This window comes from Pseudomonas sp. NLJ1 (assembly GCF_049486705.1).
GTDB lineage: Bacteria > Pseudomonadota > Gammaproteobacteria > Pseudomonadales > Pseudomonadaceae > Aquipseudomonas > Aquipseudomonas inefficax.
On sequence record NZ_CP137735.1, the window covers coordinates 4678522 to 4791510 of the forward strand.

The 112989-nt window shown below is 63.0% G+C and carries 97 protein-coding genes, 7 tRNA genes, 3 rRNA genes and 1 pseudogene (2 of these 108 cut by a window edge); 65 read left to right on the forward strand and 43 right to left on the reverse strand.

Annotated features, from left to right (window positions below):
• Positions 1 to 283: the 5' portion of a monovalent cation/H+ antiporter subunit A gene (locus R9B85_RS21150; RefSeq protein ID WP_207878155.1), read on the reverse strand. Its footprint begins 2633 nt before the window's first position; the window shows 283 of its 2916 coding nt (coding positions 1-283); the start codon lies at positions 281 to 283; its stop codon lies beyond the left edge, outside the window.
• A gap of 150 nt (positions 284 to 433) precedes the next feature.
• Positions 434 to 1384, reverse strand: a complete 951-nt coding sequence (locus R9B85_RS21155) for a DMT family transporter (RefSeq protein WP_112253269.1) — start codon at positions 1382 to 1384, stop codon at positions 434 to 436.
• A gap of 83 nt (positions 1385 to 1467) precedes the next feature.
• Between R9B85_RS21155 and R9B85_RS21160 the strand changes: the two genes are divergently transcribed.
• Positions 1468 to 2031, forward strand: a complete 564-nt coding sequence (locus R9B85_RS21160; RefSeq protein WP_112253268.1) for a helix-turn-helix domain-containing protein — start codon at positions 1468 to 1470, stop codon at positions 2029 to 2031.
• A 131-nt stretch (positions 2032 to 2162) separates the two neighbouring features.
• Here R9B85_RS21160 and R9B85_RS21165 read toward each other — a convergent pair whose 3' ends face one another.
• The gene (locus R9B85_RS21165; RefSeq protein ID WP_423770538.1) at positions 2163 to 2711 is read right to left on the reverse strand and encodes a cysteine hydrolase family protein; all 549 of its coding nucleotides are present in this window, start codon (positions 2709 to 2711) and stop codon (positions 2163 to 2165) included.
• A gap of 82 nt (positions 2712 to 2793) precedes the next feature.
• On the opposite strand from R9B85_RS21165, the gene R9B85_RS21170 reads away from it, so the two are divergent.
• Both R9B85_RS21170 and R9B85_RS21175 read left to right on the forward strand, forming a co-directional pair.
• Positions 2794 to 3777, forward strand: a complete 984-nt coding sequence (locus R9B85_RS21170) for a GlxA family transcriptional regulator (protein WP_112253266.1) — start codon at positions 2794 to 2796, stop codon at positions 3775 to 3777.
• Between the two features lie 107 nt (positions 3778 to 3884).
• Positions 3885 to 4265, forward strand: a complete 381-nt coding sequence (locus R9B85_RS21175) for an antibiotic biosynthesis monooxygenase (RefSeq protein WP_112253265.1) — start codon at positions 3885 to 3887, stop codon at positions 4263 to 4265.
• Here R9B85_RS21175 and R9B85_RS21180 read toward each other — a convergent pair.
• Together R9B85_RS21180 and R9B85_RS21185 are read right to left on the reverse strand one after the other, a co-directional pair.
• Positions 4244 to 5014, reverse strand: coding sequence for an alpha/beta hydrolase family protein (locus R9B85_RS21180; protein WP_423770539.1), 771 nt, complete (start codon positions 5012 to 5014; stop codon positions 4244 to 4246). The genes R9B85_RS21175 and R9B85_RS21180 overlap by 22 nt on opposite strands.
• Positions 4998 to 6116, reverse strand: coding sequence for a DUF3182 family protein (locus R9B85_RS21185; RefSeq protein WP_112253263.1), 1119 nt, complete (start codon positions 6114 to 6116; stop codon positions 4998 to 5000). Before R9B85_RS21185 ends, R9B85_RS21180 begins: the two co-directional genes overlap by 17 nt.
• Before the next feature lie 220 nt (positions 6117 to 6336).
• Between R9B85_RS21185 and R9B85_RS21190 the strand changes: the two genes are divergently transcribed.
• Positions 6337 to 8145 carry an aminopeptidase P family protein gene (locus tag R9B85_RS21190; RefSeq protein ID WP_207878151.1) on the forward strand — a complete coding sequence of 603 codons (1809 nt, stop codon included), beginning with the start codon at positions 6337 to 6339 and terminating at the stop codon, positions 8143 to 8145.
• Between the two features lie 38 nt (positions 8146 to 8183).
• Here the strand turns inward: R9B85_RS21190 and R9B85_RS21195 are convergent, their stop codons facing one another.
• Positions 8184 to 8465: a hypothetical protein gene (locus tag R9B85_RS21195; RefSeq protein ID WP_112253261.1), complete on the reverse strand. Its 282-nt coding sequence runs from the start codon at positions 8463 to 8465 to the stop codon at positions 8184 to 8186.
• 190 nt (positions 8466 to 8655) lie between these two features.
• Positions 8656 to 9543 carry a threonine/homoserine exporter RhtA gene (rhtA, locus tag R9B85_RS21200; protein ID WP_112253260.1) on the reverse strand — a complete coding sequence of 296 codons (888 nt, stop codon included), beginning with the start codon at positions 9541 to 9543 and terminating at the stop codon, positions 8656 to 8658.
• 572 nt (positions 9544 to 10115) lie between these two features.
• Here rhtA and R9B85_RS21205 point away from each other — a divergent pair.
• From R9B85_RS21205 to R9B85_RS21230, 6 genes are all read left to right on the forward strand, one after another.
• Positions 10116 to 11652, forward strand: a 16S ribosomal RNA gene (locus R9B85_RS21205).
• 85 nt (positions 11653 to 11737) lie between these two features.
• Positions 11738 to 11814, forward strand: a tRNA-Ile gene (locus R9B85_RS21210).
• Between the two features lie 24 nt (positions 11815 to 11838).
• Positions 11839 to 11914: transfer RNA gene (locus R9B85_RS21215), tRNA-Ala, on the forward strand.
• A gap of 233 nt (positions 11915 to 12147) precedes the next feature.
• Positions 12148 to 15040 (forward strand): 23S ribosomal RNA (locus tag R9B85_RS21220).
• Between the two features lie 142 nt (positions 15041 to 15182).
• Positions 15183 to 15298 (forward strand): 5S ribosomal RNA (rrf, locus tag R9B85_RS21225).
• The 16S, 23S and 5S rRNA genes sit together here with 2 tRNA genes alongside, the layout of an rRNA operon.
• A gap of 278 nt (positions 15299 to 15576) precedes the next feature.
• Complete coding sequence (locus R9B85_RS21230; protein ID WP_215521229.1) at positions 15577 to 17385, forward strand: ABC transporter ATP-binding protein/permease; 1809 nt, start codon at positions 15577 to 15579, stop codon at positions 17383 to 17385.
• Here R9B85_RS21230 and R9B85_RS21235 read toward each other — a convergent pair.
• Positions 17382 to 18611: an MFS transporter gene (locus R9B85_RS21235; RefSeq protein ID WP_215521228.1), complete on the reverse strand. Its 1230-nt coding sequence runs from the start codon at positions 18609 to 18611 to the stop codon at positions 17382 to 17384. The genes R9B85_RS21230 and R9B85_RS21235 overlap by 4 nt on opposite strands.
• A 301-nt stretch (positions 18612 to 18912) precedes the next feature.
• Here R9B85_RS21235 and R9B85_RS21240 point away from each other — a divergent pair, with 301 nt between their 5' ends.
• Entirely contained in the window at positions 18913 to 21147 is a 2235-nt protein-coding gene (locus R9B85_RS21240) for a TonB-dependent siderophore receptor (protein ID WP_215521227.1), read from the forward strand.
• A gap of 171 nt (positions 21148 to 21318) precedes the next feature.
• A complete protein-coding gene (locus R9B85_RS21245; RefSeq protein WP_207877564.1) occupies positions 21319 to 21858 on the forward strand; it encodes a histidine phosphatase family protein in 540 nt (179 codons plus the stop codon).
• Between the two features lie 3 nt (positions 21859 to 21861).
• On the opposite strand, the gene R9B85_RS21250 is transcribed toward R9B85_RS21245, so the two are convergent.
• Positions 21862 to 22647, reverse strand: coding sequence for a sulfite exporter TauE/SafE family protein (locus R9B85_RS21250; protein ID WP_112252290.1), 786 nt, complete (start codon positions 22645 to 22647; stop codon positions 21862 to 21864).
• Between the two features lie 262 nt (positions 22648 to 22909).
• Positions 22910 to 23503, reverse strand: a complete 594-nt coding sequence (locus R9B85_RS21255) for a helix-turn-helix domain-containing protein (RefSeq protein WP_112252292.1) — start codon at positions 23501 to 23503, stop codon at positions 22910 to 22912.
• A gap of 113 nt (positions 23504 to 23616) precedes the next feature.
• Here R9B85_RS21255 and R9B85_RS21260 point away from each other — a divergent pair, with 113 nt between their 5' ends.
• From R9B85_RS21260 to R9B85_RS21270, 3 genes are all read left to right on the forward strand, one after another.
• Complete coding sequence (locus R9B85_RS21260; protein ID WP_423770540.1) at positions 23617 to 24753, forward strand: NAD(P)/FAD-dependent oxidoreductase; 1137 nt, start codon at positions 23617 to 23619, stop codon at positions 24751 to 24753.
• A 12-nt stretch (positions 24754 to 24765) separates the two neighbouring features.
• Positions 24766 to 25143: a RidA family protein gene (locus R9B85_RS21265; protein WP_252379428.1), complete on the forward strand. Its 378-nt coding sequence runs from the start codon at positions 24766 to 24768 to the stop codon at positions 25141 to 25143.
• 242 nt (positions 25144 to 25385) lie between these two features.
• Complete coding sequence (locus R9B85_RS21270) at positions 25386 to 26450, forward strand: YkvI family membrane protein (protein WP_112252294.1); 1065 nt, start codon at positions 25386 to 25388, stop codon at positions 26448 to 26450.
• Positions 26451 to 26562: 112 nt separating this feature from the next.
• On the opposite strand, the gene R9B85_RS21275 is transcribed toward R9B85_RS21270, so the two are convergent.
• The 3 genes and pseudogenes from R9B85_RS21275 to R9B85_RS21285 form a co-directional block, all read right to left on the reverse strand.
• A complete protein-coding gene (locus R9B85_RS21275) occupies positions 26563 to 27303 on the reverse strand; it encodes a methyl-accepting chemotaxis protein (RefSeq protein WP_370290711.1) in 741 nt (246 codons plus the stop codon).
• Positions 27304 to 27417: 114 nt separating this feature from the next.
• Positions 27418 to 28494 (reverse strand): annotated as a pseudogene (gene mcpA / locus R9B85_RS21280) (methyl-accepting chemotaxis protein McpA); the annotation flags it as partial.
• Positions 28495 to 28591: 97 nt separating this feature from the next.
• A complete protein-coding gene (locus R9B85_RS21285) occupies positions 28592 to 29470 on the reverse strand; it encodes a LysR family transcriptional regulator (RefSeq protein WP_423770541.1) in 879 nt (292 codons plus the stop codon).
• A gap of 101 nt (positions 29471 to 29571) precedes the next feature.
• On the opposite strand from R9B85_RS21285, the gene R9B85_RS21290 reads away from it, so the two are divergent.
• Positions 29572 to 30000 (forward strand): PACE efflux transporter, encoded by a 429-nt coding sequence (locus R9B85_RS21290; protein WP_112252297.1) that lies wholly within the window; start codon positions 29572 to 29574, stop codon positions 29998 to 30000.
• Between the two features lie 124 nt (positions 30001 to 30124).
• Here the strand turns inward: R9B85_RS21290 and R9B85_RS21295 are convergent, their stop codons facing one another.
• The 7 genes from R9B85_RS21295 to R9B85_RS21325 form a co-directional block, all read right to left on the reverse strand.
• Positions 30125 to 31177 (reverse strand): hypothetical protein, encoded by a 1053-nt coding sequence (locus R9B85_RS21295; RefSeq protein WP_207877558.1) that lies wholly within the window; start codon positions 31175 to 31177, stop codon positions 30125 to 30127.
• Positions 31178 to 31330: 153 nt separating this feature from the next.
• A complete protein-coding gene (locus tag R9B85_RS21300; RefSeq protein ID WP_133970990.1) occupies positions 31331 to 31999 on the reverse strand; it encodes a GntR family transcriptional regulator in 669 nt (222 codons plus the stop codon).
• A gap of 16 nt (positions 32000 to 32015) precedes the next feature.
• Positions 32016 to 32720, reverse strand: a complete 705-nt coding sequence (locus tag R9B85_RS21305) for a FadR/GntR family transcriptional regulator (RefSeq protein ID WP_112252301.1) — start codon at positions 32718 to 32720, stop codon at positions 32016 to 32018.
• A 44-nt stretch (positions 32721 to 32764) separates the two neighbouring features.
• Positions 32765 to 34075 (reverse strand): C4-dicarboxylate transporter DctA, encoded by a 1311-nt coding sequence (locus R9B85_RS21310; RefSeq protein ID WP_003260726.1) that lies wholly within the window; start codon positions 34073 to 34075, stop codon positions 32765 to 32767.
• Between the two features lie 262 nt (positions 34076 to 34337).
• Positions 34338 to 34817, reverse strand: a complete 480-nt coding sequence (locus R9B85_RS21315) for an Lrp/AsnC family transcriptional regulator (protein WP_112252302.1) — start codon at positions 34815 to 34817, stop codon at positions 34338 to 34340.
• Between the two features lie 162 nt (positions 34818 to 34979).
• Positions 34980 to 36044, reverse strand: coding sequence for an ornithine cyclodeaminase (locus tag R9B85_RS21320; protein ID WP_215521224.1), 1065 nt, complete (start codon positions 36042 to 36044; stop codon positions 34980 to 34982).
• Between the two features lie 450 nt (positions 36045 to 36494).
• The gene (locus R9B85_RS21325) at positions 36495 to 38243 is read right to left on the reverse strand and encodes a sigma-54-dependent Fis family transcriptional regulator (protein ID WP_423770542.1); all 1749 of its coding nucleotides are present in this window, start codon (positions 38241 to 38243) and stop codon (positions 36495 to 36497) included.
• Positions 38244 to 38467: 224 nt separating this feature from the next.
• On the opposite strand from R9B85_RS21325, the gene R9B85_RS21330 reads away from it, so the two are divergent.
• The 6 genes from R9B85_RS21330 to R9B85_RS21355 are packed head-to-tail and all read left to right on the forward strand — an operon-like array spanning position 38468 to position 44399.
• On the forward strand, positions 38468 to 39562 hold the full coding sequence (locus tag R9B85_RS21330) for an ABC transporter ATP-binding protein (protein WP_112252305.1): 1095 nt from the start codon (positions 38468 to 38470) through the stop codon (positions 39560 to 39562).
• A complete protein-coding gene (locus R9B85_RS21335; RefSeq protein ID WP_112252306.1) occupies positions 39562 to 40671 on the forward strand; it encodes an ABC transporter ATP-binding protein in 1110 nt (369 codons plus the stop codon). Before R9B85_RS21330 ends, R9B85_RS21335 begins: the two co-directional genes overlap by 1 nt.
• Positions 40668 to 41531: a carbohydrate ABC transporter permease gene (locus R9B85_RS21340; RefSeq protein WP_112252307.1), complete on the forward strand. Its 864-nt coding sequence runs from the start codon at positions 40668 to 40670 to the stop codon at positions 41529 to 41531. The genes R9B85_RS21335 and R9B85_RS21340 overlap by 4 nt, the downstream gene beginning before the upstream one ends.
• Positions 41532 to 41534: 3 nt before the next feature.
• Positions 41535 to 42335 (forward strand): carbohydrate ABC transporter permease, encoded by an 801-nt coding sequence (locus tag R9B85_RS21345; RefSeq protein WP_112252308.1) that lies wholly within the window; start codon positions 41535 to 41537, stop codon positions 42333 to 42335.
• Positions 42336 to 42347: 12 nt separating this feature from the next.
• Positions 42348 to 42620, forward strand: a complete 273-nt coding sequence (locus R9B85_RS21350; RefSeq protein ID WP_013971877.1) for a DUF2160 domain-containing protein — start codon at positions 42348 to 42350, stop codon at positions 42618 to 42620.
• Between the two features lie 39 nt (positions 42621 to 42659).
• Positions 42660 to 44399 (forward strand): ABC transporter substrate-binding protein, encoded by a 1740-nt coding sequence (locus R9B85_RS21355; protein WP_133970998.1) that lies wholly within the window; start codon positions 42660 to 42662, stop codon positions 44397 to 44399.
• 186 nt (positions 44400 to 44585) lie between these two features.
• Here R9B85_RS21355 and folD read toward each other — a convergent pair whose 3' ends face one another.
• On the reverse strand, positions 44586 to 45440 hold the full coding sequence (gene folD, locus R9B85_RS21360) for a bifunctional methylenetetrahydrofolate dehydrogenase/methenyltetrahydrofolate cyclohydrolase FolD (protein WP_013971879.1): 855 nt from the start codon (positions 45438 to 45440) through the stop codon (positions 44586 to 44588).
• A gap of 271 nt (positions 45441 to 45711) precedes the next feature.
• On the opposite strand from folD, the gene R9B85_RS21365 reads away from it, so the two are divergent.
• From R9B85_RS21365 to R9B85_RS21415, 11 genes are all read left to right on the forward strand, one after another.
• A tRNA-Arg gene (locus R9B85_RS21365) sits at positions 45712 to 45788 on the forward strand.
• A 40-nt stretch (positions 45789 to 45828) separates the two neighbouring features.
• Positions 45829 to 45904, forward strand: a tRNA-His gene (locus R9B85_RS21370).
• Between the two features lie 52 nt (positions 45905 to 45956).
• A tRNA-Leu gene (locus R9B85_RS21375) sits at positions 45957 to 46041 on the forward strand.
• A gap of 37 nt (positions 46042 to 46078) precedes the next feature.
• A tRNA-His gene (locus R9B85_RS21380) sits at positions 46079 to 46154 on the forward strand.
• 494 nt (positions 46155 to 46648) lie between these two features.
• A complete protein-coding gene (locus tag R9B85_RS21385; RefSeq protein ID WP_207877548.1) occupies positions 46649 to 46948 on the forward strand; it encodes a DUF6388 family protein in 300 nt (99 codons plus the stop codon).
• A gap of 247 nt (positions 46949 to 47195) precedes the next feature.
• Positions 47196 to 48509: a trigger factor gene (gene tig, locus R9B85_RS21390; RefSeq protein ID WP_112252312.1), complete on the forward strand. Its 1314-nt coding sequence runs from the start codon at positions 47196 to 47198 to the stop codon at positions 48507 to 48509.
• Between the two features lie 91 nt (positions 48510 to 48600).
• Positions 48601 to 49242, forward strand: coding sequence for an ATP-dependent Clp endopeptidase proteolytic subunit ClpP (clpP, locus tag R9B85_RS21395; protein ID WP_003259400.1), 642 nt, complete (start codon positions 48601 to 48603; stop codon positions 49240 to 49242).
• Between the two features lie 108 nt (positions 49243 to 49350).
• The gene (clpX, locus tag R9B85_RS21400; protein ID WP_025338419.1) at positions 49351 to 50634 is read left to right on the forward strand and encodes an ATP-dependent Clp protease ATP-binding subunit ClpX; all 1284 of its coding nucleotides are present in this window, start codon (positions 49351 to 49353) and stop codon (positions 50632 to 50634) included.
• 163 nt (positions 50635 to 50797) lie between these two features.
• Positions 50798 to 53194 carry an endopeptidase La gene (lon, locus tag R9B85_RS21405; RefSeq protein ID WP_087501118.1) on the forward strand — a complete coding sequence of 799 codons (2397 nt, stop codon included), beginning with the start codon at positions 50798 to 50800 and terminating at the stop codon, positions 53192 to 53194.
• Positions 53195 to 53345: 151 nt separating this feature from the next.
• Positions 53346 to 53618: a nucleoid-associated protein HU-beta gene (gene hupB, locus R9B85_RS21410; protein ID WP_003250246.1), complete on the forward strand. Its 273-nt coding sequence runs from the start codon at positions 53346 to 53348 to the stop codon at positions 53616 to 53618.
• Between the two features lie 182 nt (positions 53619 to 53800).
• A complete protein-coding gene (locus R9B85_RS21415; RefSeq protein WP_423770543.1) occupies positions 53801 to 55672 on the forward strand; it encodes a SurA N-terminal domain-containing protein in 1872 nt (623 codons plus the stop codon).
• Between the two features lie 176 nt (positions 55673 to 55848).
• Here the strand turns inward: R9B85_RS21415 and R9B85_RS21420 are convergent, their stop codons facing one another.
• Positions 55849 to 56889, reverse strand: coding sequence for a patatin-like phospholipase family protein (locus tag R9B85_RS21420; RefSeq protein WP_112252434.1), 1041 nt, complete (start codon positions 56887 to 56889; stop codon positions 55849 to 55851).
• A 179-nt stretch (positions 56890 to 57068) separates the two neighbouring features.
• Here R9B85_RS21420 and R9B85_RS21425 point away from each other — a divergent pair, with 179 nt between their 5' ends.
• The 3 genes from R9B85_RS21425 to R9B85_RS21435 all read left to right on the forward strand — a co-directional run bounded on the left by R9B85_RS21425 (position 57069) and on the right by R9B85_RS21435 (position 59019).
• Positions 57069 to 57347, forward strand: coding sequence for a hypothetical protein (locus R9B85_RS21425; protein WP_003259403.1), 279 nt, complete (start codon positions 57069 to 57071; stop codon positions 57345 to 57347).
• A gap of 17 nt (positions 57348 to 57364) precedes the next feature.
• The gene (locus R9B85_RS21430; protein WP_423770544.1) at positions 57365 to 58144 is read left to right on the forward strand and encodes a CHAD domain-containing protein; all 780 of its coding nucleotides are present in this window, start codon (positions 57365 to 57367) and stop codon (positions 58142 to 58144) included.
• 77 nt (positions 58145 to 58221) lie between these two features.
• Complete coding sequence (locus R9B85_RS21435; protein WP_112252314.1) at positions 58222 to 59019, forward strand: acyl-CoA thioesterase; 798 nt, start codon at positions 58222 to 58224, stop codon at positions 59017 to 59019.
• Positions 59020 to 59154: 135 nt separating this feature from the next.
• Here the strand turns inward: R9B85_RS21435 and R9B85_RS21440 are convergent, their stop codons facing one another.
• The 3 genes from R9B85_RS21440 to R9B85_RS21450 all read right to left on the reverse strand — a co-directional run bounded on the left by R9B85_RS21440 (position 59155) and on the right by R9B85_RS21450 (position 62129).
• Entirely contained in the window at positions 59155 to 59523 is a 369-nt protein-coding gene (locus tag R9B85_RS21440) for an Mpo1-like protein (RefSeq protein WP_085600188.1), read from the reverse strand.
• Between the two features lie 75 nt (positions 59524 to 59598).
• On the reverse strand, positions 59599 to 61077 hold the full coding sequence (locus R9B85_RS21445; RefSeq protein ID WP_207877541.1) for a methyl-accepting chemotaxis protein: 1479 nt from the start codon (positions 61075 to 61077) through the stop codon (positions 59599 to 59601).
• A gap of 254 nt (positions 61078 to 61331) precedes the next feature.
• Complete coding sequence (locus tag R9B85_RS21450) at positions 61332 to 62129, reverse strand: TatD family hydrolase (RefSeq protein WP_423770545.1); 798 nt, start codon at positions 62127 to 62129, stop codon at positions 61332 to 61334.
• 157 nt (positions 62130 to 62286) lie between these two features.
• On the opposite strand from R9B85_RS21450, the gene R9B85_RS21455 reads away from it, so the two are divergent.
• From R9B85_RS21455 to greB, 4 genes are all read left to right on the forward strand, one after another.
• Positions 62287 to 63693, forward strand: coding sequence for a transglycosylase SLT domain-containing protein (locus tag R9B85_RS21455; protein ID WP_112252316.1), 1407 nt, complete (start codon positions 62287 to 62289; stop codon positions 63691 to 63693).
• 113 nt (positions 63694 to 63806) lie between these two features.
• The gene (locus tag R9B85_RS21460) at positions 63807 to 64244 is read left to right on the forward strand and encodes a DoxX family protein (protein ID WP_085663149.1); all 438 of its coding nucleotides are present in this window, start codon (positions 63807 to 63809) and stop codon (positions 64242 to 64244) included.
• Between the two features lie 221 nt (positions 64245 to 64465).
• Positions 64466 to 64774, forward strand: coding sequence for a hypothetical protein (locus tag R9B85_RS21465; RefSeq protein ID WP_025338428.1), 309 nt, complete (start codon positions 64466 to 64468; stop codon positions 64772 to 64774).
• Positions 64775 to 64785: 11 nt separating this feature from the next.
• A complete protein-coding gene (greB, locus tag R9B85_RS21470) occupies positions 64786 to 65259 on the forward strand; it encodes a transcription elongation factor GreB (protein WP_063914016.1) in 474 nt (157 codons plus the stop codon).
• A gap of 126 nt (positions 65260 to 65385) precedes the next feature.
• On the opposite strand, the gene R9B85_RS21475 is transcribed toward greB, so the two are convergent.
• Both R9B85_RS21475 and R9B85_RS21480 read right to left on the reverse strand, forming a co-directional pair.
• A complete protein-coding gene (locus tag R9B85_RS21475; protein ID WP_313853805.1) occupies positions 65386 to 67893 on the reverse strand; it encodes an FtsX-like permease family protein in 2508 nt (835 codons plus the stop codon).
• Positions 67893 to 68576: an ABC transporter ATP-binding protein gene (locus R9B85_RS21480; RefSeq protein WP_016714756.1), complete on the reverse strand. Its 684-nt coding sequence runs from the start codon at positions 68574 to 68576 to the stop codon at positions 67893 to 67895. Before R9B85_RS21480 ends, R9B85_RS21475 begins: the two co-directional genes overlap by 1 nt.
• 10 nt (positions 68577 to 68586) lie before the next feature.
• On the opposite strand from R9B85_RS21480, the gene R9B85_RS21485 reads away from it, so the two are divergent.
• The 3 genes from R9B85_RS21485 to R9B85_RS21495 all read left to right on the forward strand — a co-directional run bounded on the left by R9B85_RS21485 (position 68587) and on the right by R9B85_RS21495 (position 70630).
• Positions 68587 to 69192: an arylesterase gene (locus R9B85_RS21485; protein WP_112252318.1), complete on the forward strand. Its 606-nt coding sequence runs from the start codon at positions 68587 to 68589 to the stop codon at positions 69190 to 69192.
• 58 nt (positions 69193 to 69250) lie between these two features.
• Positions 69251 to 69541 carry a hypothetical protein gene (locus R9B85_RS21490; protein WP_013971899.1) on the forward strand — a complete coding sequence of 97 codons (291 nt, stop codon included), beginning with the start codon at positions 69251 to 69253 and terminating at the stop codon, positions 69539 to 69541.
• Positions 69542 to 69652: 111 nt separating this feature from the next.
• Positions 69653 to 70630: a L,D-transpeptidase family protein gene (locus R9B85_RS21495; protein ID WP_112252319.1), complete on the forward strand. Its 978-nt coding sequence runs from the start codon at positions 69653 to 69655 to the stop codon at positions 70628 to 70630.
• Between the two features lie 132 nt (positions 70631 to 70762).
• On the opposite strand, the gene oprI is transcribed toward R9B85_RS21495, so the two are convergent.
• On the reverse strand, positions 70763 to 71014 hold the full coding sequence (oprI, locus tag R9B85_RS21500; RefSeq protein WP_003259780.1) for an outer membrane lipoprotei OprI: 252 nt from the start codon (positions 71012 to 71014) through the stop codon (positions 70763 to 70765).
• 508 nt (positions 71015 to 71522) lie between these two features.
• Between oprI and R9B85_RS21505 the strand changes: the two genes are divergently transcribed.
• Positions 71523 to 71804, forward strand: a complete 282-nt coding sequence (locus R9B85_RS21505; RefSeq protein WP_025338432.1) for a GNAT family N-acetyltransferase — start codon at positions 71523 to 71525, stop codon at positions 71802 to 71804.
• Positions 71805 to 71931: 127 nt separating this feature from the next.
• Here the strand turns inward: R9B85_RS21505 and R9B85_RS21510 are convergent, their stop codons facing one another.
• On the reverse strand, positions 71932 to 73008 hold the full coding sequence (locus R9B85_RS21510; protein ID WP_013971901.1) for a 3-deoxy-7-phosphoheptulonate synthase: 1077 nt from the start codon (positions 73006 to 73008) through the stop codon (positions 71932 to 71934).
• Positions 73009 to 73239: 231 nt separating this feature from the next.
• On the opposite strand from R9B85_RS21510, the gene R9B85_RS21515 reads away from it, so the two are divergent.
• From R9B85_RS21515 to cysB, 3 genes are all read left to right on the forward strand, one after another.
• Positions 73240 to 74187: a putative 2-dehydropantoate 2-reductase gene (locus R9B85_RS21515; RefSeq protein ID WP_215521220.1), complete on the forward strand. Its 948-nt coding sequence runs from the start codon at positions 73240 to 73242 to the stop codon at positions 74185 to 74187.
• Positions 74188 to 74311: 124 nt separating this feature from the next.
• Entirely contained in the window at positions 74312 to 74809 is a 498-nt protein-coding gene (locus R9B85_RS21520; RefSeq protein WP_015269711.1) for a universal stress protein, read from the forward strand.
• 129 nt (positions 74810 to 74938) lie between these two features.
• Positions 74939 to 75913, forward strand: coding sequence for an HTH-type transcriptional regulator CysB (gene cysB, locus R9B85_RS21525; RefSeq protein ID WP_207877535.1), 975 nt, complete (start codon positions 74939 to 74941; stop codon positions 75911 to 75913).
• Positions 75914 to 76041: 128 nt separating this feature from the next.
• On the opposite strand, the gene R9B85_RS21530 is transcribed toward cysB, so the two are convergent.
• From R9B85_RS21530 to R9B85_RS21550, 5 genes are all read right to left on the reverse strand, one after another.
• On the reverse strand, positions 76042 to 76776 hold the full coding sequence (locus tag R9B85_RS21530) for a phosphoadenylyl-sulfate reductase (RefSeq protein ID WP_085624684.1): 735 nt from the start codon (positions 76774 to 76776) through the stop codon (positions 76042 to 76044).
• Between the two features lie 194 nt (positions 76777 to 76970).
• Positions 76971 to 78314, reverse strand: a complete 1344-nt coding sequence (pabB, locus tag R9B85_RS21535; protein ID WP_112252322.1) for an aminodeoxychorismate synthase component I — start codon at positions 78312 to 78314, stop codon at positions 76971 to 76973.
• A 211-nt stretch (positions 78315 to 78525) separates the two neighbouring features.
• Complete coding sequence (locus R9B85_RS21540) at positions 78526 to 79506, reverse strand: alpha-L-glutamate ligase-like protein (protein WP_112252323.1); 981 nt, start codon at positions 79504 to 79506, stop codon at positions 78526 to 78528.
• Positions 79506 to 81041 (reverse strand): inactive transglutaminase family protein, encoded by a 1536-nt coding sequence (locus R9B85_RS21545; protein WP_112252324.1) that lies wholly within the window; start codon positions 81039 to 81041, stop codon positions 79506 to 79508. The genes R9B85_RS21540 and R9B85_RS21545 overlap by 1 nt, the downstream gene beginning before the upstream one ends.
• A 5-nt stretch (positions 81042 to 81046) precedes the next feature.
• Positions 81047 to 81583, reverse strand: a complete 537-nt coding sequence (locus R9B85_RS21550; RefSeq protein ID WP_046615736.1) for an ATP-dependent zinc protease — start codon at positions 81581 to 81583, stop codon at positions 81047 to 81049.
• A gap of 329 nt (positions 81584 to 81912) precedes the next feature.
• On the opposite strand from R9B85_RS21550, the gene R9B85_RS21555 reads away from it, so the two are divergent.
• The 6 genes from R9B85_RS21555 to prpD all read left to right on the forward strand — a co-directional run bounded on the left by R9B85_RS21555 (position 81913) and on the right by prpD (position 90455).
• Positions 81913 to 82629, forward strand: a complete 717-nt coding sequence (locus tag R9B85_RS21555) for a GntR family transcriptional regulator (protein ID WP_112252325.1) — start codon at positions 81913 to 81915, stop codon at positions 82627 to 82629.
• Positions 82626 to 83516 (forward strand): methylisocitrate lyase, encoded by an 891-nt coding sequence (prpB, locus tag R9B85_RS21560; protein ID WP_112252326.1) that lies wholly within the window; start codon positions 82626 to 82628, stop codon positions 83514 to 83516. The genes R9B85_RS21555 and prpB overlap by 4 nt, the downstream gene beginning before the upstream one ends.
• A gap of 165 nt (positions 83517 to 83681) precedes the next feature.
• On the forward strand, positions 83682 to 84809 hold the full coding sequence (gene prpC / locus R9B85_RS21565) for a bifunctional 2-methylcitrate synthase/citrate synthase (RefSeq protein ID WP_112252328.1): 1128 nt from the start codon (positions 83682 to 83684) through the stop codon (positions 84807 to 84809).
• 163 nt (positions 84810 to 84972) lie between these two features.
• Positions 84973 to 87561, forward strand: coding sequence for a Fe/S-dependent 2-methylisocitrate dehydratase AcnD (acnD, locus tag R9B85_RS21570; protein WP_207877575.1), 2589 nt, complete (start codon positions 84973 to 84975; stop codon positions 87559 to 87561).
• Between the two features lie 48 nt (positions 87562 to 87609).
• On the forward strand, positions 87610 to 88800 hold the full coding sequence (gene prpF / locus R9B85_RS21575) for a 2-methylaconitate cis-trans isomerase PrpF (RefSeq protein ID WP_112252329.1): 1191 nt from the start codon (positions 87610 to 87612) through the stop codon (positions 88798 to 88800).
• Between the two features lie 170 nt (positions 88801 to 88970).
• Positions 88971 to 90455, forward strand: coding sequence for a 2-methylcitrate dehydratase (gene prpD / locus R9B85_RS21580; RefSeq protein ID WP_112252330.1), 1485 nt, complete (start codon positions 88971 to 88973; stop codon positions 90453 to 90455).
• Positions 90456 to 90631: 176 nt separating this feature from the next.
• Here the strand turns inward: prpD and acnB are convergent, their stop codons facing one another.
• Positions 90632 to 93241, reverse strand: coding sequence for a bifunctional aconitate hydratase 2/2-methylisocitrate dehydratase (acnB, locus tag R9B85_RS21585; RefSeq protein WP_112252331.1), 2610 nt, complete (start codon positions 93239 to 93241; stop codon positions 90632 to 90634).
• 406 nt (positions 93242 to 93647) lie between these two features.
• Between acnB and R9B85_RS21590 the strand changes: the two genes are divergently transcribed.
• Both R9B85_RS21590 and R9B85_RS21595 read left to right on the forward strand, forming a co-directional pair.
• On the forward strand, positions 93648 to 94115 hold the full coding sequence (locus R9B85_RS21590) for a DUF1289 domain-containing protein (RefSeq protein WP_181457344.1): 468 nt from the start codon (positions 93648 to 93650) through the stop codon (positions 94113 to 94115).
• A 72-nt stretch (positions 94116 to 94187) separates the two neighbouring features.
• Positions 94188 to 95450 (forward strand): hypothetical protein, encoded by a 1263-nt coding sequence (locus tag R9B85_RS21595; protein WP_112252333.1) that lies wholly within the window; start codon positions 94188 to 94190, stop codon positions 95448 to 95450.
• Between the two features lie 40 nt (positions 95451 to 95490).
• Here R9B85_RS21595 and queD read toward each other — a convergent pair whose 3' ends face one another.
• Both queD and R9B85_RS21605 read right to left on the reverse strand, forming a co-directional pair.
• Positions 95491 to 95847: a 6-carboxytetrahydropterin synthase QueD gene (gene queD, locus R9B85_RS21600; protein WP_112252437.1), complete on the reverse strand. Its 357-nt coding sequence runs from the start codon at positions 95845 to 95847 to the stop codon at positions 95491 to 95493.
• Positions 95848 to 95900: 53 nt separating this feature from the next.
• The gene (locus tag R9B85_RS21605) at positions 95901 to 96980 is read right to left on the reverse strand and encodes a patatin-like phospholipase family protein (protein WP_207877419.1); all 1080 of its coding nucleotides are present in this window, start codon (positions 96978 to 96980) and stop codon (positions 95901 to 95903) included.
• A gap of 279 nt (positions 96981 to 97259) precedes the next feature.
• Here R9B85_RS21605 and R9B85_RS21610 point away from each other — a divergent pair, with 279 nt between their 5' ends.
• The 5 genes from R9B85_RS21610 to R9B85_RS21630 all read left to right on the forward strand — a co-directional run bounded on the left by R9B85_RS21610 (position 97260) and on the right by R9B85_RS21630 (position 101366).
• Entirely contained in the window at positions 97260 to 97571 is a 312-nt protein-coding gene (locus R9B85_RS21610) for a PepSY domain-containing protein (RefSeq protein WP_112252336.1), read from the forward strand.
• A complete protein-coding gene (locus tag R9B85_RS21615; protein WP_112252337.1) occupies positions 97571 to 97885 on the forward strand; it encodes a PepSY domain-containing protein in 315 nt (104 codons plus the stop codon). Before R9B85_RS21610 ends, R9B85_RS21615 begins: the two co-directional genes overlap by 1 nt.
• Entirely contained in the window at positions 97886 to 98554 is a 669-nt protein-coding gene (locus R9B85_RS21620; protein ID WP_112252338.1) for a response regulator transcription factor, read from the forward strand.
• Positions 98551 to 99870, forward strand: coding sequence for a sensor histidine kinase (locus R9B85_RS21625; protein WP_112252339.1), 1320 nt, complete (start codon positions 98551 to 98553; stop codon positions 99868 to 99870). The genes R9B85_RS21620 and R9B85_RS21625 overlap by 4 nt, the downstream gene beginning before the upstream one ends.
• 341 nt (positions 99871 to 100211) lie before the next feature.
• Positions 100212 to 101366, forward strand: coding sequence for an HPP family protein (locus R9B85_RS21630; protein ID WP_207877417.1), 1155 nt, complete (start codon positions 100212 to 100214; stop codon positions 101364 to 101366).
• On the opposite strand, the gene R9B85_RS21635 is transcribed toward R9B85_RS21630, so the two are convergent.
• Positions 101340 to 102206 carry a LysR family transcriptional regulator gene (locus R9B85_RS21635; RefSeq protein ID WP_112252341.1) on the reverse strand — a complete coding sequence of 289 codons (867 nt, stop codon included), beginning with the start codon at positions 102204 to 102206 and terminating at the stop codon, positions 101340 to 101342. The genes R9B85_RS21630 and R9B85_RS21635 overlap by 27 nt on opposite strands.
• Before the next feature lie 180 nt (positions 102207 to 102386).
• Between R9B85_RS21635 and R9B85_RS21640 the strand changes: the two genes are divergently transcribed.
• On the forward strand, positions 102387 to 104276 hold the full coding sequence (locus R9B85_RS21640; protein ID WP_207877414.1) for a propionyl-CoA synthetase: 1890 nt from the start codon (positions 102387 to 102389) through the stop codon (positions 104274 to 104276).
• Positions 104277 to 104403: 127 nt separating this feature from the next.
• Here the strand turns inward: R9B85_RS21640 and zapE are convergent, their stop codons facing one another.
• Positions 104404 to 105474 carry a cell division protein ZapE gene (gene zapE / locus R9B85_RS21645; protein ID WP_423770546.1) on the reverse strand — a complete coding sequence of 357 codons (1071 nt, stop codon included), beginning with the start codon at positions 105472 to 105474 and terminating at the stop codon, positions 104404 to 104406.
• A gap of 167 nt (positions 105475 to 105641) precedes the next feature.
• Here zapE and R9B85_RS21650 point away from each other — a divergent pair, with 167 nt between their 5' ends.
• Positions 105642 to 106067 (forward strand): DUF1810 domain-containing protein, encoded by a 426-nt coding sequence (locus tag R9B85_RS21650; protein WP_112252344.1) that lies wholly within the window; start codon positions 105642 to 105644, stop codon positions 106065 to 106067.
• 1 nt (position 106068) lies between these two features.
• Here the strand turns inward: R9B85_RS21650 and R9B85_RS21655 are convergent, their stop codons facing one another.
• On the reverse strand, positions 106069 to 106311 hold the full coding sequence (locus R9B85_RS21655) for a hypothetical protein (RefSeq protein ID WP_085624636.1): 243 nt from the start codon (positions 106309 to 106311) through the stop codon (positions 106069 to 106071).
• Positions 106312 to 106572: 261 nt separating this feature from the next.
• On the opposite strand from R9B85_RS21655, the gene R9B85_RS21660 reads away from it, so the two are divergent.
• Positions 106573 to 106647 (forward strand) — tRNA-Gln (locus tag R9B85_RS21660).
• A gap of 92 nt (positions 106648 to 106739) precedes the next feature.
• Here the strand turns inward: R9B85_RS21660 and R9B85_RS21665 are convergent.
• Genes R9B85_RS21665 through R9B85_RS21675 form a run of 3 tightly spaced genes read right to left on the reverse strand, consistent with a single transcriptional unit; the run spans position 106740 to position 111867 of the window.
• Entirely contained in the window at positions 106740 to 109127 is a 2388-nt protein-coding gene (locus tag R9B85_RS21665; protein WP_112252345.1) for a response regulator, read from the reverse strand.
• A 13-nt stretch (positions 109128 to 109140) separates the two neighbouring features.
• Positions 109141 to 109602, reverse strand: a complete 462-nt coding sequence (locus R9B85_RS21670) for a response regulator (protein WP_112252346.1) — start codon at positions 109600 to 109602, stop codon at positions 109141 to 109143.
• 15 nt (positions 109603 to 109617) lie between these two features.
• The gene (locus tag R9B85_RS21675) at positions 109618 to 111867 is read right to left on the reverse strand and encodes an ATP-binding protein (protein WP_112252347.1); all 2250 of its coding nucleotides are present in this window, start codon (positions 111865 to 111867) and stop codon (positions 109618 to 109620) included.
• A gap of 263 nt (positions 111868 to 112130) precedes the next feature.
• Between R9B85_RS21675 and R9B85_RS21680 the strand changes: the two genes are divergently transcribed.
• Positions 112131 to 112658 (forward strand): Csu type fimbrial protein, encoded by a 528-nt coding sequence (locus R9B85_RS21680; RefSeq protein WP_112252348.1) that lies wholly within the window; start codon positions 112131 to 112133, stop codon positions 112656 to 112658.
• Positions 112659 to 112688: 30 nt separating this feature from the next.
• Positions 112689 to 112989, forward strand: the 5' portion of a protein-coding gene (locus R9B85_RS21685) for a Csu type fimbrial protein (protein ID WP_112252349.1). The gene runs 236 nt beyond the window's last position; the window shows 301 of its 537 coding nt (coding positions 1-301); its start codon is at positions 112689 to 112691; the stop codon falls past the right edge of the window.

Genomic DNA, 112989 nt, shown 5'->3' on the forward strand with positions numbered 1-112989 from the left:
ACAGCGACACCAGCGTACCGATGCCCAGCACCAGCAGCGAGAACAGCCAGGCGAAGCCGTCCATGCGCAGCACCAGGTTCAGCCCCAGGCTGGGCAGCCAGAGGAACTCTTCGCGAATCACGCCACCGTGGGCGACCTGAGGGTACAGCAGTGCTACCTGGACAGTGCCGACCAGGGCCACGAGCCCAGCGAGAATGGACTCCGCGTTACGTGCGTTGTGCGGCAGCACGGCTGCCAGGCAACTGCCCACGAACGGCAGAAGCAATAGCACTATCAAAGACATAGCGGCCTATTCTGGAGAAGTTTGCAAAGAATCATACGTGCCGAGGGGATGATCACCAACACGCAAGCTGTCGCAGAATCCTACAAACAGGCTGTGACAAGCTGTTTTTTTATAACAGATTCTTACAAAGCATAGCCGCAGTTGACGGCTTTACAGGCCAGCCTGGCGTTCGCCTTCATCCTGCACTTCCCGCGCTTCGACCACCTCGCGCGGGCGGCGCACCTTGAGTTCGCTTACCACCACCGCGATCACGATCAGCAGGCCGCCGAGCAGTGCCACGCCCGGCAGGCGCTCACCGGCGATGCGCCCGACGATTCCGGCCCATACCGGTTCGCCGGCATAGATGAGGGTGGCGCGGGTGGGCGAGACCGACTTCTGCGCCCAGTTCATTGCCACCTGGATCACCGCGCTCATGGCGCCCAGGCCCACGGCACTGGCCAGCAACAGCCAGGAAAAGTCAGGTATGCGCTCCTGGGTCGGCACGATCATCAGGAACGCCAGCAGCGAGGCGGTCGCCAACTGAACCACGGTGACCCGGCGCACATCGACCTGGCCGGCGTAGCGGCTGATCAGGATGATTTCACCGGCAATGGCCACGGCGCTGACCAGGGTTACCAGTTCGCCTTCGCTGAAGTGCAGGCTGCCCCCTTCCGGCCCGGCCAGCAGCATCAGGCCGATGAACGCCAGGCAGATGCCGATGCTGGGCATCAGGCCGGGCCGCCGGCCCAGCACCAGCCACTGCAACAGCGGCACGAATGGCACGTACAGCGCGGTGATGAACGCCGACTGGCTGCTGCTGATGGTTTGCAGGCCCATGGTCTGCAAGCCGTAGCCGAGCATGATCGACACACCGATCAGCATGCCGGCCTTCAGTTCGGTGAAGGTCAGCCCAGGCAGTGCTCGCGCCGAGACCACCCCGACGAACAGCGCGGCTGCGGCGAAGCGCAGGCCGACGAAGAACATCGGGCCGCTGACGGTCATCACGTTGTGCACCAGCAGAAAGGTGCCGCCCCACAGCATGGTGATGAACACCAGCACCAGTTCGGCCTTGCTCAGGCGAAAGGTAATGGCAGGGGCCGGTTTGCTGCTGGGCTGGGTCATGGTCTTGCGCACTCGGAGGGGGCGGCGCACAATCGCCGCAAAATGGGCAGTATACTGCGCAATACCGACCAGTGAGTAATATAGTGCACAAAGATTCCTCGCACCGGGCATCGGTGCTGCAACATGTCAGCCTCAATGTACGCGGCCTGCGTAACGCCGCGGGCATGAGCCAGACGGCGCTGGCGGAGCGCTCCGGTGTCAGCCGGCGCATGCTGGTGGCGATCGAGGCGGGCGAGAAGAATGTCAGCCTGACTACCCTCGACCTGATTGCCGAAGCCTTGGGCGTGGCTTTCAGTACCCTGATCCAGGCACCTGACCAGCGTGACCCCGGGCGCATCGAAGAGTTGGCCTGGGCCGGCGAGCATCCGCAGAGCCGGGCGGTGCTGCTGGGCAGCAGTGTGGCGCGGCGCGAGGTGGAGCTGTGGGAATGGACGCTGGCACCGGGCGAGTGCTATTTCAGCGAGGCTGATGCCGAGGGCTGGAGCGAGCAGATCTATGTGGCGCAAGGGCAACTGACGCTGATTATCGAAGGGGTCGAGCATCGTCTGCAGGTCGGGCAGTTCCAGGTGTTTCCCAGCAATTGCCGGTATGCCTATCGCAACGATGGGGCGGTGGCGGTGCGATTTGTGCGCAATGTGGTTATTTGAGGTAGCAGGTTTTGGGGCTGCTGCGCAGCCCATCGCGACGCAAGGCCGCTCCTACAGGAGATCGCGTACCCCCTGTAGGAGCGGCCTTGCGTCGCGATGGGGCGCAAAGCGCCGCCAGACCTCAAGCCTGATCAGCGATCCAGCAATTCATCGGTCTTCACCACCTTGGCATAGGCAAACGCCAACGCCGCCATCGCCGAATCATGTACCTGTGCCGCCGGCACCCGATTGCCATCGAACTCCAGTGGCAGCGTGGCACAGGCGTCGTGCGCCACGGTCACCTCGTAACCCAGGTCGGCTGCGGCCCGGGTGGCGGCGTCGATGCACATGTGGCTCATGCTGCCGACAATCGTCAGGGCTTCGACGCCATGCCGGTCAAGCGTGTGTTCGAGGTCGGTACCGAGAAAGGCGTTGACCTTGTGCTTGAGCACCACCGGCTCGCCCGCCAGCGGTTCGACCTTGCTGTGGATCGCCGCGCCCTGCGTACCCGGCGCGAAGAACGGCGCATCGGCGCTGTCGAACTCATGCCGTACATGCACCACCAGGTCGCCCCGTTGACGTGCCGCTGCCAGCAGACGGGCAGCATTGTCCGCCGCCTGGTCGGCCCCATCGAGCGTCCATTTGCCGCCCGGGAAGTAGTCGTTCTGGATATCGATGATGATCAGCGCCTGCTTGCTCATGCTGCCTCCTGTGGCAGTAGTCGTTGGATGACGTTAGTTATAGGCTGTGCGCACGGACCTGAGGATTGGCGCGAACGACACTATGCGGGCAAAAACTGACAACCACGCCAGCCTGGACATCGGCCTGCTGCTGTACCCAGGCGCGCAGCGTGCCGCCGTGCATGGCTTGGCCGACCTGTTCCTGGTGGCCAACCGGGTGGCTGCGGAACTTGGGGCCGTCGAGTTGCCATCGGTGCGTATCAGCTTCTGGCAGGCGGACGAGGCGGGGCAATTGCAGCCTGCCCCTGAAAGCCCGCCCGTCGCCGTATCCGATCTGCGGGTGCTGATCATTCCGCCGAGCCTGGAGTCGGCACCACAAGGTGAGCTGCTTGAACGCCATCGCGCGACGTTGTGCCAGTTGCACGGGCACGGCACGGTACTGGCATCGGTGTGCATCGGGGTGTTCTTCATCGCCGCCAGTGGCCTGCTCGACGGGCGCCCGGCCTGTACCCACTGGAACTACGTGCATTCGCTTGCCCAGCGTTTCCCCAAGGTGCGGGTCGAGGCCCAGCAACCGTTGCTGGACGATGGCGACATTGTCACCTCGGCCGGGCTGATGGCCTGGACCGACCTGGGCTTGCGCTTGCTTGAGCGCTTCATGGGGGCGACGGTGGCGCGGGAAACTGCCCGCTATCTTGCGGTCGACCCGGTCACGGCGCCGCTGCCCGGTGCAGTGTTCAATCCACGCCTGGATCATGGCGATGAGGCGGTGCTGAAAGTACAGCACTGGTTGCAGGGCAACGGAGGGCAGGATGCCGACCTGGCCGGCATGGCCGCCTGCGCGGGGCTGGAGGAACGCACCTTCCTGCGGCGTTTTCGTGCTGCCACGGGGCTGCGGCCAACCGAGTACTGCCAGCAGGTGAGGGTGGGGCGGGCGTGTCGCTTGCTGGAGTTCACCCGGCGCAATGTCGAGCAGATCGCCTGGGGCGTCGGTTACCAGGACCCGGGAGCGTTTCGCAAGGTATTTCAGCGCATCACTGGCCTGACCCCGAGTGATTACCGGCGGCGCTTCGCCGTATCCGGTTAGGGCGTACCGGGTGTTCCCGTTGCGGAAAACCGCTTGACCTTGACATAACTTGAGGTTTTACCCTGCTCGGCATCGCGCTGTACGCGTCCGTCAGCAGGAGAACGTTCATGACGGCAACAACTCAAGCCCTGTGGTTTACCCAGATGATCGAATATGAAGTGCCCGGCAGCTTCCAGCAGGCGTTGGCCCAGGCGCTGGTAGCACGCAGTGAAGCGTTGGCCGCGCATTGCGAAGGGCTGCAGGGTGTCAGTATCCAGGCCAGCGACGACGGCAGCCGGGTGCTGCAGTACCTGCAATGGCAGTCCCGCCAGGCGTGGGCAGCGGCGGCGGTGTATTTCGTCGGGGAACCTTTTCTCGAACTGCTTGGCCAGCACCAGGCCCGTGGCGTCAACTTTGCTGCCTATCAGACCCTGCGCAGCCTGGTGCGCGGCGCCGATGGCGGCCTGCATTGCCAGGTGGGTGAGCCTCAGGCATACCAGGGCGCGTAGTGCGGGTAGCGGTCCAGGCGGGCGCCAATGACCATTTCGCTGACCCATGCCGCCAGGATCGAACTGTAGGCTTTCTGGCTTTCTTCGCTGGACAATGCGTGGTCGGCACCGTCGACAATGCGGTGGGTGAGCGAATGGGCACTGACGAATGCCGAGCGGTAGCTCATCAGTGTGCTGTGCGGCACGTAGTCGTCCTGCTCGGACTCCACCAGCAGTACATCACCACCGAATTCGGCACAGGCTGCCAGCGCGCGGTTGTCCGACGGCCCGAGCGGTCGCTGGCGGTAGGCGTTCAGCCGTTGCCGGTCGAGGGTTTGCTTGGGGAGGTTCCATTCGTCGTCCCAGTACATGGCGGGTACTCGCAGGGCCAGCCATTTGACCGGCCGTTCGCGGGTCAGCAGGGTGGCCAGGTAGCCGCCATAGCTGCTGCCGATGATGGCGATGGCACTGGAATCGACGGCCGGGTGACTTACCAGCCGGTCGTAGGCCACCAGCAGGTCGGTCAGGTTCTGTTCGCGGGTGACCGTCAGCCGTTGGCTTTCGGTTTTTTCGTGGCCGCGCAGATCGAAGGTCATGCACACGCAGCCCAGCCCGGTGATCTGCCGGGCGCGGGCCAGGTCGCGCTGCTGGCTGCCGCCCCAGCCGTGGACGAAGAGAATGCCCGGCATCTTGCTGCCGGGGCTGACCAGGGTGCCGACGATGCTGTCATCCTCGACCTGCAGTTCAACGATTTCACTCTGAATGGTCATGTTCGCGAATCCGCGCAAATTTGCTGAGTTGTCCGAGTTCACTGTCGTTTCCTTGGTAGAAGAGGGTGGCGTCAGCGGGCAGTTCGGGAGTGCCGAACACTTCATGGGTAGAGGCACGCACCCGTTGCAGTGCCGGGTCGTCGGCGAACGCCTGCAAAGCCAGCAGCTCGGCACTGCTGGCACCGCCCAGACGCCAGGATTGTTCGAGTACGCCGCTGCGCAGGTGGCCTTGGGGGGTCACGCCGCGGGCGATGTCGTAGTTGCGCCGTGAGGCGATGAAGCCGGGGAAGTGCTGCTCGGCGGCCTGTTCGTAAGCCATCGCCTGGTTTATGGCCAGGCGCAGCGGCTCGTCCAGGGGCAGTTGCAGCAGTGCCTGGTAGTCACCGCGCACCACTACCAGGTCGGAGCCGCCATACACTTCCGTGCCCTGATGGTCGCGAGTCAGTTGCTGGGTGCCGTGATAGCTGCAGGTCAGGCCGGCGACGCGTACCTGGCCGACGCTGAAGGTTTGCACTTCGCTCAGGTCTTCCTCGAGCACCAACCCCCATAGCGCAAGGTCCTGGTCATTCATGCCGGTCAGTAGCGGTTCCAGCTCATCCGCCGTGTTGATGACCTGCTGTCCACGGCCTGCACAGGCCAGTACCGGCTTGATTCGCAACGGGCCGTCCGCCAGCAACAGCTGTGCGGCGCTGCGCGCATCGGCCTTGCTGAACACGGTGTAGCCGCGCAGCAGGGCGTCGCTGGCTTGCCGGGCGAAGGCATCGGTCCAGCCCGGCGGGAAACTGGCCCCTGCCGGCAGCGGGTGGGAAATCGCCTTGGTTGCCATGTATGGGTGTGCGACCAGGCCGCCGAACAGGTCCTGTTCGCTGCAGATACCCAAGGCGGCATGGCGCCTGGCATCGACCAGGGTTTCGGTGGGCAGGTAATAGTAGCCATCGGTGGCGCTTGGCGGCTGGCTGGGTTGCACGTGCGCGCAGCCCAGCAGGCGGGCCAGGCCATCGGCAAGCTTCAGGTGTACGGCATGCTCGTGGTCGGGGGTGTGCGCGCGGGTGTCGAGCAGCACCACGCCGCTTTTAGGGGCGCCGGCATTGGGCATGGTCATCTGCCTGTGTGCAATGAATGTACTGAGTGTGAAGCCGGTGCTTTGAGGAAGTTCAGCGAAACTTGATCGGTGGTCCTGACCCTTCTGGAGGAAATGTCCGGTATGCGCAGGGCGTGGCGGGCAATGCATGCCGTGTGTCGGTCGCCAAGATTGCAGGGCTTCGGCGGCTGTTCCATTATCGACGCATTGGATAAACCGTGATGTAGCCGCAGGAGAGCGCATGAACGTTCAGACCATCCTTGGGCAAAGCGTGCCGCAGCGCCTGGCACAGGTACGCCAGGCCATGGCCGCAGAGGGCATCGATGCCTTGCTGGTACCCTCGGCCGACCCCCATCTTTCCGAATACCTGCCCGGTTACTGGCAAGGGCGCCAGTGGCTGTCGGGTTTCCACGGCTCGGTCGGCACGCTGGTGGTCACGGCTGATTTTGCCGGGTTGTGGGTCGATAGCCGCTACTGGGAACAGGCGGAGCACGAGTTGGCAGGCAGTGGCATCGAGCTGATGAAGCTGTTGCCGGGCAAGCCTGGCGCGCTGGAATGGCTGGGCGATCACGTTCAGCTCAATGGCAGCGTGGCGGTAGATGGTGCGGTCATGGCCCTGGCTTCGGCGCGCCAGCTCGGCGACCGGCTGAAGGCGCGTGGGGCGCGCCTGGTGACTGACAAGGACCTGCTGGGCCAGGTCTGGGAAGGGCGCCCGGCGCTGCCAGGCAACCCGGTCTACCAGCATTTGCCGCCGCACGCCACGGTGAGCCGTGCGGAAAAACTGGCGCAGTTGCGCCAGAGCGTGCAGGCCAAGGGGGCCGACTGGCATTTCATCGCCACCCTGGATGACATCGCATGGCTGTTCAATCTGCGCGGCAGCGATGTGTCCTATAATCCGGTGTTCGTGGCCTTTGCCCTGATCAGCCAGCAGCAGGCCATTCTGTTCGTTGGCCAGGACAAGCTCGATGACCATCTGTGCCAGGTGCTGGCGGTCGACGGCATCGAAGTGCGCGACTACACCGAAGCAGGCAAGGCCCTTGCCGCCATACCTGCCGGCAGCCGGTTGCTGGTCGACCCGGCCCGGGTCACCTGCGGCCTGCTGGATAACCTGCCGGCCGAGGTGGAACTGGTCGAGGGGCTCAACCCCAGCACCCTGAGCAAGTCGTGCAAGAGTGATGACGAGCTGGTGCACATCCGCCAGGTAATGGAGCAGGATGGTGCGGCCTTGTGCGAGTTCTTCGCCTGGCTCGAGGCCAACCTCGGTCGTCAGCTGGTAACCGAGCTGACGGTCGACGAGCAATTGAGTGCCGCGCGTGCCCGCCGCCCGGGCTTCGTGTCGTTGAGTTTTTCTACCATTGCCGCCTTCAATGGCAATGGCGCGATGCCGCATTACCGTGCCACCGAGCAGTCGCATGCGGTCATCGAGGGCGATGGCCTGCTGCTGATCGATTCGGGCGGGCAGTACCTGGGCGGTACCACCGACATCACCCGCATGGTGCCGGTGGGCAACCCGAGCCTTGCACAGAAGCAGGATTGCACGCGTGTGCTCAAAGGCATGATCGCCTTGTCGCGCGCTACCTTCCCGCGAGGCGTGCTGTCGCCATTGCTCGACGCCATTGCCCGCGCGCCGATCTGGGCTGACCAGGTAGATTATGGCCACGGCACCGGGCATGGGGTGGGTTACTTCATGAATGTGCACGAGGGGCCGCAAGTAATTGCCTACCAGGCCGCGCCCACACCGCAGACCGCGATGCAGGTGGGCATGATCAGCTCGATCGAGCCGGGTACATACCGCCCTGGGCAGTGGGGTGTGCGCATCGAGAACCTGGTGGTCAACCGCGAGGCCGGCAAGAGCGCCTTCGGCGACTTCCTGAAATTCGAAACCCTGACGCTGTGCCCGATCGACACCCGCTGCCTGGTGCCCGAGCTGCTGACCAGGGAGGAGCGGGACTGGTTGAACGGTTATCACGCCAGTGTGCGCGAGCGCCTGGCGCCCTTGCTCAAGGGTGACGCGCTGGCCTGGCTGGAGGCGCGTACCGCGCCCTTGTGAGGTAAATGAAAAGGGCAGCTTGAAAGCTGCCCTTTCTTCTACTTGCAGATGACGATCATGCTGCGGCTGGTATAACCCGCCGGGTTGATACCGAACAAGTAGTCACCGGGTTCTTCATCGCTATCGCCCGAGCGTGCAACGACCCGATAGCCGCGCGTGCTGCAGGAGCTAGCGGCCTTGCTGTAGCAGTTGTCCCACGAGGAAGACAGGCCGGAACAATTGATATGCAGGCCCTTCTTGCCCCTTTTGACCTCAGTCTTGGCCGTGGCGGCACATCCAGCAATAGCCAAGATGGCCAGGATGAGCAAAATACGTTTCATTCCTGTCCTTAAATGCGGGGCGGATCAGTTGTCTGACCCCGTCGTTATCGCTTCGGTTCGTCCTGAAAATTCCCCAGCGTCCGTGTTCGGTCCAGTAGATAGCGTAAAGATGATGATTCTGTGACAGCTTAATCAGCGAGACGGGTCGCTACAATCACTAATCCTGTCTCAAATGAAAATATTTCTCATATCAGTCTGCTGCGACAGCCGGGCTGGGCTCCTTGCGCATGGACAGGGTGGTGCCGACCGATGCGGTAATGATCGCCAGAATAGCCAGCCACTGGGTAAACGTCAGTACCTCCCCCAGGAACAGCAAGCCGGACAGTGCGCCAAATGCTGGTTCGATGCTCATGAGGGTGCCGAAAGTGCGTGCCGGGATGCGCGTGAGGGCAACCATTTCCAGGCTGTAGGGCAGGGCGGTCGACAGCACCGCGACGCCCAGCGCCATGGGGATCACGGCGGGTGTGAGCAATGCGCTGCCAGCGTGGGCGATACCGATGGGAGCAACGAACAGCGCGGCGACCACAACACCCAGCGCGGCGCTCTGGATTCCATGCTCGGCCCCGGCACGCTGCCCGAACAGGATGTACAGCGCCCAACACACGCCCGCGCCCAGGGCATAGGCTGCGCCGACCGGGTCGAGAGCCTGCCCGCCATGGCCGGCCGGCAGCAGCAACAACAGGCCGACGATGGCCAGGGCAATCCACAGGAAGTCGATCGGCCGACGCGAGGAAAAGATCGCCACGGCCAGCGGGCCGGTGAACTCCAGTGCCACGGCGATGCCGATGGGTACCGTTTGCAGAGCCATATAGAAGAGGAAGTTCATGCCGCCCAGCGCCATGCCGTAGATTATGACGTTGCGCAGGGTATTGCGGGTCATGCGCACACGCCACGGGCGCAGTATCAGCAGCATGATGATGCTGGCGAAGATCAGGCGCAGGGTGGTGGTGCCTTGGGCACCGATGATGGGGAACATGCTTTTGGCCAGTGAGGCACCGGACTGTATCGATGCCATGGCGATGAGCAGCAAGCCGATCGGGAAGAAGGTAGCGGCCAGGCTGCGGGGTTGGGTGTTCATTTCTGCGCGGCGATCCTTGAGCGGGGTGGGGTGAGCAATATAGTGCGCAATTATGAGGGTGGGGGGCAAGGTGCATGGCGTTGTACTTTCGGTGCCTGTGAGATCGCGCGCCGCCCGCGCGACGCTCGATCTCACAGGCGCTGCAGGGCTTGCGGCGAGCACCATGCGGCCCTGACGCGGTCCTTTTCAAAAAAACCTAAATTATTGAAATTAAAGGTTGACCGGCTGAAAAGTCGCCCTATAATGCGCACCACTCCAACGCGGTAGCGAAGCGAAGCCAGCCACCCTGTTGAGTCAAGTGTTTGAAGCTAAACGAGTTTCTCGCAAAAAACTTCAAAATAAACGCTTGACAGCAAATGAGGAAGGCGTAGAATGCGCGCCTCGGTTGAGACGAAAAGCTCTTAACCAAACGCTCTTTAACAAATCGAATCAAGCAATTCGTGTGGGTGCTTGTGAGTACGGACTGATAGTCACAAAGATTATCAGCATCACAAGTGGCCATGCGAGAAATCACATAGTCATTTGAGATTGCTGAGCCAAGTTTAGGGTTTCTTAAAAACCCAAGCAGTATTGAACTGAAGAGTTTGATCATGGCTCAGATTGAACGCTGGCGGCAGGCCTAACACATGCAAGTCGAGCGGATGACGGGAGCTTGCTCCTTGATTCAGCGGCGGACGGGTGAGTAATGCCTAGGAATCTGCCTGGTAGTGGGGGGCAACGTTTCGAAAGGAACGCTAATACCGCATACGTCCTACGGGAGAAAGCAGGGGACCTTCGGGCCTTGCGCTATCAGATGAGCCTAGGTCGGATTAGCTAGTTGGTGGGGTAATGGCTCACCAAGGCGACGATCCGTAACTGGTCTGAGAGGATGATCAGTCACACTGGAACTGAGACACGGTCCAGACTCCTACGGGAGGCAGCAGTGGGGAATATTGGACAATGGGCGAAAGCCTGATCCAGCCATGCCGCGTGTGTGAAGAAGGTCTTCGGATTGTAAAGCACTTTAAGTTGGGAGGAAGGGCAGTAAGCTAATACCTTGCTGTTTTGACGTTACCGACAGAATAAGCACCGGCTAACTCTGTGCCAGCAGCCGCGGTAATACAGAGGGTGCAAGCGTTAATCGGAATTACTGGGCGTAAAGCGCGCGTAGGTGGTTCGTTAAGTTGGATGTGAAAGCCCCGGGCTCAACCTGGGAACTGCATCCAAAACTGGCGAGCTAGAGTACGGTAGAGGGTGGTGGAATTTCCTGTGTAGCGGTGAAATGCGTAGATATAGGAAGGAACACCAGTGGCGAAGGCGACCACCTGGACTGATACTGACACTGAGGTGCGAAAGCGTGGGGAGCAAACAGGATTAGATACCCTGGTAGTCCACGCCGTAAACGATGTCAACTAGCCGTTGGAATCCTTGAGATTTTAGTGGCGCAGCTAACGCATTAAGTTGACCGCCTGGGGAGTACGGCCGCAAGGTTAAAACTCAAATGAATTGACGGGGGCCCGCACAAGCGGTGGAGCATGTGGTTTAATTCGAAGCAACGCGAAGAACCTTACCAGGCCTTGACATGCAGAGAACTTTCCAGAGATGGATTGGTGCCTTCGGGAACTCTGACACAGGTGCTGCATGGCTGTCGTCAGCTCGTGTCGTGAGATGTTGGGTTAAGTCCCGTAACGAGCGCAACCCTTGTCCTTAGTTACCAGCACGTTATGGTGGGCACTCTAAGGAGACTGCCGGTGACAAACCGGAGGAAGGTGGGGATGACGTCAAGTCATCATGGCCCTTACGGCCTGGGCTACACACGTGCTACAATGGTCGGTACAGAGGGTTGCCAAGCCGCGAGGTGGAGCTAATCTCACAAAACCGATCGTAGTCCGGATCGCAGTCTGCAACTCGACTGCGTGAAGTCGGAATCGCTAGTAATCGCGAATCAGAATGTCGCGGTGAATACGTTCCCGGGCCTTGTACACACCGCCCGTCACACCATGGGAGTGGGTTGCACCAGAAGTAGCTAGTCTAACCTTCGGGAGGACGGTTACCACGGTGTGATTCATGACTGGGGTGAAGTCGTAACAAGGTAGCCGTAGGGGAACCTGCGGCTGGATCACCTCCTTAATCGACGACATCAGCCTACTGATGAGCTCCCACACGAATTGCTTGATTCATTGTAAAAGACGATGCTGTAACGCGACCCTGTTATAGGTCTGTAGCTCAGTTGGTTAGAGCGCACCCCTGATAAGGGTGAGGTCGGCAGTTCAAATCTGCCCAGACCTACCAATTACTTGGTGCAGCCTAGAATACGGGGCCATAGCTCAGCTGGGAGAGCGCCTGCCTTGCACGCAGGAGGTCAGCGGTTCGATCCCGCTTGGCTCCACCACTTGCTTTACTTGATCAAACTCAGAAATGAGCATTCGCTTCGAATGTTGATTTCTGACTTTTGTCAGATCGTTCTTTAAAAATTCGGATATGTGATAGATATAGACTGATGACCAGTTTCACTGCTGGTTAATCAGGCTAAGGTAAAATTTGTGAGTTCTGCTCGAAAGAGCAACATGCGAATTTTCGGCGAATGTCGTCTTCACAGTATAACCAGATTGCTTGGGGTTATATGGTCAAGTGAAGAAGCGCATACGGTGGATGCCTTGGCAGTCAGAGGCGATGAAAGACGTGGTAGCCTGCGATAAGCTTTGGGGAGTCGGCAAACAGACTGTGATCCAGAGATCTCTGAATGGGGGAACCCACTCAGCACAAGCTGAGTATCTTGTACTGAATACATAGGTGCAAGAGGCGAACCAGGGGAACTGAAACATCTAAGTACCCTGAGGAAAAGAAATCAACCGAGATTCCCTTAGTAGTGGCGAGCGAACGGGGACCAGCCCTTAAGTTGATTTGAGATTAGTGGAACGCTCTGGAAAGTGCGGCCATAGTGGGTGATAGCCCCGTACACGAAAATCTCTTGTCAATGAAATCGAGTAGGACGGAGCACGAGAAACTTTGTCTGAATATGGGGGGACCATCCTCCAAGGCTAAATACTACTGACTGACCGATAGTGAACCAGTACCGTGAGGGAAAGGCGAAAAGAACCCCGGAGAGGGGAGTGAAATAGAACCTGAAACCGTATGCGTACAAGCAGTGGGAGCCTACTTTGTTAGGTGACTGCGTACCTTTTGTATAATGGGTCAGCGACTTATATTCAGTGGCGAGCTTAACCGAATAGGGGAGGCGTAGCGAAAGCGAGTCTTAATAGGGCGTTTAGTCGCTGGGTATAGACCCGAAACCGGGCGATCTATCCATGGGCAGGTTGAAGGTTAGGTAACACTGACTGGAGGACCGAACCGACTACCGTTGAAAAGTTAGCGGATGACCTGTGGATCGGAGTGAAAGGCTAATCAAGCTCGGAGATAGCTGGTTCTCCTCGAAAGCTATTTAGGTAGCGCCTCATGTATCACTGTAGGGGGTAGAGCACTGTTTCGGCTAGGGGGTCATCCCGACTTACCAAACCGATGCAAACTCCGAATACCTACAAGTGCCGAGCATGGGAGACACACGGCGGGTGCTAACGTCCGTCGTGAAAAGGGAAACAACCCAGACCGTCAGCTAAGGTCCCAAAGTCATGGTTAAGTGGGAAACGATGTGGGAAGGCTTAGACAGCTAGGAGGTTGGCTTAGAAGCAGCCACCCTTTAAAGAAAGCGTAATAGCTCACTAGTCGAGTCGGCCTGCGCGGAAGATGTAACGGGGCTCAAACCATGCACCGAAGCTACGGGTGTCATCTTACGATGACGCGGTAGAGGAGCGTTCTGTAAGCCTGTGAAGGTGAGTTGAGAAGCTTGCTGGAGGTATCAGAAGTGCGAATGCTGACATGAGTAACGACAATGCGAGTGAAAAACTCGCACGCCGAAAGACCAAGGTTTCCTGCGCAACGTTAATCGACGCAGGGTTAGTCGGTCCCTAAGGCGAGGCTGAAAAGCGTAGTCGATGGAAAACAGGTTAATATTCCTGTACTTCCAGTTATTGCGATGGAGGGACGGAGAAGGTTAGGCCAGCCTGGCGTTGGTTGTCCAGGTTTAAGGTGGTAGGCTGAAATCTTAGGCAAATCCGGGATTTCAAGGCCGAGAGCTGATGACGAGTTGCCTTTAGGCGACGAAGTGGTTGATACCATGCTTCCAAGAAAAGCTCCTAAGCTTCAGATAACTGGGAACCGTACCCCAAACCGACACAGGTGGTTAGGTAGAGAATACCAAGGCGCTTGAGAGAACTCGGGTGAAGGAACTAGGCAAAATGGCACCGTAACTTCGGGAGAAGGTGCGCCGGCGAGGGTGAAGGACTTGCTCCGTAAGCCCATGCCGGTCGAAGATACCAGGCCGCTGCGACTGTTTATTAAAAACACAGCACTCTGCAAACACGAAAGTGGACGTATAGGGTGTGACGCCTGCCCGGTGCCGGAAGGTTAATTGATGGGGTTAGCGCAAGCGAAGCTCTTGATCGAAGCCCCGGTAAACGGCGGCCGTAACTATAACGGTCCTAAGGTAGCGAAATTCCTTGTCGGGTAAGTTCCGACCTGCACGAATGGCGTAACGATGGCGGCGCTGTCTCCACCCGAGACTCAGTGAAATTGAAATCGCTGTGAAGATGCAGTGTATCCGCGGCTAGACGGAAAGACCCCGTGAACCTTTACTATAGCTTTGCACTGGACTTTGAATTTGCTTGTGTAGGATAGGTGGGAGGCTTTGAAGTGGGGACGCCAGTTCTCATGGAGCCATCCTTGAAATACCACCCTGGCAACTTTGAGGTTCTAACTCAGGTCCGTTATCCGGATCGAGGACAGTGTATGGTGGGTAGTTTGACTGGGGCGGTCTCCTCCCAAAGAGTAACGGAGGAGTACGAAGGTGCGCTCAGACCGGTCGGAAATCGGTCGTAGAGTATAAAGGCAAAAGCGCGCTTGACTGCGAGACAAACACGTCGAGCAGGTACGAAAGTAGGTCTTAGTGATCCGGTGGTTCTGTATGGAAGGGCCATCGCTCAACGGATAAAAGGTACTCCGGGGATAACAGGCTGATACCGCCCAAGAGTTCATATCGACGGCGGTGTTTGGCACCTCGATGTCGGCTCATCACATCCTGGGGCTGAAGCCGGTCCCAAGGGTATGGCTGTTCGCCATTTAAAGTGGTACGCGAGCTGGGTTTAGAACGTCGTGAGACAGTTCGGTCCCTATCTGCCGTGGACGTTTGAGATTTGAGAGGGGCTGCTCCTAGTACGAGAGGACCGGAGTGGACGAACCTCTGGTGTTCCGGTTGTCACGCCAGTGGCATTGCCGGGTAGCTATGTTCGGAAGAGATAACCGCTGAAAGCATCTAAGCGGGAAACTTGCCTCAAGATGAGATCTCACTGGGATCTTGAATCCCCTAAAGGGCCGTCGAAGACTACGACGTTGATAGGTTGGGTGTGTAAGCGCTGTGAGGCGTTGAGCTAACCAATACTAATTGCCCGTGAGGCTTGACCATATAACACCCAAGCAATCTGCTACGCAGATTGTGGTGGTGAAGACGAAACGAACCGAAAGTTCGCACTGTTCACAAAGCACCACAAATATCGCATATCCGAATTCGCTGGGCTGTCCATCTGGACATTCTGGCAACAGAATTTCTTGACGACCATAGAGCATTGGAACCACCTGATCCCATCCCGAACTCAGCAGTGAAACGATGCATCGCCGATGGTAGTGTGGGGTTTCCCCATGTGAGAGTAGGTCATCGTCAAGATTCATTTCGCAAAACCCCTATCTGCTCATGCAGGTAGGGGTTTTGTCTTTCTGGCCCGGAAGTCCCGGGCCGGCACAACCCTTCTCTGTGGGAGCGGGTTCACCCGCGAACACCGGCAAAGCCGGTGCCATCCACCGCGCTGCCTGCTTCGCGGCTAAAGCCGCTTCCACAGGGGCCCGCGTAGCTCTCAAAAGCAATCATGAAATGTGCGTCATTTATGCCTGACGAATCACAGGTCGATGCTACGCTCGCGGAAATACTCAGCACGGATACCCATCATGGAAATGAACTGGCACCAGGCGCTGCAAGAGAGCCTGAGCTGGCTGGCAATCGCCTCGTTCATCACCCTTGTCTGCTTCACGGCAGCCGCCGCACTGGCCGTACGTTATACGCGTTGGGGCAGCCAGTTCTGGCAGCTTGCCGGGCCCTATTTCAGCTTCAGGCGCAGTTGGCGGCCGTTACTGGTGTTCGCCCTGCTGCTCGTACTGACGCTATTCTCCGTGCGCCTGAACGTGCTGTTCTCGTTCTGGTACAACGGCTTCTATAGCGCCTTGCAGGGCCTTGACCAAACTGCCTTCTGGTACCTGCTCGGCGTTTTCGCGGTATTGGCCACCATCCATGTACTGCGTTCGCTATTCACCTTTTATGTAAGCCAGGCGTTCAGCATCCAGTGGCGGGTCTGGCTGACCGAGCGCCTGACCGAGGACTGGATGCAAGGCGATGCCTACTACCGTGGCCAGTTCCTCGCCGAGCCCGTTGACAACCCCGACCAACGTATCGAGCTGGACGTCAACGCCTTTGTCAGCAATTCGGTGACCCTTGCCCTGGGCGCGGTCAGTGCGCTGGTTTCGCTGGTGGCATTTACCGGCATCCTCTGGGGGCTGTCGGCGCCGCTGGCTGTTGCCGGTGTGGAAATTCCCCGGGCGATGGTGTTTGCCGTGTACCTGTATGTCATCGTCGCCACCTGGATCGCCTTCCGTCTCGGGCGACCGCTGATCCGCCTGAACTTCCTCAACGAAAAGCTCACTGCCAACTTCCGTTACGCGCTGATGCGCCTGCGCGAGAACGCCGAGAACATCGCTTTCTACCAGGGCGCGCAGGTCGAGCGGGGAACCTTGCTGGGCCGCTTTGGTGCCTTGATCGTCAATGCCTGGGCGCTGGTGTTCCGGAACCTGAAATTCAGTGGTTTCAACCTGGGCGTGAGCCAGGTAGCGGTAGTGTTCCCGTTCATTCTCCAGGCACCGCGCTTCTTCAGCGGGGCGATCAAGCTGGGTGATGTCATGCAGACCTCCCAGGCCTTTGGCCAGGTGCAGGATTCGCTGTCGTTCTTCCGCGAGTCATATGATGCGTTTGCCCAGTACCGGGCTACCCTCGACCGTCTGACCGGCTTCCTCGATGCCAACGAGCAGGCGAGTGCTTTGCCGCGCGTCATCACCAAGGACCAGGAGCATGCCTTGGCGATAAGCCGTCTGCAGGTGCTGCGCCCGGACGGGCATGCCCTTATCGCCAACCTGGACCTTGACCTGCATGCCGGTCAGGCGCTGTTGATCAAGGGGCCGTCGGGCAGCGGCAAAACCACGCTGTTGCGTGCGCTGGCGGGCCTCTGGCCGTACGCCGAGGGTGAGGTCAGGCGGCCGCTGGGCCACCAGGCGCTGTTCCTGTCGCAGCGGCCCTACCTGCCGCTGGGTGACCTGCGCGCCGTCATCGCTTACCCAGCGGCCGGCAAGCCTGAGGATGAGCCGCGGATGCGGCAGGCCTTGTGCCAGGTCAACCTGGCCCACCTGGCCGAGCGATTGGACGTCAGCTGTGACTGGTCACACATTCTCTCGGTCGGTGAGCAGCAGCGCCTGGCATTTGCCCGGGTGCTGTTCAACCGGCCACAGGTGGTGTTCCTCGACGAGTCCACCTCGGCCATGGACGAAGGGCTCGAGCATGCATTGTATTCGCTGTTGCGCACGGAAATGCCGGGGGCGTTGCTGGTCAGTGTCGGGCACCGCAGCACGCTGGCAGGTTTCCATACCCATCGGCTGGAGGTGGATGGGCATGGTGGCTGGTCGCTACTGGAGCAGCAGCCAGTGCTGGCCTAGTTCGGCTTGCCGGTGATCGGCCCTGGCCTGAGCAATGCGACCCCGACCAAAGTGCTGCCGGCGCACGCTGCGCCAAGCAGGAATGTCGCCTTGAAGCCGACCCCGTCCCACAGCAGCCCGGCGACCACGCTGGCCACCAGCAGCGCCACCCCGGTCAGCAGGTTGAACAGGCCGAAGGCTGTACCGCGCAGGTCGGCGGGGGCGCTGTCGGCAATCATGGCGGCAAACACGCCCTGGCTGAAGCCCAGGTGCAGGCCCCAGGCTGCCACCCCCAAGGCCAGGCCGCTCCAGCCCGGGAGCAGGGCTAGCAGCAGGTCGGCGGTAACCAGCAGCCCCAGCCCGGTCATCAGCACGCCGCGGCGGCCTACGCGGTCCGACAGTACCCCGGCGGGGTAGGCCGACAGCGAATAGGCCAAGGCCATGAGCACCAGCACCGCTGGCGCCCACAGCGGCGCCAGGCCCATGTCCTGGGCGCGCAGCAGCAGAAACGCCTCGCTGAAGCGGGCGAGGGTAAACAGCGTGGCCAGGCCGATCAACCGCCAGTAGGCCGGGCCCAGGCGGGCCAGCTCATGCAGCGCCAACGGTGAGCGCACTGGCCGGGTGCTGGCTGGCGTTTCAGGTTCGCGCACGAAGGCGATGAGGATGTATACCGCTACGAACGCCGGGATCACCGCCACCCAGAAAACCGTCTGAAAATGGCTCGCCGTAAGCCACATCAGCACGATCGCCAGCAACGGCCCCAGGAAGGCGCCCACGGTATCCAGCGCCTGGCGCAGGCCGAAGGCTGCACCACGCAGTTCAGCAGGCGTAACGTCGGCCACCAGCGCGTCGCGCGGCGCCCCACGAATGCCTTTGCCGACCCGGTCGACGAAGCGTGCCACGGTCAGCCACTCCAGCCCGGAGGCCATGGGGAACACCGGCTTGCTCAACGCCCCCAGGCCGTAGCCAAGCACCGTGAGCAGCTTGCGTTTGCCCAGCCGGTCGCTGAGGGCGCCGGAAAACACCTTGGTGATCGAGGCGGTCGCCTCGGCGATGCCTTCGATAAAGCCCACCGCCACTACCGAGGTGCCAAGCACGGTGACCATGTACAGCGGCAGCAGGGCGTGAATCATTTCCGAGGAAATGTCCATGAACATCGATACGAAGCCCAGCGCCCAGACACTGCGAGGGATCTTCGACAGGGACCTGGTGGCGTTCGTGGCGTGGCTTTCTTCATGGCTGCGCATCAGGAGGCTCGGCAGAGGGGCTACGATCGAAACTTTAGGAGCCCTCACGCAGGATGCAAATCGGCAGCTGTATGAAAGCGCTGGTAGCCGGACTGCACCGCAGCATCGGCAGCTCCATCGTGTCAGCAAAGTTCCGTTATAAACATGTAAACTTCGTAAATAAGATTTAAACTCATTTGCGAATCTCTATATTTACCATCCCTGTTGGCCACCAAACTGTGTTTGCGAGGCCGGTGGGCGAGGGCTCCCGGTTTCCGACAGGGATGTGCCGTTTCGCTCATGAATCGCAGGAGATGTACCCATGCAGTGCAAGACTTCACCCAACAGCCTGGCCCTGGCGTTCGTCGCGCTGGCGTCACCGGCCATGGTGGCCACCGTGGCCCAGGCCGAAGAGCAGCGCACGGGTGAGGTGCTGGAGATGCCGGTCGCCGACAGCGCATTGGTGATCCAGGACACCCTGGTTACCGCCGAGCGCGAGGCACGCCAGGCCCTGGGTACGTCGATCATCACCGCCGAAGACATCAAGCGCCATCCGCCGGCCAATGACCTGTCCGACATCATCCGCCGCGAGCCCGGGGTCAACCTGACCGGCAACAGCGCCAGCGGCGCACGTGGCAACAACCGGCAGATCGACCTGCGCGGCATGGGCCCGGAAAATACCCTGATCCTCATCGACGGCAAGCCATCCAGCGCACGCAACGCCGTGCGCTATGGCTGGAACGGCGACCGCGATACCCGCGGTGAAACCAACTGGGTACCGGCCGAAGCGGTCGAGCGCATCGAGATCCTGCGTGGCCCGGCGGCCGCACGTTACGGCTCCGGCGCCATGGGCGGGGTGGTCAACATCATCACCAAGCGGCCCACCGACGAACTCAAGGGCAGCGTCAGCCTGTACACCCAGCTGCCGAAAGACAGCGCCGAGGGCGCCAGCCGCCGGGCCAACTTCAACCTCGGCGGCGGCTTGACCGACAACCTCGGCTTCCGCCTGTACGGCGGCCTGGCCAAGACCGATGCCGACGACCTGGACATCAACGCCGGGCATGCCACCAGTGCGCTGGTGGCGGGCCGCGAAGGCGTGCGCAACAAGGACATCAATGGCTTGCTGAGCTGGAAGCTGAACGACGAGCACCGCCTCGAGGCCAGTGCCGGCTATAGCCGCCAGGGCAATATCTTTGCCGGCGACACCATGAACAGCAACGGCGGTGGTGACGTCGAATTCGTGTCCAGCCTGTACGGCCACGAAACCAATGTGATGCAGCGCAGTACCTACGACCTGACCCACCTGGGCGATTTCACCTGGGGGACCAGCAAGACCGTGCTGGCCTACGAATACGTGCGCAACTGGCGCCTCAACGAAGGCCTGGCAGGCCGCACCGAAGGCGCCCCCAATGCCGAAGGCGCCGCCATGTCGCGCCTGCGCAACACACGCCTGAGCAGCGAAGTGAACCTGCCATTCGCCATGGGCAGTACCGAGCATGTACTGACCCTGGGCGGCGAGTACCTGTACGAAACGCTCAATGACCAGGGCTCGCTGCGCCCGCAAAGTTCGGACCCCACGGGTAATGACGGGCTTGTCGGTTTCGACCGTAGCAGTTCGAAGATGACCGCTCGCAGCTATGCACTGTTCGTCGAGGACAACATCATTGTCGGCGATACCACCATTACCCCGGGCCTGCGTTTCGACCACCACGAAACCTTCGGCGACAATTTCAGCCCCAGCCTGAACCTGTCGCACCAGCTGACCGAAGCACTGTCGGTCAAAGGCGGCATCGCGCGCGCCTACAAGGTCCCGAACCTGTACCAGTCCAACCCCAACTACCTGCTGTACAGCCGCGGCAATGGTTGCAGCGTGCAGCAGACCAACAACGGTGGCTGCTACCTGCAGGGCAACGCCGACCTCAAGCCCGAGATCAGCGTCAACAAGGAAATCGGCCTGCTGTACGACCGTGGTACCTGGCGCACCAGTGCCACGTACTTTCGCAACGACTACAAGAACAAGATCGTCGGTGATACCGATGTGCTGTACGCCATCGGCACCGGCAGCCGCGTGACCCAGTGGGACAACGCCGGCAAGGCGCGGGTGGAAGGTATCGAAGGCAACCTGTTCATCGAGTTGACCCCGGCCCTGGACTGGAACACCAACCTGACCTGGATGCTCGACAACGACAATCGCGAGACCGGCGAACCGCTGTCGGTGATCCCGGAATACACCGTCAACACCACCCTCGACTGGCGCGCCACCGACAAGCTGTCATTCCAGGTGGCAGCGACCTACTTCGGCAAGCAGAAGTCGCCGACCTTCAATGACCGCACCCAGCAAGACTACGACAAGGCCGCGCAACAGGACGTGGAAGCCTACGGCCTGATGGATGTGAGCGCCGGGTACAAGTTCAACGCCAACTACGACGTACGGGTGGGGGTGAACAACGTGTTCGACAAACAGATCCTGCGTGGTGGCAATGCCAGTACTTCGGGCGCCAATACCTATAACCAGCCGGGCAGGGCGGTGTTCGCTGCGCTGAACATCAACTTCTGATCCAACGGGCCGCTGTGCGGCCCATTCGAGCGCATCGACCTCAAACCATGCGCTATCCCTGTGGGAGCGGGCGTGCCCGCGAACACCGGCGCAGCCGGTGCCATGTTGTTGCGGCAAAAAGTGCCAAGGCATGTTAAACCATGCGCCCCAACCCGCCGCGAGAGAAACCCGGTGAAAGCCGTCCGCCTGACCCTGATCTGCCACGCCCTTACCCAGGCCCAGAAGAGCGGGCGCCTGCACCGTGCCGACGATGGCATCCTGCCGTTGGGCCAGCAGCCTTTCGCCGACCTTTTCGGTGTGCGGGTGCTGACTGCACCAGAGCGGCGAGCCTGCGAGACGGCGGCGTGGTTTTCGGGGCCGGTGCAGGTCGAGCCGGCCTTGGCCGATTGCGACCTGGGGCGTTGGCAAGGGCTGACGCTGAAGCAATTGCAGGCCGAGCAACCGCAGGCGATGGCCGAATGGCTGCAGGCCCCGGCCAGTGATGTGCACGGCGGCGAGTCGTTCGCCGTGCTTTGCCAGCGCATCGCCGCCTGGCTGGCAGCCTTCGACAGGCCGGGTGAATGGGTGGCGATTACCCACCCGATGGTCGTGCGCGCCGCGCTGGTGCACGTACTTGGCTGCCCGATGAGCGCCAGTCAGCGGGTCGACGTGTTGCCGCTGTCGCGCCTGGAGCTGAGCTTTACCGGGCAGTGGCGCCTGCGCCTTGGCTGAAGCTCAGAACGCCAGCTTGTAGCCGATCAGCAGCAGCATCGCCGCCAGGCAAGGACGCAGCACGCGGTCGGAAATCCGCCCGGTGAGGTGGCTGCCCAGGTAGATGCCTGGCAGCGAGCCCAGCAGCAGGTAGCCCAGCAGCGACCAGTCCATGTTGCCCATGCCGGCATGGCCCAGGCCCGCCACCAGGGTAAGTGGCACGGCGTGGGCGATTTCGGTACCGACCAGGCGGCGGGTGACCAGGAACGGGTACAGCAGGAACAACGCCACGGTACCCAGTGCGCCGGCGCCGATGGAGGTGAGGGTGACCATCACCCCCAGCACCACGCCGGTGAGCACGGTAAGGGTGTTCAGGCTGCGGTCGCTGAGGTGGTAGTGGTCACCGGCATGGCGGCTGGCGAAGGCCTGCAGGCGCGATTTGAACAGGATGGCCAGCGCGGTCAGGATCAGAACCACCGCCAGGCCTTGCTTGATGATGGCGTTCAGCGCCGAGGTGTCGGTGTGCAGGGTGCTGAGGAACCACAGGGTCAGCGCCGCCGCGGGCACGCTGCCCAGGCTGAGCAGGCCGGTGATCTTCCAGTCGACGTTCTTGTTGCGCGCATGCACCCAGACGCCACTGGCCTTGGTGATGGCGGCATAGAGCAGGTCGGTGCCGACGGCCGTTGCCGGGCTGATGCCAAACCACAACAGGATCGGGGTCATCAGCGAGCCGCCACCGACGCCGGTCATCCCGACGATAAAGCCCACGACCAGGCCCGCAATGGTGAAACCGAAAGAACCTACATCCATACGCTACTCGACTGCCCAACTTTGCCCGTTATCGGATGCAGCCAGCATATAGATTTTTTTATAGCCAAATAGACTTGTTCGTTATTAGGTTATAACCGGGTCAGGGGTTGCAGAGGTTCCCTGTGGGAGCGGGTTTACCCGCGAAGCAGGCGCTGCGGTGGATGGCACGGGCTTCGCCCGTGTTCGCGGGTAAACCCGCTCCCACAGGGGATCTCGCCAGTTTTCAGATTTTCAGCTAGGCAGTTGCTCTCATGAAAGCCTGTCAACGATCAGTCATCACCACCATCACATGCGCATCTGCGCCATCGTCACTTTCCGACAGGTAGATATGCCCCACCTGGCTGTCGAAATACGCCGTCTCCTGCGGCCCGATGCTCACTGCTTCGCCGGTTTCGAACTCGATACGAACGCGACCGCTGAGCACCAACGCGAACTCTTGCCCGGGGTGGCGGATAAAATCGTCGAACTGGCCGCGTTCACGGGCAATGATGCGGGCATAGGCGGGTGTCATGCGCCTTTCGGGGAAGTCGCCGGCGAGCGGGTGATAGTCATAGGTGCCGGTCGAGTAACCCGCCGCCGCTGGCAGCGAATCGACCACCACCGTCACCGGCACTGGCGCCGTGACCGTGCCGCTGGCGCGCAATAACTGGGCAATGTCGACATTCAGCGCCCGGGCGGCGGCGGCGAGTTTTTCATAGCTGACCGACACCTGCGCCAGCTCCATCTTCGACAGGGTGGACAGCGGTACGCCACTGGCTTCGGACAATTGCTTGAGGGTCATCTGGCGCGCCTTGCGCACCTGGCGCAGGCGCTGGCCGACTACGGCACGGTCCAGCAGGGGTAGGGCAGCGGGCATTCGGGGTCTCGGTATGCGGCGTTGGTCGGGCATCTTACCTTGGACCCTTGCGTATTCGTAAATTCTCATATATTAGAATTCTCATAAATGATAATTTGCTGGCAGGAGCGTGCATGACCCCGATCTACGACACCCTGATCATCGGCGCCGGCATTGCCGGTGCATCCCTGGGTTATCGCCTGGCCGGCCGGCAGAAGGTGCTGCTGCTCGAGCGCGAGGCGCAGCCTGGCTACCATTCCACCGGGCGTTCGGCAGCCATGTTCATGGAGGCCTACGGCACCCCGCAGATCCAGGCGCTTACCCGCGCCAGCCGGGCCTTCTACGAAGCACCACCGCAAGGGTTCTGCGAGCACCCGCTGCTGGAACCGCGCGGCTGCCTGTACGTCGCCAGCCTGGAACAGCGGGCGCTGCTCGAGCAGACCCATGCGCAGAACCTGGCCAATGGCACCGAGGTCAGCCTGCTCGACCGCGACGCCGCCCTGGCCTTGGTGCCGAGCCTGCGTGGCGAGAACCTGGCCGGCGCGGTGCTCGAAGCGGGTGCCATGGACCTGGACGTGCATGCCCTGCACCAGGGCTTCTTGCGTGGATACCGCGCCGCTGGCGGCGAACTGCGCTGCAACGCCGAGCTGATCCAGGCGTGGTACCTGGATGACCTGTGGCAGGTGGAATTGGGCGATGGTAGCCGCGTGCAGGCGCGCCAGTTGGTCAATGCCGCTGGCGCCTGGGCCGACCGTGTGGCCGAGCAGTGCGGGGTGGCGCGTATCGGCCTGCAACCCTGCCGGCGCAGTGCCTTCACTTTCCCCGGCCCGTCAGACCAGGACTTCGCCCACTGGCCGGCGGTAATCGGCGTGGACGAAAGCTTCTACTTCAAACCCGATGCCGGCCAGCTGCTGGGTTCGCCGGCCAATGCCGACCCGGTCGAGCCCCAGGACGCCGCGCCCGAGGAGCTCGACGTGGCTTTGGGCATCTACAACATCGAAGCCATGACCACCCTGGCGATCCGCCGGCCAAGCCACACCTGGGCCGGGCTGCGCTCGTTCGTCGCCGACGGCGATCTGGTGATCGGTTTCGATGCGCACGCACCAGCGTTCTTCTGGCTGGCGGCACAAGGTGGCTATGGCATCCAGTCGGCGGCGGGCGCCTCGCGCCTGGCTGCCGACCTGCTGCTGGGCCAGCCCCTGTGTCCTGGCCTTGTCAGCCAGGGGGTGGCGCCCGAGCGCCTGTCCCCGGCCCGTTTCCAGCAATCCTGAAAGGAGCATTCCATGAGCAATGATATCCAGCGTTTCCCCAGCAGCCTGCCGTTCCCGTTCTCCCGTGCGGTGAAAGCCGGCGGCTTCCTGTTCCTGTCCGGCCAGGTGCCGATGAGTGCTGGCGGCGAAGTGGTGCGCGGTGACATCCAGGCCCAGACCCGCGCCGCCTGCGAGCGCATCGGCGAAAGCCTGGCGGCCTGCGGCGCGCGCTTCGACCAGGTGGTCAAGGCCACGGTGTGGCTGTCGGACATGAGCCACTTCGCCGGCTTCAACGAGGTGTACAAGGAGTTCTTCGGCGCAGCGCTGCCGGTGCGCTCGACCGTGGCCTCGGCATTGGCGCTGGGGGTGGATGTGGAGATCGAAGTGCAGGCGTTTGTCGGCGAAGCCTGAGCGGGCAGAAATCTGCGCATGAACAACTGTCTTGCGCAAAACCAGGAAGATTGCTTGGCCCTGTGGGAGCGGGTTTACCCGCGAACACCGGCGTAGCCGGTGCCATGCAGCGCGGTACCTTCTTCGCGGGTGAACCCGCTCCCACAGGCCAGCGCTGCATTCAAGGACAGTGGATTACCTGTAGGAGCGGCGGTCTGACTTGCCCGCCAAAAAGCAAAACAACAATAAATCCAGAGGTTCACATGCAAGAGCAGCTGAAGATAGCCGGCGCGTTTGTCGGCGTGATCGTGGGGGCGGGGTTCGCTTCGGGCCGGGAACTGTTGCTGTTCTTTGTCGATTTCGGTGTGTGGGGGCTGGTCGGTGCACTGGTAAGCGCAGCCCTGTTCACCTTCCTCGGTATGGCCCTGGCCGGGCTGGGCAATCGCCTGCAGGCCACTTCGCACAAGGATGTGATCCAGGCCATCTGCGGCCGTCACCTGGGCCTGTTCGTCGACTGGCTGATCACCTTTTTCATGTTTGCCGTCACCGTGGTCATGCTGGCAGGTGGTGGTGCCTTGCTGGAGCAGCAGTTCGGCATCCCGGCGCTGACCGGCAGCGTGCTGGTGACGCTGGTGGTGGTGGGTATCGTGTGCCTGGACGTGCGCAAGGTGATCCTTGCCATCGGTGCCATCACACCCTTACTGATCCTGGTGGCCTCGGCGATTGCGCTGTACGCCGTGTTCAGCCGGCAGCAGAGCTTCGCCCAGCTCGACCAGCTGGCCAGCCAGCAACAGGCGGGCACCCGTCACTGGCTGCTGGGGGCGTTCCTGTACGTGTCGTACAACATCGTTGCCGGCGCGCCGATCCTGGCCATCCTGGGCGGCTCGGCCAAGGGCGAGAGAACCGCGGTATGGGGTGGGCTGCTCGGTGGTGCAGCACTGGGTGGGCTGATGCTGGTGATGAGTGCCGGGCTGTTGTCGCGCCTGGACAGCGTGGCTGACTTGCCGATGCCGATGCTGTCGATCGCCAACGAAGTATCGCCACTGCTGGGGCTGGTGATGTGCCTGATCATCTTCGGCATGATCGTCAACACAGCGGTGGGTACGTTGTTCTCGTTCCTCTCGCGGCTGATGCCGGCGGGTACGGCGAAGTTTCGCTGGGGTTCGGTGGTGACCGGAGTGGTGGCGTTCGGCTGCAGCCTGGTGGGGTTCATCAGCCTGGTGGGTGAGGTGTACCCGCTGTTCGGCTACCTGGGCTTCGTGCTGATGGCGGCGGTGCTGCTGGCCTGGGTGCGGCGGGGTAAAGTGGTTAAAGCGGCGGTGGCGTAGGGGGCTGCTGCGCAGCCCTATCGCGACACAAGGCCGCTCCCACAAGGATCGCATGGCACCTGTGGGAGCGGCCTTGCGTCGCGATTGGGGCGCAGAGCGCCCCCCTGGGCCATCAGATCCTGAAGCTGCCTACCAGCTGCTTCAGTCGCCCGGCCTGCTGGGCCAGTTGGTCGCAATGGCGCAGGGTCTCGTTGAGGTTCTCCACCCCTTGCTGGTTCAGGGCGTTGATCTGGGTGATGTCCAGGTTGAGGCTCTCGACCACGGCGGTCTGCTCTTCGGTAGCGGTAGCCACCGACTGGTTCATGCCATCGATCTCGCCAATGCGCTGGGTCACGCTGGCCAGGCGTTCGCCTGCCTGGTTGGCCACCTGCACGGTCTGTTCGCTGGAAACCTGACTGGTATTCATGGTGTGCACCGCTTCGCGCGAGCCCACCTGCAGGCTGGTGATCATGCGGTGGATTTCTTCGGCCGATTCCTGTGTGCGGTGCGCCAGGTTGCGTACCTCGTCTGCCACCACGGCAAAGCCACGGCCGGCCTCACCGGCACGGGCCGCTTCGATGGCGGCGTTCAGCGCCAGCAGGTTGGTCTGCTGCGAGATGCCCTTGATCACGTCGAGGATCTTGCCGATCTCGTCAGTGCTGGCGTTGAGCGTTTCGATTTGCGCGCAAGATTCGCTGATGCGCTGCGACAGGGCGGTCATGGCGCTGATCGCTTCTTCGACCACTTCACGGCCACCGTGGGCCTGTTCGCTGGCTCCGCTGGCATGCTGCGAGGCATCGGCGGCGTTGCGGGCGATTTCCTGGGTGGCGGCCCCCAGTTCGTTGATTGCTGCGGCCACGCTGTTGGTGCGCATGCTTTGCTCTTCGGAACCGATGATCGACGCATTGGAGGCGTTGACCACCTTCTCCGACAGGTCGTGCACCAGGCGGGTTGCAGAGGACACTTCGCTGATCGAGGCATGAATGCGCTCGACGAAGCGGTTGAACGAAGTGGCCAGTTCGCCGAACTCGTCCTTGTTCTGCACGGTCAGGCGGCGGGTAAGGTCACCTTCGCCCTCGGCGATGTCGCGCATGGCGCGGCCCATGGTGGTCAGCGGGCTCATCAGCACCGGGATCAGCAGGCCGAGCAGGCCGGCGATGGCAGCCACGGCGATCAGCATGGCGATGATCGCCGAGGTGCGGAACTGGCTGAGCGCGGCGTAGGCCTTGTCCTTGTCGATCGACAGGCCGATGTACCACTGTGCCGAAGGCAGGCCGGCCACCGGGGCGAAGGAGATGATGCGGTCCTGGCCGTTGAGGGTGACATCCTGCATACCGGCGGCGACTTGCAGGTTGCTGCCGGGGTAGATGTCCTTGAGGTTCTTCATTACCTGGTCTTTGTCGGGGCTGACGATCACCTGGCCATTGCTGTCGGCCAGGAAGGCGTGGCCGATGCCGCCGAAATCGACCGAGTTGATGATCTCGACCAGGGTATCGAGGGTGACGTCGCCGCCGACCACACCGATCAGCTCGCCATTGCCCTTGCTTTTCACTGGCGTGGCGATGGTTACCATCAGGCCGCCGACAGCACCCTGGTACGGGGCGGTCAGCACGGTCTGCCCGGCGCTGGCCGCGGCGCCGTACCACGGGCGCTGACGTGGGTCGTAACCGTCGGGCATCTGCGTATCGGGGCGCTGGGTGAACACACCGTTGGCCTGGCCCAGGTAGGTGAACAGGAAATTACGCGTGTAGGACGGCTGCTCGATCAGCCCGGCCAGGGTATCGCCGGCGCCTTGCTGGGCGATGTCCTGGGCCAGGTTTTCCAGGACCAGGATGCGCCCGCTCATCCAGTTCTGCACGCTGCTGGCGGTCAACGCGCCGGACTGCTGCACCGAAGCTTCGATGTTCTGGCGGATGGTGCTGCGTTGCAGGTAGTCGTTGTAGAGCGTGAACAGGGCAAATGCCAGGACCACGACGCCGCAGGCGCTGAGCAGGATCTTGTGGCGAAATTTCAGGTTCATGTTTCGAGACCTTGAGCCAATGAGGGGAGGGCGCAGTGCGCTCATGACGCATTGCGCAACCTATCGTTCGGGATATCGGCTCAAGGGGTAAAAGATTGAAGTGCTTACAGAAATTTCTTACGGTCGTTTCGACAGACGGTATTCACTGGCTACACAACTGCTCGATCAACAGGCGTGCAGCCTGCTGCAGCGGTTGTTGCTTGCGCCAGAAGATGTGTACCGGCAACTGCAGCTCGTTGCGGGTGTTGCGAAAATCCAGGCGCACCAGGCGCCCGCTGGCCAGCAGCGGCGCGACCCGCGACAACGGCAGGTCGCCCCAGCCCAGGCCGGCCTCCACCATCTGCAGGGCGAGGTCGAAGCTGTCGGTTGACCAGTGCGTGGCGCCTATCAACGGGCGTGGGTCGGCCAGCGGCAGGTCACGGCTGCGCACCAGGATCTGGCGCACCCGGGTCAGGTCTTCCAGGTAGTGGATCCGCCCCTCACGCAAGGCCGGGTGGGTGGGGGACAAGGTGGCCACCAGCGACTCCATGCCGATGTGCTGGAAGCCGCGACGGGCATCGACCTGCAGCCCGGCAAAGGCCACGCAGAGGTCGGCGTGGCCGCTGTCCAGCAAGTGCACGGCCTCTTCCTGCGGGGCGCTGAGCAGGGCGATGTCCAGCAGCGGGTGCCGCTCACCCAGGCGTGCGATGGCCGCCAGCAACGGGCGGTGGTCGATGTCCGGCACCACGGCCAGCGTCAGGCTGCTCTCCAGCCCTTGGGACAGTTCCAGGGCATGCACCTGCAGCAGCCCCAGTTGCTCGGCGATCAACCGGGCATGGGGTTCCAGCGCCATGGCCTGGGCAGTCGGGCGAACTTCCCGTGGGCCACGCTCGAACAGGCTGTAGCCCAGTTCGGCCTCGAGGTTGCCGATGGCCATGCTCACGGCCGAAGGCACCCGCTGCAGAGCGCGCGCGGCGGTGGAAAACGAACCGCGGTCGAGCACGGCGAGAAACAGTTGGATATTGTCGCTGGAAAAGTTCATGGCAGCCTCCTGTCAGTCGATCTGACAGCTGCTGACTTTTGCTGTCAAGCACGATGAAGCATGATCGCGCCCCATCGCTTTGTCATTGGAGGTAATCCCGGGTGCAGGGAATCAAACGCAAATTGGTCTACGTGACTTTCTATGAACTGATCGGGCTGTGCATGTCGACCCTCGGGCTGGCCTACCTGTCGGATACCCAGGCGTCGCATACCGGGCCTCTGGCGGTGATGATCACCACCATCGCCATGCTCTGGAACCTGATCTACAACACCCTGTTCGAGCGGTGGGAGAGCCGCCAGGTCAAGCGCGGGCGCAGTGTGGCACGGCGGGTAGCGCATGCCATCGGCTTCCAGCTGACCCTGGTGGTGTATTTGATCCCACTAATTGCATGGTGGCTGGACATGACATTGCTGGAGGCGTTGCTGGTGGACATGGCGTTCATCGTGCTGGTGCCGTGCTACACCTTTGCCTACAACTGGGCGTTCGACCGGATCTTTGGCTTGCCCAGCTCTGCGTTGGCTACGGCCTGACACGTTACCTGTGGCGGCCTCTTCGCGGGTGAACCCGCTCCCACAGGGATATCACAGGCTTTGAATGCTGTGAACGACCCTGTGGGAGCGGGTTTACCCGCGAAGAGGTCGGAACAATCAACCACTAGGGTGGCAGGCGAATGATCAAAGGCTCCTGCTGCTTCACCTGCTGCTCGACCGGTTGCTCCGTCGGCCTCGGTGCACTGGCCAGCAAGCTGTCCTCGACCTGCCCCGACAGGTAGTACACCCCCGACATGGCCCCGCTCTGGCGATTCTCCATCAGTTCCTGCCACTCCTGGTTCAGCGCCACGTTGAGGATCACCCGCAACTGCTCGACCATCTGCGGGTGTTCGCGGTCATGGGTCATCATCCCGTAGCCAGCCGCCGCAATCGAAATCATCGCCCCCGCCACCTTGCCCACCGCCGACGCCACGGCACTGGCGATGCCGCGCGGTGCCAGGGTGGCGCCGAGCTTTTCGCTGGCCTGGTTGGCCACCGAGTTCAGCCCGACATCGGTTTTTCCGGGGCCTTTGCTGGCCTGCAGGTGCTGGCGCATGGCTTGCCACGCCGGTTGCTGGGCCAGCGACTTGGCCCGCAGCAGTTGGTACAGGCTGGCATTGCGCGCATCCGGCGGCCCCAGGGCGATGGCGGGAATGCGGTTGAGGCGCTGGCTGAACTGCTCGGGGGGCGCGTTGTAGCGGCTGATGATCGCTGGCAGCTGCTGGCCGAGGAGTTGCAAGTACAGCTCGCTGGCACGGTCGCGGATGCCTTCGGGGTTGATCTGCTCGGCCACCGGTTCGATCACCCGCTTGTGGTACTGCTCCTGCAGGTACAGCGCCAGGCGCTTTTCCGCCGGCTCCCGGCCTTCACCGCTGTCGATCTTGTACCAGGCCACCTTGAGGGTCAGCCACTGCTGGGTCCAGTAGCCGGTAAACCAGGGGATGAAGTCGCTTTCGGTGCGCTGCTGTACCTGTTCCTTCCACACCCGCATGGAGCGCCGCGCATAGTCGTTGGCCGAGCTGCCGGCGCCGACCGAGGCTTCGATCAGTTCCTGGTCGATGCGTTGCCAGGCGGCGGGGGTGAGCACCACCGGTGGTGGCGGCACAGGTGGGGCCTTGCCTGCGCAGCCGACCAGGGCCAGCAGCAGGCACAGCAGCAGGAGGGCTCGAATGCTCACGCAACCGCCTCCCTGGTAGAGGCTGGGATGGTTCTCGGAGTATAGGGTGGGGAGTGATGGGCTGCCGTGCAGCCTATCGGCCGTTCAGGATCAACGCAGATTTCTGCGTGAACGCGGTCCCACAAGGATCGCGTTCACCAGAAAGAGCATGGGTCATTCCAGGTCGAGCTTTTCTTCCAGGCGGTCGAGGTGCTTGTGCATCAGCCCCAGCGCCGCCTCGGCATCACCATGCTCCACGGCATCGATGATCGCCGCATGTTCCTGCCACGCGCAGTGATCGCAGCATGGCGACTCGTAGCGGGCGATGATCAGCGAGGTCATCGGCACCAGGCCATTGAGAAACCGCGCCAGTGGCGCATTGGCGGCCACCTGCGCCAGTTTCAGGTGAAACTCGCCACCCAGGCGGATCGCTGCACAACGCTCGCCGTTTTCATGGTGCTGGCGCTCGCGCTCCACCAGTTGTCGCAGCTGGCGAATCTGCGCCGGCCGGGCGCGTTGCGCAGCCAGGGTGATCAGCGTGGTTTCGGCCAGGCGCCGGGCGCTGAGTACCTGGCGTGCCTGCTCCGGGTCGGGCGCGGCCAGATGCGCAGTGTGGCTGGGGCGTTGCACCACAACCTGCTGGTCGGACAGGCGCCCGAGTACGCGGCGGATCACTGTACGGCTGACACCAAAGGCATGGCCCAGTGCCTGTTCGGGCAACAGGCTGCCAGGTGGCAGGCGCTGTTCGAGGATGGCATCGAACAGCCGCGGGTAGATCTGCTCGGCCGACAGGCGGGTTTCGCCGGCCGCGAGCAGGGCCGGCAAGTGAGGGGCGGCGTTCATGGTCGCTCTCCTGGGGTCATGGATGCGGGTGTTCTTCCGGGATGTTCAGCGGGATGCCCATGCGCAACCCTTCGGCCAGGATGTGCTGGCGCATCTGGGCACTGGCCTGGGCGCTGCTGCGCTCACGTATGGCGCGCACCACCGCTTCGTTTTCCTTCAGCCGCGCGGCCAGGTGCTCTGGCGAATTGCGCAGCATGTCGGCGCTCTGCTTGAGGGCATTGCCGGTCTGTTGCACCACGCTCTGGAAGATCGGATTGGTGGTCAGGGCGAACAGCGCTTCATGGAAGGCGATGTAGGCCCTGACGCCGGCTTCGCTGTCATCGGCCTCCAGCGCTTCACGCATGTCCATAAGGGTCAGGCGCAACTGGCCGATGTCCTGGCTGTTGGCCGACTGCGCCACCAGGCCGACGATGAAGGGCTCAAGGGTGTAGCGCAGCTCCAGTACGTCGGCCAGGCTGGCTGCGGTGCTGGTGTCCAGGCCCGGTTCCTGCGCGGCGGCATCGGCATCCAGTACCAGTACGCCCTTGCCCGGTAGCGAGCGCACCAGGCCCAGGGTTTCCAGCACAGTCACCGCTTCGCGCAGGCTGGGGCGGCTGATGCCCAGTTGTTCGGCCAGTTCGCGCTGGCCTGGCAGCATGTCGCCGGTACGCCATTGGCCTCGGGCCAGGGCCTGGCGCAGTTTTTCCACCACTGAGTTGACGACGGTCGATGAGCTGATCACGGTTCGCTCCTGGAAGGGCCGGCATCAGTGCCGGCCACGTTCGCTCAGAATTCCTGTTGATGAGGGTTGGGCTGCTTGCGTGGCGTGGGCGCGAAGCCGGGCTTGCCATCGAGCACGTTGTGCGCACGTTCCAGGTCGATGTCCTTCTCCCAGCGGGCGATGGCCACGGTGGCCACGCAGTTGCCGATCAGGTTGGTCAGCGCCCGGCCGATGCCCATGAACCAGTCCACCGCCAATACCAGTACCAGGCCGACCACCGGGATCGCTGGCACGGCGGTCAGGGTAGCGGCGAGGATCACCAGCGCCGAGCCTGGGATGCCATGAGCACCCTTGGAAGTCACCAGCGACACCAGCAGGATGGTCAGCAGGTCGGTCATCGCCAGTGGCGTGCCGGTGGCGTTGGCAATGAACACGATGGCCAGGGTCAGATAGATGGAGAATCCATCGAGGTTGAACGAATAGCCGGTGGGGATCACCAGGCCGACGGTGGAGCTGCCGATACCCAGGTGCTCCAGCTTGCGCATGATCTGTGGCAGTACGGCGTCGGACGAGGCGGTGCCCAGCACGATGGTCAGCTCTTCACGCAGGTACTTGATCAGTGGCAGCAGCTTCAGGCCCGACAGGCGCATGACCGTGCCCAGTACGATCAGTACGAAGCCGGCACAGGTCAGGTAGAACAGCGCCACCAGCCCGCCCAGGTGTTGCAGCGATTCCAGGCCGTACTTGCTGGTGGTGAAGGCGATGGCGCCGAACACGCCGATCGGTGCCAGGCGCACGATCATGCCCATGATGCGGAAGATCACGTGGCTCAGTTCGTTGATCAGCCGCGAGATGCCGGCTGCCGAGTCGCCCACCAGGTTCAGCGCGCTGCCGAACAGTACCGAGAACAGCAGCACCTGGAGGATGTTGTTGTCGGCAAAGGCGCCGATCACCGAGGTGGGGATCAGGTCCATGAAGAATGCCGTGGCACCGTGGATATGCTGGCCACGCTCTGCCAGGCTGCTGGCGTCGGCGCTGGACAGCTGGTCCAGGTGGATGTTGGCGCCGCTGCCGATGCCGCTGGTGAAGGCGAACACCAGGCCGATCACCAGCGCCAGGGTAGTCAGCACTTCGAAGTAGATCACCGACTTCAGGCCGATGCGCCCGACCTTCTTCAGGTCGCCGGCACCCGAGATACCGCTGACCACCACGCAGAACACGATCAGGCCGATGAGCATCTTGATCAGCTTGATGAAGCCGTCGCCAAGGGGTTTGAGTTGCAGGGAGAGGTCGGGGAAGCTGAGACCGCAGGCGATGCCGAGGGCAAGGCCGAGCACGACTTGAAGGAAGATCGAACGCGAGCACCATTTGAGCATGGGAGGGATCTCTGATCGGTGTCCTTGCTTCGGTAGCCGCACGGGGCGAAAGAGCGCAGGACTTAATTATTGTGGTCTTACCGGTTTGTTCAGCGCGAAGCCATGAAAGCGCGAAAAATCTGACATTGCAAGGGTTTTCGGCCTTACCGGTCTGACCAGTTGTGGGGCGTTCCGGCCTGTCAGGCTCTAGTTCGGTGCGTGCCGTGAATGACTACACGTGAACCAGAGCAGGGTTTGGCCAGCGCCTGGGACACTGTTGCAATCAGCGGGCCATTGACTGGACCTCGGCCAGCACCGGATGTGCCACCAGCTTGTCGATGTGCAGGGTGTCGTCGTTCATCCAGCTTTCGCTGAGCAGCCGGTAGTGCTCCATGTCGCGGCAGCGCAGGCGCAGGCTGTAGTCGAAGTGGCCGCTGATCAGCTGGCATTCGTGCACTTGCGGGCAGTTGCGCAGAGTGGCTTCGAAGGCCTTCTGCGCGGCCCGTCCACTTTGGTTGGACAGGGCGACCAGCACCAGCAGCGACACCCCGGGCGCGACCTTCTGCAGGTCGATGATCGCCCCGTAACCGCGGATCACGCCACGGCGCTCCAGCTTGCGTACACGCTCCAGGCAGGGGCGCGGGGTGAGGTGGACGAGGCTGGAAAGTTTCTCGAAGGTGATGCGGCCGTCGTGGCGCAGGATGTCGATGATCGCTTCGTCGATGCGGTCGAGGGGGTGGGCGTTGGCGTCCTTGGTGTCCATGCGCTTGGGCTTCGTTCGGAAGAGGGCATTGGACAGGTTAGGCGGTAAAGGGGGCCGCTGCGCGGCCCATCGCGACACAAGGCCGCTCCTACAAGGGATATGCGGTCCTTGTGTAGGAGCGGCCTTGTGTCGCGATGGGCTGCGCAGCAGCCCCAATGTCTATCAGGCGCAGACAGAACCAGCCTTGGGCACCGCCCGCAATTCCACCACCCGCGGCTGCAACAACCCATACAAATCCTTCGGATCCTCCAGCACCGGCACCAGCCCGATGTCTGTGCCGATATCCAGCGCTTGCGCCGTATCCAGCACGTAGCGCAACGCCGAATAATCCTCCAGTGCAAACCCCACCGAGTCGAACAGCGTCACCTGGTCGGCGCTCTCACGCCCGCTGGCCTCTCCGGCAACCACCCGCCAGAACTCGGTCACTGGCGAGTCCGCCGGCATCTGCTGGATCTCGCCTTCCACCCGGCTCTGCGGCTCGTACTCGACGATCACCCGGGCCCGCTCGACGATCGCCCGGTGCAGCTCGGTCTTGCCCGGGCAGTCACCGCCCACGGCATTCAGGTGCATGCCTGGCTCGATCATCTCCGGGGTAAGGATGGTGGCGCAGGCCTTGTCGGCGGTAACCGTGGTGACGATATCGGCGCCGCGCACCGCTTCGGCCACGGAGCTGGCGATGCTCAGCTTGAGCCCGGGGCGGTTGGCCAGGTTGGCGACCAGTTTGGCCGAGGCGGCCGGGTCGATGTCGTACAGGCGGATTTCATCGATGCCCAGCAGGGCATTGAAGGCGATGGCCTGGAACTCGCTCTGCGAGCCATTGCCGATCAACGCCATGCTGCGACTGTCTGCGCGCGCCAGGTAGCGGGCGGCCAGGGCCGAGGTGGCCGCAGTGCGGATGGCGGTGGTCAGGGTCATTTCGCTGAGCAGCAACGGTGCACCGGTATCGACGCTCGCCAGGGCGCCGAAGGCCATCACCGTGGGCAGGCCATGGCGAGTGTTCTTCGGGTGGCCGTTGACGTACTTGAAGGCGTAGCGGCTGGCGTCCGAGATTGGCATCAGCTCGATCACGCCGTCCGCTGAATGGTTGGCCACCCGGGCGCATTTTTCGAAGGCATGCCAGCGTAGGTAGTCCTGGCGGATGTAGTCGGCCATTTCCAGCAGGCAGGTGGGCAGGCCTTTGCGGTTGACCAGGCGGGCCAGGTCTTGCACATCGATATAGCGGGTCATGAGGGGTCTCCCTGCGGCGACGCTTCCAGAGTGGGCTCTGGATTCATTGTGCGGCGGAAGGGGAGGTAAAGCTGGCTGTAATGGGCTGTGGCAGCAGCGGCTTTGGCTGATTACGCTGCGCTGGCAGCCGAATCGGCTGTGGCTGCCTGGGCCGGCCCTATCGCCGGCAAGCCGGCTTCCACAGGGATATCACCGGCCTTGAGAGCGCGCTGTAGGAGATAGCCCAGCGCTATGGGCCGCGCTGTCGCACAGATAACTGAATTCGCAAGCGATCCTCGTACCCTGTGGGAGCGGCTTTAGCCGCGAAGAATCCAACGCGGTGCATGGCACCGGCTGCGCCGGTGTTCGCGGCTAAAGCCGCTCCCACAAGGTCCCTGCTAATTCAATGACTTATGTGCAGTTCTATGAGAGCTGGCTTGCCGGCGATGAGGCCAGCGCAGGCCAAGGCAATCATCGCTCACGCAGCCGCTTGTACAGCGTGGTGCGGCTGATCCCGAGCCCGCGCGCCACCGCCGAGAGGTTGCCGTTGGCTTGCTCAACCAGCGTGTGCAGGTCCGCCTCTTCGGTCGCGACCGGCAAAGGCACCTGCGCCTCGGCGAGAAAACCCGCAGGCAGGTGTTCCAGGCCGACAGGCCCATTGCCCGCCAAGGCCAGCGCCACCTGCAGCACACTCACCAGTTCACGCATGTTCCCCGGCCAGGGGTGCCGATCGAGCAGCTCGATAACAGCCGCAGGCAGCCGAGCTGGTTGCCCGGGGTCGCGGTAGCGCGCATGCACTTGCTCGATCAGCTGCCGGCGGTCACTGCGCTCGCGCAGCGGCGGCAGCACCACTGCCAGCCCGGCGATGCGGTAAAACAGGTCCTGGCGAAAACGCCCGGCGCGCACTTCTTCGGTCAAGTCGCGGTTGCTTGCCGACACCACGCGGATATCCACCGCCACCGGTTCGCCGCTGCCCAATGGCTGGATACTGCGCGTCTGCAGCACGCGCAACAGGCGGGCCTGGGTGGGTAACGGCATGTCGCCGATTTCGTCGAGGAACAGGATGCCGTGGTGGGCCTTGCGGATCAGCCCCGGGTTGCCCTTCTGGTGGGCACCGGTGAACGCGCCCTTGTCGTAGCCAAACAGCTCCGACTCCACCAGCTCGGCCGGGATCGCCGCGCAGTTGACGGCGATCAGCGGCTGGCTGGCGCGGCTGCTGGCCCGGTGCAGGGTCTCGACGAATACCTCCTTGCCTACGCCGGTTTCACCCTGCACCAGTACCGGAATGTCCTTTTCCAGCAGCAGGCCGGCCTGCGCCAAGGCCTTCTCAAGGCGTGGCTCGGCGCTGCTGGCGGCGGGGCGGCTGGCGGCTTCGCGCGGCAGCTGCCACTGGCAATGAAAGCGGTTGCGCCCGATGGCTTGCAGGGCGAAGGGCTGTTGCTGGGGATGGCTGAGCAGCTGTTGCAGAGGCAACTGGAACAGTTGCGCGATGTTCTGCCGCAGCGGGTTGCCCCCAAGCAGGGTGTCGGCCCGGTGATTGGCGGCCAGAACCCGCCCGTGCTCATCGAACACCAGCAGGCCGGCCCAGGGGCTGTCGAGGTTGTCGGAGGCGCTGTTGAAGATCAGTTGCGCGTGCTGGCCGGCATGCTCGGCGAGGATCAGGCGGTTCTCCAGGCTCTGGCCCATCATGCGTACCAGGCCCAGGGTCTGGCTGGCGGGCAGGTAGCCGTCGCTGGCCACATCGAGCACCCCGACCAGCTGCCGCTCGGCATCGAACAACGGCGCGGCGGCGCTGGACATATAGCGGTTCTGGCGCAGGAAGTGCTCGTCCTGACCCACATGGATCGCCTCGGCGCAGACCAGCGCGGTGCCCAGCGCATTGGTACCGACACCGCGCTCGTGCCAGTGGGCGCCGGCGCTGAAGCCGTGCTGCTGGCGCGGCTCGATGAAACGCCGCGAGCCCCAGCTGTCGAGCAGGCAGCCGCTGGCATCGGCCAGCATCACCAGGTAGCTGGCATTGCCCAACAGGTGCGCATATTGCGGCAGCACCGCTTCGCGGGTCAGGCGTAGCAGGGCCTGGCGCTGCTCCAGCAGGGCGTTCAGCTCGGCGCGGGTCAGGCAGTCGAAGTCCGGGGCGTGCTGGGGTTGCAGGCCGTGGTCGCGGCAGCGGGCCCAGGAGGCCTGGATCAGTTGGGCATGGGGCGAAGCGGATGCGGCCATGGGCCTGTCCTGTGTGATTGTTGTCATGGGGCCGACCGCTGTTCAGTGTCGTGCACGGTTGTTCAATGTCAAACCGGCAAGTGTTCAGTTGTTCAGTGCTTGTGTTCACTTGTGAACCTGCGATTGGCCGGTGTCGCCGGCCAGGCCCCGGGCCAGACGGTCGCGGCGCAACTGGCACGAAACTGGCTGTGCCCGGCAGACAAAAACCACAAGAAGGCCACGCCATGTCCCTGGTGCTGGAACAGGTCAGCCGCAGCGTCGACAACCAGGCCTGGATCGTCGATGCCTCACTGCGTTTCGAACCCGGCTCGTTCAACGTGCTGCTGGGTCGCACCCTGGCCGGCAAGACCAGCCTGATGCGCCTGATGGCCGGGCTCGACCGCCCGGACCGGGGGCGGGTGCTGATGGATGGCCAGGATGTGACTGGCGTGCCGGTGCGCCAGCGCAATGTGTCGATGGTGTATCAGCAGTTCATCAATTACCCGACTCTCAGCGTGTACGAGAATATTGCGTCACCACTGCGCCAGGCACGCATGGCCGAGCCGCAGATTCGCCGACGGGTGCAGGAAACCGCCGAGATGCTGCGTATCGAACACTACCTGCAGCGCCTGCCGCTGGAGCTGTCCGGTGGCCAGCAGCAACGCACGGCGATGGCCCGGGCGCTGGTCAAGGATGCCTCGCTGATCCTGTTCGACGAGCCTCTGGTCAACCTCGACTACAAGCTGCGCGAGGGCCTGCGCCAGGAGCTGCGCGAGCTGTTCGCGGCGCGCCACTGCATTGCCGTGTATGCCACCACCGAGCCCAACGAGGCGCTGGCTCTGGGCGGCACCACCACCCTCGTGCATGAGGGCCGTATCGTCCAGAGCGGGCCTACTGCCGAGGTCTACCAGCGCCCATGCAGCGTGCTGGCTGCCGAGCTGTTTTCCGAGCCACCGATCAACCTGGTGCCTGGCCGTATCAGCGGCAATGACGTGAGCCTGGCTCAGGCCGTGCACTTTGCCCGCAATGCCGACTTGCAGCCGCTTGCCGAGGGTGACTACCGCTTTGGCGTGCGGCCCAGCCACATCAGCCTGGTGCCGGCCCACGACGACGACCTGGAGCTGGCGGTGCTGGTGGAACTGGCCGAGATCAGTGGTTCAGAGACCTTCCTGCATGTGCGCAACGAACACTGGCGCATGATCCTGCACCTGCCAGGGGTGCACGAATACCAGGTGGACACGCCGATCCGCGTGTTCATCCCCACCCACAAGCTGTTCGTGTTCGACAGTGCCGGGGCGCTGGTGCAGGCCCCGGGGCTGCGCCAGGCAAGGAGAGGGTGATGGCCGAGATCCGCCTGCGCCAACTGGCGCACAGCTACAACCGCCAGCCCGCCAGCGAGGCGGACTATGCCCTGCACGCGCTGGAGCATGTGTGGGAGCAGGGCGGTGCCTACGCCTTGCTCGGGCCGTCCGGCTGCGGCAAGTCGACCTTGCTCAACATCATCTCCGGGCTGCTGACACCATCCCACGGCGAGGTGCTGTTCGACGGCAAACCGGTCAACCAGTTGTCACCGCAGGCCCGCAACATCGCCCAGGTGTTCCAGTTTCCGGTGGTGTACGACACCATGACGGTGTTCGACAACCTGGCCTTTCCCTTGCGCAACCAGGGGCTGGACGAAGCCCGGGTGCAGGCCCGGGTGGAGGAGATTGCCGAGGTACTCGACCTGTCGGCCGTGCTGCGCAAGAAGGCGCGCAACCTCAGTGCCGACGAAAAGCAGAAGGTCTCCATGGGCCGTGGCCTGGTGCGCGATGACGTCTCGGCGATCCTCTTCGACGAGCCGCTGACGGTGATCGACCCGCACCTGAAGTGGAAGCTGCGGCGCAAGCTCAAGCAGATCCACGAGCAGTTCAACATCACCATGATCTACGTCACCCACGACCAATTGGAGGCCTCGACGTTCGCCGACAAGATTGCGGTGATGCACGGCGGGCGCATCGTCCAGTTCGGCACCCCGCGCGAACTGTTCGAGCGACCGCGGCATACCTTCGTCGGTTACTTCATCGGCAGCCCGGGGATGAACCTGATCGAGGTACGCGCCGAAGCGGACGGGGTGGCGTTCGGCGATATTCACCTGGTGCTGCCTGGGCAACTGCGGGAGCACCTGCGAGAGCGCCTGGCGGCCACAGGCGGTGGACGCCTGCAGGTAGGCATCCGCCCGGAATTCGTGCAGCTGTGGGACAGCCCGTTCGATGACGCTTACCCGGCCCGGGTGCTGGACGTCGAGGACCTGGGCACCTACCGCATCGTCACCCTCGAACTGGGCGGTGTCGCACTCAAGGCACGCCTGGGCGAGGACCGCCCGCTGCCGGTGGCCCAGGCCTGGGTCAGCCTGCCGGCGCAGTGGCTGATGCTGTACCTGGACGATGAGCTGCTGGAGGCCGGGCCATGAACAAGGTGCCGAACAACAAGGCCTGGTGGCTGGTGCTGCCGGTGTTCCTGCTGGTGGCATTCAGTGCGGTGGTGCCGATGATGACGGTGGTCAACTACTCGGTGCAGGATATCTTCGACCAGACCAACCGCTACTTCGTCGGCGCCGACTGGTACCGCCAGGTGCTGCGCGACCCGGCACTGCACGATGCGCTGCTGCGCCAGTTCATCTATTCCGCCTGCGTGCTGCTGATCGAGATCCCGCTGGGCATCGCCATTGCCCTGACCATGCCGACCAAGGGGCGCATGGCCTCGGTTTGCCTGATCGTCATGGCCATCCCGCTGCTGATCCCGTGGAACGTGGTCGGCACCATCTGGCAGATTTTCGGCCGGGCCGACATCGGCCTGCTCGGCGCCACCCTGGCCAGGCTCGGGGTCAGCTACAACTACGCCGGCGACCCGTTCGACGCTTGGCTGACCGTGCTGGTGATGGACGTGTGGCACTGGACATCGCTGGTGGCGTTGCTCTGTTATTCGGGGCTGCGCGCCATCCCCGACGTGTACTACCAGGCTGCGCGCATCGACCGCGCCTCGGGCTGGGCGGTGTTCCGTCATATCCAGTTGCCCAAGCTGAAGAACGTGCTGCTGATCGCGGTGATGCTGCGCTTCATGGACAGCTTCATGATCTACACCGAGCCCTTCGTGCTGACCGGTGGCGGGCCCGGCAACGCCACCACCTTCCTCAGCCAGACCCTCACGCGCATGGCTGTGGGGCAGTTCGACCTGGGCCCGGCGGCGGCATTCTCGCTGGTGTACTTCCTGATCATCCTGCTGGTTTCGTGGCTGTTCTACACAGCCATGACCCATGCCGACAAGGACTAGGCCATGAGCACGCGCAAATCGCTGGCCCTGCTGCTGTACTTCTTCTTCCTGCTGGTGCCGATCTACTGGCTGCTGAACATGTCGTTCAAGAGCAACACCGAGATCCTCGGTGGCCTGACCCTGTGGCCGCAGGCGTTCACCCTCGACAACTACCGGGTGATCTTCACCGATGCCAGCTGGTACAGCGGCTACATCAATTCGCTGTACTACGTGTGCCTGAACACGCTGATTTCGCTGCTGGTGGCGCTGCCAGCGGCATATGCCTTCTCGCGTTACCGCTTCCTCGGTGACCGGCACCTGTTCTTCTGGTTGCTGACCAACCGCATGGCGCCACCGGCGGTGTTCCTGCTGCCGTTCTTCCAGCTGTATTCGTCGATCGGCCTGTTCGACACCCATATCGCCGTAGCCCTGGCGCACTGCCTGTTCAACGTGCCGCTGGCGGTGTGGATCCTCGAGGGGTTCATGTCTGGTGTGCCGAAGGAAATCGACGAAACGGCCTACATCGACGGCTACAGCTTTCCGCGCTTCTTCGTGAAGATCTTCGTCCCGCTGATTGGCTCCGGCATCGGCGTGACGGCGTTTTTCTGCTTCATGTTCTCCTGGGTCGAGCTGCTGCTGGCGCGCACCCTGACCTCGGTGAACGCCAAGCCGATCGCCGCGGTGATGACCCGTACCGTGTCGGCCTCGGGCATCGATTGGGGAGTACTGGCGGCGGCAGGGGTACTGACCATCCTGCCGGGCATGCTGGTGATCTGGTTCGTGCGCAACCATGTGGCCAAGGGCTTCGCCCTCGGCCGGGTGTGAGGAGGGCAAGGCATGGAGTGGATGGCCTGGACCTTGCCGACGGCGCTGTTCTTCGCCGCCGTTGGTGTGCTGCTGCTGGGCATGACCCTGCTCGAACTGCGCCGCCCCTGCGTGGAGCGACGCGGTTTCCTGCCGCTGGTCACCAGCCGTGGCGACCGCTTGTTCATCGGCCTGCTGGCCAGCGCCTACCTGCATTTGCTGGTGGTTGGCGTCAGCGAGTGGCCATTGTGGGTGGCCTCGCTGCTGTCGCTGGCGTGGCTGGTGGTGGTGCTGCGCTGGGGCTGAGCGAGCGGCCCTGTGGGATAACTGAAACGGGAGATCACAATGTTCGACAACAAGTACAACAGGCGACATTTGACCCTGGCCGCGTTGCTGGTACTGGCCAGTGCGCAGGGCACGGCCTGGGCCGACCAGTACGAGGACGCGGCAAAGAAGTGGCTCGGCAGTGAGTTCAAGCCTTCGACCCTCACTCCTGAGCAGCAGCTGGCCGAGTTGAAGTGGTTCATCAAGGCTGCCGAGCCGTTCCGTGGCATGAAGATCAACGTGGTGTCGGAAACCATCACCACCCATGAATACGAGTCCAAGGTGCTGGCCAAGGCCTTCAGCGAGATCACCGGTATCCAGCTGACCCACGACCTGCTGCAGGAAGGCGACGTGGTGGAAAAGCTGCAGACACAGATGCAGTCGGACAAGAACATCTACGACGGCTGGGTCAACGACTCCGACCTGATCGGCACGCACTTTCGCTACGGCAAGGTGGAATCGATCACCGACCTGATGGCCAACGAAGGCAAGGACTACACCTCGCCGACCTTGGACCTGAAGGACTTCATCGGCATTTCCTTCACCACTGCGCCGGACGGCAAGGTTTACCAGTTGCCCGACCAGCAGTTCGCCAACCTGTACTGGTTCCGCGCCGACTGGTTCGAGCGGCCTGAACTGAAGGCCAGGTTCAAGGAAAAGTACGGCTACGAGCTGGGTGTGCCGGTGAACTGGTCAGCCTACGAGGACATCGCCAAATTCTTTACCGAAGACGTCAAGGAAATCGACGGCAAACGCGTCTATGGCCACATGGACTACGGCAAGAAAGACCCGTCGCTAGGCTGGCGCTTCACCGATGCCTGGTTCTCCATGGCCGGTGGCGGCGACAAAGGTTTGCCCAATGGCTTGCCTGTGGACGAATGGGGCATTCGCGTGGAGGATTGTCACCCGGTGGGCTCCAGCGTGACCCGTGGCGGCGACACCAACGGCCCGGCTGCCGTGTATGCCACGCAGAAGTACGTGGACTGGATGCGAGCCTATGCGCCCAAGGAAGCCCAGGGCATGACCTTCTCCGAAGCCGGCCCGGTGCCGGCCCAGGGCAACATCGCCCAGCAGATCTTCTGGTACACCGCGTTTACCGCCGACATGACCAAGCCGGGTTTGCCAGTGGTCAATGCCGATGGCACGCCGAAGTGGCGCATGGCGCCTTCGCCGAAGGGGCCGTACTGGGAGGAGGGGATGAAGTTGGGCTACCAGGACACCGGTTCGTGGACCTTCTTCAAGTCCACCCCCGAGAAGCAACGCCTGGCTGCCTGGCTGTACGCCCAGTTCGTCACCTCCAAGACCGTGTCGCTGAAAAAGACCATCGTCGGCCTCACGCCAATTCGTGAGTCGGACATCAACTCCCAGGCCATGACCGAGCTGGCGCCCAAGCTGGGCGGGCTGGTGGAGTTCTATCGCAGCCCGGCGCGGGTACAGTGGACGCCAACCGGTACCAACGTGCCGGACTACCCGCGGTTGGCGCAGTTGTGGTGGAGCCACATCGCCGAAGTGGCCAGCGGCGAGAAGACACCGCAGGAAGCCCTGGACGGCCTGGCCCGCGACCAGGACCGGATGATGGAACGCTTGCAGCGCTCCAACGCCCAGGCGACCTGTGCACCGAAGCTGAACCCGGAGAAGGACGCCCAGTACTGGTTCGACCAGCCCGGTGCGCCGAAGCCGAAACTGGCCAACGAAAAGCCCAAGGGCGAGACGGTCAGCTACAGCGAGCTGCTGAAGTCGTGGGAGGCGGCCAGGAAGTGATCGGCTGAAGACCTTCGCTGGCTTCTTCGCGGGTAAACCCGCTCCCACAGAGAGATCGCCATCTTCTGGGGCGGCGCGCACCCTGTGGGAGCGGGTTTACCCGCGAAGAGGCCGGCAAAGCCAATAAATAAATCACAGGCAAAAAAACGGCACCTGCCAGAGGTGCCGTTTTCATGTCACGCGGTATTACTTGTGCAGCTCTTCCGCCGCATACAGCGTGTTTTCCAGCAGGCACGCCCGGGTCATCGGCCCGACGCCGCCCGGCACCGGCGTGATCCAGCCTGCACGCGGCAGGGCAGTCTCGTAGACCACGTCGCCGACAAGCTTGCCGTCTTCCTGGCGGTTGATGCCCACGTCAATGACGATGGCACCTTCCTTGATCCACTCACCCTTGACCAGGCCTGGCTTGCCTGCGGCCACTACCACCAGGTCGGCGCGGCCGACATGGCCGGCGAGGTCCTTGGTGAAGCGGTGGCAGACGGTCACGGTGCAGCCGGCCAGCAGCAGCTCCATGGCCATCGGGCGGCCAACGATGTTGGAGGCGCCGACGATGACCGCGTTCATGCCGTACAGGTCCTGGCCTGTGCTTTCCAGCAGGGTCATGATGCCCTTCGGCGTGCACGGGCGCAGCAGCGGGATACGCTGGGCCAGGCGGCCGATGTTGTATGGGTGGAAGCCGTCCACGTCCTTGTCCGGGCGGATGCGCTCGAGCAGCAGCGAGGCGTCCAGGTGCGCCGGCAGCGGCAGTTGCAGCAGGATACCGTCGACGGCCGGATCGTCATTGAGGCGGTCGATCAGCTCGGTCAGGGCCTGCTGCGTGGTTTCGCTGGGCAGGTCGAACGCCTGCGAAATGAAGCCGACCTCTTCGCAGTCCTTGCGCTTGTGCGAGACATAGACTTGGGAGGCGGGGTCGGTGCCGACCAGGATCACCGCCAGGCCCGGCGTACGCAGGCCTTGCTGGCGACGCTCCACGACACGTTGAGCGATCTGCTGGCGCAGGCTGGCGGCGATCGCCTTGCCATCGATTAGGTGTGCAGTCATAGACGCGTGATTAACCATCGAGAAGGAAACAATTAAAGAGGGCGTATTCTCGCACGACACGGGCCAAGGGCAAAGGCGGGTGGTCGGGCAAATCCCCTAAGCCCTTAAATAATTTAAATTTTTTTGAGAAAGGTGTTGACGACTTTCAGGCTCGCCTATAAGATTCGCCGCACTTGTCGGGCACAGCCTAGCACTGGTTGGCTAAGTCGGGCAGAATGAGTGGTTTAACAGTTACCTGTTAAGGTCTCGTTCGGTTAGGCTTCAAGCTTAAGCGCCCGTAGCTCAGCTGGATAGAGCATCCGCCTTCTAAGCGGATGGTCGCAGGTTCGAGTCCTGCCGGGTGCGCCATTAGGCAGCTTTGGCAAGCAGGTAGTTGTAATGCAATATGGTGGGCGTAGCTCAGTTGGTAGAGCGCTGGATTGTGATTCCAGTTGTCGTGGGTTCGATTCCCATCGTCCACCCCATATTCTTCAAAGGCGCCTCGATAGCATCTGGCGCCTTTGTTTTAAGCGTTACGCGGACGTGGTGAAATTGGTAGACACACTGGATTTAGGTTCCAGCGGCGCAAGCTGTAAGAGTTCGAGTCTCTTCGTCCGCACCATGCTTCTGTAAAAGCTGTATCGCAAGACCGCAATATGGTGGGCGTAGCTCAGTTGGTAGAGCGCTGGATTGTGATTCCAGTTGTCGTGGGTTCGATTCCCATCGTCCACCCCATATTTTGAAAGGCGCCTTGGTCGTGAGATCGGGCGCCTTTTTGTTTTGGGCTTGTGTGGCTGCGGTGTGCATGTCTTGGGTGTTCTGGCGCCTGTGGGATCGAGCGCCGCCCGCGCGGCGCTTCGCGGGGCAAGCCCGCTCCCACATTTGTTGCAACGTGCCGAACTTGTCAGGCCATGGTTGTCAGCCTTGGTGGGATGGCTGTATTTCTGGGTTGGCACTGCTGCCGCCTCACTGGTCTCAAGCCTTGCACCAAGACTGGCAACGCCTCTCCCACAGGCATGGCCACGTTGCAACAAATGTGGGAGCGGGCTTGTCCCGCGAAGCGCCGCGCGGGCGGCGCTCGATCTCCAAGGCGCCACAAGGCCCACGCCAGGAACTTAGCGTCCGCGACGCAATTCCCCCTTGCAATCCTCTGGTGGCACCCCAATAAAAGCTGTTAGATTTCAGCCGGTTGAAACACCGGCCCAGCTGGCCGGCAGAGGAACAACCCGATGATCGCAAAAGAAGCCCGTCAGGCCCTGGCGCTACAGCGCTTTGCCGAGGCCAATCCGCAGTTGCTCGAGGAGATCCGCGACCTGGATGCGCGCGAGCAGGCCCAGCAGATCGAGTGGGCGTTCGAGGATGCGGCCGAGGAGCAGGGTATCCAGCCTTGGGAGTTGGCCCTGCAACTGATCGCCGAAACCCCCGAGCAACTGCAGGCCATGCGCCTGGAGACGCACCGCGAGGTAGCCGAGGCGCTGGGGATGGAGTGGGAGGAGTACTGCCAGTTCAACGAAATCGATCCTGACTAAAGGAAGCGAATTCGTTCGTGGCAGTTGTTTGACAAGGTATTTCGGCTGCAGGTCGCCCCGGGCGTCGTGCGGCCCCCATTGAAGCAGGCTCGGTGCTATGTCATGCGGGCCTTGAAAGTTAATCGACCGGCGTGGTTTCCCGTCGTCCCGAGTGGGGTGACTTCTGCTGCGCGACTCACTAGAATGCTTGCCCTTGATTCTGGAGTCGGGCAAACGCCGGCTAACGTCTGTGCAACGAGGAATATCCATGCAAGTTTCTGTTGAAAACACTTCCGCTCTCGAGCGCCGCATGACCATCGCCGTTCCGGCCGAGCGCGTCGAGAACGAAGTCAACAAGCGTCTGCAGCAGACTGCCAAGCGCGCCAAGGTTGCCGGCTTCCGCCCAGGCAAAGTGCCGATGAGCGTGATCCGTCAGCGTTTCGAAGCCGATGCCCGTCAAGAGGCTTTCGGTGACCTGGTCCAGGCTTCCTTCTACGAAGCCATCGTCGAGCAGAAGCTGAACCCGGCTGGCGCCCCTGCGGTAGAGCCGAAGTCCTTCGAAAAGGGCAAGGACCTGGAATTCGTCGCCATCTTCGAAGTGTTCCCGGAGTTCACCGTTGGCGGCCTCGAGTCGATCAGCGTCGAGCGCCTGAGCGCCGAAGTGGCTGACGCCGACCTGGACAACATGCTGGAAGTGCTGCGCAAGCAGAACACCCGCTTCGAGGCCGTCGAGCGCGCCGCGCAGAACGACGACCAGGTCAACATCGACTTCGTCGGCAAGGTCGACGGTGAAGTGTTCGCCGGTGGTTCGGCCAAGGGCACTCAGCTGGTGCTGGGCTCCGGCCGCATGATCCCAGGCTTCGAAGACGGCCTGGTTGGCGCCAAGGCTGGTGAAGAGCGCGTTGTTAACGTGACCTTCCCTGAGGACTACCAGAACCTGGACCTGGCTGGCAAAGCCGCCGAGTTCACCATCACCGTCAACAGCGTTGCCGCCCCTGTGCTGCCAGAGCTGAACGAAGAATTCTTCGCCCAGTTCGGCATCAAGGAAACCACTCTGGAAGGCTTCCGCACCGAAGTTCGCAAGAACATGGAGCGTGAACTGCGCCAGGCCATCAAGGCCAAGGTGAAGAACCAGGTAATGGATGGTCTGCTGGCAGCCAACCCGATCGAAGTGCCGAAAGCCCTGCTGGAAAACGAAGTCAACCGTCTGCGCGTGCAGGCTGTTCAGCAGTTCGGTGGCAACATCAAGCCAGAGCAACTGCCAGCCGAGCTGTTCGAAGAGCAAGCCAAGCGCCGTGTGGTCCTGGGCCTGATCGTGGCCGAAGTGGTCAAACAGTTCGAACTGAAGCCGGACGAAGGCAAGGTTCGCGAAATGATCGAAGAAATGGCTTCGGCTTACCAGGAGCCTGAGCAGGTCATCGCCTGGTACTACAAGAACGACCAGCAACTGAACGAAGTCCGTTCGGTTGTGCTGGAAGAACAAGTTGTAGATACTGTTCTGCAGAAAGCGACTGTGACCGACAAGTCGGTCTCGTACGAAGATGCCGTTAAACCAGCACAGGCTCCAGCCGCCGCTGAGTAACGGGCTTCTCTCGTAGGAAACCCCCACAAGCCAGCCTTCGAGCTGGCTTGTGCGTATTCAAGCCATGACTATTTGGGAGTGAGCGCAGGACATGTCCCGCAATTCTTATATTCAGCAGAGCTCTGACATCCAGGCCGCAGGCGGCCTGGTCCCGATGGTTATCGAGCAGTCCGCCCGTGGCGAACGCGCTTACGACATCTACTCGCGCCTGTTGAAGGAGCGTGTGATCTTCCTGGTTGGCCCGGTAGAGGACTACATGGCCAACCTCGTCGTCGCGCAACTGCTGTTCCTTGAGGCGGAAAACCCGGACAAGGATATCCATCTGTACATCAACTCGCCGGGCGGTTCCGTCACCGCCGGCATGTCGATCTACGACACCATGCAGTTCATCAAGCCGGACGTCTCGACCATCTGCATCGGCCAGGCCTGCAGCATGGGCGCCTTCCTGCTGGCTGCAGGTGCCAAGGGCAAGCGTCACTGCCTGCCGAACTCGCGCGTGATGATCCACCAGCCGCTGGGCGGTTTCCAGGGTCAGGCCACCGATATCGAGATCCACGCCCAGGAAATCCTCAATATCAAGGCCCGCCTGAACGAGCTGCTGGCTTACCACACCGGCCAGGATCTCGAGACCATCAAGCGCGACACCGAACGTGACAACTTCATGAGCGCCTCGCGCGCGGCCGAGTACGGCCTGATCGACTCGGTCTACGACAAGCGGCAACTGGCCTCCTGAACCGGGGTGCCAGAGCAGGTGGGCGCGGAAAGCGCCTACCTGCGGACTTGAAAAAGCCCGCAATTGCCTTCATCTTGTGTTGCAAGCCTACCGGATTGGATCGATCGAATGACTGACACCCGTAACGGCGAGGACAGCGGCAAATTGCTTTATTGCTCCTTCTGCGGCAAAAGCCAGCACGAAGTGCGCAAACTGATTGCCGGGCCCTCGGTATTTATCTGCGACGAGTGCGTCGACCTGTGCAACGACATCATCCGTGAGGAGGTGCAGGAAGCCCAGGCCGAGAGCAGCGCGCACAAATTGCCTTCGCCGAAAGAAATCAGCGGTATCCTGGACCAGTACGTCATTGGCCAGGAACGCGCGAAGAAGGTGCTTGCCGTAGCGGTGTACAACCACTACAAGCGCCTGAACCAGCGTGACAAGAAGGGTGATGAAGTCGAACTCGGCAAGAGCAACATCCTGCTCATCGGGCCGACCGGCTCGGGCAAGACCCTGCTCGCCGAAACCCTTGCACGCCTGTTGAACGTACCGTTCACCATTGCTGACGCCACCACCCTGACCGAAGCCGGTTACGTGGGTGAGGACGTCGAGAACATCATCCAGAAGCTGTTGCAGAAGTGCGACTACGATGTGGAAAAGGCCCAGATGGGCATCGTCTACATCGACGAGATCGACAAGATCTCGCGCAAGTCGGACAACCCGTCCATCACCCGTGACGTCTCGGGCGAGGGCGTGCAGCAGGCTCTGCTGAAGCTGATCGAAGGCACCGTGGCTTCGGTTCCGCCGCAGGGCGGCCGCAAGCACCCGCAACAGGAATTCCTGCAGGTCGATACCCGCAACATCCTGTTCATCTGCGGTGGCGCCTTCTCGGGCCTGGAAAAGGTCATCCAGAACCGCTCCACCAAGGGTGGCATCGGTTTTGGCGCCGAAGTACGCAGCAAGGAAGAGGGCAAGAAGGTTGGCGAGTCCCTGCGTGAGGTCGAGCCGGACGATCTGGTCAAGTTTGGCCTGATCCCGGAATTCGTCGGTCGCCTGCCGGTACTGGCAACTCTCGACGAGCTGGACGAGGCTGCGCTGATGCAGATCCTCACCGAGCCGAAGAACGCCCTGACCAAGCAGTATGCCAAGCTGTTCGAGATGGAAAGCGTCGACCTCGAGTTCCGCAGCGATGCGCTCAAGGCCGTGGCACGCAAAGCCCTGGAGCGCAAGACCGGCGCCCGTGGCCTGCGTTCGATCCTCGAGGGCGTGCTGCTCGACACCATGTACGAGATTCCTTCGAAGAAGGATGTCAGCAAGGTGGTGATCGACGAGAGCGTCATCGATGGCACCTCGCAGCCGCTGATGATCTACGAGAACAGCGAGCCGCAAGCCAAGGCCGCGCCGGACGCCTGATCCAGGCAATGGCCGGTTGACGGTTGCAAGCAAGAAGGGGCCTACGGGCCCCTTTCTGCTTTTCCTGCGCTAGCGCTTGTAATTTCCCAAGCGTGCCCCCACATTAGGTCCAAGCATCATTTCCACCGGTTTCCGGCCATAAGGCCGCTGTAGAGGCGAAATCATGAAGACCACCCTCGACTTGCCTCTTTTGCCATTGCGCGATGTCGTTGTTTACCCGCACATGGTCATCCCGCTGTTCGTGGGGCGCGAAAAGTCCATCGAAGCCCTCGAGGCGGCGATGACGGGCGAAAAGCAGATTCTCCTGCTGGCCCAGAAAAACCCGGCCGACGATGACCCGGGCGAAGACGCCCTGTACCGCGTCGGTACCGTTGCCACCGTATTGCAACTGCTGAAACTGCCCGATGGTACCGTCAAGGTGCTGGTCGAGGGCGAGCAGCGCGGCGCCGTGGAGCGTTTCAGCGAAGTGGAAGGGCACATCCGTGCCGAAGTTTCGCTGATCGATGAAGTCGACGCCGCCGAGCGCGAGTCGGAAGTGTTCGTGCGCACGCTGCTGTCGCAGTTCGAGCAGTACGTGCAGCTGGGCAAGAAAGTCCCTGCCGAAGTGCTGTCGTCGCTGAACAGCATCGAAGAGCCGGGGCGCCTGGTCGACACCATGGCCGCGCACATGGCGCTGAAAATCGAGCAGAAGCAGGAAATCCTCGAAATCGTCGACCTGCCGACCCGTGTCGAGCACGTATTGGCGCTGCTGGATGCCGAAATCGACCTGCTGCAGGTCGAAAAGCGTATCCGCGGTCGGGTCAAGAAGCAGATGGAGCGCAGTCAGCGCGAGTACTACCTGAATGAGCAGATGAAGGCCATTCAGAAAGAACTCGGTGACGGCGACGAAGGCCACAACGAAGTCGAAGAGCTGAAAAAGCGCATCGAAGCTGCTGGCTTGCCCAAGGACGCACTGGCCAAGGCCCAGGCCGAGCTGAACAAGCTCAAGCAGATGTCGCCGATGTCGGCCGAGGCCACTGTGGTGCGCTCCTACCTTGACTGGCTGGTGCAGGTGCCGTGGAAGGCCCAGAGCAAGGTGCGCCTGGACCTGGCCAAGGCCGAGGAAATCCTCGATGCCGACCACTATGGCCTGGAAGAGGTCAAGGAACGCATCCTCGAATACCTTGCCGTGCAAAAGCGCGTCAAGAAGATCCGCGGCCCGGTACTGTGCCTGGTCGGCCCGCCTGGCGTCGGCAAGACCTCGCTGGCCGAGTCGATCGCCGCTGCCACCAACCGCAAGTTCGTGCGCATGGCCCTGGGTGGTGTGCGTGACGAGGCCGAGATCCGTGGCCACCGCCGTACCTACATCGGTTCCATGCCTGGCCGCCTGATCCAGAAGATGACCAAGGTAGGGGTGCGCAACCCGCTGTTCCTGCTGGACGAAATCGACAAGATGGGCAGCGACATGCGTGGCGACCCGGCCTCGGCACTGCTCGAAGTGCTCGACCCGGAGCAGAACCACAACTTCAACGACCACTACCTGGAGGTCGACTACGACCTCTCGGACGTGATGTTCCTGTGCACCTCGAACTCGATGAACATCCCGCCGGCATTGCTCGACCGGATGGAAGTCATCCGCCTGCCGGGTTACACCGAAGACGAGAAGATCAACATCGCCGTCAAGTACCTGGTGCCCAAGCAGGTCAAGGCCAACGGCCTGAAGAAGGAAGAGCTGGAGGTCGACGTTTCGGCGATCCGCGACATCATCCGCTACTACACCCGCGAAGCCGGTGTGCGTGGCCTGGAGCGGCAAATTGCCAAGGTCTGCCGCAAGGTGGTCAAGGAACATACCGGGCAGAAGCAGGTCAAGGTCAAGGTGGCCAGCGAGCAGCTGGAACACCTGCTGGGCGTGCGCAAGTTCCGCTACGGCCTGGCCGAGCAGCAGGACCAGATCGGCCAGGTTACCGGCCTGGCCTGGACCCAGGTGGGCGGCGAACTGCTGACCATCGAAGCCGTGGTCATCCCCGGCAAGGGCCAGCTGATCAAGACCGGTTCGCTGGGCGACGTCATGGTCGAGTCGATCACCGCCGCGCAGACCGTGGTGCGCAGCCGTGCCCGCAGCCTGGGTATCGCCGCCGACTTCCACGAGAAGCATGACGTGCATATCCACATGCCTGAAGGCGCCACGCCGAAGGACGGCCCAAGTGCCGGTATCGGCATGTGCACCGCGCTGGTGTCGGCGCTGACGCAGATTCCGGTACGTGCCGACGTGGCCATGACCGGCGAAATCACCCTGCGTGGCCAGGTGTTGGCCATTGGCGGGTTGAAGGAAAAACTGCTGGCGGCACACCGTGGCGGGATCAAGACGGTGATCATTCCCGAGGAGAATGTTCGCGATCTGAAGGAGATTCCGGAAAATATCAAACAGGATCTGCAGATCAAACCGGTCAAATGGATTGACGAAGTCCTGCAAATTGCGCTGCAATACGCCCCGGAGCCCTTGCCAGATGTGGCTCCGGAGATTGTCGCGAAAGATGAAAAGCGCGACGGCGATGCTAAGGAAAGAATCAGCACGCACTAGTAGTTTTTTGCTGGGGGGCTTTCCTTGACAGTTTTTTCGGGGCCTTGCTATAAAGCGGCACGCTATTGTCATCAGGCCACCCAGCGCACGTTTCATAAGCTTTTCATTACATACTTAGAAACAAACTCAATAGAGAATAAGGGGACTTAGAGTGAACAAGTCGGAACTGATTGACGCTATCGCCGCATCTGCTGACATCCCGAAAGCTGTAGCCGGCCGTGCGCTGGACGCAGTCATCGAATCCGTCACCGGCGCCCTGAAGCAAGGTGACGATGTGGTACTGGTTGGCTTCGGTACCTTCTCGGTCAAGGAGCGCGCAGAGCGCACCGGCCGCAACCCGCAAACCGGCAAGGCGATCAAGATCGAAGCCGCCAAGGTTCCAGGTTTCAAGGCCGGCAAAGGCCTGAAAGACGCCGTCAACTAAGTCGTCTTTCAGCCGGACCCGGCCCTGGCCAGGTCCGAGTACGGTGACGGCGGGGCGCAAACGTTCCCGCCTGACACGTTTGCTAAGCAAAGGCGCATCCTCGGATGCGCCTTTCTTTTATCAGGTTTCTACCCACGCTCCGCGGTTGTCGACGCAGTGGTACAGCCGTTTCTGGGGGACGCATGCTGCAAAATATCAGGGACAATTCACAAGGTTGGATTGCCAAGACCATCATCGGCCTTATCGTCGTGTTGATGGCGTTGACCGGCTTCGAAGCCATTTTCCAGGCCGCCACCCATAGCCAGGACGCCGCCAAGGTGAACGGCCAGACCATCAGCCAGAACGAGCTGAGCCAGGCGGCCGACATGCAGCGCCGTCAGCTGATGCAACAGTTGGGCAAGGATTTCGACCCGGCGCTGCTGGATGACAAATTGCTGCGCGAAGAGGCACTGAAGGGCCTGATCAGCCGCAAGCTGCTGCTGCAGGGTGCCGAAGATGCCAAGTTCGCCTTCTCCGAGGCCGCGCTGGATCAGGTGATCCTGCAGACGCCGGAGTTCCAGGTGGACGGCAAGTTCAGTGCGGACCGTTTCGACCAGGTCATTCGCCAGATGGGCTATGGCCGCATGCAGTTCCGCGACATGCTCGCCGAAGAAATGCTCATCGGCCAGCTGCGCACCGGCCTGGCCGGCAGCAGCTTCGTCACCGACCAGCAGGTCGATGCCTTTGCTCGCCTCGAGAAGCAGACCCGCGACTTCGCTTCACTGACCTTCAAGGCCGACCCGGCCGCGGTCAAGGTCAGCGATGAAGAGGTCAAGGCGCATTACGACAAGCACGCCAAGGAGTTCATGTCGCCAGACCAGGTAGTGATCGACTACATCGAACTGAAGAAGGCGGCGTTCTTCGATCAGGTCAAGGTAACCGACGAAGAGCTCAAGGCCCAGTACGAGAAGGAAATCGCCAACCTCGCCGAGCAGCGCCATGCCGCGCACATCCTCATCGAGGTCAACGACAAGGTCACCGACGCCCAGGCCAAGGCCCGCGCCGAAGAGATCCAGCAGCGTCTGGCCAAGGGTGAAGACTTTGCCGCGCTGGCCAAGGAGTTCTCCCAGGACCCGGGTTCGGCCAACAGCGGCGGTGACCTTGGCTTTGCCGGCCCGGGCGTTTACGACCCGGCGTTCGAAGATGCACTGTACAAGTTGCAGGATGGCCAGATCTCGGCGCCGGTGCGTACCGAGTTCGGCTACCACCTGATCAAGCTGCTGGGCGTGCAGGCACCGGAAGTGCCGAGCTTCGCCAGCCTGAAGGACAAGCTGATCCGTGACTTGAAGGTCCCGCTGGTCGAACAGCGTTATGTTGATGCCAGCAAGCAGCTGCAGGATGCCGCCTACGAGGCTTCCGACCTGGCCCAGCCGGCCCAGGACCTGAACCTGAAGGTGCAAACCTCCGCAGCCTTCGGCCGCGAGGGTGGTGAAGGCATCACTGCCAACCGTTCGGTTGTGCAGGCCGCATTCTCCGAAGAAGTGCTGGAGGAGGGTGCCAACAGCACCGCCATCGAGCTCGATCCGGAAACCACCGTGGTGCTGCGCGTCAAGGAGCACCGCAAGCCTGAGCAGCTGCCGCTGGAAGCCGTGGCCAGGAACATCAGCGAGCACCTGGCCAAGGAGAAGGCGACAGCCGAGCTCAAGGCCAAGGCGGACAAGCTGATTGCCGGCCTGCGTGACGGTTCCATCGCAGCGGGCAGTGTGCACGAAGGGCAGGGCTGGAAGGCCTATGAAGCAGTTACCCGCGGCGAGGACGGTATCGACCCGGCCGAGCTGCAGGCGCTGTTCCGCCTGGGCAAGCCGCAAGCCAAGGACAAGCCGGTTTATGGCAGCGTCGTGCTGCGTGACGGTAGCCTGGTGGTACTGCAGCTCAAAGGTGTCAACGAAGGCGCTGCTGCCACCGACGAAGAGAAGCAGCAAATTCGCCGCTACCTCGCGTCGCGTGCTGGCCAGCAGGACTTCGCGGCGTACCGCAAGCAGCTGGAAGCCAAGGCGGACATCACCCGTTACTAAGGTGATGGAAGCATGAACGAACAGGCCGCCCAGTGCGGCCTGTTTCGTTTCTGTTGTCTGTGCCGGCCTCTTCCGGGTAAACCCGCTCCCACAGGTTCAACACAGGTTTCATGTACTGTGGTGAACCTGTGGGAGCGGGTTTACCCGCGAAGAGGCCAGCACAAGCAGCACAAGGCCTAGCGCTTCACCCCTTCATAGCTATCCAGCGTATCCCGCGCAATCTCCCGCCCCAGGGCAATCAGCTCCGGCGCCTTGTAGAACTCGAAAAACCGGCACACCCGTTTGGGCACGTTGATCAGCACATCCGGTGGATAGCCGGCAATCTTGTATTGCGCCAACGAGGTCTGCATGACCTCGAAGCTCTGGTTGATCAGGTCCAGCAGTGAAGCGGGCCCCACGTTGTCGATGATGAACGAGCCGGTCGCCGACTTCGGCGCGCCCTCGCGCTCCGGCGCCGCCGCCGGTTGCTGGCCCTCCGGGTCGGCGGCATCGGCCAGCCACGGGCTCGGCGGCGCCAGCCCTTCGGCGACGATTTCCTGCTCGATGCGGATCAGCTCCTCCGCCGGCTTGCGCCGGAACGGCAAGCGCGAGCCCAGCGAGCTGAGCAGTGCATCGAAACGCATCTTGAACGCCGCCGGGCGCTCGATCACCGGTAACTGGTACTGCTTCTGGTTGGTGGCGTTGAGATTGACCGCGATGATCAGGTCGCAGTGGCTGGACACCACCGGCACGATCGGTAGCGGGTTGAGGATGCCGCCGTCGACCAGCATGCGGTTGCCTTGCATCACCGGGGTGAACAGGCTCGGGATGGCTGCCGAGGCACGCATGGCCTGGTGCAGGCAGCCCTCCTGGAACCAGATCTCCTGTTGGTTGGTGAGGTCGGCTGCAACCGCTGTGTAGGGGATGCGCAATTGCTCGATGTTGATCTCGCCGACGATCTTGCGGATTTGCCCGAACACCTTGTCGCCGCGAATTGCGCCGAGACGAAAACTGACATCGACCAGGCGCAACACATCCAGGTAGTCGAGGCTCTCGATCCAGTTGCGGTACTCTTCCAGCTTGCCGGCGGCATAGATGCCGCCGATCACCGCGCCCATGGAGCAGCCGGCGATGCAGGCAATGTCGTAGCCGCGGCGCTCGATCTCCTCGATCACTCCGATGTGTGCATACCCCCGGGCTCCACCCGATCCCAGTACCAGTGCCACGCGTTTGCTCATGAACATTCCCCGGCCAGTGCAACCATGGTCCTACAATGCACCCATCGCCACCTGTGCTTCAATGTGCATCGCGCTGAGCTACTGTAATAAAACTGGCTGGGCCAAGCCGGCTGGGCAGGGCACTTTTCAGCTGCCAGGGCGTCGAACAGCCAATGTTTTTTTCCATTGAGGTATTACTAATGAAAGCCTGGATCTGCCTTCCACTGATTGCCTTGGCCCTCGCTGGCTGCGCGGGCAAGACGGCCTACCGCGAGAGTTGCGCGACCCAACTGGATGCCGCCTGGAAGGAGCTGGACCTGGCCAAGGCCGAAGGCTTTGCCGGTGCCGTGAGCTACTCCAAGGCCTTGTCGCTGCTGACCGGGGCCAAGACCCAGCAGCAGTTCGAAGGTTATGAAAGTTGTACCAGAAAAGCCGAAAAGGCCCGTTTCTACATTCGTGAGTCTCGCGCCGGGCGCTGACCAAGGAGCGTCTTTCAATGTCTGCCATGCTCGATCATGTGGTTGCCCAGATAGTGGCCTTGCACGTGCGCCTGCTGGCCTGTCGCGAGCGCCTGGCTGCCGATACGGACAGCGAGGCCTTGCATGACCTGCGCACCACCCTGCGGCGCCTGCGCAGCCTGCTGCGGCCACTGCGTGGGTTACCGGGGGTGGAGCAGCTGGAGGACGCCGCCAGGTCGTTGGGTACCCTCACCACGCCGTTACGTGACCGTGAGGTGCTGGCGGCCGAACTGATCGGGCGTGGTTTTGCCGAGGCCGGGCAGCGGCGTCTGGAAGGGCGTGACAGGACCTTCGCCAGTGTTGCCGCCAGCCCGCAGCTGACCCGGGTGCTGGCGATTGTCGACGCGTTTCCGCTGTTCCTGCGGGCAGCCGGCCGCGAAGGGCTGGTCAAGGGGCTGGAAAAGCGTATCGACAAACGCCTGGTCAAACAGTGGCGCAAGTTGCACAAAGCACTGCAGGACCCGGCCCACGACCGCCACCGCCTGCGTTTGTTGATCAAGCGAGCGCGTTATGGCGATGAGGTTTATCCGCAGCTCGACCATGCGGGCAAACAGTTGCGGCGCTTGTTGAAGCAGGCTCAGGGCGACCTGGGTGACTGGCATGATCGCCTGCAATGGCTGCTGCAGGCTCGCGACCATGCCGACCTGGCACCATGCAAGGCCGCCTGGGAGCAGGAATTGCACGAGGCCGAGCGCCATTCGGATGTAACGCTGGATGCACTGCAGCAGGCGTTGGCGCGGCGAAAGCCCGAAAAATGACCGATATGCGGGCTGATCGGCAAGGGTTTGCTGGCTAGGATGGGCAGACCTTTTTCGCTGCAGGCAGGAGCCGGCCAATGAATTTCAACCAACTGCTCGACGCCGTGCGGGCCAACCCCGATGCTGTGAGCATCCCGCCAAGCTGGGCCCAGGGGCGCGCTGCCTTTGGCGGGCTGATGGCGGCCATGGTTTATGAAGCCATGCGCCAGAAAATCTCCGATGGCCGCCCCGTGCGTTCATTGGCCATCAGCTTTGTGGCGCCGGCCGCGGCGGATGTGCCAATCCGCTTCGACGTTGAGGTGCTGCGTGAAGGCAAGGCTGTCAGCACCTTGCTGGGCCGTGCCGTTCAGGGCGGCCAGGTGGTGACCCTGGTGCAGGGCAATTTCGGTGCAGGGCGGCCGTCGGTGGTCGATGTGCCGGCGTTGCCGGCGGCGGAAATGAAAGCGCTCGAAGACGCCGCTCCCGAGCTACCCCATATCAAAGGCGTTACCCCGGAGTTCATGCAGCATGTCGCCTTGCGCTGGGCGGTGGGCGGGTTGCCGTTCAGTGGCAATCAGTCGCGCCAGATGGGCGGGTGGGTACGTTTGCGCGGAGTGGCAGAAGAGCCGGTCAACGAGGCGCACCTGCTGGCGTTGGTCGATGCCTGGCCACCGAGCCTGATGCCGTTTCTCAAGCAGCCTGCTGCCGGCAGCACCTTGACCTGGACCATCGAATTCATGCAGCCCACGGCGCAGCTGTCGACCCTGGACTGGTGCCGCTATTGCGTGGAAACCGAACATGCGCGGGATGGTTACGGGCATGCCGCCGCCGCGTTGAGGACGGCCCAGGGCGAATTGCTGGCCTTGAGCCGGCAGACGGTTACCGTGTTTGCCTGACCGAGCCCGGGAGCGCGTTGCGCTCCTATCGCGACACAAGGCCGCTCCCACAGGATCGCGTGAATCTCAGGAGATGCGCGATCATGTGGGAGCGGCCTTGCGTCGCGATTGGGCTGCAGAGCAGCCCCAATAGCATCAATGCCGATGCTTGTGTCGTTCCCGCCAGGCCTTCCACCAGGCCCCGCTCAGCAAGAAGCGCGGAAAGGTGATGAATTGCTCGGTCAGCAGGCGTTGCACAGCATCCTTGCGGTTGGCGAAGGGCTCGGGTTGCTCTGCTTCCAGGCGATGGCCCTGGCGCTGCAGGCCCAGGCCAGCGATCAAGGCAATGATGCCAACGGCAATCTGGCCCAGATCCAGGCCGAACAGCCCGGACAGAATCAGCAACGCGCCAAGGATGAACAACGGCACGGCGATCAGGTGCAGCACCAGGTTGGCCGGGTGGCGGTGGTTGTGGTGGTAGCCGCGCCATTGCCAGGCGGGCAGGTTGGGCAGGCGTTTGCTCATGGGCATTTCCTCTCGGTCATGCCCAAAGCTTAGTGCGCCCCCCAGGCGGGAGCCAATCGAGGCTGGCTATGGTGACTATAGCTTGAGCTGGCCAATGGCCTTGTTCAGTTCACCGGCCAGGGTTGCCAGTTCGCTGCTGGTGGTCGCGGAGCCCACGGTCTGTTGCACGGTCTGTTCGGTGACATCGCGAATGCTCACCACGGCGCGATTCATTTCCTCGGCCACCTGGCTTTGCTGCTCGGCAGCCACGGCAATCTGGGTATTGCTTTCGCGCATCTGTGCCACGGCACCCGTGATCTCGGCCAGTGCTTCGCCGGCTTCCTGGGCCTGCCTGACGCAGTCGTCGGCCTTGTACGAGCTTTCCTGCATGAACTCCACTGCATCGCGGGTGCCCGACTGCAGGGCCGAGACCATGGTGGTGATCTCGTCGGTGGAGGTTTGCACACGCTTGGCCAGGTTGCGCACTTCATCGGCCACCACGGCAAAGCCGCGGCCCAGGTCGCCGGCGCGCGCTGCTTCGATGGCGGCATTGAGGGCCAGCAGGTTGGTCTGCTCGGCGATGCTGTGGATCACACTGACCACGCCATTGATCTTCTGGCTGTCTTCGGCCAGTTGGCGAATCATCTCGGCAGTTTGCTGCACGCCGCTGGACAATCCGGAAATCGAGTCCTGCACTCGGCTGACCACCTCCTGGCCGCTACCGGCCAAGGTGTCGGCTGTTTGTGACAGATCACGGGTGGCGCCAGCATGCTGGGCGATGTGGTGCACCGTAGCCGACATTTCGTTGATGGCGGTAGCGGCCTGGTCGGTCTCGCTCTGCTGGCCGAGCATGCCGTGGCGCACATCGCTCATGCTCGCGGCCAGGCGAGCGGCGCCGGAGTCCAGTTGCGCAGCGGTGTGGGCGACGGTACTGACCACGCGGTGGTAGGTCGCCTGCATGGCATTGAAGGCCCCGGCCATCTGGCCGACCTCGTCGCCACAGGCCAGCGGCACTCGGGCCGAAAGGTCGCCGGTTTTTTCCACGTGCAGCATCACGTCCTTGAGGGTGTTGAGCTGGCTGAGCAGAAAGCGGATCAGCAGCTGCGAGGCGCCGAGCATGGCCAGCATCAGGATCAGTACACATACCGCGTAGTTGCTGAAGCGGTCGAAGAACACCTGGCGCAGGCTTGGCGACTGGGCCAGCACGGCCATTTGCTGATCGCCGTTGCGCAGTACCTGCGCGCCCTGTAGCGGGTTGTCGCCCAAGAGCCGGGCGGCGGGCAGCTCGACCCAGCCTTGGGCATCGCGCAGGGCTTCGAGGGGTTCGCCCGCGAAGGTGGGCGTTTGCCCGGCGGTCCAGCTGATGACGTTGGCCGGGCGGGGCAGCGGCTGGCCGGCCGGCCATGCAGCCAGCAGTTGTGCCTGTGCAGCTGCCTGGGCCTGCGCGGCCTCGGCGCGTGCGCGCTGCTCCAGGTGTACGGCATAGAGCACCAGCAGCAAGGTCGTGACAAAGGCCACCGCGTTGACGGCCCAGAACTTGTACTTCAGGGAAACATTGCTAAGCCAGGCACCCATGGGCAGGTCTTCTCTGAGTTGAGCGGAAACAATATTGGCAAGGTGCCATCATTGTGCCTGCGCAAGCCATGGCCTTTCTTGATATGTATCAAGAAAATTCCTGCGCCTGTAATAGGTTTTCTTGGGACAACTAATTTGTACTGCCTGTACAGGCCTCATCGCCGGCAAGCCAGCTCCCACAGGTACTGCACATGGCTTGAAGTCGATGCGATCGATGTGGGAGCTGGCTTGCCGGCGATAGTGCCCCTACAGGTTCAGGGGAGTTGGAAAAACGCCCGCGCCGTCGCTGTGGTATGCGCCGCCGTATGCTCGGCCGATTCACCCCGGTGCAAGGCCACTTCGCGCAACACCTCCGGCAGGAACGCCGGTTCGTTGCGCCCGTTCTTAGGCTTGGGCCGCAGGCTGCGCGGCAGCAGGTAAGGCGCATCGCTCTCCAGCATCAGCCGCCCCTCGGCAATGTTGCCCACCAGCGGGTGCAGGTGGGTGCCACGGCGTTCGTCGCAGATCCAGCCGGTAATACCGATGTGCAAGTCCATGTCCAGGTAGGCGAACAGCGCATCGCGTTCGCCGGTGAAGCAGTGCACTACTGCTCCGGTCAGGTGGTCGCGGTAATCCTTGAGGATCGCCAGCAGGCGTTCGCTGGCGTCGCGTTCGTGCAGGAACACCGGCAGGCGCAGCTCGGCAGCCAGCGCCAGCTGTGCCTCCAGGGCTTTTTCCTGGAGTGGGCGAGGGGAGAAGTCGCGGTTGAAATCCAGGCCGCATTCACCCACGGCGCGTACCCGTGGGTCACTCAACAGCTGGCGCAACTGGTACTCGCTGCCGGCATCCCAGGCCTTGGCATCGTGAGGGTGCACGCCTGCCGTGGCGAACAGGTGCGCGCCGCTGGCATCCAGTTGCTGGCAAAGCTCCAGCGCCTGTTCGCTGACCGCCAGGCTGGTGCCCGTGAGCACCATCTGCATGACCCCGGCTTCGAGGGCGCGCTCGACGATTGCCGCCTGCTGGTCGTGGAAACTGCTGTTGGTCAGGTTGACGCCGATATCGATCAGTTGCATGGTGCTACCTCGTGCCGCGGGGCGGCCAGCATAGCAAAAACCGTGTTTTTCTGAAAAAACCAAGAACTTCATGCTGTTGCCATGGTCTTTTGCCGTCATTTCTCTCCTGGCGATGCAACCCCATGGATGCCGCCCACCGACCACGGACACGTTTCGCATGCAGCGATGCTGGCTCATTTTCCTGCTGACGCTTGGGCTGACCTTGACCGGGCCTGCCCACGCACGCGCGCCGGGCCCGCAGCAGAACATTGCGCCGACCAAGGTCCGTGACCTGCAACAGATTCGCACCAGCCAGGTGTTGCGGGTGCTGGTCAACCAGAGCCGCAACAGCTCCGGTGAGGTCAAGGGTGAGCCGGTCGGCATCGAATACTATCGCCTGCGTGCCCTGGAACATTATCTCAATGCCCGCGCCGCCGACGGCCAGGAGATTCAGCTCAAGCTGATCCCCCGGGCCAAGGAGCAGCTGCTGGGCGCCTTGGCCCGTGGCGAGGGTGACCTGGCCGCGCCGGGCGAGCTGCTCGACCCCGCTGTAGTGCGCGGGGTCAGCAGCAGCGCACCGGTGCTCGACCGGGTGCAGTTGCTGCTGGTGGGGCGCAAGGGCGAGCGCAGCTTCAGCCATGTCGAGCAGCTGTCCGGGCGTACCGTGGCCCTGACCAGCGCCAGTGCCGCCGGCCCGTTGATCCAGCAGGTCAACCAACAGCTGGCGCTGCGCAAGCGCGCGCCGATCAAGGTTGAGTGGGTCGACTCGACCCTGGCGGTGGAGGACGTGCTGGAAATGGTCCAGGCCGGCATCTATCACCTGACCATGGTCGAGCAGCCGATCGCCCGGCGCTGGGCCCGGGTGATGCCGCGCCTGCGCCTGGACAGCCGCGTGCAGCTGGGGGCGCCGCAAGCCATGCGTTGGTATGTTGGGCACGATGCGCCGCAGTTGCTGGCCACGGTCGATCGCTTTCTGCAGGGCTACCGCGCGCCGGACAACCAGGACGCCGCGTTCGAGCGCATCTACCGCCGCCAGTACCGGGTGCACGACCCGCTGGTCAGCAAGAATCGCCAGCGCCTGACCGCGCTGCGTGCCGTGCTGCAGAAGCACGGCGAGGCGCAGCAGATCGACTGGCTCAACCTGGCCGCGCTGGCCTTCAAGGAATCGACGCTCAACCCGGCAGCGCGCGGCACCGGCGGGGCCCATGGCCTGATGCAGATCACCCCATCGGCGGCGCAGCGCGTGGGGGTGAGCAACACCGCCACGGTGGATGGCAATGTCCAGGCCAGTGCCCGCTACCTGGCACTGATCCGGCGCAAATTCTTTGCCAGCGCCAAAATCAACGAACGCGAGCGCATGGCTTTCGTGCTGGCGGCCTACAACCTGGGCCCCGAACGGGTCCAGGCCATGCGCGCCGAAGCGCGGCGGCGCGGGCTGAATGGCGACCAGTGGTTCTTCCAGACCGAACGCATCGCCATGGAGCAGGTGGGCATGGGGCCCGTCAACTTCGTCAATAGCGTCAACAAGTACTTTGTAGCGTTCAATCGGGAGCGTGCTGCGCTGGAGCGTGTGGCGAAGCGCTGATAAATCGATTTTGTCGATTGTTATGTTGGGTTTTTTGCGATTTTCATATCTATTGAATCGATTATGATGACGCCCATCCCAACACAACTTTCCCGCTTCAAGGAGTCTTCGACATGAACAACGCTACCCTCAACGCTCTGTTCTCTACCCGCGCCGGTGCTGGCCTGAGCGTCATCCGTATCTTGGTCGGCATCATCTTCATCGCGCACGGTGCGCAAAAACTGTTCGGCATGTTCGGTGGCTATGGCCTGGAAGGCACCGGCCAGTGGATGGAGAGCATCGGCCTGGCCCCGGGTTACCTGATGGCGCTGCTGTCCGGTAGTGCCGAGTTCTTCGGTGGCCTGGCCCTGGTGATCGGCCTGCTGGCCCGTCCCGCAGCCCTGGTGCTGGCAGTGACCCTGGTGGTGGCCATCTTCTCGGTGCACATCGGCAATGGCCTGTTCATGTCCAACAACGGTTACGAGTTCGGCCTGGCCCTGCTGGCCGGTACCGTCGCGGTGCTGATTGAAGGCGCTGGCCGCTTCTCGCTGGACCGCCTGATCGCTCGCTGATACACCACGAACGCCAAGATACAAGCCTCAGGCCGATCACTTTCGGCTTGAGGCTTGTATCTTGGCGCTTGTAGCTCTAGCATACCGCCTGCGCCGATTTAAACAGCTACTTGCGGGGCGCAGGAAGCCCCCCCCGGGTCATCCGAAATACCGCTAAAGCGCTGGTTCGGTGACGCCTCCCACCGCTGCCCAGCGGGTTTCGCGAGGCGGAGAGAAGCTCCATGAGTTGCCCACGTACCAGTGTCTGTTTGAGCCCCTTGCCTGCCAGCCAGGCGTCCCGCACACCGCGCATCCTGCTCGGCGGCCAGCATCAACCCACTCTTTTGCGTCACCTCGAAGGCCTGTCCCGGCGCAAGGGCCAGGCGCGTGCATTTCTGATCCAGTTCGCCGATACCGGCTGCCACCTCGCGCAGTATGGCAATGACCGTTTCGACCTGGCCGTGATCCAGGCTCCGGCACCGGACGAGGCCGCCGAAATCATCGGCCACCTCACCCGTATCGCGCGCCAGGGCCTGATTACCCGCCGCTGAGGAGCGCGCTGTTGAGTACCAACATCATCACCACGGAAGGCCATGAGGCGCTGAAGAAAGAGCTGGACCACCTGTGGCGAGTGTACCGCCCGGAAATTACCCAGAAGGTTACCTGGGCGGCATCGCTGGGCGACCGCAGCGAGAACGCCGACTACCAGTACAACAAGAAGCTGCTGCGCGAGATCGACCGTCGGGTGCGTTACCTGCGCAAGCGCCTTGAGGATGTAAAGGTAGTGGCCTACTCGCCGCAGCAGGAGGGCAAGGTGTTTTTCGGGGCCTGGGTGGAGATCGAGAACGATGAGGGCGAGACGATGAAGTTTCGCATTGTCGGTTATGACGAGATCTATGGGCGCAATGACTACATCTCGATCGACTCGCCCATGGCTCGTGCCCTGCTGAAGAAGGAGGAGGGTGACGAGGTGGTGGTGCACACGCCTACCGGTGAAGCGACCTGGTATGTGAACAGCATCACATACGGCCAGTGAGTTGATGTTGCCTGTGCTGGCCTCTTCGCGGGTAAACCCGCTCCCACAGGTCCAACACAGGTTTCAAGTACTGTGGCGAACCTGTGGGAGCGGGTTTACCCGCGAAGAGGCCGGCACAGGCTGTCATCAACTCTCGCGTAAAACCGACAACGGGCTGGCATTCAACGCCCGCCGCGTTCCCAGCACCCCCGCACCACCCACCAACAGCGCCCCTGCCAGCGGCAACACCAGCAACCACACATGCGGGCTCCATTGCAGGTCGAAGGCATAGCGGTACAGCACCAAGGTAATCAGCTCGCACCCGACCGCCGCCAGCAAGCCGCTGGCCGCCCCCAGCAAGCCGAACTCGATCCGCCGTGCCTTGACCAGCAATGGCCGCGCCGCGCCCAACGCACGTAGCAAGGCACCCTGGCGAATGCGCTCGTCCAGCGTCGCCTGCAAACCAGCGAACAACACCGCCAGCCCGGCTGCCAGCACGAACAGCAACACATACTCCACTGCCAGGGTGACCTGGGCGAGGATGCTGCGCAGCTGATCGAGCAAGGCGTCCACCTGCAGGATGGTCACCGCCGGGAATGCGCGTGACAGCGCCACCACATCCAGGTCATGGCCCGGTGCCAGATAGAAGCTGGTCAGGTAGGTGGTCGGCAACCCCTGCAGCGTGCCGGGTTGGAATATCATGTAGAAGTTCGGCTGGAAGCTGTCCCAGTGCACGCTGCGCAGGCTGCTGACCCGGGCCTGGCGCTGCTGGCCGCCGATATCGAAGGTCAGCAGGTCGCCCAGTTGCAGCTTCAGGCTGCTGGCCAGTTCCGCCTCTACCGACACACCGGGGGTTTCATCTTCGGCGGGCAATGCCTGCCACCAGTTGCCGCTCGCCAGGGCGTTGCCTTCGGGCAGTTCGGCCGCCCAGGTCAGGCTGAGGTCGCGCTGCACGGCGCGTTCGCCTGCCGAGTCCTTGCTGACCACCTGCTGCACCGGTTGCTCGTTGATACGCACCAGGCGGCCAGGTGTTACCGGGTAAAGCGGCGCCGAGGTGGCGTTGACCTGCTGCAGGTGTCGGGCGAAGGGCTCACGGTCATCCGGCAGGATGTTCAGGGCGAAATGGTTGGGTGCATCCTTGGGCAACTGCGCTTGCCAGGTGTCGAGCAGTTCCGCGCGCAGCAGCGCGACGAGGGCCATGGCCAGCAGGATCAGGCCAAAGGCCAGAGCCTGGCCGGCAGCGGCCATGGGGTGGCGCAGCAGTTGGCCCAGCCCCAGGCGCCAGGTCAGAGGGGCCCCGGCCAGCAATTGGCGCAGGCTGCGCAAACCGAGCAGCAGCAGGCCACCGAGCAGCAGCGCGGCGACCAGGCCACCACCGAGCAGGGCGAAGGTGAGCAGCAGGTCGAGGCTAAGGCGCCACATGATCAAGCCCAGGGCGAACAGGGCCGCGCCGTACACCAGCCAGCTGCTGGGCGGTATCGGCAGCAGGTCGCGGCGTAGCACGCGCAGCGGTGGCACCTGGCCCAGCGCCGCGATTGGCGGCAGGGCGAAACCAGCCAGGGCCACCAGCCCGGTAGCGATACCGGCCATTGCCGGGACGATGCCGCCTGCAGGTACTACGCTTGGCAGCAGGCCATGCAGCAGGCGGAACAGGCCCAGTTGGGCCAGCCAGCCGAGCAGGGCGCCGGCCAGCGCGGCGACCAGGCCAAGCATGGCCAATTGCAGGCAGTACAAGCCCAGTGCCTGGCGGCGCGAAAGGCCGAGGCAGCGCAGCAGGGCGCTGGCGTCCAGGCGGCGTGCGGCATAGCGGCTGGCCGACAGGGCCACGGCGACGCCTGCCAGCAACACTGCTACCAGGCTGGCCATGTTCAGGTAGCGCTCGGCCTTGCCCAGTGCGCCGCCGACCTGCTGGTTGCCATCGCGGGTGTCGCGCAGGCGCTGGTTGGCGGCCAGGTCCTTTTTCAGTGCCTCGCGGTACCGGGCCAACGTTTCGGCATCGCCGCGCCACAGGTCGCGGTAGGTGACCCGGCTGCCCGGCTGGATCACGCCGGTGGCATGCAGGTCGGCCAGGTTCATCATTACCCGTGGGGTAAGGCTGTAGAAATTGTTGGCGCGGTCCGGTTCGTAGGTCAGCACGCGGCTCATTCGCAGCGTCTTCATGCCCACATCGATGCTGTCGCCAACCTTCAGCCCCAGCGCCGCCAGCAGGCGTGGTTCAACCCATGCTTCCCCAGGTGCCGGGCCGCCTCCCGGGGTTTCTGCGCCATACGGCGCCGCGGCGCTACGCACTTGCCCGCGCAGCGGGTAGGCACCATCGGTAGCCTTGACGCTGGACAGCTGGATGCCGTTGTCGCCGCCGACCACGCTGGTGAACTCGACCACCTGGGCGTGGCGCAGGCCGAGCGCCTTGCCAGCCTCGATCTGCTGGTCGCGGGCCGGGGCGCTGCCCTGCAGCACCAGGTCGGCACCGAGGAACTCGCTGGCGCGCAGTTGCATGGCACCGTTGAGGCGGGCACCGAAATAACCGATGGCAGTACTCGCCGCCACTGCCACCAGCAGGGCGAAGAACAGCACGCGCACTTCGCTGGCGCGAATGTCGCGCAGCAGCTGGCGCAGGGCCAGGCCGCACAGGCGGGACAGCGGCATGTGGGTCATCAGGCCTCCACCGGGGCCACCAGGCGGCCCGCATCCAGGCGGATCTGGCGACGGCAGCGCCGGGCCAGGCGTTCGTCATGGGTAACCAGCACCAGGGTGGTGCCGCGCTCCTTGTTCAGTTCGAACAGCAGGTCGCTGATGCGCTCGCCGGTGTGGCTGTCGAGATTGCCGGTGGGTTCGTCGGCGAACAGCACTGCCGGTTGCGCGGCGAAGGCGCGGGCGATGGCTACCCGTTGCTGTTCGCCGCCCGAAAGCTGGCGCGGGGTGTGGCTCAGGCGCTTGCCCAGACCGACCCGTTCGAGCAGGGTGCGCGCGTGTTCGCGGGCATCGCGGCGGCCGTCCAGCTCCAGCGGCAGCATGACGTTTTCCAGGGCGTTGAGGCTGTCGAGCAGCTGGAACGACTGGAACACGAAGCCCACATGCTCGGCGCGCACCCGCGCGCGTTGGTCTTCATCCAGCGGCCCCAGGTCGTGGCCAGCGAGGATGACCTTGCCGGCACTGGGCTGGTCGAGGCCGGCAAGCAGGCCGAGCAGGGTCGACTTGCCCGAGCCCGAGGCGCCGACGATGGCCAGGCTGTCGCCCTGGGCCAAGTCGAGGGACAGTGCGTGCAGGATGGTCAGGTCACCTTCCGCGCTGGGGACCACTTTGCTAAGGTTCTGCGCAACGAGAATGCTGGGGCCCATGGAGAATCCGATGCGAGTGTGGTGGTTGAGTGCCGGTCTGGCCCTGTATTGCCTGGCCCAGAGCGCGGCGGCGGGAACATTGCTGGTTGTCGGCGATAGTATCAGCGCCGGTTTTGGCCTGGATACCCGCCAGGGCTGGGTTTCCCTGTTGCAGACCCGCCTGAAGGATGAAGGTTTCGACGACAAAGTGGTCAATGCATCGATCAGTGGCGATACCAGTGCAGGTGGCCAGGCGCGGCTGCCGGCGCTGCTTGCAGCGCACAAGCCGAGCCTGGTGGTGCTGGAGCTGGGCGGCAATGATGGCCTGCGCGGGCAGCCGCCTGCGCAATTGCAACAAAATCTTGCCTCGATGATCGAGAGTTCGCGCAAGGCCGGTGCCAAGGTCGTGCTGCTGGGCATGCGTCTGCCACCCAATTATGGCGTGCGCTACACCACCGCCTTCGCCCAGGTGTATGAACAGCTGGCGAGAGAAAAACAGGTTCCGCTGGTGCCGTTCTTTCTCGAAGGGGTAGGGGGCGTGCCTGAGTTGATGCAGGCGGATGGCATTCACCCGGCTCAGGCCGCCCAGCAGCGCCTGCTGGAAAATGCCTGGCCAGCGATAAAACCCTTGCTGTGACGCTTTAAACGGCGCCGGCTTTCGGCTAATGTTGCGCCCCCCGTTTCGAGTGCCACCGATGCCGCGCCCTGCCTGGTCCCTGTATGCCTACCAACTGATCGAGCCTGATGAGCAGCTCGACCTGTTTGCCTGCCAGGAAATCCGCGTTCACCTCGTGGCCCGTCAGCTCGAGCTGGGCGTACCGGCCGACCGCACGCTGTGCGGTGGTCTGCTGCCGGCGCAACCACGCTGGTCGGGGGTGCCGCGCTCGATCTACCGTGACGGCCGCCTGTGCGACCTGTGCCGCGCCATCCTCGATGCCCAGCGGCGCGGCATGCGCCCGGTGTGGCCGGAGCTGCAGGGCGGCTGAACACCGCGCCTTTCATCATCTGAAACGCTTGCATGGCGCCAATGCCTCCCGCTTGCATCGGCGCGGGTGTACAATCGATTCTCTTGACCCACCTTTCGAAGGATTTACCGGATGTTGCCGCGCTTTCCTGCCGTCACCCGTAGCCTGTCCCTGGCCGCCCTGCTGGTAGCAGGCCCCGCTGTTGCGCTGGAGCTGCCACTGCCACCACCCGGTGAAGACATCATCGGCCAGGTGCAGGTTATCAAGGCAAAGTACGAGGACACGTTCGCCGATATCGGCACTGCCAACGACCTCGGCTACCTGGAAATGATCGCCGCCAACCCTGGGGTGGACCCGTGGCTGCCAGGTGCCGGCACCGAGATCATCCTGCCGACCCGCTACATCCTGCCGCCTGGCCCGCGTGAGGGCATCGTCATCAACCTGGCCGAGTACCGCCTGTACTACTTCCCGAAAGGGCAAAACGTGGTGCATACCTTCCCGCTGGGGATCGGCCGTGAGGGCTGGGGATCGCCGATCGCCAATACCAAGATCACCGCCAAGACGCCGAACCCGACCTGGACCCCGCCGGCGTCGATCCGTGCCGAGCACGCGGCTGACGGCGACATCCTGCCGAGCGTGGTGCCGGCCGGCCCGGACAACCCGCTGGGGCCGTTCAAGTTCACCCTCGGCGTGCCGGGCTACCTGATCCATGGTTCGAACAAGAAGTTCGGCATTGGCATGCGTACCAGCCACGGTTGCTTCCGCATGCTCAACAACAACGTGCTGGAGTTGTCGAAGATGGTCCCGGTGGGTACGCCGGTGCGCATCATCAACGAGCCCTACAAGTTCGGTATCAGTGGCGGCAAGGTCTATCTGGAGGCGCACACGCCGCTGGACGACCAGGGTAATCCGTCGGTGGTCGATAAACACACTGCTGTTATCAACGCCTTGCTCAAGCGTGAGGATCTGGCCAATAACCTACGCATGAACTGGGACATGGTGCGTGATGTGGTGGCCGCTGAAGATGGCATGCCGGTGGAAATTGCCGTGCCGACTGAAAGCCAGGGTGGCGCACCGATGGTTTCGAGCATTCCGCCCGAACTGCAGTAAGGTAATTGCGACACACCCGGGCCTGCCTTAGTGCAGGCCTTTTCGTTTCTGCCTGGCGCGTTTGCCTTGTGCGCAGGCAATAAAAAAGCCGACCCACAAGTGGGTCGGCTCCATAACAATCCGTGAGGATTATTACTTGCGGCTGGCTTTGTCCAGCATACGCAGAGCGCGCTCGTTGGCTTCGTCAGCGGTCTGCTGAGCCTTCTGAGCGGCTGCCAGTGCGTCGTCAGCCTTACGGTAGGCTTCGTCTGCACGAGCTTGAGCGCGAGCTGCTGCGTCTTCAGTCGCAGTCAGACGAGCTTCGGTTTCTTTGGATACGCTGCTGCAACCGGTAGCCAGAACTGCGGCCAGAGCCAGAGCAGAGAATTTCAGAACGTTGTTCATCGTGTTCCCCTTCAAGGACTTTCTATTAAATAGCCATCTCTCGGAAAAGAGAAACTGGCCGGCGTACATAGTACCCATTACTTGTAGTAAGTAAACTGACTAAGCGCAAGAACTGCAAAAAAAATGTTGCTTGACGCCTTTCCGACAAGATTTGCGACACGCTTGTGAAAAAAACGTACAGGGTTCGCAAGCGACTGTAGTACAGGAACTTTTTTGTTGAACTAAGGGTGACTTTAACTGTCCTTCAGCGTCTTAAGCCCTAGTACATCCGGTGGCTGCCGGGCCGGCAGGCAAGAATGGCACTTGGCTGCATTTTCGCCATTTTTAACCGCCACCACCTTGAGCAATCCCGCCTGCGGCGCCTACTATCTTGTGAGTGCCAGGGGATCCGAACGATTGCAATCGTCCAGTGGTCGAAGGGGCAACAGGTGGCGTAGAGGATTCTGTGTCGGATAAACCACCATCGGTTAAGGTATGGGTCTGCCGAGAAGACCTGCGAGGAGTAGTGATGAGCGAAGCGCTGACCATCCACCATGACCAGGCCGGTCATCAGTTCGAGACCAATGTGGACGGTCATCGTGCCTATCTGACGTACATGGACCTGGGCAAGCAGACGCTGGACATCTATCGCACCTTCGTACCCAACGCCCTGCGCGGCCGCGGGATTGCTGCTGCCCTGACCGAACGGGCCCTGGAGTATGCTGAACAGATGGGCTACACGGTGATTCCGTCCTGCTCGTACGTGGAGCGCTACATGGAGCGCCAGCAGCGGCATTCGAGCAAGGTCTGATTCTGAAAAAAAGCGGGGCCGCTTCGCGCCCCATCGCGACACAAGGCCGCTCCTGCAGGGTTATGCGATTTCCTGTAGGAGCGGCCTTGTGTCGCGATGGGGCGCGAAGCGGCCCCGCTTTCTTTTATCAGCCGCGCTTACGCTGCGGCAGCACATCCTTCAGCTTGGCCCGCATGCTGCGCAGGGTCTTCTCGGTAGCCGACCAGTCGATGCAGGCATCGGTGATCGAAACGCCGTACTGCAGCTCGTCCAGGTTCTTCGGAATCGATTGGCAGCCCCAGTTCAGGTGGCTCTCCACCATCAGGCCGATGATCGACTGGTTGCCTTCGAGGATCTGGTTGGCGACGTTCTCCATCACCAGCGGTTGCAGGGCCGGGTCCTTGTTGGAGTTGGCGTGGCTGCAGTCGACCATGATGTTGGCCTTGATCTTGGCCTTGGCCAGGTCCTGCTCGCAGAGGGCGACGCTGACCGAGTCGTAGTTCGGCTTGCCGTTGCCACCGCGCAGCACCACGTGGCCGTACGGGTTGCCCTTGGTGGTGACGATCGAGACACCGCCTTCCTGGTTGATGCCGAGGAAGCGGTGCGGCTTGGAAACCGACTGCAGGGCGTTGATGGCGACGGTCAGGCCGCCGTCGGTGCCGTTCTTGAAGCCGACCGCCGAGGACAGGCCAGAGGCCATTTCGCGGTGGGTCTGCGATTCGGTGGTGCGGGCGCCGATGGCCGACCAGCTGATCAGGTCCTGCAGGTACTGCGGGGAAATCGGGTCGAGCGCTTCGGTGGCGGTTGGCAGGCCCATTTCGGCCAGGTCCAGCAGCAGCTTGCGGCCGATGTGCAGGCCATCCTGGATCTTGAACGAGTCATCCAGGTACGGGTCGTTGATCAGGCCTTTCCAGCCGACGGTGGTGCGCGGCTTTTCGAAATACACGCGCATGACCAGGTACAGCGTGTCGGACACTTCCTCGGCCAGCACCTTCAGGCGCTCGGCGTACTCGTGGGCGGCCTTGATGTCGTGGATCGAGCAAGGGCCGACCACGACGAACAGGCGATGGTCCTTGCCGTCGAGAATATTGCGCACCACTTCACGGCCGGCAGTCACGGTCTGCAGGGCCTTGGCGCTGAGGGGGATTTCCTTCTTGAGCTGATCGGGGGTGATCAGGGTCTCGTTGGAGGCAACGTTCAAGTCATCGATCGGTAAATCAGCCATCGTGTTACTCGTCAGGTCACGGTGCCGGCCGCCAACTATCCCCGTGCGGCCCAGCAGCAAGAATAATCGCAGCGGGGAGCCGAACCTTAGCGCGTTACAGGTGGCGCGACAATGGGCTGGGCCCAGTCCGTGTGGGGTTTTTCCGAGATGGCAGGTGTTTGCCATGCATGGGCTGCCCAGCGCTGCGCAACCTGTGTAAAAAGAGGGCTGACTTTATACCTGGAGATCGGCATGCATCCGCACACACCACGTATCGGCATCATCGGCAGTGGCGCCATCGGCGGCTTCTATGGGTTGATGCTGGCCCGAGCCGGCTTCGATGTGCATTTTCTGTTGCGCAGCGAGTACGAGGTTGTCCGCGAGCAGGGGTTGACCCTGGACAGTGCCGTGCATGGCAACTTGCAGATAGAGGTGCAGGCCTATGCCAGTGCCGCCGACATGCCGCCCTGCGACTGGCTGCTGGTGGGGGCCAAGGCCACCAGCAATGACCAGTTGGCGCCGCTGATCGTGCAGGCGGCCGCACCGGGTGCCAAGGTGGTGCTGCTGCAGAACGGCCTGGGCGTGGAGGAGCAGTTGCGCCCGGCCTTGCGTAGCGACATGCACCTGCTCGGCGGCCTGTGTTTCATCTGCGTCAACCGCCAGGCGCCCGGCGTGATCCGCCACCAGGCCCTGGGCGCGGTCAACCTCGGCTACCACAGCGGGCCGGCCAACGATGGTGGTGCCGAGCTGGTCAATGAGGGCGCGGAGCTGTTCCGGGCTGCGGGCATCGACTCGCAGGCCATGCCCGACCTGGCCCAGGCACGCTGGCAGAAGCTGGTGTGGAACGTGCCCTACAACGGCCTGTCGGTGTTGCTCGGTGCCAGCACCACGCCGCTGATGGCCGACAGCCATGCTCGCGCCCTGATCCAGGCCTTGATGGCCGAGGTGGTGCAGGGTGCGGCGGCGTGTGGCCATGTGTTGCCCGAGGGCTATGCCGAGCACCTGTTCCAGGTGACCGAGCGCATGCCCGACTATTGGCCCAGCATGTACCACGACCATGTCCACAAGCGCCCGCTGGAACTGCAGGCCATCTATGCCGAGCCGTTGGCGCAGGCGCGCGCGGCAGGCTGCCGCTTGCCGCGCATGGAGATGCTGTACCAGGCGCTGGCTTTCATCGACCGAGGTGCACAGCCTCGCTGAGCGTGGCTTTGGTCCTGCCACGGCTCTCCAGCCCGCGTCGGCAGCGCGCCGGACGGCAAAGCGTGCGTCCGGCGCGCTGCTAAGCTGAAGCTTGCCCTGCCGCAGCGGCAGTCGAGGAGGTCGAATGATCCACTCCATGCTGTACGCCACCGACCTCGGTGTCTACGCCCCTTTTGTCATGCAACACGCGCTGGCGCTGGCACGCACGTTCGGCGCCGAGTTGTATGTGATCCACGCGGTAGAGCCCATGGGCCAGTTCGCTGAATCTCTCCTGCAAAGCTACCTCGATGAACAGACGCTCGACCAGTTGCACAGTCAGGGGGTGAACACGGTGATGGCCAATATCGAGCAGCGTGTGCTGGAAAACTTTCGCGACGAACTGGGCGAGGAGGCCGACCTGGCGGTGATCAAGGCGGTGCGGGTACGCCAGGGCGACCCGGCGCAGGTGATCCTCGACCAGGCGCAGCGGCTGAGCGTCGACCTGCTGATTTTCGGCAGCCACAGTGCTGGCGCCGGCGTGGATGTGCCATTGGGGCGCACGGCGGTAAGGCTGCTGCAGCTGTCGCCGGTTCCGGTGTACATGGTGCCGCTGGCACAGCATTTGGGGCGTAGGAAAGCATGAAGATGGCCGTAGGCCATTTCGGGGTGGCATGTAACAAAATAGTTCTAGATTTATTTCCAGAACCACTAATATAGTTATATATCGTCGCTGCCTGCTGCCGCCGACTCATCGCTGAACCGAGGGGAACCTATGAAGCTTCAACAACTGCGCTACATCTGGGAAGTGGCGCACCATGACCTCAACGTCTCCGCGACGGCGCAGAGCCTGTATACCTCCCAGCCAGGTATCAGCAAGCAGATCCGCCTGCTCGAGGATGAGCTGGGTGTTGAAGTCTTTGCCCGCAGCGGCAAGCACCTGACCCGCGTTACCCCGGCCGGTGAGCGCATCATCAATACCGCCGGTGAAATCCTGCGCAAGGTCGAAAGCATCAAGCAGATTGCCCAGGAGTTCTCCAACGAGAAGAAGGGCACGCTGTCCATCGCCACCACCCACACCCAGGCGCGTTACGCCTTGCCGCCGGTGATCAGCAACTTCATCAAGCAGTACCCTGAAGTGTCCTTGCACATGCACCAGGGTTCGCCCATGCAGATTGCCGAAATGGCCGCGGACGGTACCGTCGACTTTGCCATCGCCACCGAGGCGCTGGAGCTGTTCGGCGACCTGATCATGATGCCGTGCTACAAGTGGAACCGTTGCGTGGTGGTGCCGCAAGGTCACCCACTGGCCAAGCTGCCGAAGCTGACCCTGGAAGCAGTCGCCGAATACCCGATCGTCACCTATGTGTTCGGGTTCACCGGGCGCTCGAAGCTGGACGAGGCGTTCAACCACCGTGGCCTCACGCCAAAAGTGGTGTTCACTGCGGCAGACGCCGACGTCATCAAGACTTATGTACGCCTGGGGTTGGGCGTGGGTATCGTCGCCGGCATGGCCGTGGACGCCAAGCTCGACAGCGACCTGGTAGCACTGGATGCCAGCGAGCTGTTCGAAGCCAGCGTCACCAAGATCGGCTTCCGCCGTGGCACCTTCCTGCGCGGCTTCATGTGCGACTTCATCGAGAGGTTCGCCCCGCACCTGACCCGTGAAGTGATGGCCAAGGCCATTCAATGCCATAACAAGCAAGAGCTGGAAGAGCTGTTCGAAGGTGTCGAACTGCCGGTGCACTGATCCAGAAATATAGGGGGCCTCACGGCCCCTGTGGGAGCGGGTTTACCCGCGAAGAAGGCGACGCGGTGTATGGCACCGGCTTCGCCGGTGTTCGCGGGTGAACCCGCTCCCACAACGGCCCCAGTCGTTTATGCCTTGCTGATCAGGTTGCCAGCGTGCAACCCGCATTCCTTCTGCGTCGACTCTTCCCACCACCAACGCCCTTCACGCTCATGCTGGTTAGGCAACACCGGCCGGGTGCAGGGCTCGCAGCCAATGCTGATGAAGCCGCGCTCGTGCAGGCTGTTGTACGGCAGTTCCAGCATGCGGATATAACCCCACACTTCTTCGCTGCTCATCTGCGCCAACGGGTTGAACTTGTACAGGGTGCGCTCGGGGGTAGAGAAGGCGCTGTCGATTTCCACTGCCGCCACCTGGCTGCGAGTGCCCGGGCTCTGGTCGCGGCGCTGACCGGTGGCCCAGGCGCTGACGGTGGCAAGCTTGCGACGCAGCGGCTCGATCTTGCGGATGCCGCAGCACTCGCCATGGCCGTCCTTGTAGAAACTGAACAGGCCCTTTTCCTTGACGAACGGGTCGAGCTTGGCACGGTCGGGGCTGAGGATTTCGATCGGCAGGTTGTACTGCTCGCGCACCTGGTCGATGAACCGGTAGGTCTCCGGGTGCAGGCGGCCGGTGTCGAGACTGAACACCTTGACCTGCTTGTTCAGCTTCCAGGCCATGTCCACCAGCACCACATCCTCGGCGCCGCTGAAGGAGATCCACAGGTCATCACCGAAGTGCTCGAAGGCAAGCTTGAGGATGTCTTGCGGGGACTTGTTGGCATAGGTCGCGGCCAGGGCGGCGACGTCGAAGGGTTGGCTCATCAGGCGGTTTCCATCTTGGCTGTGGCGCTGTGCGCTCGTAGTGAGGTGATGGTAACAAAAAATGGCGGGGTAGACGGGCCGATATCGGTGGCGCCTGCTTCGCGGGTAAACCCGCTCCCACAGGTATGATGCAGCCCTTCGGATATGCACAGAACCTGTGGGAGCGGGTTTACCCGCGAAGCAGGCGCCACCGATCACAAGCCTTGCAGGGTCTCCATCAACACCCGCACCTTGGCAATCGACTCTTCATATTCGGCCTGCCACTCGGAGTCGGCCACCACCGCGCCGCCGCCCCAGCAGCTGACCTGTCCGCCCTTGACCAGCAGGCTGCGAATGGCAATCGAGCTGTCCATCTCGCCGCGCACATCCACGTAGAGCAGTGAGCCGCAGTACAGCGCCCGGCGCGCCGGCTCCAGTTCGTCGATGATCTGCATGGCGCGGATCTTCGGCGCGCCGGTGATCGAACCGCCGGGGAAGCTGTCGCCGATCAGGTCAAGGGCGTCCTTGTCGCTGGCCAGCTGGCCGGTGATGCTGCTGACCAGGTGGTGCACATTGGGGTAGCTCTCCAGGCTGAACAGCTCCGGCACCTTCACCGAGCCAATCTCGCAGGTACGCCCCAGGTCGTTGCGCAGCAGGTCGACGATCATCAGGTTTTCCGAGCGATCCTTGGGGCTATGCAGCAGCTCCTCGGCATTGCGCATGTCTTCGGCCGGGTTGCTGGCGCGCGGGCGGGTGCCCTTGATCGGCCGGGTTTCCACCTGGCGTTGGCTGACGCGGATGAAGCGCTCGGGCGAAAAGCTCAGCAGGGCGCTGCCGTCGGCCAGTTGCTGGTAGCCGGAGAAGGGCGTGGGGCAGGCTTTGCGCAGGGCCTGGTAAGCGTGCCACGGGTCGCCCTGGCAGGGCGCGCGGAAGCGCTGGGTAAGGTTGATCTGGTAGCAGTCGCCCGCCTGAATGTAGCGCTGCACCCGGTCAAAGGCGGCCTTGTACTGTTCGGGCTGAAGGTCGCCGGCCATCGGCGCGAGTAGTTGGAAGCTGCCACGTTCCGCGTTGTCGACACCTTCGAACAGGGCGATCAGGCGTTCCCGTTCGCTGCCCGGCAGGCTCGGGTGGAACACCAGTTGGCTGGTCGCGCACTGGTGGTCGGTAACCAGTGCCCAGGCGTACAGGCCCAGTTGCGCATCTGGCAGGCCAAGGTCGTCCACAGCCTGGCTGGGCAGGTGTTCAAGCCGGCGGCCGAAGTCATAGCTCAGATAGCCGATCAGGCCGCCAGCAAACGGCAGCTCGCTGCCTGCGGGCAACTGGGCATGGCCTAGTTGGGCCAGGCCGGCGCGCAGGCGCTGGAGGAAGGTGCGGCCATCTTCGTCGGGCTGTGCCTGCAGGTGTTGCAGCGGCCAGGCGCTGAGCAGGTCGAAGCGCCCGCGCTCGGCGCCGGGGCGGGCGCTGTCCAGCAGGATCGCGCCGGGGGCCTGGCGCAGGCGAGCGAAATAGGCGGCAGGGTCGGGCTGGTAGGGCAGGGGGTGGAGCGTACAGGTCGGCATCAGTGTGGACGGCGATGTAAAAGCGAGGAGGGCGATTGTAGACCTGTGCAGGAAATGCGCCTAGCACTGGGCGCGACATTCAACATTGTGTTTGGCATCTGGGGCTGCTCTGCAGCCCAATCGCGACACAAGGCCGCTCCCACAGGATTGCGCGATCTCCTGTCGGAGCGGCCTTGTGTCGCGAATGGGCCGCAAAGCGGCCCCCGGGTTGCTAGCGCGGATGCACGTGCCCGAACAAACCTTGCGATACACGCACGCGCTGTTCGGCATCTTCGCTGATGCCATCCTTGGCCAGCGCTTCCAGGTGCGCCTCGATGGCGTGGGTACGCTGGGTCAGGCCGCAGTCGTTGGCGATCTGGATGTTCAGGCCAGGGCGGGCATTGAGTTCGAGAATCAGCGGCCCCTTGTCCTGATCCAGCACCATGTCGACACCGATGTAACCCAGGCCACACAGCTCGTAGCAACCGGCGGCCAGCTTCATGAAGCCGTCCCAGTTCGGCAGTTGCACGCCATCCACCGCGTTGGTGGTGTCCGGGTGCTTGCTGATGATGTTATTCAGCCAGGTGCCGCGCAGGGTCACGCCGGTGGCCAGGTCGACACCCACGCCGATGGCGCCCTGGTGCAGGTTGGCCTTGCCGCCGGACTGGCGGGTCGGCAGGCGCAGCATGGCCATTACCGGGTAGCCCATCAGCACGATGATGCGGATGTCCGGCACGCCTTCGTAGCTGATGCTCTTGAAGATCTGGTCGGGGGTGACCCGGTACTCGATCAGCGCACGGTCGCGATGGCCGCCCAGCGAGTACAGGCCGGTGAGGATGCTCGAGATCTGGTGCTCGATTTCCTCGTGGCTGATGATCTTGCCCGACACCGTGCGGTAGCGGTCCTCGAAGCGGTCGGCGATCACCAGGATGCCGTCACCGCCGGCGCCTTGCGCCGGCTTGATGACGAAATCGCTGCGCCCGCCGATGATCTGGTCGAGCTTGTCGATCTCTTTCTCGGTCTCGATGATGCCGTACATTTCCGGCACATGGATACCGGCCGCCAGGGCGCGCTCCTTGGTGATGATCTTGTCGTCGACGATCGGGTACAGGTGGCGCTTGTTGTACTTCAACACGTAGTCCGCGTTGCGCCGGTTGATACCCATGATGCCCCGGGCCTCCAGGGCTTTCCACGTCTTGATCAGGCCAAACATCAGGCGTCAGCCTTCTTCAGGAATGCCTTGAAGCGCACGAGCTCGGTCAGGCGGTAGCCGCGGTAGCGACCCATCGCCAGCATGAAGCCCACCAGGATCAGCAGCACGGCCGGGAAGGTGAACACGAAGTACACCAGCTCCGGCACCATCATCAACAGGTGCGCCAGGGAAGCGGCGAACAGGGTGCCGATGGCCACTTTCATGGCATGGCCGCCGCCACGCTCTTCCCAGGTAATGGACAGGCGCTCGATGGTCATGGTCAGGATCACCATCGGGAACAGCGCTACCGACAGCCCGCGCTCCAGGCCCAGCTTGTGGCTGAACAGGCTGATGGCGGCAATCAGTACCACGACGAAGGTCAGTACCACCGACAGGCGTGGCAGCATCTGCAGTTTCAGGTGTTCCAGGTACGAGCGCAGCGACAGGCCCAGGGCGGTGATGACCGTGAACAGCACGATGCCGAAGCCCAGCTGGGTCTCGCGGAAGGCCAGGGCGATCAGTACCGGGGTGAAGGTACCCAGGGTCTGCAGGCCGATCAGGTTGCGCAGCACCAGGATCACCAGCACGCCGATCGGGATCATCACCATGATCATGAAGGTTTGCTGGGTCTGCAGCGGCAGGCCGTACAGCGAATATTCGAGGAAGTCGGCGTCGGTATTCTCGTCGGTCAGCTTGGCCAGGCGGATGGCGTTCATCTCGCTGTTGTTCATGCTGAAGGTAACGTTGGCCTTCTTGCCGCCATCGACGGTGATCAGGTTGTCGTCACCGGTCCACCACAGCAAGCGATCGCTGGGCAGGCCCTGCTCGCCAGTGTCCGGGTTGAAGTACAGCCAGTCGTTGCCGTTGAAGCTGCGCAGCCACAGTTCCGGGGTTTGCGGGGTGTCGGCGACCAGGCGGATGGTGTGCACCTTTTCCATCGGTACGTGGGCGATCGACAGCAGCAGGTCGATGACCTGGGCTTTCTTCATGGCCGTGGTGTCGCCGGCCAGCAGCAGCTTGACGTTGTCGTCGTTGAGGTTGTTGACCCGCTTGATGGTCTCGCTGACGAAGGTCTCGACGTCGGCCGAATGCTGGCGGATCGGCGCCATCAGGGCCTCGGCGGCGATCTTCTCGGGGCCTTCCACTGCCAGGCTGTCACGGAAGGTCGGGCCTTTGACCGTGGTCTTCTCGTTGCTGTAGCGCTTGGTCAGTACCAGGCGGTAGTAGAGGGTCTGGTTGCCGCTGGCGCGGCGGGCCGACCAGGTGACCTTGCGGTTGCCGTCGGCACGGTTGACGCTCACCCCGTAGTTGTTGGAGATGAAGCTCTCGTTGAGGCTGACGTAGTCGCGGTTCAGCGGTGGCACGAACATCTGCACCTTGACCGGGTCCTTGGTGCTGGCCACGAACTCGACCTTGGCGTCGATGTTCCACAGGTCGTCGGTTTCATCCTCGGTTACCGGGATGCCGAGTACGAAGATCTGATAAGCCGTGACCGCCACGCCCAACAGCACCAGCACGGTGATCAGGACTTTCAGATGGAGGGTAAGAGAGCGCATCGGGATTACTCTGCTTTGGGAGCGTCGGTGGCACAGGCAGGTTTGCCGGCCGCGTATTTAAGGCTTGGGTCGACCAGCGCGTCGAAGTGCTTGAGCGCCTCGGAGCCGATCAGCAGCGGGAACTGGAAGGCGCTGCGGTCGGTGAGGTTGACTTCGATGGTGCGCACGGCCTGGCCCATGCAGATTTCAAGTTCGATGACCGGGCGTGCGGTGTAGGCCTTGCCCGATTCAGCATCATAGTCGCCGGCCCGGCGCTTGATCTTGCTTACGCGTGCCAGCGGGCGTTCGATAGGGTGCGAATGGGCGGCGTCGATGGCCAGGTAGAAGCGCACCCAGCTTTCACCGTTGCGCTTGAAACGCTTGATGTCGCGGGCGCTGAGCGAGGCGGTCTTGGCGCCGGTGTCGAGCTTGGCGGCCACTTCAAGATCCAGGTCGCCCAGGCGTGCATATTCGTTGAGACCGTACACGGTCTTGCCTGCGGCCTGGCCAAGGGCCGGCAGCAGGGTGAGGCAGAGCAGCAATAATGCGGGTGTAAGTCTCATATTCCTGGCGCGGTGCAGTGCAAGGTTCGGGGCTGTTTTCAAAGCCATGTTCAGGGCCGTGTTCAGGGCAAGGCGACTGGCAGCGACTGCGCAAGCTTCCTCGTTCATCTGTCAACAGCATGAATGGATGACAGACAGGCTATCCATACTCCAACGGAGGCGCGGCATTCTATCACGCCGGCGCCTTGACGCCAGCGGTGCGCGTTCAGACAGCATCGGGCAGGCGTTAGTTCGTTCTTAGACGATTGTCGACAATATTCATTTTGTCTTTGACTGCAACGGTCGAATTAGCTAATTTCTGGCAAAGAGATTTGCAAGGTGTCGACAATATGCAAGACCTATCCACCCCCAGCCCGGGGCTGGCAGACGAAACGGAAACCTTGTCCGAAAACGTCTTCCGGCGCATCCAGGCGGCCATCGTCAAGGGCGATATCGCCCCCGGCAGCAAGATTTCCGAGCCGGAGCTGGCGCGCACCTACGGCATCAGCCGCGGGCCGCTGCGCGAGGCCATCCACCGCCTCGAAGGCCAGCGTCTGCTGGTGCGCGTGCCGCATGTGGGGGCGCGGGTGGTTTCGCTCAATCACGCCGAACTGATCGAGCTGTACGAAATTCGCGAATCGCTGGAAGGCATGGCCTGCCGCCTGGCCGCCGAACGCATGAGCCAGGCCGACATCGACGAACTGCGCCGGGTGCTCGACACCCACGAGCGCGATGCCGCTTTCCAGGCCGGCCTGGGCTATTACCAGCAGGAAGGCGACTACGACTTCCATTACCGGATCATTCAGGGCAGCGGTAACCAGACCTTGGTCAAGATGCTGTGTGGCGAGCTGTACCAGCTGGTGCGCATGTACCGCATCCAGTTCTCGGCCACGCCCAACCGGCCGCGTCAGGCCTTTGCCGAACACCACCGCATTCTAGATGCCATCGCCGACCGAGACGGCGAGCTGGCCGAACTCCTGATGCGCCGCCACATCGGCGCGTCCAAGCGCAATATCGAGCGTCACTATCTGGACGCCTACAACAATAGCCCACGAGGTGAGAAATGACTGTGAAGAGCACCCCCGGTCAGCGTTTCCGCGACGCCGTTGCCGCTGAACATCCGCTGCAGGTGGTTGGCGCCATCAACGCCAACCATGCCCTGCTGGCCAAGCGCGCCGGCTTCAAGGCCATCTACCTGTCCGGTGGCGGCGTCGCCGCTGGTTCGCTGGGCCTGCCGGACCTGGGCATCAGCGGCCTGGACGATGTACTCACCGATGTGCGTCGCATCACCGATGTGTGCGACTTGCCGCTGCTGGTGGATGTCGACACCGGTTTCGGTGCTTCTGCCTTCAACGTCGCCCGTACCGTGCGCTCGATGAGCAAGTTCGGCGCTGCCGCCATCCATATCGAGGACCAGGTTGGCGCCAAGCGCTGCGGCCACCGCCCGAACAAGGAAATCGTCAGCCAGCAGGAAATGATCGACCGCATCAAGGCCGCAGTCGACGCCCGTACCGATGACAGCTTCGTGATCATGGCACGTACCGACGCCCTGGCCGTCGAGGGCCTGAACGCCGCCCTGGACCGCGCCGCCGCCTGCGTCGAGGCCGGTGCCGACATGATCTTCCCGGAAGCCATCACCGAACTGCAGATGTACAAGACCTTCGCCGACCGGGTGAAGGCACCGATCCTGGCCAACATCACCGAGTTCGGCGCCACGCCGCTGTACACCACCGAGGAGCTGGCCTCGGTCGATGTGTCGCTGGTGCTGTACCCGCTGTCGGCGTTCCGCGCCATGAACAAGGCGGCCGAGAACGTGTACACCGCGCTGCGCCGTGACGGTACGCAGAAGAACGTGATCGACACCATGCAGACCCGCATGGAGCTCTACGATGCCATTGGTTACCACGCCTTCGAGCAGAGCCTCGATGCGCTGTTTGCCCAGAAGAAAGGCTGAAGATTAAAGGCGTTCGTTGGCGCTGCCGGCCTCTTCGCGGGTAAACCCGCTCCCACAGGGATCCCACATACCTGTGGGAGCGGGTTTACCCGCGAAGAGGCCGGCACAGGAAAACCCGATTAGCCAGCAAGATTTCCATAACAAGTTCAAGAAAGGAGAAACACCATGGCCGAAGCAAAAGTACTCAGTGGCGCAGGCCTGCGCGGCCAGGTGGCCGGCCAGACCGCGTTGTCGACCGTGGGCCAGGCCGGTGCCGGGCTGACCTACCGGGGTTACGATGTGCGTGACCTGGCCGCCGGTGCCGAGTTTGAAGAAGTCGCCTACCTGCTGCTGTACGGCGAGCTGCCGAGCAAAGCCGATCTGGCCGACTACAAGCGCAAGCTCAAGGGCCTGCGTGACCTGCCGCAAGCCCTGAAGGAAGTGCTCGAGCGCATCCCGCGTGACGCCCACCCGATGGACGTGATGCGCACGGGTTGCTCGGTGCTTGGTACCCTCGAACCCGAACTGACCTTCGATGAGCAGCGCGACAAGACCGACCGCCTGCTGGCGCTGTTCCCGGCGGTGATGTGCTACTGGTACCGCTTCACCCACGACGGCGTGCGTATCGACTGTACCAGCGACGAAGACACCCTCGGTGGCCACTTCCTGCACCTGCTGCACGGCAAGAAGCCGAGCGAGCTGCATGTCAAGGTCATGAACGTGTCGCTGATCCTCTACGCCGAGCACGAATTCAACGCCTCGACCTTCACCGCGCGTGTCTGTGCCTCGACCCTGTCCGACCTGTATTCCTGCGTTACCGCTGCCATCGGTTCGCTGCGCGGCCCGCTGCACGGCGGTGCCAACGAAGCGGCGATGGAACTGATCGAGCGCTTCCAGAGCCCGCAGGAAGCCACTGCCGAGCTGCTGTGCATGCTCGAACGCAAGGACAAGATCATGGGCTTTGGCCATGCCATCTACAAAGAGTCCGACCCGCGCAACGAGGTGATCAAGGGCTGGTCGAAACAGCTCGCCGACGAAGTGGGTGACAAGGTGCTGTACCCGGTTTCCGAAGCCATCGACAAGACCATGTGGGAGCAGAAACGCCTGTTCCCCAACGCCGACTTCTACCATGCCTCGGCGTACCACTTCATGGGCATCCCGACCAAGCTGTTCACCCCGATCTTCGTCTGCTCGCGTCTGACCGGCTGGGCGGCGCACGTCTTCGAACAGCGCGCCAACAACCGCATCATCCGCCCGAGCGCCGAGTACGTCGGCGTCGAGCAGCGCCAGTTCGTGCCGATCGAACAGCGCTGAATAGATATAGAGAGGCAACCCGTTTCCCCTGTGGGAGCGGGCGTGCCCGCGAATGCGCCCGTAGGGGCAACCGCTTTGCACCTGCTGACGCATTCGCGGGCACGCCCGCTCCCACAGGGGGCGGTGAAACCTTCCGAATCCTGTGACCGAGCCTGATTCCATGATGAACACTGCATTCCGCAAGCACCTGCCAGGCACCGACCTGGACTACTTCGATGCCCGCGCGGCGGTCGAGGCCATCAAGCCCGGCGCCTACGATGGCCTGCCTTACACCTCTCGGGTACTCGCCGAAAACCTGGTGCGCCGCTGCGACCCGGCTACCCTCGACGCCTCGCTGGGCCAGCTGATCGAGCGCAAGCGCGACCTCGACTTCCCGTGGTTCCCGGCCCGCGTGGTGTGCCACGACATTCTCGGCCAGACCGCGCTGGTCGACCTTGCCGGCCTGCGTGACGCCATCGCCGACAAGGGCGGCGACCCGGCCCAGGTCAACCCTGTGGTGCCGGTGCAGCTGATCGTCGACCACTCGCTGGCCGTCGAGTGCGGTGGCTTCGACCCGCAGGCCTTCGAAAAGAACCGCGCCATCGAAGACCGCCGCAACGAAGACCGCTTCCACTTCATCAACTGGACCAAGAAGGCGTTCAAGAACGTCGACGTGATCCAGCCAGGCAACGGCATCATGCACCAGATCAACCTGGAGAAGATGTCGCCGGTGATTCACAACGATCGTGGCGTGGCCTACCCGGACACCTGCGTCGGCACCGACAGCCACACCCCGCATGTCGACGCCCTGGGCGTGATTGCCATTGGCGTGGGTGGCCTGGAAGCCGAGAACGTGATGCTTGGCCGTGCATCGTGGATGCGCCTGCCGGAAATCGTCGGTGTCGAGCTGACCGGCAAGCTGGCACCGAACATCACTGCCACTGACCTGGTGCTGGCCCTGACCGAGTTCCTGCGCAAGCAGAAAGTCGTCGGCGCCTACCTGGAGTTCCACGGCGAAGGTGCCCGTGCCCTGACCCTGGGCGACCGCGCCACCATCTCCAACATGGCCCCGGAATATGGCGCCACTGCGGCGATGTTCGCCATCGACCAGCAGACCATCGACTACCTGCGCCTGACCGGCCGCGAAGAGCAGCAGGTCAAGCTGGTGGAGACCTATGCCAAAGCCACCGGCCTGTGGGCCGACAGCCTGGGCGGCGCGGTCTACGAGCGCACCTTGAGCTTCGATCTGTCGAGCGTGGTGCGCAACATGGCCGGCCCGTCCAACCCGCATGCCCGCGTCGCCACCAGCGACCTGGCGGCCAAAGGCATCGCCGGCAACTGGGAAGAAGTGCCGGGGCAGATGCCCGATGGTGCGGTGATCATTGCCGCCATCACCAGCTGCACCAACACCAGCAACCCGCGCAACGTGATTGCCGCGGGCCTGCTGGCGCGCAATGCCAACAAACTGGGCCTGGCCCGCAAGCCGTGGGTCAAGTCGTCGCTGGCGCCTGGCTCCAAGGCCGTGCAGCTGTACCTGGAAGAGGCGGGGCTGGAGAAGGAACTGGAGCAGCTCGGCTTCGGCATCGTCGCCTTTGCCTGCACCACCTGCAACGGTATGTCCGGCGCCCTGGACCCGGTGATCCAGCAGGAGATCATCGACCGTGACCTGTACGCCACTGCCGTGCTGTCGGGCAACCGCAACTTCGACGGGCGTATCCACCCGTATGCCAAGCAGGCCTTCCTCGCTTCGCCGCCACTGGTGGTGGCCTACGCCATCGCCGGTACCATCCGCTTCGATATCGAGAAGGATGTGCTGGGCGTGGTCGATGGCAAGGAAATCCGCCTCAAGGACATCTGGCCCAGCGACGAAGAGATCGACGCCGTGGTGCGCGCCGCGGTCAAGCCGGAGCAGTTCCGCAAGGTGTACATCCCGATGTTCGCCATCGAGGAAGACCGTGGGCCGAAGGTGGCGCCGTTGTACGACTGGCGCCCGATGAGCACCTACATCCGCCGCCCGCCGTACTGGGAGGGCGCCTTGGCCGGTGAACGTACCCTGCGCGGCATGCGCCCGCTGGCAGTGCTGCCGGACAACATCACCACCGACCACCTGTCACCGTCCAACGCCATCATGCTGGACAGTGCTGCCGGCGAATACCTGGCCAAGATGGGCCTGCCGGAGGAGGACTTCAACTCCTACGCTACCCACCGTGGCGACCACCTGACGGCCCAGCGCGCCACCTTCGCCAACCCCAAGCTGTTCAACGAAATGGTGCGCAAGGAAGACGGCAGCGTGAAGCAGGGCTCGCTGGCGCGTATCGAGCCGGAAGGCAAGGTCACCCGCATGTGGGAGGCGATCGAGACCTACATGGAGCGCAAGCAGCCGCTGATCATCGTCGCCGGCGCCGACTACGGCCAGGGCTCGTCCCGCGACTGGGCGGCCAAGGGGGTGCGCCTGGCCGGTGTCGAGGCGATCGTCGCTGAAGGCTTCGAGCGCATTCACCGCACCAACCTGGTGGGCATGGGTGTGCTGCCGCTGGAGTTCAAGCCGGGCACCGACCGCAAGACCCTCGGCCTGGATGGCAGCGAGACCTATGACGTACTGGGCGCGCGTACGCCACGGGCGACGCTGACCCTGGTGGTGACCCGCGCCAACGGCGAGCGCCTGGAGGTACCGGTGACCTGCCGCCTGGACACCGCCGAGGAAGTGTCCATCTACGAGGCTGGTGGGGTGCTGCAGCGCTTTGCCCAGGACTTCCTCGAAGCGAGCGCCTAATCAAGAGCAGCGCGCTCCCACAGGGGCTGTGCAAGACAGGAATTGAACATGGCACATGTACCGCAAATAAAAATCCCCGCCACCTACATCCGTGGCGGTACCAGCAAAGGCGTGTTCTTCCGCCTGCAAGACCTGCCCGAGCGGGCGCAAGTCCCTGGCCCGGCCCGTGACGCACTGCTGCTGCGGGTGATCGGCAGCCCCGACCCGTATGGCAAGCAGATCGACGGCATGGGCGGCGCCACTTCGAGCACTAGCAAGACCGTGATCCTGTCGCAAAGCATCAAGCCCGATCACGATGTCGACTACCTGTTCGGCCAGGTCAGCATCGACAAGGCCTTCGTCGACTGGAGCGGTAATTGCGGCAACCTCTCCGCCGCGGTCGGTTCGTTCGCCATCAGCAGCGGCCTGGTCGACCCCGCGCGCATTCCGCGCAACGGAATTGCCACCGTGCGCATCTGGCAGGCCAACATCGGCAAGACCATCATTGCCCATGTGCCGATCACTGAAGGTGAAGTGCAGGAAACCGGCGACTTCGAGCTGGACGGGGTGACCTTCCCGGCCGCCGAGGTGCAGTTGGAGTTTCTCGACCCGGCGGCCGACGAAGATGGCGACGGCGGGGCGATGTTCCCCACCGGTAACCTGGTCGATAACCTCGAGGTGCCGGGTGTCGGTACGTTCAAGGCGACCCTGATCAATGCCGGTATTCCGACCATCTTCGTCATTGCGGCGGATATCGGCTACACCGGCACCGAACTGCAGGATGCCATCAACGGCGACCCGCAGGCGCTGCTGCGCTTCGAGACGATTCGCGCTTATGGCGCCGTACGCATGGGCCTGATCGACAACGTCGACCAGGCTGCCGGGCGTCAGCACACGCCGAAAGTGGCTTTCGTCGCGCCGCCGAGCACCTACACTGCGTCCAGTGGCAAAGTGGTGCAGGCAGGTGATATCGACCTGCTGGTACGGGCCTTGTCGATGGGCAAGCTGCACCATGCAATGATGGGTACGGCCGCGGTGGCCATCGGTACCGCGGCGGCCATTCCGGGCACGCTGGTCAACCTCGCCGCAGGCGGGGGCGAGCGCAGCGCCGTGCGTTTCGGCCACCCCTCGGGCACCCTGCGGGTTGGGGCCGAGGCGCGTCAGGTGAATGGTGAATGGACAGTGACCAAGGCAATCATGAGCCGCAGTGCTCGCGTGCTGATGGAGGGCTGGGTTCGCGTGCCTGGCGATAGCTTCTAACGCACCACTGGCGCTCGGCTTTAGTTCGTTGGGGCCGCTTTGCGCCCCTTCGCTGGCTTGCCCGCTCCCACAGGTAATCACAGATTCCGAAGGCTGTGGTGTACTTGTGGGAGCGGGCGAGCCCGCGAAGGGCTGCACAGCAGCCCCGGCAATTCTGAAGGGAGCTGGATATGAGCGCCAACGTAGACCTCAATGCCCGCCCGGACTACGACCGGGTGCTGCAAACCCTCGCCGAATACGCCCTCACGTACCGGGTCGACTCCGCCGAAGCCCTGGATACCGCGCGCAACTGCCTGATGGACACTCTTGGCTGTGGCCTGCTGGCCCTGCGCTTCCCCGAATGCACCAAACTCCTCGGCCCCCAGGTAGAAGGCACCGTCGTGCCCAATGGCGCCCGCGTGCCCGGCACCGCCTACCGCCTCGACCCGGTCAAGGCCGCCTGGGACATCGGCTGCACGGTGCGTTGGCTGGACTACAACGATACCTGGCTGGCCGCCGAATGGGCCCACCCCTCGGACAACCTCGGCGGCATCCTGGCCGTTGCCGATCACCTGTCGCAGAAGCGCGTGGCCGCAGGTGAAGCACCACTGCTGATGCGCGATGTGCTCGAAGCCATGGTCATGGCTCATGAGATCCAGGGCGTGCTGGCGCTGGAAAACGCCTTCAACCGCGTTGGCCTCGACCACGTGATACTGGTCAAGGTGGCCTCCACTGCAGTGTGCGCCAGGCTGATGGGGGCCAACCGTGAGCAGATGCTGAGCGCCTTGTCCCACGCCTTCGTCGATGGCCAGGCGCTGCGTACCTACCGCCATGCGCCCAACGCCGGTTCGCGCAAATCGTGGGCCGCCGGTGATGCCTCCAGCCGTGGCGTGCGCCTGGCGGATATTGCCTTGCGTGGCGAGATGGGCGTGCCGGGCGTGCTTACTGCGCCGCAGTGGGGCTTCTACGATGTGCTGTTCAGCCACACCAACAAGGACCTTGCGCTCAAGCCATCCGAGCAGCAAGAGCTGCGCCTGCCGCAAGCCCTGGGTAGCTACGTGATGGAAAACGTGCTGTTCAAGGTCAGTTTCCCTGCCGAGTTCCACGCCCAGACCGCCTGCGAGGCCGCGATAACCTTGCATCCACTGGTGCGCAACCGCCTGCATGAGGTTGACCGTATCGTCATCACCACCCAGGAATCGGCGATCCGTATCATTTCCAAAAGCGGCGCGCTGGCCAACGCCGCCGACCGCGATCATTGTCTGCAATACATGGTGGCGGTACCGCTGATTTTCGGTCATCTGGTGGCCGAGCATTACGAAGACGCCTTCCATGCCAACCACCCAAGCATCGACCGCCTGCGCGAGAAGATGGAGGTGGTGGAAGACCCGCGCTTCAGCCGTGAGTACCTGGAGCCGGACAAGCGGTCAATCGCCAACGCATTGCAGGTGTTTTTCAAGGATGGCAGCAGTACCGAGCAGGTGGTGGTGGAATACCCGATCGGGCATCGCCGGCGGCGAGGGGAGGGCTTACCGTTGCTGGAGGCGAAGTTCAGGGACAACCTGGCGACGCGCTTTGCGCGGCAGCGGTGCAGGGAGATAGTGGATGTGTGCAAGGACCAGCAGAGGCTTGAGGGGATGGCGGTGCACAGGTTCGTCGACCTGTTCGTGATCTGAGATTGCCAGTGCTGGCTTCTTCGCGGCTAAAGCCGCTCCCACAAGGTCTTGCGCAGCCCTTGAAAACTGTGGGGTCCCTGTGGGAGCGGCTTTAGCCGCGAAGAGGCCGGTACAGGTTCAAACAAGAAAGCCCCGGCATCTCTGCCGGGGCTTCCTGTTACATCCTACAACTCAGCTTACGCCTGAACCACCGGGATCTTGGCGTTGGCTGCCGCTTCGCGGAACTCGGCGATCTGGTCGAAGCTCAGGTAGCGGTAAACGTCGGCAGCCATGCTGTCGATGTCCTTCGCGTACTGCATGTACTCTTCGACGGTCGGCAGCTTGCCGATGATCGAAGCGACAGCAGCCAGTTCGGCCGATGCCAGGTACACGTTGGTGGCGTCGCCCAGACGGTTCGGGAAGTTACGGGTCGAGGTGGAGACCACGGTCGAACCGGTCTGCACACGTGCCTGGTTACCCATGCACAGCGAGCAGCCTGGCATTTCCATGCGCGCGCCGGCCTTGCCGTAGATGCCGTAGTAGCCTTCTTCGGTCAGCTGGTGAGCGTCCATCTTGGTTGGCGGAGCCAGCCACAGACGGGTCGGGATACCGCCCTTGACCTTGTCCAGCAGCTTGCCGGCGGCGCGGAAGTGGCCGATGTTGGTCATGCACGAACCGATGAACACTTCGTCGATCTTCTCGCCCTGTACCGAAGACAGCAGGCGGGCATCGTCCGGGTCGTTCGGCGCGCAGAGCACAGGCTCCTTGACGTCGGCCAGGTCGATCTCGATGATTTCGGCGTATTCGGCATCGGCGTCGGCCGACAGCAGCTCAGGCTTGGCCAGCCAGGCTTCCATGGCCTGGGCGCGGCGCTCCAGGGTGCGGGCATCGCCGTAGCCTTCGCCGATCATCCAGCGCAGCAGGGTGATGTTGGACTGCAGGTACTCGGCGATGGCCTTCTCTGGCAGCTTGATGGTGCAACCGGCAGCGGAACGTTCGGCCGAGGCGTCGGACAGCTCGAAGGCTTGCTCGACAGTCAGTTCGTCCAGGCCTTCGATTTCCAGGATGCGGCCGGAGAAGGCGTTTTTCTTGCCCTTCTTCTCGACGGTCAGCAGGCCTTGCTTGATGGCGTAGTAAGGGATGGCGTGGACCAGGTCACGCAGGGTGATGCCTGGTTGCAGTTTGCCCTTGAAGCGCACCAGGATCGACTCTGGCATGTCCAGCGGCATGACGCCGGTGGCAGCGGCGAACGCTACCAGGCCAGAACCGGCCGGGAACGAGATGCCGATCGGGAAGCGGGTGTGCGAGTCGCCACCGGTGCCCACGGTGTCAGGCATCAGCATGCGGTTCAGCCAGCTGTGGATGATGCCGTCGCCCGGGCGCAGCGACACGCCGCCACGGGTGCGTATGAAGTCTGGCAGGGTGTGGTGGGTGGTGACGTCGATCGGCTTCGGATACGCCGCGGTGTGGCAGAACGACTGCATTACCAGGTCAGCGGAGAAGCCCAGGCATGCCAGGTCCTTCAGCTCGTCGCGGGTCATCGGGCCAGTGGTGTCCTGGGAACCGACAGTGGTCATCTTCGGCTCGCAGTAGGCACCTGGGCGTACGCCCTGGCCTTCAGGCAGGCCGCAAGCGCGACCAACCATTTTTTGCGCCAGGGTGAAGCCCTTGCCGGTGTCGGCAGGCTGCTCTGGTTTCTTGAACAGGTCCGATGGGCCCTGGCCCAGCTCGGCGCGGGCTTTTTCGGTCAGGCCACGGCCGACGATCAGCGGGATACGGCCGCCAGCGCGGACTTCATCCAGCAGAACTTCGGTCTTCAGGGTGAAGCTGGTAACCAGTTCGTCGCTGCCGTGACGGCGTACTTCACCTTTGTATGGGTAAACGTCGATGACGTCGCCCATCGCCAGGTTGGTGCAGTCGAATTCGATCGGCAGGGCGCCGGCGTCTTCCATGGTGTTGTAGAAGATCGGGGCGATCTTGGTGCCGAAGCAGAAGCCACCGGCGCGCTTGTTCGGTACGTACGGGATGTCGTCGCCGAAGAACCACAGCACCGAGTTGGTGGCGGATTTGCGCGAGGAACCGGTACCGACCACGTCACCGACGTAGGCAACCGGGAAGCCCTTGGCCTTGACGGCTTCGATCTGGGCCAGCGGGCCGACCGAACCAGGCTGCTGCGGCTCGATGCCGTCACGGGCCATTTTCAGCATGGCCAGGGCGTGCAGCGGGATGTCAGGGCGCGACCAGGCGTCCGGGGCAGGGGACAGGTCGTCGGTGTTGGTTTCGCCAGGCACCTTGAACACGGTGAGGGTGTACTTGTCGGCGATGGCCGGACGCGAGGTGAACCACTCGCCGGCAGCCCAGGACTCCAGCACGGCCTTGGCGTGAACGTTGCCGGCCTTGGCTTTTTCGGCCACATCGTGGAAGGCATCGAACATCAGCAGGGTGTGCTTGAGCTGTTCGGCCGCGACGGCGCCCAGTTCGGCGTCATCCAGCAGCGCGACCAGCGTTTCGATGTTGTAGCCGCCCTGCATGGTGCCCAGCAGTTCGGTGGCGTGCTTGCGGTCGATCAGAGGCGACTTGGCTTCGCCCTTGGCGACGGCGGAGAGGAAAGCGGCCTTGACGTAGGCAGCTTCGTCGACCCCTGGCGGTACGCGGTTGGTGATCAGGTCTACGAGGAAGGCTTCTTCGCCGGCCGGCGGGTTTTTCAGCAGCTCGACCAGGCCTGCAGTTTGTTCGGCGTTCAGCGGCTGGGGCACGATGCCCAGGGCGGCACGCTCTTCGATGTGTTTGCGGTAGGCTTCAAGCACAGTTATTTCCCTCATCAGTGGTCCCTAAAGGGGGTCCGGGACGCTCATCCAGCATTCGATGCACCCATGCGCTGCCACGGCTTTGTGGGCCGCCCAGCCAGAGTCGCAAAGAATCCTTACAGAAGCTGCTTTCAAAGTTTTACGCCAGCAGAACGGGGAGCTGATGAGGGCTGGCACGGGCATGCGAGGGTTGCATGGCCCGGGCCAACGCCGTTCTACCGGATGAACTGTGCTCGTGACGCTTTGAAAACAGCTTCCAACGGACATTGTTGCCTTTGAAAAGGCCGGATGATTCTACGGCAAAAAAAGCCCGAAAGTAAGGCGGCGATGATGACTTTAACGAGTGACCCTGGTTAGACAAAGGGCTAACATGAGCCCGTGTTCCACCGCCAAGCTGTTGTTTTTCATGTCCAACAAGTCCATCAAGACCCCTTGCGTCGGCCTGTGCTCCACGGTTTACGGAGACACGGTGTGCCGTGGCTGCAAGCGTTTCCACCACGAAGTGATCAACTGGAACGGCTACGACGATGCGCAGAAGCGCGCGGTGTGGCTGCGCCTGGAGCAGTTGCTGGTGCAGGTGATGATGGCCAAGCTGGAAGTGTTCGACAAAGGCTTGCTGCGCCAGCAACTGGAGCAGCGCTCCATCCGCTTTGTCGAGCAGCAGTCGGAGTATTGCTGGGCGTACCAGCTGATTGCCCGCGGGGCGCGGATGATCCGCGACCTGGAGGCCTATGGCATGGTGCTGCTGCCGGAGTTTCGCGATTGGGATTTGCCACAGCTGCGCGATGCCATCGACCGCGAGTTTTTCCTGCTGTCCGAGGCGCATTACCAGCGCTACATCGCTCCGGCGTTTCTTGGTCAGGCTCTGCTGTAAGGCCTTCCTTCTGCCTTCCATCGGCTGCGACCGATAGCGTTCGGCTCACTTCCTCCATACAAGTGAGCGATCATGAGCGACTACATTCATTATCCCGAGTTTTCCTTCCTGGCACGTTGCTGGTGGCAGTTGTCCGACTATCTGCTCAACCCGGCGCGATGGGATGATTCGCTCGACAAGCTTGCCCCTCTGTGGCTGCACACCGGCGGCGCCGCGATTCATAACGACCACTGGTACAATTACCTGCGGGCCGAGCCCGCTGGCCAGGGGCCTTTGCAACTGGGAGCCGAGGACTTTACCACCCCGGCGCACGTCTACGGCGAGCTGTTCTGGTTTGGTGCCTACGTGAAAGGTTCTGACCGGCACACTTCAACGCTCGGTTACGAAATCAGGCCGTATGACAGGGCCTGGAAGCCACTCAACCGAATCGTGCGTAGCAACCCCAGCCCGTTGTCGGGCTATGCAGGAATAAAGGATCAGGTTGAACCAGCAGCGGGCAGCGCCCGGTTGAGCTCACCGACGCATCTGTGGACGCTCGAAGGCATGAGTACCAAGGCTCTCCAGCGTGGCGCGCGTATCTGCAATGTGCTGCTGCTCGATGCTGATGGCCGGCAAGCCAGGCGCCTGGAGAACCGGGAGGCCTGGCTGATCAATACCCGGAATGGCCAGCTTGGCCTGATGGCACTGGAAATCCTCGACTTCGCGCATGAGGCCCGGGATGTAGCCTGGGGTTCGGGCTTGCGCCGAATCGCAAGCAAGTATGAATTCAAGCCCGAGTACGGCTTTATCGCACGCGCCTGGTGGCGCCCCGAGGCGTTGTCTGGCGCAGCGGACACCGCCAGCGATGAGCAGGCCGGACTGGTGGTGGCGCGATTCGATCAAGGCCACGAGTGGAACCCCAGAGCAGCGCTGGAGGTCGAGCTCGGTGATGTACTGCAGGACCATTGGCGCAGCGATGAGGCTCGCCCGGCCTGCCAGCGCTTCTGGTTTGCCGTCTATGAGGAGAATGGCGCTTACGCTTATGAAATCTGGCCACTCGATGCGCGGGGGCGACGGTTGAACTTTACCTTGAAGCACGAGCGGGGCTGGAGCCTGAGCCTCGCTCGGCGATGGGAAAAAGATCGCGCCGAGCCGGCATTCCTCTGGCGCCTGGACGGGGTAAGCCCGGCATCACTGCAACGGGGAGCTCGCATCAAAGGGGTGAAGTTGAAACATATCAGTGGCCCGGACCTGAAGATGGTCTACCCGCAGGGTCAGCGCACTCTGGACACGGTATGGCTGGGAGGGGAAGGTACTCTCGAGCTGGAAGTGCTAGAGGTGTCAGCCAGGTGCTAGCGCCTGAAAAGGGCGCTCGTGCAGCGCCCTTGGTTCGCAGTCAGTCGCCAGTGTACTCGCAGCCACTGGTGCAGGTCTCGTGGATGCGCACCTTCGACAGCTCCGGCATCAGCGGCTTGACCTGGTCCCAGATCCACTTGGCGATCACTTCGCTGGTGGGGTTTTCCAGGCCCGGGATATCGTTCAGGTAGTTGTGGTCCAGCTGCTCGTAGATTGGCTTGAAGATCGCCTTGACCTCGGCGAAATCGCGGATCCAGCCGGTATGCGGGTCGAGCGGGCCGGTCAGGTGCAAGCCGACCTTGAACGAGTGGCCGTGCAGGCGGCCGCATTTGTGCCCGGCAGGGACGTTGGGCAGGCGGTGCGCCGATTCGAATGTGAACTCTTTGAAAATTTCCACGCTGGCATGACTCTGTGTGAATCGATAATGCGCGCAGTCTACCAGCATGGCCGCTACAAGGCTTGCAGGCGTTCGTGCAACCGCCCGGTGGTGATCAGCTCCAGCAGCTCGTCACCCAGCCGCTGGCTCTCGGCAATGGCCTTGTACCAGTAGCGTTTACGGCTTGCTGCATCACCCATGAAGCGCTTGAAATCGTTGCGATCGGGCAGTTTGCCGTAGGGCAGGGCTGCCAGGTACTGCGGCGAAGGCGTCATCAACAGCACGTTCTGCAGGCGTGTGGCATCGCCCCTGCGCCAGGGCAGGGCCTTGTCGAACCAGCCTGGCACGACCTTGTCGGTGAAATGCGGGTACAGCACCAGGTCGTCGCCGCGGTAGGGCAGGTCGAGGTGGTAGTCGAGCAGGCCGCCGTCGCGGTAGGTACCCGTACCTGCGCCGGGGATGTCTTTCACACCTGCCATGACCATTGGGATGGAACCCGAGGCGAGCAGGGCATGGCGGAGGTTGGCCAGGTCCAGCGGCAGGCAGCGCGAGGGGAAGTCGGTCAGTGCATCGAGCGGCGGCGTGGCGCGGCCGTCGTGCAGGATGATGCGCTCGAAGTGCCGAGCCAGGCGCGAACGGCCGAGCAGGTTGCTGGCTATCACCGCGCCCAGGCCGAGGCCCAGGCGGCCGCGATGGTCGTGGGCGAGCTGGCCATGGCTCTTCACCACCAGGATGTTCAGGCGATAGTGCGGATTGGCCAACAGCTGGCCGTCGCGGCCTTGCAGCAGGTCATCGAGCATGTGCTGGCAGCTGCGGCTGATTTCGGCCGGGGTGACGCCCTTGGCGAAATCCTGCTCGGTGTACAGTTCGCCAAGGCGACGGATGCCTGTGACCGGGTCGTCGAGGCAGGCACTGGCGAAGCGCCAGGCGCCGATCGAGGCGCCAATCAACGCACGCTGGCGTGGTGCCGACGGTAGCCACTCACCGAACAGCGCCAGGTCCAGGCCCTGGATGCCCAGCGGCTTCGGCCCACCCGCCGCACCCGGCAGCACACCGACATCGGCTGCCTGCAGGCCGCGCTCGCGGACCTGCCGCAGGGCACGTTGGCCGGCCTTGAAGGTGAGGGCGGGGTATTTGATGTGAATGGCGCTCATGGCGGGACTCTTCGGCGGCAGGCGGTCATTATAAGGCTTCATGCGGATACCCTGTGGGAGCGGGTTCACCCGCGAAGCATGCAACGTGGTGTATGGCACCGGCTGCGCCGGTGTTCGCGGGCAAGCCCGCTCCCACAGGGACCGGGCAGGATTCAGCGATGGCGAGACAGCAGCCTGACCTGCGCTATCATGCCGCCAGTTGTTTTCAGGTTGAATTAAGGACCGGTGGTTAATCTTAACCCCGTAGACAACTTGCACAGTTCTCAGGAGAGAAGAACGATGAAACACATGACTGCCCTGTTCACCGTAGCCGCCGCCCTTGCCCTGGGCGCCCATTCCGCCATCGCCAAGGATGTGCAGCCCGACGAAGTGGTCAAGCTGGTCAATGCCAAGACCGTCAAGTCGCTGGACGAGCTCAAGGCCGCCGCCGTGGCCAAGCACCCGGGTGCCACCGTCACCGACTCGGAGCTTGAAGACGAGTACGGCCGTTATATCTACAAGGTCGAGCTGCGCGACATGCAGAACGTCGAATGGGACGTGGCGCTGGACGCCAAGACCGGTGAAGTGCTGAAGGACGAGCGGGATAACTGATGAGCCACCTACTGCGGCCGGCGCGCTACCTCGCGCTGGCGCTGCTGGCCGTGTGTTCCCTGGCCGTTGCCCGCGACCTCGATCAGGACGAGGCCCTGGAACTACGCCAGAAGGGTGTCATCCTGCCGCTCGAGCATCTGCTGGAAACCGCCCTGGGGCGTCACCCCGGGGCGCGCTTGCTGGAGGCCGAGCTGGAAGAGGACGACAATCGCTACGAATACGAAGTCGAGTTGCTGACGGCTGAAGGCGTGGTGCGCGAGATCAAGCTCGACGCCAGCAGCGGTGCCCTGCTCAAAGACGAGGAAGACGACTGAATGCGCCTGTTGCTTGTCGAGGACAATGTACCGCTGGCCGATGAACTGACCGCCGCCCTGCAGCGCCAGGGCTACGCCGTGGACTGGCTGGCCGACGGCCGCGACGCGGTGTACCAGGGCCAGAGCGAGCCCTACGACCTGATCATCCTGGACCTTGGCCTGCCGGGCCTGCCGGGCCTGGAGGTGCTGGCCCAGTGGCGTGCCGCCGGCCTGGCCACGCCGGTGTTGATCCTTACTGCCCGTGGCTCGTGGGCCGAGCGTATCGAAGGGTTGAAGGCGGGGGCCGATGACTACCTGAGCAAACCCTTCCACCCCGAAGAACTGCAGTTGCGCATCCAGGCGTTGTTGCGCCGTGCCCGTGGCCTGGCCAACCAGCCGACGCTGGAAGCGGCCGGCCTGCACCTGGACGAAAGCCGCCAGTGCGTGAGCCGTGACGGCGTGGACATCCAGCTGACCGCCGCCGAGTTCCGCCTGCTGCGCTATTTCATGCTGCATCCGCAGCAGATCCTGTCCAAGAGCCACCTGGCCGAACACCTCTACGACGGTGAAACCGAGCGCGACTCCAACGTGCTGGAAGTGCACGTCAACCACCTGCGGCGCAAGCTGGGTCGCAGCGTCATCGAGACCCGCCGCGGGCAAGGCTACATCTATGCCGGGAGCGCTGCGTGAAGTCGATCCAGGCACGCCTGAGCCTGGGCCTGGTGGCGGTGCTGGTGGTAGTCGGCCTGGTACTGGCGCAACTGACCCTGTGGTTGTTCGAGGTCGGCCTGCAGCGCTACCTGGAGAACGGCCTGCGCAAGGAAAGCGAAAACCTGCTGGTGGCCCTGGTGCGCGGGCCCTCGGGCCTGCAACTGGATGAGCGGCGTATCTCGGCCGCCTACCAGCGGCCGTTTTCCGGCTATTACTTCCGCATCGATTTCGATAAAGGCACCTGGCGTTCCCGTTCGCTGTGGGATCTGGACATGCCCAAGCCCGCTGCGCCGGGGCTTTCCGACAGCCACGAACTCGGCCCGGAAGGCCAGCAACTGCTTGCCCTGCGTGCCGACTACCGGCGCCTGGGTCAGGATATCTCGATCAGCGTGGCGCAGGATTATTCGCCAGTGCGCGAAGGTTTCCGGCGCCTGCAGCAGATCGGCCTGGGCATGGGCCTGGTGGCGCTGATCCTGGTGCTGGTGCTGCAGCGCATCACCGTGACCCGCTCGCTGCAGCCACTGGAGCGGGCACGCCAGCAGATCGCCCAGTTGCAGCAGGGCCAGCGCTCGCAGCTGGATGCCGAAGTGCCCAGCGAACTGGCGCCGCTGGTGGGGCAGATCAACCATTTGCTGAGCCATACCGAAGACAGCCTGCGCCGCTCGCGCAATGCCTTGGGCAACCTGGGCCATGCACTGAAGACGCCGTTGGCGGTGTTGCTGAGCCTGGCCTCCAGCGAGCGCCTGAAGGACCTGCCGGATGTTCGCACGCAGATGCGCGAGCAGCTGGAGCAGATTCAGCAACGCTTGGCGCGTGAGCTGAACCGTGCGCGCCTGGCGGGGGATGCGCTGCCGGGCGCGCAGTTCGACTGCGACGTCGAACTGCCGGGGTTGCTGGGGACATTGGGCATGATTCATGGCGAGGGCCTGCTGCTGGCCAGGGATGTACCGCCCGGGCTGCTGCTGCCGTGGGACCGCGAGGACTTCCTGGAGCTGCTCGGCAACTTGCTGGACAACGCCTGCAAGTGGGCCGACAGCGAAGTGCGGCTGGGTATCGCGGCGAATGCCGAGGGCTACCAGGTGTGGGTCGATGATGATGGCCCCGGTATCCCCGAGGGCCAGCGGCAGCAAGTGCTTGAGCGTGGTTCGCGGTTGGACGAGCAGGTGTCAGGGCATGGCCTGGGGCTGGGCATCGTGCGCGATATCGTCGAGGCCTGGGGCGGGCGCCTGGCGCTGCTGGATAGCCCCCTGGGTGGCTTGCGGGTGAGCATTGACCTGCCGCGCAAGGCTCGGTAATACCGGGTCCCTGTGGGAGCGGGTTTACCCGCGAACACCGGCGAAGCCGGTGCCATGCACCGTGTCGCATTCTTCGCGGGTGAACCCGCTCTCACAAGTTGCGCGGCGCGCTTGAGGAATTTGCTGGCCATATCACCACTGCAAAAAAATTGCAGTACAGCCGCATTTTTTTGAATTGGCCCAATCTCACCCCACCCGGCAAAATTCCCCCACGAAACCCTGCGGTTTCCATCTCTCCATGGACGGAGCCCCTTGTGATATTGCACTCGCAATACGAGGCCCAGGCCACCTCGGCTGGGCTTTCTTTTTAATCAAGAAAACCAAAGATCTCGATTACTTACATGTCTGCCTCGCGTTCCGAAAGTCGTCTGCAGCGGCTGTTGCCAGCGCCTTTGAATATTCCCCCCAAAGAATGGTTGCGTGCCGGTATCGGCGCGTTGTTCGGCCTGTTCCTCGCCGGCTGGCTGACCAGCATGGCCTATGGCCCCAGTATTGCCTTGCACCTGCTCGGCCCGCTTGCGGCATCGGCCGTGCTGGTGTTCGCCGTGCACTCCGGCCCGTTGGCCCAGCCTTGGCCGGTGTTGGGCAGCTATGCCCTGGCCGGTGCGGTCGGCCTGGCCATGCGCCAGGGCTTCGGCCCGGAGCTGTGGGTGGCCGCTGCCGCTCTGGGTATCTCGATCCTGGTGATGTGCCTGCTGCGCTGCCTGCACCCACCCGGTGGCGGAGTGGCAGTAAGCGCAGTACTGGCCGACCCGGGGCTGAGCGCCATGGGCGACCACCTGCTGGAGCCGGTGCTGCTCAACGCGCTGATTCTGGTAACTGTGGCGATCTTCTACAACCGCCTCACCGGCGTGCGTTACCCGAAAGGCGCAGTGCCGCGCAAGGACCTGCACCACACCCATGACCCGCTGCCCAGCGAACGGGTCGGCATTCGCGCAGAAGACCTGGATCAGGCCCTGGAGGAACTGGGCGAGTTCGTCGACGTCACCCGTGACGAACTGGAGCGCATCATCCTGGCCACCGAGCAACACGCCCTGCAGCGCAGCCTCGGCGGCATCACCGCGGCCTCGGTCATGTCCCGCGACGTGCAGTTCGCCACGCCCGACACCACCCTGGAGCAGGCCTGGAAACTGCTGGCCAGCCACCACCTGAAAACCCTGCCGGTGCTGCAGCAGGGCAAGCTGGTGGGCATCGTCAGCCTCAGCGACCTGGTCGGCCCGGCCATGCAGCGTGGTCACTTCAGTTGGCGCGGCTTGTTCGGCCGCAAGGCGGTGCGCATGGAGCAGGTGATGAGCCGCCGGGTGATCAGCGTCAGCAGCCAGCACCCGCTGGAGCGCTTGCTGCCATTGCTGTGCGAACAAGGCCTGCATTGCCTGCCAGTGCTCGATGGCGACCAGTTGGTGGGGGTGATCACCCAGACCGACCTGATCGCCGGCCTCAAGCGCCAGCTGCTCAGCAAGGCCGAGGCTTCAGATAACCGGGTCCCAGCGTTGTGACCAGTCGCTGGCGCCGGCGGCCACCAGCCGGCGCAGGATGGCAAAAGCCTGTTGCAGGGCTTCGCTGTCGCGTTTGCGCGGGTACACCAGGAAGGTCGGGTAGGTGAACTCCGGCGCCTGCGGTACCCGCTCGAACACACCGCTGTCCAGATAGGCCTGCACCACCCGCGTGCGGAAGTAGCCACTGCCGCCCTGGTCGAGTATGAACTGCAAGGCCAGCGGGCCAAGGTTGAAGCTGAGCGCCGGGCGCGCGCAGTCGGGCAGGGCAGCATCATGCTGGCGCCGGAAGGCCTCGCCCCAGTCGATGTAGATGTACGGGTCTGGCTGGTCGACCCGGCGCACACGGATCAGCTTCTCCTCCATCAACTGCTCCACCTGCAGGCCCGGGCCATAGGTAGGCTGATAGACCAGCGCGGCATCCAGCAGCCCCATCTCGACCTTGCGCAGCAGCGATTCGCCATCGCTCACCTCGCTGCGGATGGCATGGCTGGGCAGCTCGCGGTGCAGGGCGCTGACCCAGTCGAGCATCATCGGGTTGCCCAGGCTTACTTCACCACCCACGTGCAGCACCTGCTGGCAGCCTTCGGGCAGCGGCAGGTCGCGGCGCGCCGCTTCCCAGGTTTGCACCAGCTGGTTGGCATAACTGACGAACGCTTCGCCGTCGCTGGTCAGGCTGGCACCGTTGCGGCTGCGCACGAACAGTTGGCAGCCCAGTTGCTGCTCCAGGCGCTGCACCCGCGCGGTGATCGCTGTCTGTGACACGAACAGGCGTTCGGCGGCGGCGACCAGGCTGCCGCAACGCACGATTTCCAGAAAGGTACGGGCCTGATCGATGTCCATGAGCTGCTCGGTGGCGGAAGGGGTGGCCTATTCTAGAGGCTTTGCACCGTTGTGGGGCGTTTTTGCCTTGTCTGCAAATTTGCAGGTCGGTTGTGACTTTAGTCCCATGGCGGCGCGGGCGTAGCGGTCCATACTCAAGTTTCGCCCTTCAATAACAACAAGTACCGGGTTCCCTTCGATATGAGCTACCAGCACAGCTACGCCCATTCCATTTCCGACCCTGCCGCTTTCTGGGCGGAACAGGCCGCGCACCTGGCCTGGCACCGCAAGCCTGCCCTCACCCTGCAAGACAACGCCGACGGCACCCACCGCTGGTTCGCCGATGGCCGCCTGAACAGCTGCTACCTGGCCCTCGATCACCAGATCGAGCAGGGCCGTGGCGAGCAGTTGGCGCTGATCTACGATTCGCCGGTGACCGGCGTGCAGCAGGCCTACACCTACCACCAATTGCGTGACGAGGTGGCGCGCCTGGCCGGCTTGCTGCGCCAGCTGGGGGTGAACAAGGGCGATGGCGTGATCATCTACATGCCCATGGTGCCGCAGGCGGCCATGGCCATGCTGGCCTGCGCACGGATTGGCGCGGTGCACTCGGTGGTGTTTGGTGGTTTTGCCGCCAACGAGCTGGCCCTGCGCATCGACGATGCCCGGCCGACGCTGCTGCTGACGGCATCGTGCGGGCTGGAATTCGACCGGGTGATCGAATACAAGCCGCTGGTAGACCGCGCCCTGCAACTGGCCCGGCACCAGCCGCGCAACGTGCTGGTGCTGCAGCGCCAGCAGGCGCATGCCGAACTGCAGGCGGGCCGCGACCTGGACTGGCAGGCAGCATTGACCGGCGCCGAACCGGTGGCCCCGGTCGAGCTGGATGCGGGCGACCCGCTGTACATCATGTACACCTCGGGCACCACCGGCAAACCCAAGGGCATCGTGCGGGAAAACGGCGGCAACGCCGTGGCGCTGTGCTATGCCATGCGCCATATCTACGGCATGCAGGCTGGCGATGTATGGTGGGGCATTTCCGATGTGGGCTGGGTGGTTGGCCATTCACTGATCGTTTACGGGCCGTTGATGAGCGGCTGCACCACGGTGTTCTACGAAGGCAAGCCGATCCGCACCCCGGACGCCTCCGCCTACTGGCGGGTAGTGGAGCAATACAAGGTCAACGCGCTGTTCTGTGCACCCACTGCCATGCGTGCCATCCGCAAGGAAGACCCGGAGGGCGAGCTGATCCGCAAGCATGACCTGAGCTCGTTGCGCCAGTTGTTCCTGGCCGGGGAAAAACTTGATTCCAGCACCCACGAATGGCTGGAACGGGTCAGTGGCAAGCCGGTGCACGACCACTGGTGGCAGACCGAGACTGGCTGGCCAGTCACCGCGCCCTGTGTGGGGCTGGAAGGCAGCGCGGCGAAGCCGGGGTCGAGCAACCGGGCGGTGCCGGGCTATCACGTGCGCGTGCTGGATGACGAGGGCAACCTGCTGGGGCCGAACCACCAGGGCTCGATCGTCATCGCCCTGCCATTGCCGCCCGGGTGCAGCCAGACGCTGTGGGGCGACCACGAGCGTTACCTGCAGGCTTACCTGCGTACTTACCCGGGGTATTACCACACTGGCGATGGCGGCTACCTCGACGATGACGGCTTCGTCTACATCATGGGGCGCACCGATGACGTCATCAACGTGTCCGGGCACCGGCTGTCCACTGGCGAGATGGAGGACCTGGTGGCGCGCCACCCGGCAGTGGCCGAGTGCGCGGTGATTGGCGTGCATGACGAGATCAAGGGGCAGGTGCCGTTGGCCCTGGTGGTGCTCAAGGACGGCGAGGGCATTGCCGAGGCTCAGCTGCTGGTGGAGCTGGTGGGCAGCGTGCGTGAGGAAATTGGTCCGTTGGCCTGCTTCAACCGGGTGCGTCTGGTCAAGCGCTTGCCCAAGACCCGCTCGGGGAAGATTCTGCGGGCGGTGCTGCGCAAGATTGCCGATGGGCAGGACTATGTGCCGCCTTCGACCCTGGACGACCCTGCGGTGCTGGGCGAGATCGAGGCGGTGCTGGCGGATTTGCCCAGGGCGGGTTGATGTTTTGACTTTGCTGGCCTCTTCGCGGGCATGCCCGCTCCCACAGGGATGTCGCAGGACTTGAAAACTGCGCAGCATCTGTGGGAGCGGGTTTACCCGCGAAGAGGCCGGCCCAGGCAATGCAGTTCTAGGGGGCTATCTGATGCAACTGCCCCAACCGGCTACGGGTACGCATCAGGTCGGCAAGCGGCCCGTCCAGGCTTTCTTCCAGCGGACGCTTGCCGATCACCAGTACCTGCCGGTCCTGGTCATACAGTACATCCACCAGGTTGACGAAGCGCTGCTGCGCTGCCAGCGAACACTCCGACAAGTCATCCAGCCCATCGATGATCCACTCATCGTACTGCCCGGCCAGTACCAGGTAGTCGATCACTGCCGTGGCCTTTTCACACAGGTCGTCAAAGCCCAGCACCACCCGCCGGCCATCGACGGCCAGTGCGCGCAGCGGGCGCTTGTTCACTTCCAGCATCACCGGCTGTTCATCCGGCACCTTGAGCGCCTGGCGCTGCGCCGTATTCCCCGGCCATACATAGTGGCCCCGGGTAAAGCGCTGATGCTCGCGGTTGGCCGGGAGGCTGCGGAAATCGGTGTCACCACCCACTTCGAGCACTGTCATCGAGCTGTTGATCAGGCGGATCACCGGCAGGAAGCGCTCGTGGTACAGCGGATTGGGCAGCAGCCCTTCGGGCGCATAGTTGGAGGTCACCAGCAAGAACACGCCACGGGCGAACAGAGCATTGAACAAGCGGGTGAGCAACATGGCATCACCAATGTCGTGCACATGGAACTCGTCGAAGCACAGCACCCGACAATCTCCCACAAGCTCGTCGAGGGCCGCGCCCAATGCGTCGTCCAGCGCCCGGTGGCGGTGCATGCCCTGGTGCAGGCGGGCAAAGAAGTCATGGAAGTGCAGGCGCCGCTTGGCCTGCACCGGTACGGCCTGGAAAAAGCCATCGAGCAGCCAGCTCTTGCCGCGGCCCACCGCGCCGTACAGGTACAGACTGCGCGGCTGGCCTTGTTCGAGCTGCGCCAGTTGTTCGGCCATGCAGTGGATCACCCGGCGTTGGCCGTCGCTAAGCTGGTAGCCGCGGCTGTGCGCCTTGTCCTCGAACCAGCCGAGCAGTTCACTCTGGTTGGCGGTGGCGCCGAGCAGGCGCTGACCAAGCTGGCGTAGCGGGATAGGGATCCAGGCAGGCAAAAGCAAAGCTCCTCGGGTGGCGGGGTAGTGTGACGGGGTAGCGTGCAGCTTGCCCGACAGCGGCCATTTTGACTAATACAGAAAATGTGCGGCATTGATCACCTGACGAGATAGGTTTGCCATGCAGGCGTACAGTAAAGGCTGAACCAGAGCGAGGAGGGGCGAGCATGCATGCCGACGTCGATCTGCAGCGCTTCGTCGAGGCGCAGAACCCTGTGTATGACCAGGTGATGCAGGAACTGCAGGCCGGGCGCAAGCGCAGCCACTGGATGTGGTACGTTTTCCCGCAGCTCGATGGCCTGGGCCACAGCACCATGGCCGCACGCTATGCGCTGGCCGGTATCGACGAGGCCCGTGCCTACCTGGCTCATCCGCTGCTTGGCCCGCGCCTGCAAGCCTGTGTGACTGCGCTGCTGCAGCACCGCGACAAGAGCGCCCGTGAAATGCTCGGCAGCCCCGACCACCTCAAGCTGCGCTCGTGCCTGACCCTGTTCGCCCAGGCAGCGCCCGGCAACCCGTTGTTCCAGGCGGCGCTGGTGCAGTTCTATGACGGTGAGCCAGACGCCCTGACCCTGGCCAGGTTGCCGGGTTAGCTCAGGCCTTGCGCTCCAGTTGGCGCTCGATCATGTACTTCACGGCCAGGCGGCGTTCCTTGAGGTGACGCAGGTCTTCGTCCTCGAAATTGCCAGCCGAGATCGACTCGGCAGCAAGCACCTGGTTGTCGATGTCCATGTACTCGTCGAGCAGCCGGTCCAGCGCCTTGTCCTGCTGGCGGCGTTGCTGGACGATTTCACGCGGGTAGTGCAGGTCCTGGTAAAGATCGTGCGAAACAGGCATGGGAGTCCTCCATGGTCAATGCAATTGCCTCATCTGATTGGAAGGGAGGAATGCGATTGTGTTGAAGCGAGGCGGGGGGAAAGCGACGGATGGTCGCCGCCTGAAAGGCGAAAATGACTAACTCGCTGTTTTTTGGTAATTTTTTTTCATCAGGGGGTTCACAGACCGAAAGTTTGTTGTTAAAGTGCCGCGCATTCCAAGACAACAACCCAGTTGTCACTCAGTTGGAATTGTCAGAGCAGCTAACGCTGCATCCGATACAGGGGCGTCGCCAAGCGGTAAGGCAGCAGGTTTTGATCCTGCCATGCGTTGGTTCGAATCCAGCCGCCCCTGCCATTTTCTGCTTAAAACGTATCTCGGTCCGGTGCTTGGAAAGACAAGCGCTGGGCTTTGTCGTTTCCGCACGTTTTTCCGGGGGCTCTGTCAGGTCACCTGGCAGTTCCAAGCATCTCGTTCAGCAAGCGGGCCAGTTCATCGGCTTGTACCGGCTTCTGGATCACCAGGCTGCCCGGCAACTCCAGGCCCTGCAACTCCGCATAACCGGTAAGAAGTACCACCGGCAGCTGCGGGTAGCGCTCGCGTGCCGCCAGTGCCAGTTGCGCGCCGTTGAACTCGGGCATGGCGAAATCGCTCAGTAGCAGGTCGATCTGCTCATCCAGCAAGGCCAGGGCCTGTTCGCCACTGTGCGCCTGGCGCACCTGATAGCCGTACTGGCGCAACACATCACCGAGCATGTCGCGTACCAGATGGTCGTCATCTACCAGCAGCACGGTGCGGTTATGGCCGCTTTCGCTTGTCGAGTGGCTGAGCAGCGACGGCATCGGTTCGCTGACGGCTTCACCCTTGACTGCCGGCAGATACACGGCCACCTGCGTGCCACGCCCAGGCGTGGTGTCGATGCGCACGCCACCCCCGGACTGTTTGGCGAAGCCGAATACCTGGGCCAGGCCCAGGCCCGAGCCCTTGCCGATATCCTTGGTGGTGAAGAACGGCTCGAACACCTTGGCCAGCACCTCTTCGCTCATGCCGCAGCCGGTATCGCGGATGCTCAGCATCACATATTCGCCGGGGTCCGGGTCTTCCGGGCGCTGCGGGCGGGCGTCGATCCGGGTGTTGCGGGTAGACAGGGTCAGCTGGCCGCCGTCGGGCATGGCATCGCGGGCATTGATCGCCAGGTTGAGAATGATCATTTCGGTCTGGGTCGGGTCGGTCAGTGCCTGCCACAGGGTTGGTTCCAGGTCCAGGCGCACCGAGACGTTGCCGCCCAAGGTGCGGCGCAGCAACTCTTCCAGGCCGGCCAGGGTGCGGTTGAGGTTCAGTGCCACCGGCTCCAGGCGCTGGCGCCGGGAGAACGCCAGCAACTGCGAGGTCAGCTTGGCGCCACGCTCGCCGGCTTCGCGAATGTGCTTGAGCCGCGCACGGGCCTTGTCCAGGTCGGCTTTGGCCAGATCGCGCTCGAGGAAGCTGGCGCCGGTGAGGATGACCGTCAGCAGGTTGTTGAAATCATGAGCCACACCGGCAGTCAGCTGGCCGACCGCTTCCAGCCGCTGCATCTGCTGCAGCGCAGCCTCGATGCGTTCGCGTTCGGCGATCTGCTCGCGCAGGCGGGCGTTGGCTTCGGCCAGGCCGAGGGCGGCCTCGCGCTCGCTGGTGATGTCGCGCGCCACCACGTACAGCAGGGTGTCTTCCGGCACCACCACCCACGACAACCAGCGTTGCTGGCCACCGGCATCCAGGATGCGCCCGACAAAGCGGGCGCTGGTGCGGCCATGGGCGAGGGCGGCCAGCTCGGTGAGCAGCAGTTCCTGGTCGTGCTCGGGCAGCAGGTGCAGCAAGGACGACTGGCTCAGGCGTTCGCGGGACAAGCCCAGGCTGGCTTCCCAGGCGGGGTTCAGCGCGACTGGGGTCAGGTCCTTGTTGAGCACGGCCAGCAAGTCTTGCGACAGTTCCCAGGCGCGGTCGCGTTCGCGGGTGCGGCGTTCTACCCTTTCACCCAGCATCTCGTTGAGCTGGCGCAGTGCCTGGTTGGCCAGCCGCTGGGTGTGGATGTCCTGCAACACCCCGGAAAAGCGCACGCACTGGTCGTTGACGAACTGGCTCTGGCCGCTGCTGAGCAACCAGCGCGGTTCCAGGCCAGCGGGTTGGGCGATGCGGAATTCGACCCGATAGTGGCCGCCACTTTCCGGGCACATGGCATGTTCCACCGCTTCGCGCACCTGCGCCAGGTCGTCGGGGTAGATGCCGGCGTAAAATACCTCGAGGCTCATTTCGGTATCGGCGGGCAGGCCGAACAGGGTCTTGCAGCGGTCATCCCACAGCAACAGGCCTTCTTGCGGGCGCATGTTCCAGGTGCCCATGCCGGCAGCGTCGATGGCAATGCGCGCACGTGCCTCGACGTCGGCCAGGGCCTCTTCGGCGCGGCGTCGGCGCTGGCGCTCCTGCACTTCGGTCAGGGCCCGGCGTACGGCCTTGGGCAGCAGCGGCAGGTTTTTCTTCAGTACATAGTCGGTGGCGCCCAGGCGGATCATTTCCACCGCATGTTCTTCGCCGTAGATGCCAGACAGGAAGATGAACGGCGTGTCCGGTGCCAGGCGCTGGGCGATGGCAAGCACTTCAGTGCCGGACGAGCCCGGCAGCACGCAGTCGCACAGGATCAGGTCGTAGCGGGCTTCGCGCAGGGCCTGCTCTACACCGGCATGGTCGAACACCAGTTGCGCCTGCACCTGCAGCCCGCTGCGTTCCAGGCGCATCAGGGTCAGCTCGGCGTCCATCGAATTGTCTTCGACCATCAGCAGGTTCAGCGGTGTTGGCTGCATCGTCGCGGCCACCTCAGATGCCGCCACGCCGGTTCAGGCGCAGCGAGCCGGGTGGCGGTTCGTTGAGTACCGCCCAGAACACCCCCAGGTCGGAAATGGCGGCGACGAATTCCTTGAACTCCACCGGTTTGACCACGTATGCGTTCACCCCCAGCTCGTAGGCGCGCAGCAGGTCAGGCTCCTCGCGCGATGACGTCAGCATCACCGTCGGGATGCTGCGCAGCTCGGCGGTGGCGCGCACTTCCTTGAGCACCTCCAGGCCGTCGACTTTTGGCAGTTTCAGGTCCAGCAGCAACACGGCGGGGTTGCCATCGTCACGTTCGGCATAGGCATTGCGCCTTAGCAGGTAGTCAAGTGCCTCGGCGCCATCGCGCAGCACGATGACCTCGTTGGCCAACTGGCTGCGCTCCAGCGCCAGGAGCGTCAGCTCCAGGTCCCGAGGGTTGTCTTCGACCAGAAGGATGGGTTTGAGCATGATGGTAGCGGTGCCTCAGGTGGTCGCGGGGTGGCGCGGGAGGGTGAAGTGGAAGGTAGCACCCTGGTCAACCTTGCCATGGGCCCATACCCGACCGTCATGGCGTTCGATGATGCGACGCACGCTGGCCAGGCCGATCCCGGTGCCTTCGAAGTCTTCCATGCGGTGCAGGCGCTGGAACACGCCGAACAGCTTGCCGGCGTAGGCCATGTCGAAGCCCACGCCGTTGTCACGAATGCAGATCTCGGTTTCACCCGGGTGTTGCACGGCGCTGATGCCGATGCGCGCCGGGGTGCGCCCACGTGTGTACTTGATGGCGTTGGCCAGCAGGTTGTGCAAGGCCATGTTGATGAACGCCGGGTCACCGATCACCTTGGGCAATTGCGCGATGTCCCAGACAATTTCGCGGTTTTGGTAGTCGGGCGCAAGTTCGCTGCGAATGGCCTCGACCAGGGCGTTTAGGTCGACCTCGGACAGGCGCAGGGCCGAGCGGCCCATCTGCGAGAAGTTGAGCAGGTTGTCGACCAGGCTCCCGGCAAAGTGCGCGGCTTCCTCGATGTGTTGCAGAAAGCGCCTGCCGCGCTCGCCAAGGCTCTGGCCCTCGGTTTCGCCGAGCAATTCGGAGTAGCCGGCAATATGGCGCAGGGGCGCGCGCAGGTCATGGGACACGCTGTAGGAAAACGCTTCGAGCTCCTTGTTCGAGCGGCGCAGCTCGCCGGCCAGCTGCGCCAGCTCCTCGGCCTTGCGCAGGACAATGCCGAGCACTGCCGTGCGCAGTTCCTGCACGCCTTCGATGACCAGCGGGTGCCAGGGTTCGCAGTAGCCGCGCAGTTTTTCCTGCCAGCGTTCGAAACTGTGCCGTGGGTCGAGGTTGCCCTGCGGCCCTACCTGTTTGTTCGGCTGCCCGGCCCAGTTCACCGTGCGCACTTGCTCGGGGCGGAACCAGAGCAGGTAGTGCGAGTGGATCTGCGAAATGGCTACTGCCAGGACACCGCCAGCATGGGCCGCGAGCTCGGGCAGCTCGTCGATGTCGCGGCGCAGGTTGTCGCTGTGGAACACACTTTCTTCGCTACGCTGCGATAGCCAGTGCACCAGGGCGTTTACCTGAGCGGCCGGTGGGGTCTTGCCGATCAGGTCGCAACGTTCGGCGGAAATGACCGCGGCACCTTGGGCGCCGGCGAAGGCCAGCAGTACTTCGGGCAAGTCGCGCAGGCCGTCACCAACACTGTCATGGTCGGCCATGGACGAGATCATGCGCACGATGTGTTGGCGCAGCTCCAGCAACTGGCGAGTGTTGGCGTGGGACTCGCGCGACTCGATCTGCAGCGACAGCACACTGGCCAGCAGCTCGCAGGCGGTACGGGTGCGCAGGTCCACCGGGCGTGGCTGTTCGTGGTGACAGGACACCAGCCCCCAGAGTTGCCCGTCGACCACGATCGACAACGACATCGATGCCAGGGTACCCATGTTGCGCATGTACTGCAGGTGTACTGGCGACACGCTGCGCAGTGCGGCAAAGCTCAGGTCCAAGGGCTTGCCGGTGCGCGGGTTGGCAGAGGGCAGCAACGGCGAAGCCTGGTAGTTGGCGTCCTCGATCACGCGGATGCGGTTGATTCGGTACAACTCGCGCGCCTGGCGTGGTATGTCCGAAGCGGGGAAGCACAGGCCCAGGTAGCTCGGGTACCCCGGGTCGGCCACCTCGGCCAGCACCTGGCCGTTGCCTTCGGCATCGAAGCGATAGGCCTTGACCCGGCCAAAGCCGGTGATGCGCTTGAGCTGCAGCACTGCTTGCTGCAGCAGTTCCTCGAGGCTGCCGGCCTGGTGCAGGCGGCCTACGAAGCTGCGCACCAGTGGGTAGTAGTCGCCTTGCCCGGCAAGGTCCGCTGGCAGGCGAGGGGGTTCGAACTCGGCGATCAGCACCTGGTCGTGGCGATGGACCAGCAGGTGCAGGTTGCCGCGAAAAGGAGCGTCCTGGCGCAGCTGCACATCGCTGATGTGGAACGGAAAGACCTCGTCCTGCGGCAGGCGGGCCAGGTGCAGGCGCAGGTCGAAGGCACCGCTGACCAGTTCGGCAAACTCGCGACCTATCAGTTCACTGGCCGGTAAGCCCAGCCAGTGCTCGACATTTTCACTGGCCTGGAGTACCTGCATGTCGGTTTCGTCCAGCACCAGCAGGAAGCCGTGGGGCTGAATGCTGCCAGGCAGCTGGATCGGCTCCTGGGCGCAGCGCTCGAGGGCTTGGGTGAGCGTGCTGTCTGCAATCATCTATGAAAACGCTCCTGTCGTGTCCTTCCATGCATGCCGCATGAGTCTAGGCAGGATGAAAGGGGTACACCCTAACAGAATATCGACCCGGATAACGGCCTTTGGCCATTTGAGGGGAATGCTGGCAATGCGTTCTGTGGCGTGCGGTTTTTTTTTCAAGTGATAGCGCTTTTTGGCTAATACAAAAAAATGGCTGCATGCCAGTACTGTGACACCATCTCGCTGCTACGCTCAGACCAGCAGACATCGACAAGGAAAATAAGGTGACGGAGCGCTTCCTGGCCGCCCTGTTGGGCCTTATGTTGAGCAGCAGTGCCATGGCGGCGGACTTCCTGGTGGAAGTACGGGTGCTGGTGCAGCGCGGTTGCATGCTGGTCAACCAGGCCCCCGATGCCGGCGCACAGGCGCTGGGGCGCATCGATCTGGGTGATGCTGCACGGCTGGATGGCCCTGGCGCGCCGCTCACCGGCGTGCTGCCGAGCCAGCGCCCGCCACGGCTGGAATGCAACCCTGGCACCCCCTACCAGGTCCGCGTCGACGGTGGCCAGCATGGCGGCGTCGGCGAGCTGCGCTTTCTGGCCAGTGACGATGACACGGCCCGGCCCATCCCGTATCGCCTTTATCGCGACGCTGCCTGGCGCGAACCGCTGGCGGTGAATGTGGCGCATTCGGCGCGGGTGCCGGACAGCGGCTCGGTCGAGCTGCCGTTGCATGCACGCATCGACAAGCTGGCCTGGGTACCGCCTGCAGGCCTGTATGCCGACCTGCTCAAAGTCACCGTCACCTGGTAGGGATGCCACCATGCTCAAGGACCCGACGCCATGAACCGCACCTCGATCCTGCTGCTTTCCCTGGGCCCACTGCTGGTACCAGGTGGTGCTGCGCATGGCACCAGCACCGGTTTCATCCAGGCGCGGCTGGTGATCAGCAGCGCATGCCAGATCAGTAGCAACGAGACGCAACCGGCAACGGTGGGTAACCCCGGCGTGATGGACTTCGGCGAGCGCGGACCGAACTGGGACCAGCCGCTGCGCAGCCGGGTTGACGAGGTGAGCGGCGAGGGCAGCCTGCAGATCAGTTGCACGCCCGAGGTGCGGGCGTTCAACGTGCGCATCAACGGCG

What these genes read in the sequence shown, in the direction of transcription:
- R9B85_RS21155 (WP_112253269.1), bottom strand. Translation starts at nt 1,384, where the DNA reads ATGACCCAGCCCAGCAGCAAACCGGCCCCTGCCATTACCTTTCGCCTG.
- R9B85_RS21165 (WP_423770538.1), bottom strand. Translation starts at nt 2,711, where the DNA reads ATGAGCAAGCAGGCGCTGATCATCATCGATATCCAGAACGACTACTTC.
- R9B85_RS21170 (WP_112253266.1), top strand. Translation starts at nt 2,794, where the DNA reads ATGCGGGCAAAAACTGACAACCACGCCAGCCTGGACATCGGCCTGCTG.
- R9B85_RS21175 (WP_112253265.1), top strand. Translation starts at nt 3,885, where the DNA reads ATGACGGCAACAACTCAAGCCCTGTGGTTTACCCAGATGATCGAATAT.
- R9B85_RS21180 (WP_423770539.1), bottom strand. Translation starts at nt 5,014, where the DNA reads ATGACCATTCAGAGTGAAATCGTTGAACTGCAGGTCGAGGATGACAGC.
- R9B85_RS21185 (WP_112253263.1), bottom strand. Translation starts at nt 6,116, where the DNA reads ATGACCATGCCCAATGCCGGCGCCCCTAAAAGCGGCGTGGTGCTGCTC.
- R9B85_RS21190 (WP_207878151.1), top strand. Translation starts at nt 6,337, where the DNA reads ATGAACGTTCAGACCATCCTTGGGCAAAGCGTGCCGCAGCGCCTGGCA.
- R9B85_RS21195 (WP_112253261.1), bottom strand. Translation starts at nt 8,465, where the DNA reads ATGAAACGTATTTTGCTCATCCTGGCCATCTTGGCTATTGCTGGATGT.
- rhtA (WP_112253260.1), bottom strand. Translation starts at nt 9,543, where the DNA reads ATGAACACCCAACCCCGCAGCCTGGCCGCTACCTTCTTCCCGATCGGC.
- R9B85_RS21230 (WP_215521229.1), top strand. Translation starts at nt 15,577, where the DNA reads ATGGAAATGAACTGGCACCAGGCGCTGCAAGAGAGCCTGAGCTGGCTG.
- R9B85_RS21235 (WP_215521228.1), bottom strand. Translation starts at nt 18,611, where the DNA reads ATGCGCAGCCATGAAGAAAGCCACGCCACGAACGCCACCAGGTCCCTG.
- R9B85_RS21240 (WP_215521227.1), top strand. Translation starts at nt 18,913, where the DNA reads ATGCAGTGCAAGACTTCACCCAACAGCCTGGCCCTGGCGTTCGTCGCG.
- R9B85_RS21250 (WP_112252290.1), bottom strand. Translation starts at nt 22,647, where the DNA reads ATGGATGTAGGTTCTTTCGGTTTCACCATTGCGGGCCTGGTCGTGGGC.
- R9B85_RS21255 (WP_112252292.1), bottom strand. Translation starts at nt 23,503, where the DNA reads ATGCCCGCTGCCCTACCCCTGCTGGACCGTGCCGTAGTCGGCCAGCGC.
- R9B85_RS21260 (WP_423770540.1), top strand. Translation starts at nt 23,617, where the DNA reads ATGACCCCGATCTACGACACCCTGATCATCGGCGCCGGCATTGCCGGT.
- R9B85_RS21265 (WP_252379428.1), top strand. Translation starts at nt 24,766, where the DNA reads ATGAGCAATGATATCCAGCGTTTCCCCAGCAGCCTGCCGTTCCCGTTC.
- R9B85_RS21270 (WP_112252294.1), top strand. Translation starts at nt 25,386, where the DNA reads ATGCAAGAGCAGCTGAAGATAGCCGGCGCGTTTGTCGGCGTGATCGTG.
- R9B85_RS21275 (WP_370290711.1), bottom strand. Translation starts at nt 27,303, where the DNA reads ATGCGCACCAACAGCGTGGCCGCAGCAATCAACGAACTGGGGGCCGCC.
- R9B85_RS21285 (WP_423770541.1), bottom strand. Translation starts at nt 29,470, where the DNA reads ATGAACTTTTCCAGCGACAATATCCAACTGTTTCTCGCCGTGCTCGAC.
- R9B85_RS21300 (WP_133970990.1), bottom strand. Translation starts at nt 31,999, where the DNA reads ATGAACGCCGCCCCTCACTTGCCGGCCCTGCTCGCGGCCGGCGAAACC.
- R9B85_RS21310 (WP_003260726.1), bottom strand. Translation starts at nt 34,075, where the DNA reads ATGCTCAAATGGTGCTCGCGTTCGATCTTCCTTCAAGTCGTGCTCGGC.
- R9B85_RS21315 (WP_112252302.1), bottom strand. Translation starts at nt 34,817, where the DNA reads ATGGACACCAAGGACGCCAACGCCCACCCCCTCGACCGCATCGACGAA.
- R9B85_RS21320 (WP_215521224.1), bottom strand. Translation starts at nt 36,044, where the DNA reads ATGACCCGCTATATCGATGTGCAAGACCTGGCCCGCCTGGTCAACCGC.
- R9B85_RS21325 (WP_423770542.1), bottom strand. Translation starts at nt 38,243, where the DNA reads ATGGCCGCATCCGCTTCGCCCCATGCCCAACTGATCCAGGCCTCCTGG.
- R9B85_RS21330 (WP_112252305.1), top strand. Translation starts at nt 38,468, where the DNA reads ATGTCCCTGGTGCTGGAACAGGTCAGCCGCAGCGTCGACAACCAGGCC.
- R9B85_RS21335 (WP_112252306.1), top strand. Translation starts at nt 39,562, where the DNA reads ATGGCCGAGATCCGCCTGCGCCAACTGGCGCACAGCTACAACCGCCAG.
- R9B85_RS21340 (WP_112252307.1), top strand. Translation starts at nt 40,668, where the DNA reads ATGAACAAGGTGCCGAACAACAAGGCCTGGTGGCTGGTGCTGCCGGTG.
- R9B85_RS21345 (WP_112252308.1), top strand. Translation starts at nt 41,535, where the DNA reads ATGAGCACGCGCAAATCGCTGGCCCTGCTGCTGTACTTCTTCTTCCTG.
- R9B85_RS21350 (WP_013971877.1), top strand. Translation starts at nt 42,348, where the DNA reads ATGGAGTGGATGGCCTGGACCTTGCCGACGGCGCTGTTCTTCGCCGCC.
- R9B85_RS21355 (WP_133970998.1), top strand. Translation starts at nt 42,660, where the DNA reads ATGTTCGACAACAAGTACAACAGGCGACATTTGACCCTGGCCGCGTTG.
- folD (WP_013971879.1), bottom strand. Translation starts at nt 45,440, where the DNA reads ATGACTGCACACCTAATCGATGGCAAGGCGATCGCCGCCAGCCTGCGC.
- R9B85_RS21385 (WP_207877548.1), top strand. Translation starts at nt 46,649, where the DNA reads ATGATCGCAAAAGAAGCCCGTCAGGCCCTGGCGCTACAGCGCTTTGCC.
- tig (WP_112252312.1), top strand. Translation starts at nt 47,196, where the DNA reads ATGCAAGTTTCTGTTGAAAACACTTCCGCTCTCGAGCGCCGCATGACC.
- clpP (WP_003259400.1), top strand. Translation starts at nt 48,601, where the DNA reads ATGTCCCGCAATTCTTATATTCAGCAGAGCTCTGACATCCAGGCCGCA.
- clpX (WP_025338419.1), top strand. Translation starts at nt 49,351, where the DNA reads ATGACTGACACCCGTAACGGCGAGGACAGCGGCAAATTGCTTTATTGC.
- lon (WP_087501118.1), top strand. Translation starts at nt 50,798, where the DNA reads ATGAAGACCACCCTCGACTTGCCTCTTTTGCCATTGCGCGATGTCGTT.
- R9B85_RS21415 (WP_423770543.1), top strand. Translation starts at nt 53,801, where the DNA reads ATGCTGCAAAATATCAGGGACAATTCACAAGGTTGGATTGCCAAGACC.
- R9B85_RS21420 (WP_112252434.1), bottom strand. Translation starts at nt 56,889, where the DNA reads ATGAGCAAACGCGTGGCACTGGTACTGGGATCGGGTGGAGCCCGGGGG.
- R9B85_RS21425 (WP_003259403.1), top strand. Translation starts at nt 57,069, where the DNA reads ATGAAAGCCTGGATCTGCCTTCCACTGATTGCCTTGGCCCTCGCTGGC.
- R9B85_RS21430 (WP_423770544.1), top strand. Translation starts at nt 57,365, where the DNA reads ATGTCTGCCATGCTCGATCATGTGGTTGCCCAGATAGTGGCCTTGCAC.
- R9B85_RS21435 (WP_112252314.1), top strand. Translation starts at nt 58,222, where the DNA reads ATGAATTTCAACCAACTGCTCGACGCCGTGCGGGCCAACCCCGATGCT.
- R9B85_RS21440 (WP_085600188.1), bottom strand. Translation starts at nt 59,523, where the DNA reads ATGAGCAAACGCCTGCCCAACCTGCCCGCCTGGCAATGGCGCGGCTAC.
- R9B85_RS21445 (WP_207877541.1), bottom strand. Translation starts at nt 61,077, where the DNA reads ATGGGTGCCTGGCTTAGCAATGTTTCCCTGAAGTACAAGTTCTGGGCC.
- R9B85_RS21450 (WP_423770545.1), bottom strand. Translation starts at nt 62,129, where the DNA reads ATGCAACTGATCGATATCGGCGTCAACCTGACCAACAGCAGTTTCCAC.
- R9B85_RS21455 (WP_112252316.1), top strand. Translation starts at nt 62,287, where the DNA reads ATGCAGCGATGCTGGCTCATTTTCCTGCTGACGCTTGGGCTGACCTTG.
- R9B85_RS21460 (WP_085663149.1), top strand. Translation starts at nt 63,807, where the DNA reads ATGAACAACGCTACCCTCAACGCTCTGTTCTCTACCCGCGCCGGTGCT.
- R9B85_RS21465 (WP_025338428.1), top strand. Translation starts at nt 64,466, where the DNA reads ATGAGTTGCCCACGTACCAGTGTCTGTTTGAGCCCCTTGCCTGCCAGC.
- R9B85_RS21475 (WP_313853805.1), bottom strand. Translation starts at nt 67,893, where the DNA reads ATGACCCACATGCCGCTGTCCCGCCTGTGCGGCCTGGCCCTGCGCCAG.
- R9B85_RS21480 (WP_016714756.1), bottom strand. Translation starts at nt 68,576, where the DNA reads ATGGGCCCCAGCATTCTCGTTGCGCAGAACCTTAGCAAAGTGGTCCCC.
- R9B85_RS21485 (WP_112252318.1), top strand. Translation starts at nt 68,587, where the DNA reads ATGCGAGTGTGGTGGTTGAGTGCCGGTCTGGCCCTGTATTGCCTGGCC.
- R9B85_RS21490 (WP_013971899.1), top strand. Translation starts at nt 69,251, where the DNA reads ATGCCGCGCCCTGCCTGGTCCCTGTATGCCTACCAACTGATCGAGCCT.
- R9B85_RS21495 (WP_112252319.1), top strand. Translation starts at nt 69,653, where the DNA reads ATGTTGCCGCGCTTTCCTGCCGTCACCCGTAGCCTGTCCCTGGCCGCC.
- oprI (WP_003259780.1), bottom strand. Translation starts at nt 71,014, where the DNA reads ATGAACAACGTTCTGAAATTCTCTGCTCTGGCTCTGGCCGCAGTTCTG.
- R9B85_RS21505 (WP_025338432.1), top strand. Translation starts at nt 71,523, where the DNA reads ATGAGCGAAGCGCTGACCATCCACCATGACCAGGCCGGTCATCAGTTC.
- R9B85_RS21510 (WP_013971901.1), bottom strand. Translation starts at nt 73,008, where the DNA reads ATGGCTGATTTACCGATCGATGACTTGAACGTTGCCTCCAACGAGACC.
- R9B85_RS21515 (WP_215521220.1), top strand. Translation starts at nt 73,240, where the DNA reads ATGCATCCGCACACACCACGTATCGGCATCATCGGCAGTGGCGCCATC.
- R9B85_RS21520 (WP_015269711.1), top strand. Translation starts at nt 74,312, where the DNA reads ATGATCCACTCCATGCTGTACGCCACCGACCTCGGTGTCTACGCCCCT.
- cysB (WP_207877535.1), top strand. Translation starts at nt 74,939, where the DNA reads ATGAAGCTTCAACAACTGCGCTACATCTGGGAAGTGGCGCACCATGAC.
- R9B85_RS21530 (WP_085624684.1), bottom strand. Translation starts at nt 76,776, where the DNA reads ATGAGCCAACCCTTCGACGTCGCCGCCCTGGCCGCGACCTATGCCAAC.
- pabB (WP_112252322.1), bottom strand. Translation starts at nt 78,314, where the DNA reads ATGCCGACCTGTACGCTCCACCCCCTGCCCTACCAGCCCGACCCTGCC.
- R9B85_RS21540 (WP_112252323.1), bottom strand. Translation starts at nt 79,506, where the DNA reads ATGTTTGGCCTGATCAAGACGTGGAAAGCCCTGGAGGCCCGGGGCATC.
- R9B85_RS21545 (WP_112252324.1), bottom strand. Translation starts at nt 81,041, where the DNA reads ATGCGCTCTCTTACCCTCCATCTGAAAGTCCTGATCACCGTGCTGGTG.
- R9B85_RS21550 (WP_046615736.1), bottom strand. Translation starts at nt 81,583, where the DNA reads ATGAGACTTACACCCGCATTATTGCTGCTCTGCCTCACCCTGCTGCCG.
- R9B85_RS21555 (WP_112252325.1), top strand. Translation starts at nt 81,913, where the DNA reads ATGCAAGACCTATCCACCCCCAGCCCGGGGCTGGCAGACGAAACGGAA.
- prpB (WP_112252326.1), top strand. Translation starts at nt 82,626, where the DNA reads ATGACTGTGAAGAGCACCCCCGGTCAGCGTTTCCGCGACGCCGTTGCC.
- prpC (WP_112252328.1), top strand. Translation starts at nt 83,682, where the DNA reads ATGGCCGAAGCAAAAGTACTCAGTGGCGCAGGCCTGCGCGGCCAGGTG.
- acnD (WP_207877575.1), top strand. Translation starts at nt 84,973, where the DNA reads ATGAACACTGCATTCCGCAAGCACCTGCCAGGCACCGACCTGGACTAC.
- prpF (WP_112252329.1), top strand. Translation starts at nt 87,610, where the DNA reads ATGGCACATGTACCGCAAATAAAAATCCCCGCCACCTACATCCGTGGC.
- prpD (WP_112252330.1), top strand. Translation starts at nt 88,971, where the DNA reads ATGAGCGCCAACGTAGACCTCAATGCCCGCCCGGACTACGACCGGGTG.
- R9B85_RS21590 (WP_181457344.1), top strand. Translation starts at nt 93,648, where the DNA reads ATGTCCAACAAGTCCATCAAGACCCCTTGCGTCGGCCTGTGCTCCACG.
- R9B85_RS21595 (WP_112252333.1), top strand. Translation starts at nt 94,188, where the DNA reads ATGAGCGACTACATTCATTATCCCGAGTTTTCCTTCCTGGCACGTTGC.
- R9B85_RS21605 (WP_207877419.1), bottom strand. Translation starts at nt 96,980, where the DNA reads ATGAGCGCCATTCACATCAAATACCCCGCCCTCACCTTCAAGGCCGGC.
- R9B85_RS21610 (WP_112252336.1), top strand. Translation starts at nt 97,260, where the DNA reads ATGAAACACATGACTGCCCTGTTCACCGTAGCCGCCGCCCTTGCCCTG.
- R9B85_RS21615 (WP_112252337.1), top strand. Translation starts at nt 97,571, where the DNA reads ATGAGCCACCTACTGCGGCCGGCGCGCTACCTCGCGCTGGCGCTGCTG.
- R9B85_RS21620 (WP_112252338.1), top strand. Translation starts at nt 97,886, where the DNA reads ATGCGCCTGTTGCTTGTCGAGGACAATGTACCGCTGGCCGATGAACTG.
- R9B85_RS21630 (WP_207877417.1), top strand. Translation starts at nt 100,212, where the DNA reads ATGTCTGCCTCGCGTTCCGAAAGTCGTCTGCAGCGGCTGTTGCCAGCG.
- R9B85_RS21635 (WP_112252341.1), bottom strand. Translation starts at nt 102,206, where the DNA reads ATGGACATCGATCAGGCCCGTACCTTTCTGGAAATCGTGCGTTGCGGC.
- R9B85_RS21640 (WP_207877414.1), top strand. Translation starts at nt 102,387, where the DNA reads ATGAGCTACCAGCACAGCTACGCCCATTCCATTTCCGACCCTGCCGCT.
- R9B85_RS21650 (WP_112252344.1), top strand. Translation starts at nt 105,642, where the DNA reads ATGCATGCCGACGTCGATCTGCAGCGCTTCGTCGAGGCGCAGAACCCT.
- R9B85_RS21655 (WP_085624636.1), bottom strand. Translation starts at nt 106,311, where the DNA reads ATGCCTGTTTCGCACGATCTTTACCAGGACCTGCACTACCCGCGTGAA.
- R9B85_RS21665 (WP_112252345.1), bottom strand. Translation starts at nt 109,127, where the DNA reads ATGCAGCCAACACCGCTGAACCTGCTGATGGTCGAAGACAATTCGATG.
- R9B85_RS21670 (WP_112252346.1), bottom strand. Translation starts at nt 109,602, where the DNA reads ATGCTCAAACCCATCCTTCTGGTCGAAGACAACCCTCGGGACCTGGAG.
- R9B85_RS21675 (WP_112252347.1), bottom strand. Translation starts at nt 111,867, where the DNA reads ATGATTGCAGACAGCACGCTCACCCAAGCCCTCGAGCGCTGCGCCCAG.